The organism is Mycoplasma sp. SG1 (assembly GCF_023612375.1).
GTDB lineage: Bacteria > Bacillota_I > Bacilli_A > Mycoplasmatales > SG1 > SG1.
On the sequence record NZ_CP076852.1, the window covers coordinates 57,672 to 173,014 of the forward strand.

Annotated in this window: 95 protein-coding genes (2 of these 95 cut by a window edge); 30 read left to right on the forward strand and 65 right to left on the reverse strand. The window is 25.4% G+C overall.

From position 1 onward, the window contains the following. From JRW51_RS00355 to JRW51_RS00445, 19 genes are all read right to left on the reverse strand, one after another. Nucleotides 1-1,067, reverse strand: partial view of a hypothetical protein gene (locus tag JRW51_RS00355; protein ID WP_250328705.1) — the 5' portion only. Its footprint begins 727 nt before the window's first position; the window shows 1,067 of its 1,794 coding nt (coding positions 1-1,067); its start codon is at nt 1,065-1,067; its stop codon lies beyond the left edge, outside the window. A gap of 102 nt (nt 1,068-1,169) precedes the next feature. Next, nucleotides 1,170-2,786, reverse strand: a complete 1,617-nt coding sequence (locus JRW51_RS00360; RefSeq protein ID WP_250328706.1) for an MFS transporter — start codon at nt 2,784-2,786, stop codon at nt 1,170-1,172. A 36-nt stretch (nt 2,787-2,822) separates the two neighbouring features. Next, nucleotides 2,823-3,956 carry an alkaline phosphatase family protein gene (locus JRW51_RS00365; protein WP_250328707.1) on the reverse strand — a complete coding sequence of 378 codons (1,134 nt, stop codon included), beginning with the start codon at nt 3,954-3,956 and terminating at the stop codon, nt 2,823-2,825. Nucleotides 3,957-3,967: 11 nt separating this feature from the next. Continuing rightward, nucleotides 3,968-4,510, reverse strand: a complete 543-nt coding sequence (locus tag JRW51_RS00370) for a hypothetical protein (RefSeq protein WP_250328708.1) — start codon at nt 4,508-4,510, stop codon at nt 3,968-3,970. A 28-nt stretch (nt 4,511-4,538) separates the two neighbouring features. Next, nucleotides 4,539-6,119, reverse strand: a complete 1,581-nt coding sequence (locus JRW51_RS00375) for an MFS transporter (protein ID WP_250328709.1) — start codon at nt 6,117-6,119, stop codon at nt 4,539-4,541. A 147-nt stretch (nt 6,120-6,266) separates the two neighbouring features. Continuing rightward, complete coding sequence (locus JRW51_RS00380) at nt 6,267-7,490, reverse strand: hypothetical protein (protein ID WP_250328710.1); 1,224 nt, start codon at nt 7,488-7,490, stop codon at nt 6,267-6,269. A gap of 151 nt (nt 7,491-7,641) precedes the next feature. Next, a complete protein-coding gene (gene dnaJ, locus JRW51_RS00385) occupies nt 7,642-8,784 on the reverse strand; it encodes a molecular chaperone DnaJ (RefSeq protein WP_250328711.1) in 1,143 nt (380 codons plus the stop codon). Between the two features lie 28 nt (nt 8,785-8,812). Continuing rightward, entirely contained in the window at nt 8,813-10,675 is a 1,863-nt protein-coding gene (gene dnaK / locus JRW51_RS00390; RefSeq protein ID WP_250328712.1) for a molecular chaperone DnaK, read from the reverse strand. 100 nt (nt 10,676-10,775) lie between these two features. Continuing rightward, entirely contained in the window at nt 10,776-11,510 is a 735-nt protein-coding gene (locus JRW51_RS00395; protein ID WP_250328713.1) for a nucleotide exchange factor GrpE, read from the reverse strand. 147 nt (nt 11,511-11,657) lie between these two features. Then, nucleotides 11,658-13,847, reverse strand: a complete 2,190-nt coding sequence (locus JRW51_RS00400; protein WP_250328714.1) for a class I tRNA ligase family protein — start codon at nt 13,845-13,847, stop codon at nt 11,658-11,660. A gap of 23 nt (nt 13,848-13,870) precedes the next feature. Then, nucleotides 13,871-15,349: an MATE family efflux transporter gene (locus JRW51_RS00405; RefSeq protein WP_250328715.1), complete on the reverse strand. Its 1,479-nt coding sequence runs from the start codon at nt 15,347-15,349 to the stop codon at nt 13,871-13,873. Nucleotides 15,350-15,449: 100 nt separating this feature from the next. Continuing rightward, nucleotides 15,450-16,769, reverse strand: a complete 1,320-nt coding sequence (locus JRW51_RS00410) for a hypothetical protein (RefSeq protein WP_250328716.1) — start codon at nt 16,767-16,769, stop codon at nt 15,450-15,452. Between the two features lie 112 nt (nt 16,770-16,881). After that, complete coding sequence (mutM, locus tag JRW51_RS00415; protein WP_250328717.1) at nt 16,882-17,742, reverse strand: bifunctional DNA-formamidopyrimidine glycosylase/DNA-(apurinic or apyrimidinic site) lyase; 861 nt, start codon at nt 17,740-17,742, stop codon at nt 16,882-16,884. Between the two features lie 23 nt (nt 17,743-17,765). Next, nucleotides 17,766-18,863, reverse strand: a complete 1,098-nt coding sequence (locus JRW51_RS00420; protein WP_250328718.1) for a hypothetical protein — start codon at nt 18,861-18,863, stop codon at nt 17,766-17,768. 43 nt (nt 18,864-18,906) lie between these two features. Further along, the gene (locus tag JRW51_RS00425) at nt 18,907-19,809 is read right to left on the reverse strand and encodes a 5'-3' exonuclease (RefSeq protein ID WP_250328719.1); all 903 of its coding nucleotides are present in this window, start codon (nt 19,807-19,809) and stop codon (nt 18,907-18,909) included. Between the two features lie 20 nt (nt 19,810-19,829). Beyond that, entirely contained in the window at nt 19,830-20,159 is a 330-nt protein-coding gene (locus JRW51_RS00430; RefSeq protein ID WP_250328720.1) for a hypothetical protein, read from the reverse strand. Between the two features lie 8 nt (nt 20,160-20,167). After that, complete coding sequence (dnaE, locus tag JRW51_RS00435) at nt 20,168-22,543, reverse strand: DNA polymerase III subunit alpha (protein WP_250328721.1); 2,376 nt, start codon at nt 22,541-22,543, stop codon at nt 20,168-20,170. Beyond that, nucleotides 22,537-23,535 carry a DHH family phosphoesterase gene (locus JRW51_RS00440; RefSeq protein WP_250328722.1) on the reverse strand — a complete coding sequence of 333 codons (999 nt, stop codon included), beginning with the start codon at nt 23,533-23,535 and terminating at the stop codon, nt 22,537-22,539. Before JRW51_RS00440 ends, dnaE begins: the two co-directional genes overlap by 7 nt. 11 nt (nt 23,536-23,546) lie before the next feature. Next, entirely contained in the window at nt 23,547-25,208 is a 1,662-nt protein-coding gene (locus JRW51_RS00445) for a septation ring formation regulator EzrA (protein WP_322948422.1), read from the reverse strand. 316 nt (nt 25,209-25,524) lie between these two features. On the opposite strand from JRW51_RS00445, the gene rpsD reads away from it, so the two are divergent. Further along, the gene (rpsD, locus tag JRW51_RS00450; protein WP_250328723.1) at nt 25,525-26,130 is read left to right on the forward strand and encodes a 30S ribosomal protein S4; all 606 of its coding nucleotides are present in this window, start codon (nt 25,525-25,527) and stop codon (nt 26,128-26,130) included. Between the two features lie 8 nt (nt 26,131-26,138). Here rpsD and tyrS read toward each other — a convergent pair whose 3' ends face one another. From tyrS to JRW51_RS00475, 5 genes are all read right to left on the reverse strand, one after another. Next, entirely contained in the window at nt 26,139-27,404 is a 1,266-nt protein-coding gene (gene tyrS / locus JRW51_RS00455) for a tyrosine--tRNA ligase (RefSeq protein ID WP_250328724.1), read from the reverse strand. A 143-nt stretch (nt 27,405-27,547) separates the two neighbouring features. Next, entirely contained in the window at nt 27,548-28,183 is a 636-nt protein-coding gene (locus tag JRW51_RS00460; protein ID WP_250328725.1) for a hypothetical protein, read from the reverse strand. A 96-nt stretch (nt 28,184-28,279) separates the two neighbouring features. Then, nucleotides 28,280-30,499, reverse strand: coding sequence for a ferrous iron transport protein B (gene feoB, locus JRW51_RS00465; RefSeq protein ID WP_250328726.1), 2,220 nt, complete (start codon nt 30,497-30,499; stop codon nt 28,280-28,282). A 101-nt stretch (nt 30,500-30,600) separates the two neighbouring features. Next, the gene (locus JRW51_RS00470) at nt 30,601-30,822 is read right to left on the reverse strand and encodes a FeoA family protein (protein ID WP_250328727.1); all 222 of its coding nucleotides are present in this window, start codon (nt 30,820-30,822) and stop codon (nt 30,601-30,603) included. Nucleotides 30,823-30,958: 136 nt separating this feature from the next. Next, the gene (locus tag JRW51_RS00475) at nt 30,959-32,017 is read right to left on the reverse strand and encodes a nicotinate phosphoribosyltransferase (protein WP_250328728.1); all 1,059 of its coding nucleotides are present in this window, start codon (nt 32,015-32,017) and stop codon (nt 30,959-30,961) included. A 293-nt stretch (nt 32,018-32,310) separates the two neighbouring features. On the opposite strand from JRW51_RS00475, the gene JRW51_RS00480 reads away from it, so the two are divergent. Beyond that, nucleotides 32,311-33,234, forward strand: a complete 924-nt coding sequence (locus JRW51_RS00480) for a DegV family protein (RefSeq protein WP_250328729.1) — start codon at nt 32,311-32,313, stop codon at nt 33,232-33,234. Here the strand turns inward: JRW51_RS00480 and lysS are convergent. From lysS to rpmH, 38 genes are all read right to left on the reverse strand, one after another. Further along, nucleotides 33,231-34,781 (reverse strand): lysine--tRNA ligase, encoded by a 1,551-nt coding sequence (gene lysS, locus JRW51_RS00485; protein ID WP_250328730.1) that lies wholly within the window; start codon nt 34,779-34,781, stop codon nt 33,231-33,233. The two genes, JRW51_RS00480 and lysS, sit on opposite strands and share 4 nt — an antisense overlap. Before the next feature lie 75 nt (nt 34,782-34,856). Then, nucleotides 34,857-37,841, reverse strand: coding sequence for an FtsX-like permease family protein (locus JRW51_RS00490; RefSeq protein ID WP_250328731.1), 2,985 nt, complete (start codon nt 37,839-37,841; stop codon nt 34,857-34,859). An 80-nt stretch (nt 37,842-37,921) separates the two neighbouring features. Further along, nucleotides 37,922-40,258 (reverse strand): ABC transporter permease, encoded by a 2,337-nt coding sequence (locus JRW51_RS00495; protein WP_250328732.1) that lies wholly within the window; start codon nt 40,256-40,258, stop codon nt 37,922-37,924. Nucleotides 40,259-40,269: 11 nt separating this feature from the next. After that, a complete protein-coding gene (locus JRW51_RS00500) occupies nt 40,270-41,712 on the reverse strand; it encodes an FtsX-like permease family protein (protein ID WP_250328733.1) in 1,443 nt (480 codons plus the stop codon). 151 nt (nt 41,713-41,863) lie between these two features. After that, nucleotides 41,864-43,081 carry an ABC transporter ATP-binding protein gene (locus JRW51_RS00505; protein WP_250328734.1) on the reverse strand — a complete coding sequence of 406 codons (1,218 nt, stop codon included), beginning with the start codon at nt 43,079-43,081 and terminating at the stop codon, nt 41,864-41,866. Nucleotides 43,082-43,176: 95 nt separating this feature from the next. Continuing rightward, entirely contained in the window at nt 43,177-45,345 is a 2,169-nt protein-coding gene (ftsH, locus tag JRW51_RS00510; RefSeq protein ID WP_250328735.1) for an ATP-dependent zinc metalloprotease FtsH, read from the reverse strand. Between the two features lie 72 nt (nt 45,346-45,417). After that, a complete protein-coding gene (locus JRW51_RS00515; protein ID WP_250328736.1) occupies nt 45,418-46,044 on the reverse strand; it encodes a phosphoribosyltransferase in 627 nt (208 codons plus the stop codon). Between the two features lie 135 nt (nt 46,045-46,179). Further along, nucleotides 46,180-47,229, reverse strand: coding sequence for a tRNA lysidine(34) synthetase TilS (gene tilS, locus JRW51_RS00520; RefSeq protein ID WP_250328737.1), 1,050 nt, complete (start codon nt 47,227-47,229; stop codon nt 46,180-46,182). After that, nucleotides 47,199-47,768 (reverse strand): aminoacyl-tRNA hydrolase, encoded by a 570-nt coding sequence (gene pth, locus JRW51_RS00525; RefSeq protein ID WP_250328738.1) that lies wholly within the window; start codon nt 47,766-47,768, stop codon nt 47,199-47,201. The genes tilS and pth overlap by 31 nt, the downstream gene beginning before the upstream one ends. Before the next feature lie 18 nt (nt 47,769-47,786). Beyond that, the gene (locus tag JRW51_RS00530; RefSeq protein ID WP_250328739.1) at nt 47,787-48,779 is read right to left on the reverse strand and encodes a ribose-phosphate diphosphokinase; all 993 of its coding nucleotides are present in this window, start codon (nt 48,777-48,779) and stop codon (nt 47,787-47,789) included. A gap of 4 nt (nt 48,780-48,783) precedes the next feature. After that, a complete protein-coding gene (locus tag JRW51_RS00535) occupies nt 48,784-49,758 on the reverse strand; it encodes a hypothetical protein (protein ID WP_250328740.1) in 975 nt (324 codons plus the stop codon). Nucleotides 49,759-49,927: 169 nt separating this feature from the next. Further along, the gene (locus tag JRW51_RS00540) at nt 49,928-50,737 is read right to left on the reverse strand and encodes a TatD family hydrolase (RefSeq protein WP_250328741.1); all 810 of its coding nucleotides are present in this window, start codon (nt 50,735-50,737) and stop codon (nt 49,928-49,930) included. Between the two features lie 120 nt (nt 50,738-50,857). Further along, nucleotides 50,858-52,249, reverse strand: coding sequence for a glutamate--tRNA ligase (locus tag JRW51_RS00545; RefSeq protein ID WP_250328742.1), 1,392 nt, complete (start codon nt 52,247-52,249; stop codon nt 50,858-50,860). Nucleotides 52,250-52,270: 21 nt separating this feature from the next. Beyond that, nucleotides 52,271-55,468: a carbamoyl-phosphate synthase large subunit gene (gene carB, locus JRW51_RS00550; protein ID WP_250328743.1), complete on the reverse strand. Its 3,198-nt coding sequence runs from the start codon at nt 55,466-55,468 to the stop codon at nt 52,271-52,273. An 11-nt stretch (nt 55,469-55,479) separates the two neighbouring features. After that, on the reverse strand, nt 55,480-56,586 hold the full coding sequence (carA, locus tag JRW51_RS00555) for a glutamine-hydrolyzing carbamoyl-phosphate synthase small subunit (protein WP_250328744.1): 1,107 nt from the start codon (nt 56,584-56,586) through the stop codon (nt 55,480-55,482). Nucleotides 56,587-56,598: 12 nt separating this feature from the next. Further along, a complete protein-coding gene (pyrC, locus tag JRW51_RS00560) occupies nt 56,599-57,888 on the reverse strand; it encodes a dihydroorotase (RefSeq protein WP_250328745.1) in 1,290 nt (429 codons plus the stop codon). Nucleotides 57,889-57,891: 3 nt separating this feature from the next. Then, nucleotides 57,892-58,788 carry an aspartate carbamoyltransferase catalytic subunit gene (locus tag JRW51_RS00565; RefSeq protein WP_250328746.1) on the reverse strand — a complete coding sequence of 299 codons (897 nt, stop codon included), beginning with the start codon at nt 58,786-58,788 and terminating at the stop codon, nt 57,892-57,894. Nucleotides 58,789-58,821: 33 nt separating this feature from the next. Beyond that, nucleotides 58,822-59,421: an orotate phosphoribosyltransferase gene (locus tag JRW51_RS00570; RefSeq protein WP_250328747.1), complete on the reverse strand. Its 600-nt coding sequence runs from the start codon at nt 59,419-59,421 to the stop codon at nt 58,822-58,824. Between the two features lie 3 nt (nt 59,422-59,424). Then, the gene (locus JRW51_RS00575; RefSeq protein ID WP_250328748.1) at nt 59,425-60,348 is read right to left on the reverse strand and encodes a hypothetical protein; all 924 of its coding nucleotides are present in this window, start codon (nt 60,346-60,348) and stop codon (nt 59,425-59,427) included. A gap of 15 nt (nt 60,349-60,363) precedes the next feature. Next, nucleotides 60,364-61,113, reverse strand: a complete 750-nt coding sequence (locus tag JRW51_RS00580; protein ID WP_250328749.1) for a hypothetical protein — start codon at nt 61,111-61,113, stop codon at nt 60,364-60,366. Beyond that, the gene (locus tag JRW51_RS00585; protein ID WP_250328750.1) at nt 61,091-61,753 is read right to left on the reverse strand and encodes an orotidine 5'-phosphate decarboxylase / HUMPS family protein; all 663 of its coding nucleotides are present in this window, start codon (nt 61,751-61,753) and stop codon (nt 61,091-61,093) included. Before JRW51_RS00585 ends, JRW51_RS00580 begins: the two co-directional genes overlap by 23 nt. A 135-nt stretch (nt 61,754-61,888) precedes the next feature. Then, nucleotides 61,889-62,047: a glutamine amidotransferase-related protein gene (locus tag JRW51_RS02770; RefSeq protein ID WP_322948506.1), complete on the reverse strand. Its 159-nt coding sequence runs from the start codon at nt 62,045-62,047 to the stop codon at nt 61,889-61,891. Further along, nucleotides 62,014-63,507: a CTP synthase gene (locus JRW51_RS00590; protein WP_265739910.1), complete on the reverse strand. Its 1,494-nt coding sequence runs from the start codon at nt 63,505-63,507 to the stop codon at nt 62,014-62,016. The genes JRW51_RS02770 and JRW51_RS00590 overlap by 34 nt, the downstream gene beginning before the upstream one ends. A gap of 37 nt (nt 63,508-63,544) precedes the next feature. Beyond that, on the reverse strand, nt 63,545-63,934 hold the full coding sequence (rpoE, locus tag JRW51_RS00595) for a DNA-directed RNA polymerase subunit delta (RefSeq protein ID WP_250328751.1): 390 nt from the start codon (nt 63,932-63,934) through the stop codon (nt 63,545-63,547). A gap of 18 nt (nt 63,935-63,952) precedes the next feature. After that, the gene (gene argS / locus JRW51_RS00600) at nt 63,953-65,632 is read right to left on the reverse strand and encodes an arginine--tRNA ligase (RefSeq protein ID WP_250328752.1); all 1,680 of its coding nucleotides are present in this window, start codon (nt 65,630-65,632) and stop codon (nt 63,953-63,955) included. 60 nt (nt 65,633-65,692) lie between these two features. Beyond that, complete coding sequence (locus tag JRW51_RS00605) at nt 65,693-66,964, reverse strand: HD domain-containing protein (protein WP_250328753.1); 1,272 nt, start codon at nt 66,962-66,964, stop codon at nt 65,693-65,695. 115 nt (nt 66,965-67,079) lie between these two features. Continuing rightward, a complete protein-coding gene (mnmE, locus tag JRW51_RS00610; RefSeq protein ID WP_250328754.1) occupies nt 67,080-68,483 on the reverse strand; it encodes a tRNA uridine-5-carboxymethylaminomethyl(34) synthesis GTPase MnmE in 1,404 nt (467 codons plus the stop codon). A gap of 66 nt (nt 68,484-68,549) precedes the next feature. Beyond that, complete coding sequence (gene sufB / locus JRW51_RS00615; protein ID WP_250328755.1) at nt 68,550-69,962, reverse strand: Fe-S cluster assembly protein SufB; 1,413 nt, start codon at nt 69,960-69,962, stop codon at nt 68,550-68,552. Beyond that, complete coding sequence (locus JRW51_RS00620; protein WP_250328756.1) at nt 69,943-70,839, reverse strand: SufD family Fe-S cluster assembly protein; 897 nt, start codon at nt 70,837-70,839, stop codon at nt 69,943-69,945. Before JRW51_RS00620 ends, sufB begins: the two co-directional genes overlap by 20 nt. Further along, nucleotides 70,817-71,629: a Fe-S cluster assembly ATPase SufC gene (gene sufC, locus JRW51_RS00625; RefSeq protein ID WP_250328757.1), complete on the reverse strand. Its 813-nt coding sequence runs from the start codon at nt 71,627-71,629 to the stop codon at nt 70,817-70,819. Before sufC ends, JRW51_RS00620 begins: the two co-directional genes overlap by 23 nt. A 14-nt stretch (nt 71,630-71,643) precedes the next feature. Then, nucleotides 71,644-75,261, reverse strand: coding sequence for a pyruvate:ferredoxin (flavodoxin) oxidoreductase (gene nifJ / locus JRW51_RS00630; RefSeq protein WP_250328758.1), 3,618 nt, complete (start codon nt 75,259-75,261; stop codon nt 71,644-71,646). 214 nt (nt 75,262-75,475) lie between these two features. Next, nucleotides 75,476-76,453 (reverse strand): phosphotransacetylase, encoded by a 978-nt coding sequence (locus JRW51_RS00635; protein ID WP_250328759.1) that lies wholly within the window; start codon nt 76,451-76,453, stop codon nt 75,476-75,478. A 17-nt stretch (nt 76,454-76,470) separates the two neighbouring features. Beyond that, entirely contained in the window at nt 76,471-77,673 is a 1,203-nt protein-coding gene (locus tag JRW51_RS00640; RefSeq protein WP_250328760.1) for an acetate/propionate family kinase, read from the reverse strand. 21 nt (nt 77,674-77,694) lie between these two features. Beyond that, complete coding sequence (locus JRW51_RS00645) at nt 77,695-77,931, reverse strand: NifU family protein (protein WP_250328761.1); 237 nt, start codon at nt 77,929-77,931, stop codon at nt 77,695-77,697. 13 nt (nt 77,932-77,944) lie between these two features. Next, nucleotides 77,945-80,596: an FAD-dependent oxidoreductase gene (locus JRW51_RS00650; RefSeq protein WP_250328762.1), complete on the reverse strand. Its 2,652-nt coding sequence runs from the start codon at nt 80,594-80,596 to the stop codon at nt 77,945-77,947. Between the two features lie 141 nt (nt 80,597-80,737). Next, complete coding sequence (gene yidC / locus JRW51_RS00655) at nt 80,738-81,769, reverse strand: membrane protein insertase YidC (protein WP_250328763.1); 1,032 nt, start codon at nt 81,767-81,769, stop codon at nt 80,738-80,740. A 40-nt stretch (nt 81,770-81,809) separates the two neighbouring features. After that, on the reverse strand, nt 81,810-82,205 hold the full coding sequence (locus JRW51_RS02785; RefSeq protein WP_416234512.1) for a ribonuclease P protein component: 396 nt from the start codon (nt 82,203-82,205) through the stop codon (nt 81,810-81,812). Between the two features lie 45 nt (nt 82,206-82,250). Next, nucleotides 82,251-82,379, reverse strand: a complete 129-nt coding sequence (gene rpmH / locus JRW51_RS00660) for a 50S ribosomal protein L34 (RefSeq protein ID WP_250328764.1) — start codon at nt 82,377-82,379, stop codon at nt 82,251-82,253. A gap of 121 nt (nt 82,380-82,500) precedes the next feature. Here rpmH and JRW51_RS00665 point away from each other — a divergent pair, with 121 nt between their 5' ends. The 9 genes from JRW51_RS00665 (at nt 82,501) to guaA (ending at nt 96,122) form a co-directional block, all read left to right on the forward strand. Further along, complete coding sequence (locus JRW51_RS00665) at nt 82,501-83,913, forward strand: DnaA ATPase domain-containing protein (RefSeq protein WP_250328765.1); 1,413 nt, start codon at nt 82,501-82,503, stop codon at nt 83,911-83,913. 166 nt (nt 83,914-84,079) lie between these two features. Next, on the forward strand, nt 84,080-85,987 hold the full coding sequence (locus JRW51_RS00670) for a DNA gyrase/topoisomerase IV subunit B (RefSeq protein WP_250328766.1): 1,908 nt from the start codon (nt 84,080-84,082) through the stop codon (nt 85,985-85,987). 14 nt (nt 85,988-86,001) lie between these two features. Then, nucleotides 86,002-88,458: a DNA gyrase subunit A gene (locus JRW51_RS00675; RefSeq protein ID WP_250328767.1), complete on the forward strand. Its 2,457-nt coding sequence runs from the start codon at nt 86,002-86,004 to the stop codon at nt 88,456-88,458. A gap of 1 nt (nt 88,459) precedes the next feature. Further along, a complete protein-coding gene (gene serS, locus JRW51_RS00680; protein WP_250328768.1) occupies nt 88,460-89,686 on the forward strand; it encodes a serine--tRNA ligase in 1,227 nt (408 codons plus the stop codon). A 125-nt stretch (nt 89,687-89,811) separates the two neighbouring features. After that, nucleotides 89,812-90,318, forward strand: a complete 507-nt coding sequence (locus tag JRW51_RS00685; protein WP_250328769.1) for a hypothetical protein — start codon at nt 89,812-89,814, stop codon at nt 90,316-90,318. A gap of 42 nt (nt 90,319-90,360) precedes the next feature. Continuing rightward, nucleotides 90,361-91,047, forward strand: coding sequence for a dTMP kinase (locus JRW51_RS00690; RefSeq protein ID WP_250328770.1), 687 nt, complete (start codon nt 90,361-90,363; stop codon nt 91,045-91,047). Further along, nucleotides 91,034-92,623: a methionine--tRNA ligase gene (gene metG / locus JRW51_RS00695; protein WP_250328771.1), complete on the forward strand. Its 1,590-nt coding sequence runs from the start codon at nt 91,034-91,036 to the stop codon at nt 92,621-92,623. The genes JRW51_RS00690 and metG overlap by 14 nt, the downstream gene beginning before the upstream one ends. Next, on the forward strand, nt 92,613-94,514 hold the full coding sequence (gene mnmG / locus JRW51_RS00700; RefSeq protein WP_250328772.1) for a tRNA uridine-5-carboxymethylaminomethyl(34) synthesis enzyme MnmG: 1,902 nt from the start codon (nt 92,613-92,615) through the stop codon (nt 94,512-94,514). Before metG ends, mnmG begins: the two co-directional genes overlap by 11 nt. A gap of 51 nt (nt 94,515-94,565) precedes the next feature. Then, nucleotides 94,566-96,122 carry a glutamine-hydrolyzing GMP synthase gene (gene guaA / locus JRW51_RS00705; RefSeq protein ID WP_250328773.1) on the forward strand — a complete coding sequence of 519 codons (1,557 nt, stop codon included), beginning with the start codon at nt 94,566-94,568 and terminating at the stop codon, nt 96,120-96,122. 11 nt (nt 96,123-96,133) lie between these two features. Here guaA and guaB read toward each other — a convergent pair whose 3' ends face one another. Further along, the gene (guaB, locus tag JRW51_RS00710; RefSeq protein WP_250328774.1) at nt 96,134-97,597 is read right to left on the reverse strand and encodes an IMP dehydrogenase; all 1,464 of its coding nucleotides are present in this window, start codon (nt 97,595-97,597) and stop codon (nt 96,134-96,136) included. A gap of 384 nt (nt 97,598-97,981) precedes the next feature. Here guaB and JRW51_RS00715 point away from each other — a divergent pair, with 384 nt between their 5' ends. The 4 genes from JRW51_RS00715 to JRW51_RS00730 all read left to right on the forward strand — a co-directional run bounded on the left by JRW51_RS00715 (nt 97,982) and on the right by JRW51_RS00730 (nt 101,562). Then, the gene (locus JRW51_RS00715) at nt 97,982-98,593 is read left to right on the forward strand and encodes a ferritin family protein (protein WP_250328775.1); all 612 of its coding nucleotides are present in this window, start codon (nt 97,982-97,984) and stop codon (nt 98,591-98,593) included. A gap of 142 nt (nt 98,594-98,735) precedes the next feature. Next, complete coding sequence (locus JRW51_RS00720; protein ID WP_250328776.1) at nt 98,736-99,527, forward strand: ParA family protein; 792 nt, start codon at nt 98,736-98,738, stop codon at nt 99,525-99,527. After that, a complete protein-coding gene (locus tag JRW51_RS00725; RefSeq protein WP_250328777.1) occupies nt 99,508-100,416 on the forward strand; it encodes a ParB/RepB/Spo0J family partition protein in 909 nt (302 codons plus the stop codon). The genes JRW51_RS00720 and JRW51_RS00725 overlap by 20 nt, the downstream gene beginning before the upstream one ends. A gap of 39 nt (nt 100,417-100,455) precedes the next feature. Beyond that, complete coding sequence (locus tag JRW51_RS00730; protein WP_250328778.1) at nt 100,456-101,562, forward strand: DUF933 domain-containing protein; 1,107 nt, start codon at nt 100,456-100,458, stop codon at nt 101,560-101,562. Between the two features lie 11 nt (nt 101,563-101,573). On the opposite strand, the gene JRW51_RS00735 is transcribed toward JRW51_RS00730, so the two are convergent. After that, complete coding sequence (locus tag JRW51_RS00735; RefSeq protein ID WP_250328779.1) at nt 101,574-101,951, reverse strand: hypothetical protein; 378 nt, start codon at nt 101,949-101,951, stop codon at nt 101,574-101,576. Between the two features lie 124 nt (nt 101,952-102,075). Continuing rightward, nucleotides 102,076-103,692 carry an alanine:cation symporter family protein gene (locus JRW51_RS00740; RefSeq protein ID WP_250328780.1) on the reverse strand — a complete coding sequence of 539 codons (1,617 nt, stop codon included), beginning with the start codon at nt 103,690-103,692 and terminating at the stop codon, nt 102,076-102,078. Between the two features lie 378 nt (nt 103,693-104,070). Between JRW51_RS00740 and JRW51_RS00745 the strand changes: the two genes are divergently transcribed. The 15 genes from JRW51_RS00745 to JRW51_RS00810 all read left to right on the forward strand — a co-directional run. Beyond that, nucleotides 104,071-104,958, forward strand: coding sequence for a class II fructose-bisphosphate aldolase (locus tag JRW51_RS00745; RefSeq protein ID WP_250328781.1), 888 nt, complete (start codon nt 104,071-104,073; stop codon nt 104,956-104,958). Nucleotides 104,959-105,033: 75 nt separating this feature from the next. Continuing rightward, nucleotides 105,034-105,324, forward strand: coding sequence for a 50S ribosomal protein L31 (gene rpmE, locus JRW51_RS00750; protein ID WP_250328782.1), 291 nt, complete (start codon nt 105,034-105,036; stop codon nt 105,322-105,324). A gap of 44 nt (nt 105,325-105,368) precedes the next feature. Further along, nucleotides 105,369-106,331: a fructose-bisphosphatase class II gene (locus tag JRW51_RS00755; protein ID WP_250328783.1), complete on the forward strand. Its 963-nt coding sequence runs from the start codon at nt 105,369-105,371 to the stop codon at nt 106,329-106,331. A gap of 51 nt (nt 106,332-106,382) precedes the next feature. Then, a complete protein-coding gene (rpsF, locus tag JRW51_RS00760; RefSeq protein ID WP_265739911.1) occupies nt 106,383-106,799 on the forward strand; it encodes a 30S ribosomal protein S6 in 417 nt (138 codons plus the stop codon). A 55-nt stretch (nt 106,800-106,854) separates the two neighbouring features. Further along, nucleotides 106,855-107,337, forward strand: a complete 483-nt coding sequence (locus JRW51_RS00765; RefSeq protein ID WP_250328785.1) for a single-stranded DNA-binding protein — start codon at nt 106,855-106,857, stop codon at nt 107,335-107,337. 13 nt (nt 107,338-107,350) lie between these two features. Beyond that, nucleotides 107,351-107,605: a 30S ribosomal protein S18 gene (gene rpsR, locus JRW51_RS00770; RefSeq protein ID WP_250328786.1), complete on the forward strand. Its 255-nt coding sequence runs from the start codon at nt 107,351-107,353 to the stop codon at nt 107,603-107,605. A gap of 134 nt (nt 107,606-107,739) precedes the next feature. Further along, the gene (locus JRW51_RS00775; RefSeq protein ID WP_250328787.1) at nt 107,740-109,728 is read left to right on the forward strand and encodes a DHH family phosphoesterase; all 1,989 of its coding nucleotides are present in this window, start codon (nt 107,740-107,742) and stop codon (nt 109,726-109,728) included. A 12-nt stretch (nt 109,729-109,740) separates the two neighbouring features. Continuing rightward, on the forward strand, nt 109,741-110,208 hold the full coding sequence (gene rplI / locus JRW51_RS00780; protein ID WP_250328788.1) for a 50S ribosomal protein L9: 468 nt from the start codon (nt 109,741-109,743) through the stop codon (nt 110,206-110,208). Between the two features lie 3 nt (nt 110,209-110,211). Beyond that, nucleotides 110,212-110,910: a hypothetical protein gene (locus JRW51_RS02780; protein WP_322948439.1), complete on the forward strand. Its 699-nt coding sequence runs from the start codon at nt 110,212-110,214 to the stop codon at nt 110,908-110,910. 5 nt (nt 110,911-110,915) lie between these two features. Next, nucleotides 110,916-111,722: a DnaB-like helicase C-terminal domain-containing protein gene (locus JRW51_RS00785; protein WP_322948441.1), complete on the forward strand. Its 807-nt coding sequence runs from the start codon at nt 110,916-110,918 to the stop codon at nt 111,720-111,722. 76 nt (nt 111,723-111,798) lie between these two features. Further along, entirely contained in the window at nt 111,799-112,335 is a 537-nt protein-coding gene (locus tag JRW51_RS00790; RefSeq protein WP_250328789.1) for a hypothetical protein, read from the forward strand. A gap of 123 nt (nt 112,336-112,458) precedes the next feature. Beyond that, a complete protein-coding gene (locus JRW51_RS00795; RefSeq protein WP_250328790.1) occupies nt 112,459-112,623 on the forward strand; it encodes a zinc ribbon-containing protein in 165 nt (54 codons plus the stop codon). Nucleotides 112,624-112,699: 76 nt separating this feature from the next. Next, nucleotides 112,700-113,389, forward strand: coding sequence for a uracil-DNA glycosylase (locus JRW51_RS00800; protein ID WP_250328791.1), 690 nt, complete (start codon nt 112,700-112,702; stop codon nt 113,387-113,389). Further along, nucleotides 113,377-114,189: an ECF transporter S component gene (locus JRW51_RS00805; RefSeq protein ID WP_250328792.1), complete on the forward strand. Its 813-nt coding sequence runs from the start codon at nt 113,377-113,379 to the stop codon at nt 114,187-114,189. The genes JRW51_RS00800 and JRW51_RS00805 overlap by 13 nt, the downstream gene beginning before the upstream one ends. Further along, nucleotides 114,182-115,343: the 5' portion of a bifunctional folylpolyglutamate synthase/dihydrofolate synthase gene (locus JRW51_RS00810; RefSeq protein WP_250328793.1), read on the forward strand. The gene runs 101 nt beyond the window's last position; 1,162 of the gene's 1,263 nt are visible here — the first part of the coding sequence; its start codon is at nt 114,182-114,184; its stop codon lies off the right edge, out of view. The genes JRW51_RS00805 and JRW51_RS00810 overlap by 8 nt, the downstream gene beginning before the upstream one ends.

The following is a 115,343-nucleotide window of genomic DNA, read 5'->3' on the forward strand; positions in this document are numbered from 1 at the left end:
GAAAAGTTTAAATTTAAAAAGTTTTTTGATTTTAAGAACGAAAAAGAAAAAGTCTTTAAAAATACATTTAAATATTGATTTTGAGTATCAAAAATAGTATAAAAATCACATTGATTATGTTGTCCTAGCAATAAAGCAATTTGAGCGTATTTAAATGATAGATCTAATGAAACTGTTTGATTTAAATTATTTTTATTTTTAAAAATATAATATCCTGATCTTACTTTAACTTGGAAAAAATTATTAAAATAATTTAATTTTGTAAATATTCTTTTATTAAAAGCGCTATCTATTTTTTTTAAATGAAGTCTATTTTTGATATGCGGTTTGTAAATGATTATTTCGTTAATTGTTGAAAAAAAAATAATAATATCCTTACCTAAAGTTGAATATAAAATTTTAATTAAATTAATGATATAGCGATTTAAATACTCAGTAGCATAATCATGGTTAAAAAGGTATCTAAAAAAATTTTCGATTTTAATTGTTCCGATAACGCCATATCTTCGATAATCAAATTTTTTAAAAATTTGACTATTCGTTGTTTGCTTGGTATAAATCTTATAAATAAAATTACTAAAATTAAAATAGTTATAAACCCGTTCTGGAAGTTCTTTAATTACTGCATCAGAACTTTTAAATTGTTGGACATTAAAAATATTATTAAAAATAAGTAATGCTTCTACTTTTTCATTAGTTAATTTTGTAATTTTAAAAAAACAAGGTAAAAGAGTTCCATCTTTTAATTTAACATCTGTTTTAATTGTTAAATATAAATTGGGAACTTCTTCGATATTGTTGTACTTTTTAACACATTCTTTGATTGTATATGCATTTAAGGAAAAAATATCTGAAAAATTATTAAGAACATATTCTCTGTTCGGTTTAATTCATAACTCATTACTAGTAGTTGTGAATTCATTTTTTAATTTATCAATTTTAATCAATGCTGGTAAAAAATGAAAATTAAAATGTTTTTTTTGTTTTTTTAGCAATAGATAAAATAATATCAAAGCTCAACCTACAAAAAAGGATAAAAAAATAAGAATAAAAATCAAAAAATTCATTAACGGATTTTTGTTGTTTGTATATATTATTATAGAATTATAATTTTATTTAAATAATCATAAAAAAAATAACCAGACTAAACATCTGGTTATTTCTAATAATTATTGAACCCTCAATAAACTAACTTTTAGAAGGAGAATAGATCTTAAATAAATTAAAATTCTTAAATCAATAATATTTTTTCATCTTAAAATATATCTTCTATAGATGTATGTGAATATAAATTGATTTATTTTTATTTTGTACTCTTTAGGATCTTGAGGTGAGTTTGTGTTAATGTTTAGCATTTGGTTTTGTACTTTTGTGATGTGTTTATTGATTTTACCATCAGTAGGTAGTTTATAAATTCAATATCATAAAAGAAATGATGCTAAAAGTCCAACTAAACCGACAGCAATTGAAAATAACATAATTAATTGATTTCCTAACTGATCAGTAGCATACCCAATTGATGGATATAAAACTTGATGATGAGATTGAATCGCTGATTTAACTGCTTGGAAGAAAGCATCTGGAAGAAAAGCGATGAATGAAATAAAAGCAACCGCTCCTGAATATTGTTGTTCATTAATTTTTAACTCTGTTGCTATAGCACTTCAACGAATAGTTACTAAACATCAAGCTGCAAATCCTAAACAAATCATATTTAAACCGGCAAGAATTTGAATTGGAATAAAGTATCAAGCTTGGGAATGATCTCTAAAATTGTTATAAAATCCTGGGAGAATAATTACCAAAAGAGTTAAAGTGGTTGAGATAACTAACCCTCACGTAATATAAAGAATATAATGGTTTTTTTTATCAGCAAATCTTCCCATAACAAATGAAGAGACAAATCGCATTAAATAAGTTTTTGAAAGTCCTAAGATAAAGACAACAATTGAAGAAAATAAAAAGACATTTTTCATGTAATCAGTGTAACCACTTAACGCCATCTGATACATGTAAATGCCCATTACTGAAATTGAATATAGTCAAAGTTTTGGACTTGCCGCGTTTTTAAAACAAGCTTTAAAGTTGTTTCAAAGATTTAATTTAGATTTTGTTTTCACTTCATCTTCTCTTACATATTTAATAACAAAAATGAAAGAGATAAGAAGTGACACAGAATAGCAAGATGTTAAAACTAAAAATCCGATATGAATGTGCCCGACTTGGGGATTGATAAAAAGGAAGATTGTCCCTATAACAGCAATTAATGCCCCTAAAAATCCATTGATTGATCCTTCAAGACCATTCATTGTTCCAACTTGTTCTTTTTTTCCTTGCATTGCTACTAGTTTTCATAGCGGAGATCAAAAAAACAAAACCGAGAAAACTCCCATCGCGATAAATATTAACAGATAATTTCAAAAAGCAGTGCTGTAGACATAATCATGGGGATTGGGGTTGGGTCAAATAATTGGTACCAATGAATATCATACCCCGATGACAAACATTCCAAAAACACCAATTAAAATTAAAGTTTTACATTTAAACTTATCTGCAAAAGACATCGCAAAGACATATAAAACGATGTTAACTATTCCATAAATACTTCTAACAAGTGACAACTGATAATCTGTAATCTGCATATCATGTTGAAGATTAGGTAAAAAATTTGAAAGATAGGATGGAAATGCAAATATGGCTAAATCACTTAAAGCTAAAACAGCAATCGGAATAACTTGTCAACGAAAACTTAAGTCTTTAAATAAAAAATTTTTTATCCGTTTCATAAATTACAACTATTATTTATTTTTTAAATGTATGGTTTATATACTAATTTTTATCCTTTTTAATAAATTCTTATCTTCATCGTACAAATAAAGATATTGTATTTTGTTTTTCTTAGCAAAGATGATTGCATTATCGATTGCTCTTTTTTCACCGATTGATAAAAATATATTTTTAGCTTTTCAATAAAGAGCATAAGTAGCTCCTCCATATCTTTGATATAGACATAGTCGTCCATTATCTCAATCTTTAAACATAAAAGAAAGATTTTTACCATTTCAGTAATCAGGAAAAGGAATGTCTAGTCTTCAAAGAAGCGTTTTAGCAAAATCATAATGCATTAAAGGGTATGGGATATGTCATCTTTTTACCATTTTCCCATAGAAAATCATCGGTACTGTTAACTCTAACGGATTAAGTCCTCCATGACATTCATCATCACAAGCGACTCCACCGTGATCAGCAAGAAAAGTTAATAAAGTCGTTTTTCTAACTTCATCATCTTCTTCTATCATCTTTAAAACTTCTCCTAATCAATAATCAATAACTTTGGCTCGTTCAAATATGTAATCTGTTTGATGACCATAAACATGTCCAGTTGTATCAGGTTCATTAACATAAATGATTAAAAGGAATGGTTTCTCTTTTTTAAAATATTCGATCGCTTTATCTACAATATCATAATTGACTAACATGTTGTCTTGATAATTGATAGTTAATGATTTAGGGGTTGTCCCTCAGTGTTCTTGATCTTCTTTTGAAACTGGATTGTAATAATAATCAGCTAAATCTAATTCAACGATATCATTCCATTGCGGTCATCTAAAAAAAACAGCAACTTTTTTATTTGGAAATCTTTCCTTTGTTAATTTAACAATACTTGGTGGATTTAAATATTTGTCATCGTACTTATCTAGTTCAGGAGTTGATGAATTTCATTCTGTCTTACCGTGAATATTGGTTGAAACGCCACGCATTAATGTGTTCCAATTATTAGCAGAAACAGAAGGAAAAACGGCATGACTTTTTAATGAATAAGCTCCATCTTTAATTATTTTTTTTAGGTTTGGAAGATTATCTAAATTATTTCTGATTAAATAACTTCCGAAAGCATCAGCGCCAAATATTATTGTGTGTTTAATTTGGTTAGTACTATCAAGTGTTTTTTTCATAATAATCTCTTTTAATTTTTGATGAAATTGATTTTTTTACCACGTTTATTTTCAATAAATTCGTTATAAAAACTATTAATCGTAATAGCGACATCATTGATAGTGTAAAACTTATCTTCAATTTTTTTAGACTCAAAATAAGGACCAGCGAAAATAACAGGTAAATTGATATCTTTATCTTGAACTCCTCCGCCTGTTATTGTTCCAGGATCTTTTTCTCCTTCAGTGCTAACAATGACAAAATTAGTATTTTTACATTTGTTAGTAAAACAATTAACTATCTCATTAATTTGTTGATAAATATCAGAAATGTTAAGGTCAGAAGTTTTATTGAGAATTAAAATATCTTTGTTTTGAATAATCTTTGAGCTTTCAAAACCTGCAGCTATTAGTTCAGTTGGTAATCCATCATTTAAAATAATTTTTTTATTAAATCTTGCAAGATTGGGTAATCCAGATCTTATTTTTTGAAAAAGAAACGAAAAGTTTAATTTTTCTTTATTTTCGATAAAGCTTTTATAGCTTAAATTTTTAATTAAAATTAATACTAACATTTTAATAATTTTGTAAAATTTTTATTACTTATAATAATGATCTTATAGGTGAAAGGAACAACGTTTTTTTAAATTTGGCTAATATCAACAGTCATTTAGTTTTAAAACTTTCAAGTCTACTAATTACATTACTGTCTGTTTTTTGTTCTATGTTTGGAGTGGCTTGTTTTTTGCAATAAAAAAGAAGTTTATTACGAACTTTTTGAACAAATTTATTCATTCTTTCGCTATTTGGATATTTATATATTCAAAACCAAAGCAAAAAGGCAGATACTAAACCAAACAAACCAACTGCTAATGAAAATAATAATATATACTGATTTCCTAATTGACTTGTCGCATTTTTATGTAAAGCAGGATATCAAACTTGATGGTCTGATTGAATTGCTGACTTAACAGCTTGAAAGTATGCATCTGGTAGAAAAGCTATAAATGAAACAAACGCAACTGCTCCTGAATATTGCTTTTCATGAATTTTTAACTCTGTTGCTATTGCACTTCAACGAATGGTTACTAAACATCAAGCAGAAAAACCCAAACAAACCATATTTAAACCAGCAAGGATTTGAATTGGAATGAAATATCATTGTGAAGTTTCATCTCTAAAATTATTCCCAAACCCTGGCAAAAGAATAACCATCAAGGTTAAGGCGGATGAAATTACAAGTCCTCAAAGAATATAAAGTGTGTAATGATTTTTCTTGTCAGCGAAACGCCCCATAAAATAAGATGAAACAAACCGCATTAGATAAGTTTTTGAAAGTCCTAAAATAAAGACAACTACTCCTGAAAATAAAAAGACATTTTTCATGTAATCGGTGTAACCGCTTAAAGCCATTTGATACATGTAAATTCCCATAACTGAAATACCATATAATCATAATTTTGGACTTTTGGCATTCCCAAAACATGCTTTAATATTACCTTTAAAATCAAAAGTAGAAACTTCTTTTCGATCTTCTACAACGAATTTCCCAACCGCAAAAAATGAACAAATTAAGACAAGCGAATAACAAGATGTTAAAACAAAAAAGCCGATGCTGTGACCATCGACTTTAGGATCTATAAAGAAAAAAATTGTTCCTATGATAGCAATAATTGAACCAAAGAAACCATTAAATGAACCTTCAAGTCCATTCATTGTTGAAACTTGTTCTCTTTTTCCTTGAAGAGCAATTAACTTTCATAGTGGAGCTCAGAAAAATAAACCTGTAAAAATAGCGATTAAAATAAAGATAACTAAATAATTATAAAAATTTGCTGTATAGACGTCTGGGGAAGGATTCCCAGGAGTTCAAATTATTGGAACTAAACTATATCAAATGCCGGTTAAAAACATTCCAAAAATACCAATCAAAATTAAAGTTTTACATTTAAATTTATCTGCAAAAGACATCGCAAAAATATATAAAAATATTTTAATACCACCGTAAATACTTCTGATCAAAGATAGTTGAGAATCTGCGATCCCCATATCACTTTGAAGGTTTGGTAAAAAATTAGAAAGATACGATGGAAAGGCAAAAATTGCTAGATCACTAAATGCTAGCGCAATGATTGGAATAATTTGTCAACGGATACTTAATCCAGCAAAAAGTTTTTTAAACATAATAAAGTTTATTATCTTTTTTTTATGAAGTTTTTGTCAAAAACGCTTTTATCTAATATATATTAAACCTTTTTTAACTCCATCGCGCAACTAAAATAACTTTTAAATTATAAAAATAAATAAATTAAAAAAATTAGAATAAAAACTTTAATTGATTAAAGTTTTTTTTAAGGTGAAATAAGCATTTATTTTGCTGTTACTAAAATCGGTTGAAAATAATAAATAGTCATCAATGATGGTTATTACTGATAAATAACTCAATTCTTTGTTATTTTCTTTATGGTATGTTTTTATGTAATTTAAAAAATTTTTAAAATCGTTTTTATCATAAACTGATAAAGTGTAATCTTCTACATATTTTGAAACAAAATCTAGCCAATCTGTTTTATCTTTTAAATCAAAAACAGGTCCAATATAACGAATTAAAGAAAGAGAGTTATCAGTTTTAATTTTTTTTAACTGGGCTTTGTTATAGGTAATGACAAACTTAAATTTAGAATTTGGTTGAGCAAAAAAATAATCAATTAATGAACATATATCAAATAAATTATTTTCTGGTAAATCATCTAAATGATCTATTAAAAAACAAATATTATTCAGTGATAATTTATTGTAAGATTGAATAATTTCATGAATATTTTTGACATTGATATCGCTGTTATCAATTGGAAAAATTCTTTCATTTGTTTTAAAATCTGCTGATTTACTTTTAACAAGGGTTGTTAAAATAACATCGATTGCAATTCTAGCAGCGCTTAAACTTGATTTAACAATTGAATTTTTATTTTGTCCGAATTTTTTTGGAATGTTGTCAAAATAACTTAAAAATTTTTGACTGTTATTTAAACTACTTGTTCCGTACTTTCAAGTTCGTGCATCAACAACAATGAAATAAAATTTTTGCCTATTTTCTTCTAAAATTTTTTTTAAAAAAGTTGTTCTCCCGCTTCCTTTGTTAGCAAGAATAAAAATTGGTTTAGAGTTATCGTTTTCAAAAATGGGTTTGAATGTTTGATAATCACCATCTACAACGTTGAAAATAGGATTGATTTTTTGATCTCCATCTTTTTGTAAAAGTTTATTTCAATTAACTTGTAGCTTTTCAACAACTAATTGATTTGATAAATTATTTATTTTTTGATCTTTTTTATAAATTATAAAATCTATCATTTTGATTATGATATATAAAAATAAAATGATGACAGCTGATGCAACATAAATGAGTAATAAGACTCACAAATTATTTAACTTAGAAACAACATATGTATTGATTAAAGAATAGATTGAAAGAACTAAAACAATAAAAATCAAAGCATAAAATAAAAAGTAAAGAAATTTAATAAATTTTTGGAGCTTTAATAAATGTTTCATATTGTTGGAAGTTTGGATAATTTTTTTTGAAAAATAATAATCTCTTTTCTTTTATTATGAAGAAAAAAAGACTCTATAAAAAAAATACCATACATCTAAAATGTATGGCATTAACTTAAAATATTGTTAACAAAAGTAATTTATGCTTTTTTTAATTTTCAATAATCGTATCTTTAACTTTATTGATGTATTCTTTTGTCGTTCTTGAACGATGAACGCTTTGAATTTCATCGATTTTTTCTTGTTCAGCAAATGAAATATCAGCTTTATTTGGAACAATAATTTCAACAATTACATATAAATCACCGTAGCGATTTTTTTTGTTAATAACCGGAGCACCTTTGTTTTTAATTTTGAAAATTTGTTTTTCATGTGTCCCTGGGGGTATTTTCATTTTAACATCACCCCATAAAGTTGGAACAACGATTGAAGTACCGTTAATAACATCTGCATAATAAACAGGAACCTCAAGGATTAAATCATCATCTTCACGTTTAAAAAATGGATGTCCATAGACAAAAACATTGATATATAAATCGCCATATCTTCTTAATCTTGAATCATAACCACCTTTGCCTTGAAGTCTAATTCTTTGATTTGAATGAATTCCAGCAGGAATATCTATTTTGATATTTGTAACAATCGATTCTTTACCAGAACCACCACAAACATGACATTTTTTAGAAATTATTTTACCAACACCATGACAAGTAGGACAAATAGATTCGTGTTGAATAACTCCAAACGGACTTCTTGTTTGTTTAACAATTTTTCCTGAACCATGACAGGTAGGACATACTTGAACATCGCTAGGAGTTTCTGCTCCTGAACCATGACAATGACTACATTCGGTTGATTTTTTGATTCTTAAAGTTTTTGATGTTCCATACATTGATTCAAGAAAAGTGATTTCGATTTTAGTTTGCATATCAGCAGAAACACTTTGCTGTCTTCTTCCATCAAAACCAGCTCCGCCAAAACCACCAAAACTTGAAAAAATATCTTTTAAATCGCCAAAATCAAAACTAAATCCTCCGCCTGCTCCAAAGGGATTTCCTTGTCCTTGTTGATTGTATTTAAATGCTTCTGAACCAAACTGATCATAAGTTTTTCTTGATTTTTCATCACTTAAAACTTGATAAGCTTCATTAATTTCTTTGAACTTTTTTTCAGCATCAGCGGCTTTATTAATATCAGGATGATATTCTTTAGCAAGTTTACGATATGCTCTTTTAACTTCATCAGGTGTAGCATCCTTGTTAATTGCTAATGTTTTGTAATAATCTTTGCTCACGATATGATTATGGTTTTAAATAAGCTACTTAATTATTAACAGGTTCAACTTCAGCATCGATAACACCATCATCTGCTTTAGAATCTGTATTATCTGCTTTTTTAGCTGCTTCTTCTTTAGCAAATTTTTCTTGCATTTCTTTGATTTGTTCAGCACTTAAATTTTCTTGAAGTTTAGCAAACATTGTTTCAATTTGTTTTACTTCTTCTTCCATTGCTTTATAATCGTTAGCTTTAATAGCAGTGTCAAGTTTTTCTTTAACTTTATTGACTTCTTCTAATTGTTTAGCATCCATTTTATCTTTTGTTTTTTCAATTGTATCTTCGATTTGATGCAATCATGATGATGCTTTGTTTTTAATTTCAGTGTTTTTTCTTAACTCTTCATCTGCTTTTTTATGCTCTTCAGCATCTTTTATCATTCGGTTAATTTCTTCTTCTGATAAACCTGAACTATCTTTAATAGTAATTGATTGTTCTTTATTAGTTTTTAAATCTTTAGCAGCAACTGAAACAATTCCATTAACATCAATTGAAAATGTAACTTCAATTTGCGGAACTCCTCTTGGTGCTGGATCAATACCAGTTAAAGTGAATCTTCCTAATGATTTATTGTCAAGTGCCATTGGTCTTTCACCTTGAAGAACATGAATATCAACTGCTGGTTGGTTATTTTCTGCTGTTGAAAAGACTTGTGATTTATTAACAGGAATTGTTGTATTTTTATTAATTAAAGTTGTCATTATTCCACCTAATGTTTCAATTCCTAAACTTAAAGGGGTAACATCTAATAATAAAACATCTTTAACATCACCTGTTAATACTCCACCTTGAATTCCAGCTCCAATCGCAACTACTTCATCAGGGTTAATAGATTTGTTTGTTGTTTTACCCATTTCTTTTTCAAGAAGTTCATAAACTGCAGGAATTCTAGTACTTCCTCCAACTAATAAAACTTGATCAATATCTTTTGGAGTTAATTTTGCATCTTTTAAGGCAGTTTTTAATGGTTTAAGAGTTTTTTCAACTAAATGTTTTGTCATTTTGTTGAATTCAGCTCTTGTTAATTTTGCATTTAAATGCAATGGTCCAGATTGATTCATTGAAATGAAAGGTAAATTAATTGTTACTTCAACTGAAGAACTTAATTCTTTTTTAGCTTTTTCAGCAGCTTCTTTTAATCTTTGAGAAGCCATTGAATCTTTTGATAAATCGATTCCTTGTTCTGCTTTAAAATTTTTAACTAATCAATTTGAAATTTCAGCATCAAAGTCATCTCCACCAAGATGATTGTCTCCGCTTGTTGATAAAACTTCAAAAGTTCCGTGTGCTAACTCAAGAATACTTACATCAAAAGTTCCACCACCTAAATCATATACTAAAACTTTTTGTTCTTTATTAGTTTTATCAATTCCGTATGCTAATGCAGCAGCTGTTGGTTCATTAATAATTCTTTCAACTGTTAATCCAGCGATTTTACCAGCATTTTTTGTCGCATGACGTTGCGCATCGTTAAAATAAGCTGGAACTGTAATAACTGCTCTTGTTATTTTTTGACCTACATAATCTTCTGCAAATTTTTTAAGTTTTTGTAAAATAATTGCACTAATTTCTTCTGGTTTATATTCTTTTGTTTTTCCTTGAACAGAAATTTTTACCGTTTCATTGCTTCCCATTTTACGTTTAATTGAAGCGATTGTGTTTTGTGGATTAGTAATTGCTTGGTTTTTTGCAGCTTGTCCAACAATAACTTCACCATTCGTTTTAAAGGCTACAACTGAAGGTGTTATTCTGTTTCCATCGCTGTTAATAATAATTTTTGCGTCTTTACCTTCCATGATTGAAACACATGAATTAGTTGTACCTAGATCTATTCCAATAATTTTGCTCATTTTAGTTTTTTTTGTTTTGTAATCTTTAATTTTTCTAACTTTTTTGGTTGTTTGTTTAATATTTAATATTGTTGTTTTTAAAAAAATAAATAGTTAAATCTTAATTATTTTTTACAACTCTCACTAGAGAATGACTTAAAACTATGTCATGAAAAATATAGCCTTTACGAATAACTTTAGTGATAGTTCCATTTTCTAATTTCGAAGATGCTTCGTGTTCAATTGCATGATGATATTTTTCATTAAATTTGTCTCCAACTTTAACAATAATTTCTTGCAATCCTTCTGATAGAATTGCTGATCTTAATTTATCAAGAATCATTTCAAATCCTGATAGTCATTGTTTCATTTCATTGTTCAATTCAACATCATAACTATGTTCGATTGCTTTTTCAAAAAAGGTTAAAGGTTCAAGAATTTTTTCAATAAAATTTTTTGCTGAATATTTTTGTTCAGCTTTTAATTGTTCAATTTTATTGAGATACAAATCATAAGTGTTTTTGGCTTTCATGACTTGTAAATGAGAAGGTTCATAAAGTAAAACTTTTTGTTTTAACTCTGAATTTAATCCTTGAAGTTTAATAATTGATGCTTCTTGTTCAATTAATTTTTCATTTGATTCTTTGATAAAATTCAATGATTTTTGTAATAGGAAAAGAATTTGATCGACATCATCTTTTGTTTTATCAGCAAGAAAGAGTTTGTGATCTTTTCTTAATTTTGAAAAATCTGTTTTATCATCAAGCGTAATGCATCGATTATCTTTATTTTGAACATGATTGTCTTGATAATCGTTGTCGTGATTTTTTAAGTTGTCTTTTTTAATATGTTTCACAATTTATTATCAATTTTTGGTTATATCGCATTAGAAATATTTTTATTTAGCAAATCAATATTTAATATGCTAATAAGATTATAAACAAAAAAATAAAAAAAAGAAATTTTGATTTGAGTTAAAAATGTAATATAAATTTAATTTCTTTTACTTTAAATGTTCGCTTAACTTGCTTTTGTAAATAGATTCTGGTGTTAGATTAAATTTATCTCACAGATATTCAGATAAAAAAGGACAAAAGGTTGAAAAGATTTGTAAAAAAGCTTTAGTGTATTCAAGATTGATTTCTGGGTTTTTATATAAATAGTTTATAAATACCATAAATTTACTAATAGATGTGTTGAATTTAAAAGCTTCTATATCTTTTGGAACCAATTTAATTGTTTTGTTTCAGGTTTGTTCAAATTCAGGTGATGGAGTTTTTGTAACTTTGATTAATTCAGTAAAAAAACGATAAACACGTTTTAATCATTTGTTGCTTGCAAAAACACCATGTGGTAGTCATTTTGAATTTAAGTTAATCGGTCCTATAAACATTTCATAAACTCTTAACGCATCTGCTCCATAGTTATCGATAATTTCATCTGGTGAAACATAGTTATTAGCAGACTTTGACATTTTTTCGCCTTTATCATTTAAGATTAAACCCTGATTGTATAACATTTTAAAAGGTTCTTGACATGAAACAATTTTTTCATCAAAAAGAAAATGATGTCAAAACCTAGCATATAATAAATGTAAAACAGCATGTTCTTTCCCGCCTATATAAAGATCTACAGGTAGCCAATAATTTAAAATGTTTTTCGCTTCCTTTGATTCTAAACTTAAATAATTATCTTTTGCTTTTAATAAATATCCAATATAGTATCAACAACTACCAGCTCATTGTGGCATAACATGTATTTCTCTAAAAGATAGTTGATTTGTTTTTGATTTTACTTCTTGCCAATTTTTAAAAAATTTTAATGGGGGGAAAAAATTATAAACTTTATCAAAATCATTTGTTTCAGGAAGGACTAATGGTAAATCTGTTTCCTTCATCGGATGCGGATCATTATTATCCAATATGATCGGAAAAGGTTCCCCTCAATAACGTTGCCTTGAAAAAACTCAATCTTTAAGATGGGTTTTATGACTTTTTATCAATTTGTATTTTAATAAATTTTGATCACTTGAAATATCATTTTCTTCTTTTTGATTATTTAATTCATTTCATATAGAAGTAAAAAGTTTTTTGTTGTTATTAATATATTCAAAAATAACTTTATTTTCTTTGATATCTTTTCCAAAAATAATTTCTTCGTCAATATTTAAATTGGAATTAAGTTTAGTGACAAGCAAAATTGGTAAAGATTTAGAATATGAATTAAAATTAATTTTATGATCTAAAATTTTTATAACATCAAAATAGTCTCAATTTTCAATATTATTTTGATTTTCTTGTTCATACTTTAATACTTCATCAACTAATAATTTTTCAGGATCATAATTTTTAATTAAATATTTGTATATTTCTGAATTTTTTGTAATAGCTAAAAAAAGAGGATTAAACGTTTTTAGGTATTTACTTTCAAAAAAAATATCAAAACTTTGTTTAGAAATAGTCCCTTTAATTAAAAAGCCATTCGTTAATTTTATTCAGTTTTTTTGTAATTTAATAATATCTTTCGGTCATTCAAGATTATCTAAATTATCTTGCAAACGTCTTGCATCACTTGTAATTTTTAAAACCCATTGCATAATATCTTTCTTTATGACGGGATAACTACCACGTTCTGAAAGAAGTTTTCCGTTACAATTAATAACTTCTTCATTCGCTAAAACTGTTTTTAATTTTTCACATCAATTAACAGGAATACTTTTTTTAAAAGCTAGTTTTTTCTTAAAAAGTCTTAAAAAAATTAACTGTGTAGTTTTATAATAAGCAGGATCTGCTGTATTTATTTCGTATTTATAGTTAAAATAAAAACCAACTCTTTTAATTTGATTTCTAAAATTAGAAATATTTTTTAAAACAAAATCCTTTGGAGGTTTATGATGTTTAATTGCATATTGCTCGGCTGGCAGACCAAAAGCATCTCATCCTATTGGTTTAAAAACATTGTAACCTTTTAACAAATAATAACGAGCAAAAATATCTGTTGCTAAATAACCACGAATATGTCCGACATGTAAACCATTACTAGATGGATACGGGAACATATCAAGAAAGTATTTTTTTTGTTTTGATTTATCATTTAAATCTATCTCAAAAAAATCATTATCTTCTCATTTTTTTTTACTATAATCTTCTATTTTTTTGAAGTTATAAATGCTTCTGTCTTCTTTAATTTCCATAAAAATTATTTATAACAAAGGTATTATTCATTATTATTTTCTAATATTTTTAATTTATCATCGCTGATTTCTATTTCTTCTTGAACTTCATTTAATTGTTTTAATCATTTTTTACGTCTGTAAAATAAGTATGAAGTAAAGGCCTTTAAACCATCGCAAATTACCCCTATTAAAAAGATAATAACAATCCCTAAAGCACTAAAAAAATGGGTTAATAATAAAATTACAATTGTCGTAATGAACAAAGTATACATAGAGTCTAGAAAAAAAACTGAAATAACATCACCGCCAGCTCTAATTGTGTAGTAACAAACAAAAGCAAAAGCATAAAATGGAAAAAACAATCCGATAATAATTAACATTAAGCGGACGTTATGAATTTGTCCAACTGGAAGTTTACTAAATATTATTTCTGGTAAAAAACTGCTAATAATCAATAATCCTATTCCTAAAACAATCGAAAAACCGATTGAAATAATATTAATTTTAACAGAGTTGTTGTAAGCTTCTTTGAGCTTATTTCTCCCTAACTCATATCCTACTAAGGCTCCGACTCCAGATCCTAATCCAAAGAGACCAGAAAAAAATAAATCATTAATTGTATAAGCGGCTTGAATTTCCTTTACAGCGGTTGTACCTAAATAACCATAAAAACTAAATTGTAAAAAAACCGCAAATGCTCAAATAATTTCATTAAAGGTTACAGATCACATTTTAAAACTTACTTTTCTTAAAAGACTGAAATGAGGGAAGAAAAAAGATTTAATTGAAAATCAAAATTCATATTTTTTAACACAAATAACCGTAAAAACACAACCAAACTCAATAATTCTGACAATTAATCCCCCAGCTGCTAATCCTAAAATGCCCAATCTTGGAATTATTGTAACACCATTAATTTTAATTCCATAAGTTAATATTACACAGAAAAATATTTTAAAAATTAATACGATAATGCTTATTCAAAAAGAAATTTTCATTCTTCTTGTATCTCTTAAAGTCCAATGAATAGAATAACTTAAAGCGATAAAAAAATATGAAATTGTTGAAAATAAAAGATAGTTTTGTGTGTCCTTGACTATTTGTGGTGGAATAAAATCTTTACTTCCAATTGATATATTAATTAAAAATTTAGAAAATAAATTGCAAAATATAAAAAAAAGAAGCGAAATAATAAGTCCTATTCAAATTCTTAACTTATAAATTTCACTTAAATCTTTGTATTTTTTAGCTCCAAAAAATTGAGCACTAAAAATACTAAAACCACTTAAAACACCAATTAAAATGGTAAAAAAAACAAAAAAGACGGTAATACCAAGCGAAACTGCTAATATATCGTTTGCATTATAATTACCGATTATAAAAGTATCGATTAGATTAATAGAACCTTCAATAATTGACTGAAAAGTAGCTGGTAAAATAAATCCAAGCGCTAAAAATAAAAATTGTTTGCTTATTTTATTTCTATAAAAAAATGATTTTATTGGATTTTTAAATTGCATAACTTAAAACATTTTTTACAAAATATCTTTCAATATAATGTACAACTATGGCAAAATATTACAAATAATTATAAATTATAAAATGAATAATTTCTATCTTTTATAAACGGGGACTATTTGTATTATTTTTTTGAACAAACTGCTTTTTTAATGAAATTGGATTTGATTTTTTAATTAAATCATTAAAAAATTTTGTTAACGCAATTTCTGTAAAAAGATTTTTATGAACAATTGTTGAAGCGATTTTTTCAATGTAAGCAAGGTTTAAAAAACCATTTTTAATGAATGAATAAAATATTAAATAATTAATAATAAAATCTCCAAATCCAAATAATCCTTTTAATTGAATTAAAAACTGTTCTTCATTGCGATCGATTTCTTTAGAATAAACGAATAAATAAAAACTACGAATATTTAAATGATTTATTTTGTTCGTAACAATTTTATTCATTGTATTATTTTGGTTTAAAAAATCATTAAAATTGTAATTTATTTGCCAACGAATATCTTGTGTATTATTTTTAGAAATTGGATTTTGGAAGGGGTTTGAAGTAGCATATTTTTCAAAGTGTTCAATTAACTTTAAGTAATTGTTGTGATCTAACTTACCTTCTTTATCATAGAAATTTTTATATTCTTTTAATAAAATTTCGTAATCTAAGTTATATTCAACTTTAAAAGATTGTAAAAAATTTAATATTTCATCATTAACGACATTTTCTAATTTATATAATTTCAAAAAATGAGAAAATTTCTCGTAATTAATTGTATTGGGTGTATTATAATGACGATCGGTTAAATGAATTTCCCCATCATTAGTATTGTCGTTTAAGTCGTTTAAATCTTCTTCTTTTCTGTTTGTTAGTTGTTCAAAATCTCTTAAAATATTTTGATCAAAAGTTTCAGAAATTTCAGATGAAATATCCGTATAGTTTTTATATGAAATTTTTCTTGTGATAAATAATTTTTTAGTAAACTGAAAATATTCATCTTTTACATAATATAAAAAGGCGTTTTTCAAAAATTCATTACTAAAAAATTTATTTGGTGTTAGAGGCGGGATTAAAGAAAAAATAATGTCTTTATTCGTGTTATCAACAAAAGTTTTTAATAAACCAACAGCTTCTAATGTTTTTTTAGCTATTAATAAGTCATTAAAATCTACTTTTAATAATTTGCAGATGTAATTAAATGTAACGCTGGTTCCTGTAGATTGAGTAATTTTTAAACTTCTATTTTCAACAGACAAATAATTTAAACATACTAAATATAAAGAAATAGCGTTAGCTCCGATTATTGGTTGATATAAATAAAGTAAAGTCTTATTATCAATATCAAAAAACAAACTGTTACTAGTGACAGTAAAATTGTCATCTTTAGCAAAGTCTATAAAAAAAGATGAATCTTTACCTAATTCCATAGTTTATTTTTTTTAAGTTAAAAATACAAAAAAAGCACAATCTACACCTTAAATATATTTTAAATAATTATAGGGTAAAAAAATGTCAAATTTGAAAAGATTAAAAGATTTTTTAGTCGTTGTTTTTGTGATTTTGTAAAGCTTGACACTTGGGACAAAAAAACGTACTTCTTTGATTTTGAACTATTTTTTGAATCGTAGTATTACAGATCTTACAATTTTTACCATTTCGACGATAAACAAAAAGTTCATGTTGAAATCTACCATGAATATCTTGTGCTGGTTCAAAAGTTGAAACCGTGCTTCCGCCTAACGCAATTGAATGATTTAATACTTCTCTGCTGAAGTGAATAATGTCTTTTAATTCTTTTTGATTTAATTGATAGGCTGGGATCGTTGGATGAATCCGTGCTAAAAATAAAATTTCTGAAGCATATATGTTTCCTATCCCGCTTATTATTGATTGATCTAACAGTGCTGTTTTGATCGGAAGGCGTTTTTTTGAAAATTTTTTACTTAAATATTCTGATTTTAAATTTAAAGAATTTGCATCTATCCCAACATTTATTAAAGGTTTATTAGCAAGAAATGATTTTTCTTTATCAAGTGGGTAAAGAAAAAAAGTACCAAATTTTCTTGTATCCCTATAAATTAGAATTTTATTATTATTTAAATAAAACAAAATTAAAAGATTACTAATTTTTTCAAAATCAAAATTATTGTCAACAACTAAATATCTGCCTTCCATTCTTAAATGAGAACAAAGAACAAAACCATTTAAATAAAATATTAGATGTTTTCCTTTTCTTTCAATATTTTTGAATGTTTGATTTTTTAAATCATTAATAAATTTTTCAGATGAAACATTTTTAATAATTTTGGGTCAAAAAACTTTAACATTTAATATTTTTTGATTTAAAATCTTGCTTAAAAGGATATTTTTTACTACTTCTACTTCTGGTAATTCTGGCATTAAAAATATTTTTTTAATTATATCTATTTAATATTTGGCGTCTTTCCAACATTTGTAAATACTTGATCTTTAGTATGTTTTAGTGGTTGGATATTTTTAATTTTTCATTTAATAAATTTATTTTTAACAAGAATATCTTTAACTTCAGGAAGATGAGATAAAATCATTGCTAAATAACCATCACGGATACTAAAAGTAATTGATTTTATTTCTTTAATTTTAAACTTATTATAAAAACTAATAAAGGTTAACAATGCACAACGAATCGAGTTATAACCAATTTTTAAAATATGATAGCTTTGTAATTCCTTGTCATTCATTGGCATGATTAAGTTAAACAAACAAATCATGCTCATAATATTATCTTTAATAATTGGGATGTTTGGATTTTTTTGAACTAACATTTTATAAAAAACTTTTGTCATTAAAAAATTAATAGATTTTAAAGATGCAGATGATGAAAAAAAGTTCATTCCATAAAAAATATTTTCTTTAGTTGAAATTCTTGTTAAATTTCTATCTATTTCGCTTTTAATACTGTTCCAGTCAATTTTATAGTTATGTTTGTGTTTTAAAAGTAAAACCAAAGATCCGATTTTTAATGATTTTATTTCTGAAATTTTATGTTGTTGACAAATAGTTACTTCACAACTTCCTCCACCATAATCCAAAAGACAATAATTTTGTCTAGTTTTAGGGTTGTTTGGTAAATAAAAATTAATAAATGCTAAATAAGATATATAACCTTCTCTTCCGCCAACTAAAATATCTATATAAATCCCTGTTTGTCTATAAATCAACATTTGAATATAGGTATAATTTATAGCCCTTCTTAAAACCTCTGTTCCAAAACAATAAATTTTTGTGTTAGCAAATATCTCGTTTTTAGAAATACGTAATAAAATATCGCGAAAATCATCAACAATTTTATCAATTACATATTGACTTAAAAGACCATTTTTAAAATGATTTAAAAGTTTAAATAAACGACGATAAAAAGGATGCTTAATCAATGTATGATTTTGAAAGTTAATTTGATAAAAAGTACTTTTTATACTATTACTTCCAATATCAATGACAATAAATCCAGAAAAATAATTTATAAAATTGAGCTTTTGCATTTTTAAAATTTATTTGTTATTTTATTAATAAAATTATAAAATACTAAGCATAAAATGTTCTAAGTTTATATTTTTTGTAAAAATCAATAACTTTATCACTACGAATATTTTTATAATATCTATTTATGCTATAGGCATTTATGTTAGGGTTTATGTCTAAACGTTTATAAATTGGAATAATTTTCTTGTACAATTCAATTTGATCCAGATGATCTTTTAAGCTGTTTCTGTGCTTAGGAGATGGAATCTTATCGATATTATTTAAAAGATTTTCAAGTCCATTAAATTTAATTAAATAATTAAGAATTGTTTTTATTCCTCAAGACGGAATTCCCCTTAAATTATCGCTTTGATCGCCATTTAAAATTTTATAATCAAGAAAATATTTCATCGGTATCTTAACTTCTTGATTAAAATTTTCTTTCGTAATGTTTAATGGTTTAACCATCCCTTTTTGAATATTACAAAAAATAATATTATTTTGATTGTTAACTAATTGAAGTAAATCATGATCTGATGAATAAATGTAAATATTAGCATCTGATTTAAACTTTTCGACAATTGTTCCGATAATATCATCGGCTTCATAATTCTCAATCGATAAAAACGGAACTCCTGCTAATTTTAAAAAATCTTGAATTATTTTAATTTGATAAATAATGTGTTCAGGAGTTTTTGGTCTTTGAACTTTATAATTTGGAAAATAATCTGTTCTAAAGGTTTTTCTTGAGTAATCAAACGCACAACATATATAATCAAATCTTTCTTTTTTAATGATGTGGATTAAAAAACGAATAAAACCATAAATAACATTTGTTCATAAATTATCATTTAGGCGCATAACTTTTTCAGTGTTTTTACTGGTTATGAAATAGATTCTATAAATAACAGAACTACAATCTACGACAAGAAATTTTTTTAATTTCTTTGGTTGGTTGTTTAACATATTTTTGTTTTAAATTAACTTTACTTAAATTCTCAATTAAATCCTAATATTTGTGCTAAATTCTGACTAATAGCATTAGAAACGGTTAAGTCATTATCAAACATGACTATTATTGGTTCTTGAACTAAATCTCAACTAATAGATTTATCTTTGTTGATAACAATTTCTGCATAATTATAAATTTGTTCAAGACTTTTTATCATTGTAATTTTATTTAAATTAAAATGAGAAAATCCGTTAATTATTATTAAACTTAATAAATTTTTTTTACTTACTTTATATTTTATAAGAATTGTTACCACTTTTACAAAATTATCTTTAAATTGGTTTATTTCGTCTTTAGCAGCCAAAAGTTGTTTTAATAACGATCCTCCAGCCCTTTAACCATAAATAAACCAAATTGGAGTTTATTATCAATTACTTGATATTCACCTGATGGATTAAAAATATCGAAAGGAATAATTTTATATTTTTTACTATACTTCCTTTCAAAATCTTTTAAATAAATATAAGTTTTGGCAGTGTCTTCAGTGTAATGATTTAACAGTTCACAAAAAAAATATAAAGGGTAATAAACTTTTAAATAAAACATTTGATACCCTAAAATGCTATACCCCACAGCATGACTTTTATTAAAACCATAATCTGCAAATTTTTCAATCATATTAAAAACATTAACAGCTACTTCTAGGCTATGTCCTTTTTGAACTGCTTGTTGAATAAACTTATCTTTATATTCCTCAAAAATTTTATGATCTTTTTTCGCAATTCCTCTTCTAAAATTATCAGCTTCTTCTAAAGAAAAATTGGCAAAAATTTGTGAAATTAACATTATTTGTTCTTGAAAAAGGATAATTCCATAAGTATTTTCTAAAACGGGTTTTAATTCAGGGACTATGTAATCAATCGGAGTTATTCCTTTTTTACGATTAATCAATAGTTTACGTTGATCCATCGGACCAGGACGATATAAACTAATGGTAATAATAACATCATTCAAACTGCTTACTTTTAATTGACTTAATATTCTTCTTACCCCGCTTGATTCAAGTTGAAAAATACCGTTTGTATTACCGCGAGCATATTCTCAAAAAATGACAGGGTCTTCAAAGTTAATATTATCTAAATCTATTCTTTCCCCTAAATGTTTTTCAATAGATAAAAGGGTTTGTTTAATAATCGAAATGTTTTTAATTCCTAAAATATCAATTTTATTAACATTGAACTGAGCTAATTGCAAATTATCATATTGTGTAATATTAAAGCCATTTATATCGACATTTAAAGGTATTAATTTTTTAATGTTTTCTTGACTTAAAATAACACCGGCAGGATGCATTCCAAATTGACGTGGTATCCCAATTATTTTATTAGCGATATATAAAAAATCTAGTGATCCGTGATATGGATAAATGCTATTAAAAAAGACAAGATTCTTTTTATAATGCTCAACAACGTCAACACATTCAGGGTCTAAATCTTTGCAAATTAAATTAATATATTTTATATCAACGCCAAGAACTCTTCCAACATCACGAATAGCGGTTTTTGCTTTTACAAAGCTATATGTTCCAATATAAGCAACATGATTTAAACCAAAACGTTTAAATATATAATTTATTATTTTATTTCGTTCATTAGAATCAAAATCAATATCAATATCTGGAGGCGATACCCTTGAAAGATTCATAAATCTTTCAAAAATTAAATCATATTTTAATGGATCAATTTTTGTTATTTTTAATAAATAACATAATAAAGCTCCAACAGCAGAACCTCTGCCTGGACCATATAAAATATTATTTTTATTTGCATAATCAATGAAATCTGAAACTATTAAAAAATAATCGGCAAAGTTAAGTTTTTTAATGATCTCTAATTCTTTTTCAAGTCTTCTTTTATATTGATCTTTAAGCTTTAAAGCTCATGGATGAATTTTTAAAAATTTATCAAAAGCATGATATGCTTTTTCTTCTAACAATTTGTTTGAATCTTGACTTGAATATTTAATTATTGGAATTGTTTTAATTCCATAATCAAATTTTATTTTGTTGTAAAATTTTTTTAAATTATGATGATAAACTTCTTTTCATTCTTTATGTTTTTGAAGCTCATCAATTGTTAAAAACTTATTTTCTTCAGATGATGAGAAAGAGGAAAAATCATCAAATTTCTTTTTTTCTCTAACGTTTTTTAAAAGATCTAAAATTTTTTTATCATCTGAAAAAAAATAGTTTACTTCTTGTAAAAAAAGAATGTTTTCTTTGTTTGTAAGGTTTAATTTATGGCTATAAAATATATTTTCTGAATTTATATTAGTCTGTCCTAATTTACTTTTAAAAAAATCAACAAAAAATAATGATTTTATAACAATAACTAAATCATCTAAATGCGGTATACAGTCATCTCAACTAATTTCTTTATTTTCTTGATTTAGTAAAGAACAAAGAAAAGCTAAATTTTGATACCCTTTTTGATTTAAAGGAAATAATAATAAAGCGTAATCATCGATAATCGCTTCCATTCCTAAAATTAATTGAATGTTGTAATTTTTACATAAATTAACTAAATACGGGGCAGCAGAAAAATTATTGATGTCGGTAAAAACTAATTGTTTAAAATTATTGTTAACACAATGTTTGACTAATTCATCAGGTTTAATTATTGAACGATAAAAAGAATAACATGTTCTTGCGTTTATGTTGCAGTTTAATTTCGTTGAGTTGTCTAACATAGTTTTTTAATTTCTCTGATTAAACTCATCACTTCTGGTTTTGATTTTAACTTAACTCCTGCGGCAAGTTCATGCCCTCCTCCGCCAAATTTTAAAGCGATTTTATGAATCGGAGTTTTTTTGCTTCTTAGGCTAACAGAATAAAGTTTTGTAACAGGATCGATTGATCAAAATACTCAAAAATCAATTTCAGTAATGTTATTGAAAACAAAACTAAAATTTTTAGCTTTTGAATAAGGAACGTTAAATTTTGTATAAATTTTTTCATCAAGGAAAAAACTGACAAAATTGGTATCTTCTCAAAGAAAATTTTGTTGAATATAAGCCATCAAACTAATCTCATTGTAATGACGGTTATAAATTAATTGATAAACCTCATTTAAATTAAAATTAAACGATGATAGAAAGTATGAAATAAAAAAGGTTAAACTATTAGTATTTTTATATAAAAATCTATTAGAGTCGGTGATAATTCCATAAAATAAACTTTTAGCAGTTTTATTGTTAATTTGGTGTTTTTCTGAATTTTCTGAATGTAAATTGTATATCATAAAACTTAAAAGTTCAGAAGTAGCGATTGATTTTTCAAACAAAATCAAGTAGTCGGAATTTATTTCATTCTCTTTTTCTGACTTTAAATGATGATCTACAACCAGAATTTTGTCTGCTAAAGCCAAATAATTATAATTTTTAACCCTTTGCTTAACATTAACATCTAAAACGATCGCAAGAAATTTTGAATCATTATTTTTGTCAGGGTTAAAAATATATTCATCAGTAAACTCAAAAAAAGAAATTATTTCTTTGCTAAGTTTATCAATCGCATATCTTATTTTTTTAGAAGGATAGTTTAGTTTTAAATATTGAAATAATCCAAACAATGAGCCAATTGCATCGCCATCGGGATTAACATGAGTAAATAGAACTATTGAATCATGATTTTCAATAACATTTTTAAAAATTTGCGTTTCTTTAGTTAAAAATTTTACCATTTGATAATTTATTAAAAGATTTTATTTAAAATATATACAACTTCTTTGAATTGGTTGGTTGCATAAAGGATTTCTAATTGTGGTAATTTTATGCTGATAGTTTTATTTCTATCTCTTAGACCAACTGCTTTCATCATCAACCTTGTTGCTGTTTTGTATTGTTCGTTATACTGAATAAAACTATTATAGATTTCGTTTATATTATCTTTTAATTTATAAATTCCTTTAACAATTTTATCAGTAATGATCGGTTTTTTGCCAAGATAAACTAAAAATGATCTAATATCTTTGGCAATCTTTTGAATATCATGCGGGCATGTTTTAAAGAAAAGTTCAAAATTTTTATCAGATCTCTTGGTGTTGATTAAAAATATAAGTTGTTTTAACTGAATAAACTCATTTTGATAATCTATAATCGTTTTTCTTTTTTTGTAATAAACTATTCCTTCTTTTAATTTTGTATTTAAATTTTTAATATCATTCGTAATTTCTAAAATTTTTGAATAAAAATCTGTTCAGTTGATATCAATGTTACTTTGAGCTTGATATAAATTTTTTAATTTATCATATTTATTTTTAATTGAAACCCAATTTTGTTCAATTTTATCTAAAATTGCTAATTCAGTTCCTTCAATTTTATAATTTTCGTTTTTTTCGCTAAATATACTATTAAAACGAATTTTCAAATTTTGGGTTTTTTTAAATAAAATTTCAAGTGTAGTTATTACTGAATTAAGATTTTGAAAATATTTTTCTTCCCTTGTTAAAATTTTATAAATTTGATTTATAACTGATACTAATTTGTTAAGATCTTTGTCAACTTTTTTATATTGAATGTTTTCTAAATTTCTTTTTATTGTACTGAATGTTTTTTTATAAAAATTACAGAATTTTACAAAATCTAAACGACTTAAGCGACATCCACTTTTTATTAATTCATAATATTTTTTTTCTACTTCTGAATATTTTTTAGGGATAATAAATTTTACTAAATTATGTTGTTTTGGGTAATTAATAAAAAGATTGGATATAAATAAAATTGCAGGTTTTAACTTTGAAAATTCATCTGTCATTTCAGCAAATTTATTATTTTTGTTCATTTCATCGAGTTTAATAAAACTGTCATCAATAATTTTAAAAAATTCTTTAATTTTTAAATCTATTTTCTCAAAGAGTAAAAAATTATTAGAATAATAGGTTTTTATTGTTTCATAATATTCTTGATATTTTTTTAATAACTCTAAATACTGGTTATTAGAACTAGTTAAATCATCAATTTTTTCTATCATTTTCATAATTTTTAATTTTAATATTTTTAGTTTCGATTTCAATGGTTTTGCTAATTTAAAAAATTCATTTATTTTCTTTTTTGTTAAAAGAGTTTCTGCTTTTCTAACATCTTTGATTATGTTTATTGCGATATTATTTTTAATATCATTGTATTCATTTAAAAGATTGCTGTATATATTCTCTGTTTCTTTTGTTGTAGTTGATAGTTTTAAGTTAGCTAAAGATCTTCTATATTGTAAACTATTTATAATATGAATTTGAGATTTCAAATGTTTAAGGACTGATATTGCCCTTTTATATCTTATTAATAAAACTATAATTACTATTAACGCAATAAATATAACTATCAATAGTCCTAAAAATATATAAGTTAAAATTTTCAAATTTTTTGGTTATAAATATGTCTGCGTAATGTTTCAAACAAACACAACTTAATGTCAGATTTTAATAAAAACTAAAAAAATAAAACAAGAATATTAAAAAACTTTCTAATTAAAAACCTATCCGTTTTTTATTATCTTTCATATTTTTCCTTATTTTCATATTATAACTTTTTCTTTTATAATGTTAATATTTGTTAAACTATGTTGTAAAAAATATGGTTAATATTATTTTTTATTCCATATTTTACCTATGGTTTAAAATCGTTAACAAAACACTAAAACAAATAAAAATTAAATAATATAAAGTTAAAAAATAATGAGATATACAGGCCCAGTTAATCGTATTGCTAGAAGATTAAAATTTAGTATTCTAGATAATAATAAAGAGTTTTCTAAAAATAAAAAAAGAACAACTTATCCAGGGATGCACCCCAACAAAAAAAGAAAACAAAATAGTTACGCTTTACAACTGATTGAACGTCAAAAAATAAAATACTTATACGGTTTGACAGAAAAAAATTTAAAAAATCTTTTTGAAAAAGCAGCACAAACTAAAGGTTCAACAACTGAAAATATGATGAATCGTTTAGAATCTAGATTAGATAATGTTGTTTACCGTTTAGGTTGAGCTCCTACAAGAAAAGCTGCAAGACAATTAGTTCTTCATAATCACATCCTAGTGAATAATGAAAAAGTTAATATCCCTTCATTTACCCTAAAAATAAATGACGTAGTTTCTATTAAAGAAAATTCAAAAAAACTAGAAGTTATTCAACAATCTATTAAAGAAACAAGTTCTCATTTACCTTTTGTAACTTTAAACGAAGATAAAATGAGCGGTTTCTTAAATCGCATGCCAGAACGTAAAGAACTTAATATGAATATCAACGAATCTTTAGTTGTTGAGTATTACAGTTATTAAAATATTTTTTATTTCTTATTTTCTTTTGAATAAACAGCAAGATAATGCTGTTTATTTTTTTTTATCAATAAATACTTTTTAAAATGGAAAAAATCAGAAGATAAAATTTGATTGTAGTTGTCAACGGTCTTATTATTAATTTTTATTCCTTTTTGAATTATTAAAGATTTTATTTTAGATTTTGATAATTCATCTTTAAAAACAAAAGATAAAAGGTTTGAAACAGAAATATCATATGATGAAAAATAAACAGTAGGTATATAACCGATTAAATTTTTAAAATCTTCTTCTTTAAAATTTCCTTTTAAATAATTGGTAAATAAAAATTCTGAATTTATTACTATTTTTTGATATTCTTTTTCTGAAAACGTCTGACTAATTATATTTTTTGCAACATATTTATGTAATGAATAATTATAAGGAGAACCCGTATGTTTTTTGATTTCTTCTTCAATGATAGAATAATCATCACTAGAAGCTGTTTTGGCTAATTTAATAATTGATTGATCTGATAAAGAAAGAAAATATTGATAAAAATCGTATGCTGAAAATTTTTCTTTATCAAATAATAAAACATTATTTTCTGATTTACCAAGTTTTTGATTATTTTCATCTACTAATAAGGGAAAAGTTAACCCTAAAGCCTGATCTCCGTTTTGAACTAATTTTGATATAACATGAATCCCTAAAGATATATTACCCCATTGATCACTTCCTCCGATTTGGACTGCACAATTATATTTTTGAAAAAGATTATAAAAATCTCATGCTTGCATAATTATGTATGAAAACTCTGTATAAGAAATGCCAAACATTAATCTGGACTTTATAAAATCTTTATCAAGCAATGAATTAATATTTATTTGTTTTCCGAAATTTCTTAAAAAGTCTATGAATTTTAAATCTTTATAAAATTCTAAATTATTTACTATTTTAGCCTTGGGAAAAACTTTTAAAATAAATTTTTTAATATTAGCTAGGTTTTTTTCAATGTCTTCTTTTGGTTTAAGCTCTCTTTCCTTGTTTTTACCGCTTGGATCGCCGATTAAACCAGTGGCGCCTCCCAATATAATTATTGGTTTTAGACCTAATTGGGCTAATCTTTTTAAAATTATTATTTGAATGTAATTTCCGATATGCAATGAAGATGCTGTTGGATCAAAACCACAATAAACTGATTTTTTGTTAATTAAAGCATCTAAAAATTTTTCTTTTGAAGATATATGGCTTATATTGTTAAAATTTAAAAATTTTTCTACATCCTTGTTTAACATATTTTAAAATAATGATTTGATTAGCGCTTTTATAATGACTTTAATTAAAATATTTTATCAAATTTTTTTCTTACAAATATACAAATATAAATTTATTATTTAACTTATTTATTCCTTTTTTTTGAGTTTTAAGTTAAAATAAATTATTTTTTATCTCATAAATCTTTACAAAAAATATCAATTTTTTCATTAAGATCTGTTTGCATAAATAGTTTATGATTAATGTATTTTATAACCTTATCATTTACTTTTGTATTTAAATAATAAAATTGATTATTTAACGATTTTTTAGGAAAAATAAATAATTTATTTAATATTAAAAATGAATTATTTTTAAAACCTAATTGTTTATCTAAAAAATAATAACCATGTCCGCAATTAATAATTGGATGTTTTTCATCTAAAAAGGAACCAAAATTAGAATCAGAAAAATCAAATTTATTGTCTAAGTTTGGAAGGTTTTGTTTAGAGTAATAATTAACATGTCAGGAATCATTTTTAGAATTTAATCTTAACTGTATAGATTCATTATATAAAGATGAATATTCGTCTCTTAGTCCACTCATTATTGAAGTGTTGTTGCTATCATCGTAATTATTGCGAAGAGTAGCAAAATCTGTAGAAAAATAATGTGGTTTATAAGATGTTAATTGAACACAAATAAAATTCTCTTCTTCCTCTTTTACAATAAGGAAAGGATGTTCAAGATATCGATCTTGATTAATTTTATGTTTTCCAAAAATCAATTCTCCAACTTTTTTCTTGGATTTACGAGACATTAAAAAATTTATTTAACAGTTTTTACTATAAGGTAAATTATAAATTTTATAGTATGAATAAAGAAATAGAAAAAATTATTTTTTTGGATGGTATTTTTAAAATATTAATACGCAAATTCAATAAGTAATAGCACTTGCTATAAACGGAACGACAATTCCTAACAGTAAACTAAACCCTGCTGTTTTGAAATTAAATTCAGTACGAATAGCTGCAATTGTGGTTATACATGGTATCGTTAATAACATAAAGACCATATAACTTATCGCCATCGGGGTCGTTAAATGAAGATTTGGATCTTTTAATTTATCACTTAAACTGCTATTATCTGATAATTGACTGTTTGTGGTATCAACTAAACCAAACAATCAGTTAACTGGTGAAAATCCTTGAATTGATAATCAAATTGATGAAAAAAAACCTTTAATTACATCAACAATACTAACTGAACTATTGCCTCCGCTATTGCTTTGTAATAATTGACCTAATGCTCCGATTGTAGATTCTTTTGCAATTAAAGCTGGAAAAATTGCAGCTACTAATTGTCAAATATGACCAAAGCCTAATGGATAGAAAACATATGAAATCCCTTTGGAAACATAAGATAAAATTGATGTATTTACATCTCCCCCGTTTGGGAAATAATTAAATACCCATAAAATAATGCATGCTAAAAGAATTATCGTACTTGCTCTTTTTAAATATCCTCTAGCATAAATAAATGATGACCTTATTAAAACTTTAGGGGATGGCAGTTGATAATTGGGAAGTTCAGAATAGTTTGATACTGAAGGAACATATCCTTTTTGTCTTTTCTGAAATAAATTAAAAATAAAGGCGAGAAAAAGCGCAGTTACTACACCTAAAACATAAAGAAACATTATTAAAACTCAACCACTTTTTCCAAAGAAAGCGGATGCAAAAAGAACAAAAACCGCTAATCTAGCACTGCATGGAACAAAAGAAACAGTTAAAGCTGTATTTCTTCTTGCTCGTTTGTTTTCAATGATTCTTGTTGAAAAAATACTTCCAACGTTACAACCAAAACCAAGAAATAAACCAATAACAGATTTGCCCCCAAGTCCAATATTTGAAAAGAATTTTTGGACAATAAATGATATTCTTCCAAGATATCCTGCTTGTTGAAAAACACTAATGAAAAAAAATAAGCAAATCATGATTGGCAGAAAAGTAACAACTGTTCCTGCTCCTGCTAAAACACCATCAACAATAAATGATTTTAGTCAATCAGGTTGCAAATTAGAATTTGATACTCAGCCACCGATTCAATCGTTAACTACCATATCTAATCAATCTTTAAAAGGTGTAGCTATATTAAAGACAAGAATGAACATTAAGGAAAAAATCAATAACAGCAACGGAAAGCAAAGTCATTTATTTAAGATTATTCGATCAATAAATAATGTTGTTTTGGAGTGCTTTCAAATATTTTTATTAACTAAAACGATCGAAACTATATTTTTGATTAAATTAATTCTTTTTTGAAAAACATAATCAGAAATACTTATCCCTTTAGCTTGCTCAAAATGAGAAATTAATTTTTTAGTCTCATCATCTTTAAATCCTTCTAATTTTAAGTGACTTTGATAATGTTTGTTGTTTTCCAAATATCTAATAGCATAAAAGTTAGCGATAAAATTAATTTTATCGATATCAGAATAATGAGTGTGAACAAATAATACTTTTGAATTAACCAAAAAAGTTGATAATTCATTTTTTAAATTATTTAAAATTGAATCATATAAAGAAAATTTGATTATTTTTTGTTCTTTTATATTCTCAATATTCTCATTATAATAATCGCTTACAAATGGTAAAATTTTATCAATATTTATCGATTTAAGACCAGAAACAAATAAAGCTTTTGTTCGATAAATCTGTTCAAATTTTTTAATATTAATAGAATTAGTGGTATTTTTAAATAAATCAAAATGATTTATCAAAACTACAAACGGAACATTTAATTCACGAATTAATTGAGTTAAATATAAACACTTATGAAGACTTGTTCCGTCTATAACGTTAATTATTAAATCATAATTCTTTTCTTCGATTAAATTAGCTGTTATTTTTTGATCAAGCGATTTATTATTAAAATCATAAATACCAGGGGTATCAATAATTTCGATTTCGTAATCTTTGTAATTTAAATTGATTACTTTTTTAGCAACTGTTACACCAGGATAATTTGCTACTTTTACAACGTATCTGTCTGCGACTTCATTAATGATTGAACTTTTACCAACATTAGGATTTCCAACGAATAGTATTCTTATTTTTTTCTTATTGCTCTTCAATTTTTAAAAAAATTGTTTAGGATTATTTCTATGAATAAATTTTTTTTAAGTTAAAAATTTTAAATTAATTCTACTATTAATTTATTGTTAATATAAGAAGACTACATTAACTCAATGAAAGGACAAAAATCTCTTGAAAAAACAACTAGGTTAGAATCATTAATTAAAAAAGCGCGACTAAATTTTGCTGGTGAATGATATACGTATTTAATCTTAGAATTTTCTCACACTCCAAGTTTAAACAGTTCTAATTTATCTTTATCTTTGGTATTAATTTTTTTTATAACACCACTCTCTCCTAATTTCATTTGTAATAAATGCATATTATGGTCTTTCTACTTTGCTTTTTCTAAAGCAAATAAATAATAAATAAAAAGAGTAACAAAATAAGGTCTTGTAAATAACGAACCTTATTTTTTTATATAGTAATAATATACCATAAAAATAAAATATTCGTTATTATTTTAATGTTTTAGGTGGTATATAAATTTTTAATTGTTTTGAAAAATACTCTTTTCTTCCAAATTTAGCTAAAGGTTTATCGTTTAACTTAACTGCATCACAAGTAAAAATAACATTAACTTTTAAAAGACTTAAACCAACCCCATAACCATCTATTTTAGTTTTGTGATCTTCAAAGTATTTTATTTTTTCGTATGTAAGTCCTGAACTGATAATTATTTTTTGGTTTTGATACCCGTTATTATCCAGCGCTTTTCTTAGTGCAGATATTAAAATTGGATTTGATCCACTATATTTTGGATCAAATTTAGCTTCTTTTAAATATCCATTTTCATAAAAATATTTATCTATAATTCTTGGACTTGTATCAACCCTTACTCCGATTAAATTTTGATGATGATTTTCCATTACCTTTAAGGTTGTGTTAATTATATCGTTGTCAAAATCAACTAAAATGATTAGTTTTTCGTTAATTATTTCTGCATAATTTTTTACTACATCATTAACATCATCATTAAACAATTGAATTAGTGCATGCGGAACTGAACCAAAAACTTTACAAGTTTCTCTTTGTTTGTCAGAAATTAATTTTAACTGTTCATAATTTGAAAACATGGTAGCACCAGCAACTGCAGCGGCATATCCATCGCGTGCTAAATTATCATAATGATCTCCACGATCAGACATAATAATTAAACGATTAGGTCCAACTAAATTTATAATTTTTTGAACATTTGTTGCAACACTTGAACCTCTTGTTAAAACGCTATCAATCATGTTTTCTAAATAACCGAATAAATGATATGGTCCGGTGATTTTTAAAACTGGTTCGTTTCTTTGAATAATGGTTCCTTCTTCAATATATTGAATTTTTAATTTTGAAGTATCAGTGTATTTTTCTAAAATTTTTAATGCTTCTTTGATGCCAACCAGCATAACATTATCTAAAGATGGTTGAAAATATTGAACTGTAACAATAGTATTTTTTTTAACTTTTTCTGCTATTATTGCAGCGTGATGAAAATATAAAGATGATTGACTTGGATATTTTATCATTTTTTTTCTGAATTAATCTAAATTAAAATTTGTGATTTTATTCTTCTATATCATCAGTGTCTATATCATCTAAAGTGTCTTCTAAAATGATTTCACGAGTAATGTCTAGATCTGGATTATCTTCTTTTTTATAAACTTTTCACATTTGCATATATTATATAATTTATTTAATAATTTAATCAAAGAAACTCGCCTTCATGAATAATCTTTGTTAAATAATATAATAAAGCAGAAAGACTACATTAAAATAAAAGATATTATTTAATAAAAATTTGCTTTAAAATCAACAAAACATGGATATAAAAAAAACAAAAATTATTATCGACTCATCGATTGGACTAACGAAAGAAGAAGCTGAAAAGTATTCGTTTGGATTTATAAGTTTGTACATTTTTAATATTAAAAATCATAAAAATTACCGCGATGATGGAGTTGATATTACAAGGGAAGAATTTTATAATCTGATTGAAACAACTGGTCTTTTAACAAGTCAAGGAAATTTATTTGAATTAAAAAAATTAATCCAACAGTATCTAGAAGAAGGATATGAAAATATTCTAATTTTTCCGATTTCTAAAGGCATTAGTAGTTTTTATAATAACATTAAAATATTAATAAAAGAAAACTTTAATCTTAATCAAGTTCATGTCGTTGACACTAATTTTGTTGGTATTATTTTATTTTATTTAGTCGTTAAAGTTTATCAAAATATTAATTATTTTCAAACATTCGTTGATATAGATAATTATATTTCCTTGTTTTCAAAGAATAACTTTGCTCTCTTTATAGTTCAAAATATGAAATGATTAAAAAGAGGTGGTCGAGTTTCTAAAACCGTTGCTGCACTTACAAATATTCTTTCTATATACCCTGTTTTATCATTGAAAAATGGTAAATTAGATTATTGGTATAAAACAAGAAATAAAATCAAAGGAATTAAAAAAATTTTGAATTATTTAAAATTGAATGGTAAAAAAAATAATGTTCCTGTTAAAAAACTTCTAGTAGCGGTTGCTAAGCATGACGATAATTTAATTAATTTAGTTAAAAAATTAATTAATGACGTTTTTGAAGATGATATTAAAGTTTATTTCTCCTATATGCCGTGTGTTATATTAACCCATGTTGGACCAGAAATTATTGGATTTTGTTCTCTAGTTGACGATTTATTTATCGATCAAGATATTATGTATTTTAAAGAAAACGATTTTTATTAATTATTTTCTTTATCGTCGTGTTTGTTTAAGGGTTTCAATTGCGGAAATAAAATAACATCTCTAATTGATTGACTTTTAGTAAAAAACATTATCATTCTATCTATTCCTATCCCTAAACCGCCAGTCGGAGGAAGTCCGAAAGTTAAAGTTTGCAAATAATTAAAATCAATCGTTGAGATTTCTTCATTTCCTAATTGTTTTTCAACTAATTGATTTTTAAATTTTTGATATTGAATAATTGGATCATTTAATTCATTAAAAGCATTTGCATATTCATTCCCGTCAATAAACAATTCAAAACGTTGTGCGAAATGTTTATTTTTTTCACTTAATTTAGCTAATGGGCTTATTTCAGCGGGAAAATCATAAATAAAGGTTGGTTGAATTAACGTTTTTTCAACATAATGCTCAAAAAATAAATTAATAATATGTCCGATTGAATTTTCATGTTTTTGAACATTAATATTATGTTCTTTTGCCAATTTTAATGCCTCTTCAAAAGTTTTAATTTCTAAAAAATTAATTTTTGTTATCTTGAAAATAGATTCAACCATACTAATTCTTTTTCATGGTTTATCTTTTGCAATAAAAATTTCTTCATTTGGTTTTAAATTAGATAGATATTTCGTTTCTTTAAAAAATTTATCTTTAATTTCGATGAATAATTGTTCTGTTCTATCCATCATATCTTCTAAATCAGCATTTGCTTCATAATACTCAATAGCTGTAAATTCTGGGTTATGATTTGGAGAAAGACCTTCGTTTCTAAAATTTTTACCAATTTCAAAAACACTGTGAATATTTCCAACTATTAATGTTTTTAAATAAATTTCAGTTGCTATTCTTAAAAAGTATTTTGTTTTTAAAACATTGTAAAAAGTGGTAAATGGTTTAGCAAACGCCCCACCATAAAGTTCTTGTAACGTTGGGGTTTCAACTTCTAAACTGCCATAATTAATAAAAAATGAGCGAATATATTGAATGATCTTGTTTCTTAAATAAAATTTTTGTTTTGAATCTTTATTGAAAATAAGATCTAAATATCTTCTTCTATAAATAAGTTCGATGTTTTTTAAACCATGAAATTTATCAGGTAAAGTATTATAAATTTTGCTTAATAATTTAAACTTAGTAACTCTTATAGTTAATTCATTTAATTTTGTTTTAAATAAATTACCCTCAACTCAAATAATATCGCCTAAATCTAATTTAGTAAATAAATCAATGTCTTCAGAAGAACAGTTTTTTTTATTTAAGTAAATTTGAATTTTGGAATGTAAATCTTCATCAACTTTACTAAACCCTAAAAGGGTTGCGAATATAGCATTTTTACCCATAATTCGCTTTTGAATTAAGCGCCCAAACACCATAAATGTTTTTAATTCTTCAAGTTGATTATTTTCATAATCCTTATACTTTGATAATTTAAAAATTGTCGTATTTGTTGCTTCTTTTAAATTAAAAAGTTTTAGATCTTTTGGTAGGTTTTTTATTTTTTCAGATTCTTTTGCAATTACGTTTAAAAATTTTGTCTCTTCTGAAGTCATAGTTTTTGGTTAATAAAATTTTAATTAACTTAGATTATAAATAATTCTGCTTTATTAATTATTATAAAAATTGTCTTAAAAAATTTGGCGATAAGAAATTTTTTCAATCTGTTTTTTTGATAAAAAGTAAGAAAAAAGTATTAAGAAAGCAATTAAAACCGCTGCAGTTAAAAATATATACCACGGATATGGTAAAACAAAATATAGTTTTAATTTTGATGACACTAAGTTCATTATAAAACTAAGGACAAAGTAATTAACAACTAAACCAACGATAACTCCGATAATAATAAATAAAATATATATAAATAAAAATGAAATTGATAATTCACTGCTTTTATAGCCTAATAGTTTCATTCCAGCGATAACTTTCCGGTTTTCAAAAACAATAATATTAAACGAAACAAACATAACACAAAAGCTTATTAAAAGACTAACCACAGAAAAAATTAAGAAAAATGTTGTAATTAATTGAAGGTTGTTTTTTACAATATCTATAATAAATTTTTTATTTAAAACAAAAATGTATGGACTTTTCATGTTAGCAAGGCTAAACTTTGCTCCTGACATTAAAATAGTAGTAAATCTATTTGAATCGATTGTTTTATTTAAACTAAGTAAATAAGTTGAAAATTGATTAAAAGGTGCATTTTGGTTATAAATTAAATTTTCTAAATCTGAATCAGAAGTTTTAAGATAAACTTTTGGATTAAAGTTAAAGTCATTGATAACATGTGTTATATGTAAATGAATTTTATATTGATTTTTATTTTCTCCAGAAAAAGTAACAGAACCGCCACCTTTTATATTATTAAAAAGTTTACTTGTAACTGTATTAACAACGGCTGATATATCAATTTCTTTATTATTATCGACATTAATGCTTGTTCCGTCAAGAATTTTTTTCGTTAAAAACCCAAAATAATTATCAATATTTCCTGATTGATCTGGTATCAAATTTAAATCCATACCAATGTACTGTTTGTCAAATAGTTTTAAAGGTATAGAAAAATAATATAAATTTTGGAGAGAATTATAAGGATAAAGATTAAAATAAATTGAATAACTGCTGTCTTTTGCAAAATTAAATAAAATATTCCAATTACTTTCTGATATTGAAAACTCTTCAAGGTCCTTTTTAGTAACCGTAACCTGTGTTGGAGTTTTAGAAGACGTGTTTTGTTTTAAAGTTATAGAATCGCCTGAAGCAGAAAAATCTATATATGAAAATGACGCTTGATTAATTTTTAAATGATTATTGTTCTTATTCAAAAATTCGTTTTTCATATTTTCGCCAACAGCAATCAATCATTTTTCCAAGTCTTTGAGTTTTTTCACCGGTCCCTTATTAACGAATAGACGTTGATTTGTATCATCATAAAGATAAGTATTTTTATCAGTGGGTGTATATATAAAAGGGTTTTGAGGTTGATCTTTTGGATAAAACAAAGAAAACGGATTATTTAAACTGTTTTTATTAAAAGGTGATGCCTTCTGATTATCGCTTCCTTTATATTTTCAATTACCATCTAATTGATACATATATTCAAAACGCATTGCATTTTTAGCTTCATTTAAAATAAGCGGTGAAAAAGTCATTCCTAAAATACCAATCGCAACTAAAAATGTTGTCGAAACAGTTGAAATAAAAATAAATAAAATTTTACGTAATGAATTTAAAAAGAGTGATATTCTAAATCGAACAATAAAAGGTGTTTTTTTGAAAACATTAATTGTTCGTGCGAATGCAATGTGTTTGATCGGCTGATCTTCAATAGTGATTAAATTTAATGGTTTTTCTTGTAAATTAATATACAAAACAATACCTGAAATTAGCAAAACAATAAAAAATACCCCAAAAAAACTATAAATAATAATCAATCAATTACTAACAAAAGGAACCAAAGAAACACTAAAGGCAAAAATGCTGTAGCTAGCACCCCTTATGGTTGCATATATAGCATAACTGACTGGAATAGCGATTAGTCCACCAGTAACTAAAATCCCAATCGGCATAGCAAGATTTATAATTACCAATTGAATCGTGCTAAATCCGTTTGCTTTAAAAATCCCCAATTGATAACGTGAAGTTTTAATTTTTCTTTTTAAAATTAAAATGATAAGAAATTCTGTTAAACAAAAAATAATCGAAATAATTGCATAAGAAAATAAATTAATTCCTTTAATCCGATTAATAATTAGATTCACAAAACTATCATGGGCAGAAAATGTCTGATAAAAATTAATTTCCCCTTTGTATTTTTGTTGTTGAAAGTTATTTTTTAAATCTTTGTTAATTTGAGAAATCGCTTTTTCTTTGCTATCTGAAGATAAATTAGAATCATTAAATTGGATTTGAAAAGAATCAGTATTAGTATTATGAATCTTAAAATTGGATGTTGTTTTATCATCTAATTGATTAAAAATTAAAAATATTTGGTTTTTATAATCAGGAAAAGTTCTTGATATAAAATCAAAAAATAAATATTGTGGTAACAAAACTGTTCCTGATATTTTAAATTTACCAACACTTGATAAATCGATAGTATCGCCTATTTTTAAATTATTTAGTTGTAAATATTTATAAGGTACTAAAACTTCATTCTTATTTGATGGTAGTTTGCCTTTTAACTGAAGTAAATTGTTAGAATAATAAAGTAGTTTATCATATTGAATGAATTTATAGTAATCAATTTTTATCTGTGTGGTTACTATGTAATTGTAAACTTGATGCGTATCTCATGAAAAAGATCAATTTGGATTTGATATTTTAAATTGATCGTTAGTCCTATTTAACTGCTCTGAAAGATCTTTTACTATTTCATCCTCTGGTTTGTTTGGATTTGCAGTTAAAAGTGATTTAAACTCTGCATCATCGATATATCCATCACGAAGTTTACCGCTCTTAAAGGCTGAGTGAACTTCTGTTTTAAACTGGTTATTGTATTCAAAAATACCATTAAAAATACCAAACCCAATAAGAACAAGGAAAACAATCGCAATAAAAACAAGAAGATTATTTTTTAGATCTTTTAAATTATTTTTGAAAAATAAATACACAAATAATGATGATAATTTTTAGTTTATTTATAAAAATTATATAAGGAAAGAAGAGGTTGGAAAAAAGATAAAGAAATAATTTAACTATTTAATACTTCTTGGCTTGTTAGTCTTGTAATTGATCTAAATGATAATCATTTTGTAATACCATAAACCATTGCCATAACTATAAATGCAGCTGGAATTATTCATAAAGTGAAGGTAATTGGAATAAAGAAGTTTGTCATAGTAAATAATTTATTTAAAACAAATAAAAGTGAAACCAAATAAATGACCGTAGCTGTAATAAAACTAAAAATAAATATTCAAAATAAAAATCCGATTGATAATCTTGAAACTTCTCTATTTGTATATCCCAACATCTTCATAACAGTTATTGATTTTCTTCAAGTTAAAATCGCCATGTTTGAAGTACTAGACATAATAATCGAAGAAATGGTAAAAATTAAAAGGGCAAGGAAAAGGAAAAGAAAAAATAAACTAAGAACTAATCTAAGGACCGTTGTTTTAAAAATATTTGGCGTAAATATCGACTGTATGACACTTTTAATATTGTTGTTGTATGACACGTTTTGTAAAGTGGTTCCCACCTTGTTTTGTGTAATTCAAGAATAAAAAGTTCCTCCTGTAAGCGATGGTTGTGAATAATCTCCATATGAATTAGCGATTGTAAAGTTAGTTAAGTCAAGCGGATCATCTAATTTTGATAATTTACCGTTGAAATATTGTTCTGTGTAAAGCATTCACCAAAGATCGTTATTATCTAGCTTTTTTTGAATGCTAGGATTTGCATTATATAACATTGAATAGTTAACATCTTCTTGAGGGGCATAAATTAACGGATTACCAGGTTGATTAATAACCCCTTTGATTCTAATCGTAATCGGGTGGGGATTTGATACGTTTTGAATGTTAAAGGATAGTTTAGGAGCATCACTAGGCCAACTTAATGAATTTACTATATTAGAAACACTATTATTTGTTGTAGGTGAAGCGGGGATCTTATCATATCCTCATCCAAATTGAAAAAAGCCATTCTTTGTGAATGCATCTACGTTATCAGTTGTACAATCTGACCTGTATCCACTTTTTACACACATTTTAAATGCAGTATTTAGTGTTCCTTGTTGTTTATTCTCATTTTCAGCATCAACCACATTCCGATGAAAATATGAAAATTTAGCAAGAGATGAAGTATTAGATTTATTGCTTGTTTCGAAAATAGCAGGAATTTGTGGTGTAAATGTAAATGTTGGATATTGTGTTGTATATTCTAAACCTAATAAATGAGCTGTTGCTTTATTAATGACTACATCTCAGGTAAAACGATTATCCTTATGAGTATTTTGAAAATCAATTGGTTTTATCTTATATTTATTTAAAAAATTTAAGCGGCTATTTTTATTTAAACCTCAAACTTGAATGTTAGCACCATCGCCTTTTTCTTGGGATGAATCTTTTATTTTACCATTAAGATAAGTATAAAGTTCTGAAATTTTAGGTTCATAAGGAATTCTTCCGAATAATAAAGAAAATTTATTATTTAAATTTGTTCCTTTTTTATCAAGAATTTGTTGTCTTAGATAATATGGCAGTTCCTTGCTTATAGCGTTTAAAATGCATTTTCCAGGATCTGAGCCTGGTTCTCCGATAACTTGACATACCAATTTACTCATCGCTGGTTTACCTTTATAATATTCTTCAACTTTTTTAATTCAAGTTGTATCAATTGCCATCCCCCCTAAATAAGTAGCATATTTTGTTAAAGTTGATTTATCAGGACTGCCTCCAAACGACATATAAGCATGATATTTATCACCACTATATGGATTAAAGGTTCCGTAGACAGGGGTTGTTTGGTTTGAATATTTATCTCCAACTTGAATAAATGTCTCATTATTTAATCCGTTTTTTTCTAATTGTTGACATCAAGGATTTTGAGAATTATTATAGCAAGGGTTTTCAGCTAGATAAGGGTATGGGTTTTTAATCCACTTCTCTGCGCTTGTTGCCTGGTTTATTTGATTAACATGGGCGCTGTTAAGCGGGGGTGTTGTGTATTGAATCTGTGAAACATATGGCGAAAGATTATGAAAAACTGAATAACTATAACTTCCTAAAACTGAAGGAATCGTAAAAATTAAAAGAAATAAAATTGATGAAATGAAAAGAAGAAAAAAATTAACAAGAACTTTAAATTTATTATTTCTAAAAAAAGTTAATTTGATCTTTGATTCAAAAACAAATGATGCATAGTGATTTCTAATCGTAGAAAAAAAAGAATTTTCTGGTTTATGATCTTCTTTTTTATTTACTTCTTTTTCTTTTGAAAATTCTGTCTTTATTTTTTCAACCGTTTCTTTTTTGAGATTTTTATATTCTTTTTTAAAAGATAGGTAATTAAATAATCGTTTCATAATTTTAATTTTTATTCTGGTTCTAATATTTTAGCTATTTCAAACCCTACAAATCCATTACTAAAGGCAACGATAAAAGAAAAGACGATCAAAAAAACTATTACAAAAGTAATTAATAAAGGTAAGAAATTGACAATAATCGGAATTGTAAAAAAGTTATTGAATAATCTTAACAAGACCCATTGACAAAAAACAGAGATAAATATAATTAAAAAGGCTGATAAAATAAAAATTATATATGTTCAAGATAAATATCCGTTTTTTATCTCTTGTCTGCTATAACCTAGAAAACAAAAAACTTTAATATTGTATTTTTCTAATTTAAATCTTCTTTTATAAAGGTTGTAGAAAATAAACAAAGTAATAAATAAAATAAAGACAGAAAAAATAATTGTGAAAAGTTGAATGTATGTTATTGCTTTAGTGGTTAAATGGGTACGATAATAGTAATAACCAGCAGAGTCGTTATTTGCATCATATTTTTTATATCCATCAAATCAACTTTGTAACAATGGAGAGTCATTAAATACTTTTGAGGCAGTAAAATTTTTTAAAATAGTTGTAATATCTTTCTCTATTTCTGGAAAATTATTAGCTGATCGATATTTTTGATCAACTCCTCCGATTAAATATATTTCACGATCTGTACTAGAAAGGGTTATAAATTGAGGTTGACGAAACTTTGAATTATCAAGTTGATAAAATGCTGTTTTATAAGCATAAATTATGCCGTTATTTGTGTTGTCGGTGACTACATTAAAATTATTTATTAAAGGATAAGTGAAATCTCAAGAATTAGCGATACCAACGACTTTATAAGATTGACCAAAAATAACATAATATTCACCAACATTAACGTTATTCCTTTGCGCAAAAATTGAAGAAACCATAATTTCATGATTATCTTGCGGTCCTCTTCCTTGTTCAATTAAAATTTTATCAGTATTATTGTGATCAGAATCATAGTTAACAACTTTGAAAGTCTTAGAAATAGATTGATCTTCTAAAATTCTCGTATCGCGAAACATAATATGAAAATATTGATTGTTGGATGTTTTTAAATCTTGATTTAACTGTTTATTAAAATAAGTTGAAATATGATCAACAATTGAATCAATTCCAGTAGCCTTTTTTGGATCCACTTTAGAAGGTGGTAACACAAGGTAATCTTTAAAACCTTCAGCTCCATCAAAAATTGGATGTTTTGCATCTTGTTTAGAATACTTTGTGTTTTTTAAATCAAAATAAACTAAAGATGGATTACTTCTATCTCTAAAATTATCATAATTTTTATCTAAAAGAAATGAACCGCTAGCTAATCCTGCGACTACACCAACAGAAAAAGATAACAAAACTACTAAGAACAATAATTGAAAAAAGTAATAAAAGATTGAAAAAACAGATGCTCTGAACAGTAATTTTGGTGCTTTAAAAATTTCTTTAATTTTTTTCATCATTTTATTTAAACCTTATAAACGACTAAATAAGCAATGTAATACTAAATATCTTTTTATGACCTTTCTAAAAATAAAAGGAAACTATTTTGTAATCTAAAATAGTTTAATCTTGGCTGTTTAATCAAAAACAACCTCTTAAAATAAAAAATTAAGCTCAAACAATATCTTGAGGACTTTTAATATTTTTATTTTCGTATTTTGAATCGATTGCTCCATCATGAATCTTAATGATTCAATCTGATATTTCAGCGATTGCTGGGTTGTGCGTAACAATGATGATCGTTGTTTTAAATTCTTTGTTAATTTTAACTAAAATTTCAAGAACTTTTTTTCCAGTTTTTTCATCCAAAGCTCCTGTCGGTTCATCACAAAATAGAATTGAAGGGTTCTTAGCTAATGCCCTTGCAATACTAATTCTTTGTTGTTGTCCGCCTGAAAGCTGATAAGGATATTTGTTCATATGTTCGGTCATTTCAATCGTTTCAAAGATTTTATTCAATGATAAAGAACTTTTTTTCTTATCAGCAAGATTTTCGCCAACTTCAGCGTTTTCTTTAGCAGTTAAATGCGGTAAAAGGTTGTACTGTTGAAAGATAAAAGCAATTTTTTTCCTTCTAAAAAGGGTTAAATGTGAATCTTTTAAAAGAGATAGATTATAACCATCAACAAAAACATCACCTTGATTAACTGAATCAAGCCCACTCATTAAATTTAAAAGGGTCGTTTTCCCTGAACCTGATGGACCAAGAATAGTTATTATTTTTTCACGTTGAATATCTAAAGAAATATTATTAATAACGACATTTTTTAATGTTCCAAGAATGTAATATTTATAAGCGTTTTTTAGTTCGATAATATTTTCTTCTAAATTAGGTTTATCTTTTGTAAAATGGGGAATTATTTCGTGATTATAAATAATTCTTTTTGAATATTTTTGTTTTAAAAGATTTATTTTCTTAACTTCTTTTTTCTGCTCGCCTCAAAGTTTTTTAACGTCTGTTTTTTGTTCTTTTAGAGTGGATTTAATCTGTCGCTTTGTATCTTTAAATTGTTTAATTTTTTCCTGGAGTTTTTTTTCACTAGCAGAAACTTGAACATCTAGTTTGTTAATTTCAGCATTAACTGAGCTTTTTTCATTAGAAGAAGCTTTATTTTTTGAGTCTATCTTTTTATCAGTTTTTTTACTTTTAAAAATACTTCTTAAAAAAGAATTTTGAGATTTAACTTTTTTTGGTTTAAGCCCATTTTCACTTTTTTTAATGTCATTTTCTTTGTTGCTATTAAGTTGTGAAAGTTTTTGGGGAATCCCGCTTTCAAAATTCTTACCATTTGTAGTTTCAGCTTTTAGTTTATGTTTATCACTCATGTTAAGCATTTATTTTGTATAAACTATTGTTTTTTTTATTAATATTATATTTAATATATTTTAAAATAATTATCATAGTCTTAAAACTTTTTAATTTATTCGTCATCTTGGATATCATCAAGCCCTTTTGGTCCAGTAGATTTATCATCTTTTGAAACCTTAGTATCATCATCTTTTGTTGGATAAATAACTTTCCCGCTCTCTTGATCGTTTTCGTTTATGTTATCAAAATGATCATCTGCTTTTTGACCAACTACCATTGGTTCAGAAGTTGGGTTTTCTTGTTTGATTATGATTTTTTTGCTTTTTAATTTGGGAGCATTTTTTTCATGACTTATTTGTTTTGGTAATGGTTTTAAATGTTTATAAATATAAAGAATTTGTTCTCTTGTTAGAATCTCTCTTTCTTTTAAACTGGTTGCTAATAAATCTAATAGTTTCCGATTTTTATTTAAAATGTCTTTACATTTTGCATAACATTGATCAATGATTTTTTTAACTTCATCATCAATTTTAGTTGCAGTTACTGAAGAATGTGATTTTCAAGTTGTATAATCACGACCTAAGAATGGATCATTTGAAGCTTTTTCATATTCAATTAATCCTAAATCGCTCATTCCTAATTCTGCTACCATTTTATGAGCAATCATTGTTGATTTAGAAATATCATCTTTTGCTCCAGTTGTTATTTCATCTGGTCCAAAAACAATTTCTTCAGATGCACGCCCACCTAAAAGTCCAATAATTCGATCATATAAATCTTTTTTCGTTTCAAGCATTAATTCTTGTTTTGGAGTCATTAACGTATATCCTCCAGCGAAACCACGTGGAATAATTGTTACTTTTTGAACCTCATGCGCTCCTTCTAAAATTAATCCGATTACAACGTGCCCACATTCATGATATGAAATAAGCATTTTTTCTCGATCAACATATTTTTTCGTAGTTTTTGCTAAACCACCAATTGTTCTATCAATCGCTTCATCAATATCTTCAAGCTCAATAATTGTTTTGTTTTTTCTAGTAGCAAGTAAAGCTGATTCATTTATAACATTTTCAAGTTGTGCTCCTGTAAAACCTTGCGTTCTTTTAGCAATATTTAAAAAATCAACATCAAAAGCAATATTTTTATTCCGAGAATGAACTTTTAAAATAGCTTCTCTTTCAGAAACAGTAGGAACATGGAAAATAACCGTTCTATCAAATCTTCCTGGTCTTAATAAACCTGGATCTAAAACGTCAGGTCTATTAGTTGCAGCAAGAACAATAATTCCTTTATTTTTTTGGAATCCATCCATTTCAACTAATAACTGGTTAAGGGTTTGTTCACGCTCATCATTACCGCCACCCATTCCAGCGCCTCTTTGTCTTCCAACAGCATCAATCTCATCAATGAAAATAATACATGGAGATGATTTTTGAGCAACAGCAAACATTTCTCTTACTCTAGCAGCACCTAAACCAACAAATAATTCAACAAAATTACTTCCAGAAATAACCATAATCGGCACTCCAGCTTCACCAGCGACTGCTTTCGCAAATAATGTTTTACCAGTTCCAGGTGCACCAACCATTAATACTCCTTTTGGTACTCTTGCACCCATCGCAATATATTTAGTTGGATGTGATAAGAAATGGACTATTTCCTCAAGTTCAATTTTCTCTTCAGAATACCCTGCGACATCATGGAATTTTGTTGTTGATACTCCAAATACAGATTTATTTTTCTTTAAATTGAAATCAAGTCCTTTTCCTTTCATTGAATATCTCATTATGAAAAAGAAGATAGCGCCTAATACTAAAGCAGGAATAAGAAATTGTAAAATTGAAGAAAATAGACTAGCTCCGCCTTGTTGAATAAAAATTGCTCCTGGAAGTGCTTTTTCTAGAATATTAAATCATCCATCTAATACGTTCATATCGCTGGTAAACCCAGTTTGATAATACAAAACTGTCCCATCTTTTAAATAAATAGTGAAATTACCAAGGTAATAATTATTTAAGAAAGAAAAAACGCCTTGACTTTTTGATAAATCTATTTTACCCTGTAGACTATTTAATTGTTCAGCTAGTGCTCTTGGGTCATAAAACTTATAACGGTTATAGAAAAATAAAAAATAAATCAGAAAAACTAAAATAATTCCACCAATAACCCAATAAATAATATATTTATTCCTTGATAAAGGGGGGCGCTGGGGTTGATTGGGATTATTTGGATTGTTAGGGTTGGGTGTGTTTGGTTTTTGATTCGGTGTTAAAGACATTTTGAAATTGCTATTTTATTCTTTTATATTCAACTAAATAAATTTTCTTATAAAACGTAAAAAATTAAAAATCTATATTTTTAAACTTTTTATCATTTCATGCGATTTTTTATTATTAGAATGTTGCGTTTTTATATCTTCAATTTTATCTGAATGATAGAAGGAAATATATGGGAAATAACGGAAACGATTTCTATAATCAAGACCATAACCAATAACATAACCTTTTTCAATATTAAAACCAACATAATCGATTTTGACAGCTTTATCAACAGTTTGATAACGATTTAATAAAACAACAGTTTTTAATACTTTTGGTTTATGTTTTTTTAAGATGTGATCAGTACATAATTTATAAGTTAGTCCTGAATCAATGATTTCATCAACTAAGAAAACCGTTTTATCTTTTAGATCAACTGTAACATCTGAAATAATTTTAAAATTACTTGAACTTGAAGAGTTGATTTTTAGACGCATCGGATCATCGTCATCGGTTGTTAGAATTTGTATAAAATCTATTTCGATTGGATAGTCGATATATCTAATTAAATCAGCTAAAAAAATGAATGCGCCTTTTAAAACTCCAACGAAAATAACTGGATTTGTTGTTGTTTTTAAAAATTCATTAATTTCAGCGGCTAATTTTTTGATTCTTTTTTGAATATCGTGAGCTGTTAAAAATAATTCGATTTTTTCCATATTTAATTGTTCTTTAAAGAAGATGGGAAATGTATTTAATTTGTTGTTTTAGAAATAAGTATTATATTATTATTTAAAAATTTTTATAACTAAAAATAATAATTTTAATCTTTATAATTCTTTAATTTTACCAAATTATAAAAGATTTGGTATATTTTTTTTAATTTTTTTTGGATTTAGCTTTTTTAATTCGATCATATTTAAATTTAAAATGATCTGCCATCTTTCAAAATAATCAAATAAAACAAGATTTGATTTTTTTGATTTTCTAACTTTATTAATTAATTCTTTAAAAGATGGATATGAAAACGGATAATAGGTAAGAATGATTTTTTGTAATTCTTTTTTTAATCAAATCTGAAATGCAAGAAAAGCTATTTCTTGTTTTGAATAGTTTAAAATGTTTAAATTTAATTTATCTTGATTGAAAGTGTTTTTTTTTAATAAAAGAAAGGCTTCTTTCAAGTTTTTAAAATAATAATCAATGAATGGAATTATTAAATTATTAAAAATAAAATATTTATCTTTTTCATCTAACTTTTGTCTAATATGATAGCGAACAATGTTTCTTTTATAAGTTAAATTTTTATTAGAACTATCGATACAATAATCTATTTTATGTTTGATAAGATATTCTAAAATCTTTTTTTTAGGCGTTTCAAGTAATGGTCGATAAATAACGATCTTTTGATATTTCGTTTTAAAAATGGGAATAAATAAACCATAATAGTTTTTTTTTAAACCCCTTAAAATAAAATTTTCAATGACATCATCAAATGTTGTTGCAACAAAAACGACTTTTATTTGATATTTTTGGACCAATTTTAAGAAAAAACTAAACCTTAATAGTCTAGCGTTTGTTTGAAAATTTTGATGATGAGTTGTTTTAAAAGAGTTAACATCATTTAAAATTTCAACTTTTAAATGGTGTTTTTGTCCGAATAGTTTAACTTTTTCTTCTTCGCTGTCAGATTCTGGTCTTGCTTTGTAATTAACGTGGGCTAAAATTAGATTTTTAAAACCTTTATTTATTAAATATAAAACTAAGTAAGTGCTGTCAGGACCGTGACTAAAAGCAATTAAATATTGTCCTCTTTTATCTAGTTTGTCTAATTCTTGCCTATTAAAATATAGGCTATCTTTTATTTTTAAATCTAAAGATTCGACGCCTTCTTTTCGATTCATGTCAATACTTCCTTGACTCCATTTTCTACCTGATCTCTTAAAGAAGATAAAAGGGGGGAATTTTTTAAATTAAAAAGAACCATATCAATAGTTGGCATATTATCAATAAATGATTTGCATCCAATTCTTACCCTTCAAAAGCCGTTTCCAATTTTTAAAATAATGTCTTCAACCCCTTTATGCCCTGCTGATGATTGATTAATCGAACATTTAACCTTTTTTTTATCAATATCAACATCATCATGAACTATTAAAAGATTTTTTTTTTCTTTAAACCGCAATTTATAAAAAATTTCAATCATCGCATTTCCTGATAAATTCATGAAAGTTGCTGGTTTAACTAAAATTAATTTAATATCTTTATCTTTAAAATTGTTAAAAGTTCAAGCTTCAAAGTTTGATGATTTACTTTTTTGAAACGATAAATGTTCTTGTTCAAACTTATCTAAAAGGTTGTCAATAACTAAATAACCAAGATTATGGATCGTATCTTTGTATTTATTTCCAGGATTGCCTAATCCAACAATAATTAAATCCATTGATTATTTTTTGCTAAATTAAAGGGTTGTGTGTTTTTGATAAACTTTACTGATTGAATCGCCATAAACATTAGCAGCGATGATATCAGATAAAAAGTTAACAAGACTAATAATGTGAAGTTTAGGGAAATGTTTTTCTTTTGATAATGGGATTGAATCTGAAACAATAACTTCTTCAATTGAATCGCATTGATTTAAATTTTTACAAGCATCACCGCTGAAAACAGCATGAGTTGCGATAACATAAATTTTTTTAGCTCCAAATTGATTTAATTTATCACATCCACGAATAATCGTTCCCCCACTGTCAATGATGTCATCAATCATAATACAAATTTTGTCCTTGACATTTCCTAAAATATTCATAACTTCAGCAACATTTGGTTTCGGTCTTCTTTTATCAATAATAGCGATTTCTAAATCTGCAGCTGTTGCAAGTTGTCTAGCTCGCGCAATTCCTCCTTGGTCAGGAGATACAATGATACAATCTTTTTTGGGATATTTATTGAAAATATTTGTTGCTAAATATTTATAAATTTCAGTAACAGCATGCAAATCATCAACTGGGATGTTGAAAAAACCTTGAATTTGTGATGAATGTAAATCAAAGGTTGTTATCCGATGACAACCAATCGATGTTAGTAAGTCAGCCACTAATTTAGCAGTAATTGGTTCTCTTCCATGCACTTTTCGATCTTGACGAGCGTAACCAAAATATGGCATAACAACGTAAATTCGTTTAGCACTGGCTCTTTTTAGTGAATCTATAGCGATTAAAAGTTCCATTAACGAATCATTAACAGGAGTTGATGTTGATTGAATTAAAAAAACTCTTTTATCACGAACTGATGAAAGAATCCGAACTATCATTTCTTGATCAAGAAAGTGACGAACTTCAACTTCTCCTAATTTTAAATTTGTTTTTAAGGCAACTTTTTTAGCAATTTCATAACCTTTACTTAAACCAAAAATAATAACATCATCTTTTTTTTGATTGTTAGTAGAGTTCATAAATTTAATTTAAAAGTTTTTTTGTTGATTTTGAATCTGCTTTTTTATCAGACACATTGTTAGATCTGCTAACAGGTTCACTGTTAACAATTTGTTCACCGCATTTAACAATTGTATTAGGTGGTATTTTAGCATTAAATAAATAAGCGTTGCTATTTATAACAACATCATCTCCGATTTCAGAATTTCCATCAACTACTACAAAAGGATGAATCGAAACTCTTTTTCCGAATTTTGCAAATGGTGATATATAAGTAAGTTGCGGAGAATAAATAATTGCTCCTTCATTTAAAAGTTGGAAAATTTTTTGTGTGTTAAAAAATTGGACAACTTTAGGTAATTGAGCTGGATGAACAATTCTAATTAAAAAAACCCATGGAATCATAAATTCAAATGGTCTTAAATTACGTTTTTTAATTAAATTATTCGCTCATTTAAAAATTGCTAAATCAAACGAAGAAAGAATACTTTTTGTTTTACCATAAATCATGTTTGCATATACTTCTTTAACAGGCAATGCTTGCGGATTTTGGTTTGTTGGTTTTTGTTGATCTGGAACAAGTTCAAGAATTTGATGTTGTGGATTTCTAATAACCCTTCAATATCCTTCATTTTGTTGGGTTTGCGATATAAACAATAAATAATCTATTGAATCTTGTTTTTCACGAATAACTTTTTCTAAACGATCAAAAAATTCATTATTTAAGCAAATATTGCTTGCTTCGATGACAAAAATATTTTCTGATTGTGGTTTTAATTCTTCTTTTGAAGATATGAATTTAATTTGTTCGTATTTTGTTCTTAGTGCTGATTTATAAATCTCGACATCTTCCTTGCATACTACTCATATGGTTTTGAAATTTTGTTCAATTAATCGATCAATACAAATTTCAAAATTTTTCTTACCAAAAAGTTCTATTAACAAAGGATTAATTTTAACATTATTTTCAAATTTATTTAACAATACGATTACTTCCATAATTACTTTATTTAATTTGTTTTTAATTTACTTTATTATCTATATACATCAAAGGAACTTAAAATTTTCTAAAAATTTTCATCTAAATTTTTATCATTTTAACCTTATTATTTGTTCATGTTTATTATATTATTATTTATTTCTTATTATCTTTAATTAAATGGAAAATCTAAAAAAGATGAGAAAGAAAGAGTTTTTTGGCATTAAAAGAGGTGGTTTTAGTTATTTGTTGTGGTGATAGATTTTTTATTTCTGCCATTTTGCTAACCAATAAATTAAGATATTTAGATTTATTTAGCTGTCCCCTGTATGGTGATGGAGCAAGATATGGACCATCTGTTTCAGTTAAAATGTGAGTGAGAGGAATTTCTAAAAAGACTTTTCTTAATTCATCTATTTTTTTATTATTAAATGTTAATTGTCCTGCAAAAGATACATAAAAACCAAGTTTGATGAAATTTTCTGCATCTTTTAATGTTCCTGTAAAACAATGAAGAACGCCAACAACTGATCCTTTAAACTGAGAAACAATTTTATAAGCATCATCTCAAGCTTCACGACAATGGATAATAACAGGTTTTTTGCAAACACTAGCTAATTTTAATTGTTGAATAAAAACTTCTTGTTGTAATTTTTTAGCACTTCCATCTTTAACATGAAAGTAATCAAGTCCTGTTTCTCCAATTGCAACTATTTTCTCGTTTTTATTAATTAATTCTTTTAATCAATTAATCTCATCATCTGTTAAAAGTTTTTTAACATTAAGAGGATGAACACCAACTGAACAATAAAGATGTTTATATTTAGTTGTCGATTTAATTAGTTCATCAACTTCATTTAACTCAGTACAAACATTAATATAATACTTAACGCCTCCTTCGACGTTTTCTTGAATATAATCTTCGACTGTAATATTTTCTTTTTTATAAATTGAGCTGTTTATATGAACATGACTGTCAAATAAATTTCCGTGTTTCATAATAAATCTTTTCTTTTAAAGTTTATAGGCGCTTTTCTTTTATTATATTTAATTTAATAAATTTAAAAGTTACTTAATTTTACTAAGATAATTCTAACTGAAAATAAAAGTATAAAAAATTTACAGTAATTTATTATTCAAAAGATGCTTAAATTCTTCGATTCTAGATAATAAAATTCTTTTACCCAAGATTTGTCATAAATCAATGATCGGAGAGCCGATTAATTTTTTCGTTGTCGCGATTCTTAATGTTTTGAAAAATAATATCTTATTTGTTTTTTTAGATCCAACGAATAATTGTAAAAGTTTTTCGGTTATTTTTTTTAATGAATTTAAAGAAAAATCAGACTTTTCTAACTCTATTTTGGCTTGATTAGTTATTTCTAATATTTGATCAACATAATTTTTCTGTTCATTTAAAAAATTAATTACTTCTTTATCATATTCAACTACATCAAAAAAAACATCTCCTTTTGTTAAAAATAAATCAATTTTTTTTAATTGTGGTTTTAAATAAATTAATCCTTTTTTAATTGTTTCAGTAAAATAAATATTATTTTTTAAAAATCATTCTTTAGTCTCTTTGATAAAAATTTTGTCATCTTTAGCTTTTAAATGTTCTTGATTGAATCATAAAAGTTTATCCATGTCAAAACTAGCTGAGGCTTTGTTAAGGTTTTTAATTGTGAATTTTTTAATCATCTCTTCTAAAGAAAATAATTCTTTTTCAGTTGAATATCAACCTAAAAAAAGAAGAAAATTATTAACGGCTTCTGGTAAATAGTTTTGATCTTTAAATTGTGAAATAGTTTGAACAACGTTTTCATTTCGTTTTGATAATTTCTTCTTTGTTGTTTTATCTACAATTAAAGGTAAATGAATATAACGGGGTGGTTCTCAATTCAAATATTTATAAATTAAAAGTTGTTTTGGAGTGTTAGAAACGTGTTCTTGTCCTCTAATAACGTCGGTTATTTCAAAAAGTTTATCATCAATAACATTCGCAAAATTATAAGATGGAGTTTGATCTGATTTGATTAAAACAAAGTCGTTTAACTCATTGCTGTTAATTTTCGTTTCTCCTAAAACACCATCATCTCAACTTAAAATAATATCTTTTTTTACTTTCAAACGAATCGCTATTCCTTCTTTATTTAGATGGTTGTTGTTTGAAGCAGATGAATAATAAGCAAGGCCTTGATCGATTAATTGTTTTGCTAATTTGAGATAAATATCTTTTCTTTCTGATTGAAAATATGAACCGTATTTAGGGTTTGGATTGATATGTGATTCGTCAGGGATAATTTTTAATCAAATTAAATCTTCATATAAACTTATAAAACTTTTTTGTTGATTACGATCAAGATCGGTATCTTCAATTCTTAAAATAAAAAGACCATTATTATGTTTGGCGTATAAATAATTAAATAAAGCTGTTCTTGCCCCTCCAACGTGTAGTTCCCCGGTTGGACTAGGTGCAAATCTGGTTCTGATTATTTTTTGATTTTTCATAATGTTTATTCTATTTTCATTTTATAAATTTGAAATTAAATATTTCATTTTTAAACAAAGATTTGAAATAACCAAGGCTAAGTTAATTGAAGTAAATACCATTATTTCCCTTGATATCGCTTCTTCTTGAATTATTTTGATATCTTTATTTCTTTCTCAACTTTCAGAACTTGCAATATTAACAATAAAACTGACTTTTTGTTGATAAATGAGGTCTAAAATTTCACTTTTCTTTTTTAATTTATTAATTTGAATTGTGTCAAGATCATGTAATTTTAAAAATTTATTCGTTCCTGGGGTACTGAAAATAGTATAACCAACACTTAATAAATTTTTGGCTATTTGAATTAATTTTTCTCGATCTTGAGTATTTCTATGACATGATAAAATAACGGTTCTATGTTTTAAAATATCAATATTAGATGCTAGTAACGCTTTGTATAAAGCTTTATCGAAAGTATGATCAATCGCCATTGCTTCTCCAGTTGATTTCATTTCAGGTCCAAGCAGTAAACTTGTTACTTTGGTTAATTTATTAAATGAAAAAGTAGGAACTTTAACAAAAATTCTTCTTTTTTCATCATTTTGGTGAAAATCAAAATAATTCGTATACCCAAGCTCTTTTAATGTTTTTTTCTCAATAATAATCTTAATCGCTAAATCGATAATATTTGTTTTTGTTATTTTTGAAATATAAGGGATTGAGCGACTGCTTCTAACGTTAATTTCTAAAACATAAACTTGATCTTTAAAAATAATAAATTGAATATTGACAAGTCCGATAATTTTTAATTTTCGACAAATTGTTTTTCCTGCTTTAAGAATTTTATCTTTAAATTCTTTTTTTAAAGTCGATGGAAAAAATACGGTTGAATCCCCGCTATGAACTCCTGCTGTCTCGATATGTTCCATTAGTCCTGGAATAAATATGTCCACTCCGTCAGAAACTAAATCAACTTCAACTTCTGTCCCTTGAAGATAAGAATCAAGGTATAAAGGTTTATCATGACTTATTTTATACGTTTTTAAAGAATCAATTAACATCGTTGCAGAATAAATTATTTGCATCGCTTCTCCGCCAATAACATAGCTGGGTCTAATAACGACAGGATAGCCTATTTTTCCAGCATTAAGATAAGCTTCTTTATGTGAATAGGCGGTTAAATTTTTTGGATGAGGGATGTTGTTGTCGCTTAAAAATTTAGCAAACTCAACCCTATCTTCAGAAATATTAACTATATCATTTGATGAACCCAAAATATTAATATTTGTTTTTGCTAAATTATTAATTAAAGAAATGGCTGTTTGTCCACCAAATTGTAATAAAACGCCATGCGGTGCTGAAAGGTTAAAAATATTCATAACATCTTCATACGTAATCGGTTCAAAAAAGATTTGATTTAACATTCTAAAATCAGTTGAAAGGGTTTCAGGATTATTGTTAATAATGATAACTGGTTTTTGATAAACTTTTTCAAGCGATAAAACAGAATGAACGGTAGCATAATCAAATTCTACTCCCTGCCCAATTTTAATCGGTCCTGAACCAATAATAAAGATTGAATCTTTTTTAGGTTTGTAATCATTTTCAAGACCATTATAGGTTGAATATAAATAACTTGATTTAAATTTAAACTCAGCAGCACAACTATCAATTGATTTATAAACTGGATGGATTTTTTCTTGATGACGATATTGAAAAATATCTTCAATCGAAACATTTCATAACTTACTAATTCAATCATCGCTTAGACCATGTTTTTTAGCTAAAATAAAATATTTTTGATTAAAATGGTTCTGTTCTAATTTATGTTCAATCTCTGCTATTTTTTTGAATTGATGTAATCAAAAAAGATCAATTTTAGTCTTTTTTCAAATAGTTTGACAACTTATTTTTCGTTTTAATAATTGATAAATTTGAAAATATCATTCCCCGTTTGGAGTTTTAATTAATTTTAACAATTCACTGGTTGAAGTATTTTTTAAATGTTCAAGATTAAAATCTAAATATTTTAAATTAATTGATCGGATTGCTTTTAAAAAAGCTTCACAAAAATTCAAGCCAATCGCCATCGCTTCTCCGGTTGCTTGCATTTGCGTATTAATATGTTGATCTTTGGTTTTAAATTTATCAAAAGGAAATTGTGGAAATTTAACAACTATGTAATCAAAGGAAGGTTCAAACGAAGCCTTTATTTTGCCGTTTTTAGGATTAATATAAATTTCGCTTAAATTGTAACCAACCGCTAATTTAGCACAAACTCACGCAATCGGATACCCTGATGCTTTTGAAGCTAAAGCGCTGCTTCTTGAAACCCTTGGATTAATTTCAATCACATATATTTGGTTATCATCAGGATTAACAGCAAATTGAACATTACATCCTCCAATTAATTTTAAATTAGAAATAATTTTATGCGCTGTAGTTCTTAAACGCTGATACATATCATTTGTTAAAGTTAAAGAAGGACAAACAACGCATGAATCACCAGTATGTATGCCAACAGGATCAATATTTTCCATGTTACAAATTGTCACTATTTGACCTGATTTATCACGAATAACCTCGTATTCAATTTCTTTGAAACCATAAATAACAGGTTCAATTAAAACTTCATTAATCGGTGAAAGTTTTAAAGCTTGTTCAATTGTTTTTATGAATTCTTCTTTCGTTTTACAAATTCCACTTCCAAGCCCGCCAAGCGTAAAAGAAGGACGAATAATAACTGGAAGTTTAATCACTTTTAATCAACTTAAACCATCTTTTAAATTGCTAACAATTTTTGACCTTAAAAAAGGAACGTTAATTGATTCTAAAAATTGACAAAATTGATGACGATTTTCTGAAAGTTTAACAACGTCAGTACTAACACCAATAACTTCAATATTATGTTTATCTAAAATTTTTTTATCTTTTAATTTAATAAGTAAATTTAAGGCAATTTGACCACCAAACCCCCCAAGAATAGCATCTGGTTTTTCTTTGTTAAGAACTTCTTCAACGAATGTTACAGTTAACGGTTCAAAATATACCCTTGTTGTTATTTTTTCGTCGGTCATAATAGTTGAAGGATTAGGATTGATTAAAATAACTTCATATCCTTCTTCTAAAAGACTTAAACAGGCTTGAGTTCCGCTGTAGTCAAACTCAGCCCCTTGTCCAATCATAATTGGTCCAGAGCCAATAACTAAAATTTTTTTTATATCTTTTCTTTTCATTTAATCTACTTTTAAATTCTTTTATAAAATTCTTTGAAAATATCAACACATTCCTCGGGTCCGGGGGCTGCTTCTGGGTGAAATTGAACTGAATAGATTCTACCGTCTTCACTTTCAATTCCCTCGTTTGATAGATCAAGCAAAGAAATGTAATTAAAAACTATTTTTTTATCCATCAAAATTTTATTCTTATTCGCTAAATCCAAATAATAATCGTGATTTTGTGATGTTATGAAAACTTTTTTAGATATTAAATTTTGAACAGGATGATTAATAGAATGATGGCCAAAAGGTAATCTTTTAACTTCAAATCCTAGCGCTAAACCAATTAACTGATGTCCAAGACAAATACCTAAAACTGTTTCATTATTTTTGATCATTTCTTTAATTTCGCCAATAACATTTTTTAAATCATGTGGATCTCCTGGCCCATTACTAAAAAAATAAGCATTCGGATGATATTTTTTTAGATCTTGATATTTTGTATCTCAGGGAACAATTATTAAATTAAGATTAAAGTTTTTAAAATAATTAATAATTGAGTTTTTAACTCCAATATCATAAATTACTAATGTTTTTGGTGCTTTTTGATCAATAAAAATAAATTTTGAATCTTTATCTTGGCTAATTTTTTGAACATGATTGTTTAATTTTGTCTTTTCTAATAATAAAAGCAGTTTAGAAGTTGGAGTGGGTGCAGGCGCAATTGCTACTTTTGAAGCGCCATTATCACGGATATATTTTGTTAATGCTCTTGTATCGACATTAAAAAGAACTGGAATATTGTTTTCTTCAGTTCATGTTGAAAAATCAATAAATTGATCATTATTTTTAAGATTGTTAACCGGAAAAGATTCGATTTGATTGACAATAACTGCTAAAGGCTGGATTTTTTTTGATTCATTAAAATTTTTTGGATAAATAGGATATGTTCCGATTAAAGGAAAAGTAAAAACTAAAATCTGTAAACTATAACTTGGATCGGTTAAAACTTCTTGATAACCAACAACTGAAGTATTAAAAATAATATCTCCGATTAGAATGTTATCTAACTGATAATTAGTCAAAGCTAGAAAAGTTTTTTTATTTTCAAATACTATTTTTACTTTTTTAGGCATATTAAATTTATTTTAAAAGATTGTGATTAAAATATTGTTTTTAATTAAATACTTCGGCCACCCTTGAAGCGTTTTATTTAATAAAGGTGTATTTTTACTTTTTGAAACGATATTGTCTTCTGTAACCTTTTTGGTATGTAATAAATCAATAATAACAAGTTTCGCTTTCATCCCTACTTCTATGTAATGAGGGGTTGTAAAAATTAAAGCAGCTGGAGCTGTTGTTAATTTTTCAAGAATAAGTGGTAATGGTACTTTTTTCGTTTTAATTAAATAAGTGTAAAGGCAAGGGAAACAAAATTCAGTTCCAATAATTCCATACATTCCAGTCCTTAAATCTTTTTTTTCATGTTTACAATGAGGAGCGTGGTCGGTGACTATCATGTCAATAGCCCCTTTGTTAAATTTATTAATTAAATAAGTCTGCCAACTTTTTGTTGATAGTGGGGGGTTCATTTTAAAATTAGCATCATCGGTTTTGATCATATCATTATTTAAACAAAGATGATGCGGAGTTATTTCACAAGTTACATACACACCTGCCTGTTTTGCTTTTGAAATATGTTGAATTGTCTGCGGAGTTGAAATATGCTGGATGTGTAAATGGGCGTTGATATTGCGATTTAATTCAATATCCCTTGCAACTAAATGACTTTCGTATTCTTGATTTAAAATTGAAATATTATTGTCGACAGCAAATTGACATGGATAAACTACTCCGTTGTTAGTTCTATGTTCTTCATGAACAAGAATTGAAGACTTATATTTTTTAGCATTAATCAAAGCTTGTTGCATCATTTCTTTTGATAAAACGGGCGCTCCATCATCTGAAAATAAATTCGTTAGTTTAACAAGTTCTTGAAAATTAACCAGATTCTGAACACCATTTTTTCATTCAGTAACTGATCCAACACTTTTAACATTAACAACTTGTGTTTTATCTAAAGTTCTTTGAACTTGCTGATAATTTAAAAGATTAGATGGTCTAGGATTAACGTTTCCCATTGCTAAAACATCTAAAAACCCTCCAACAAGACATCCAACCTCAAAAGTAGAAATTTCTTCCTTTTCTTCAAAACCTGGATTTCTAGTATGAGCGTGTCCATCAAAAAAACTTGGCGTAATTAAATAATTCTTACAATCTAAGACATCAGAATTAGCTGCAAAATGTGAAATTTTAGGGGCAATTTTAATAATTTTAGAATTCTTTATTTCGATGTCTAAAAATTCAATTTTTTTCTGGTAATATACTTTTGCATTAATTAAATAAAGGTGTGTAATTTTTTTAAACTTAAAAATCATATTTTAAGATTTATTTTTAGAAATATATTCTAAAATAGCAATTCTTGTAAAAAGTCCGTTTTCTACTTGATCAAGGATTTTTGATTTAGGTTGATATACTAAATCGGTTTCAATTTCTCAATTACGATTAACAGGACCGGGATGAAGAAAAATGGCGTTAGACTTTAATCTTTTGTAATTTAGAGAATTTAAACCATACAATCTGTTGTATGTTTTAGGATCGTGTAAAAGTTTATTTTCTCTTTCAGCTTCTAAAAATCGTTCATTTTGAATTCTTAAAAAAATAACGACATCCATTTCTTCAATAATATCATTAAAGTTGTAGGTATCTATTTCATATCCATCATAGTTAACTTTTTCATAACAACAAAGATAAACCTCAAAATTTAATCTTTTAAATAGTTTATAGTTGCTATAACAAACTCTAGAATGATTTAAATCGCCAACTATTGCAATCTTTAAATTTTTAAATCTATGAAAATGTTCATAAATGGTCACTAAATCTAACAAAGACTGCGATGGATGACTATTAACTCCATCGCCAGCATTAACAATATTTATATTTTTAATTGATTCTAGCGATTTATAATAGTGATTTTCTCCGCTTCTAATAATAAAATTCGCTATCTTTAACTGCTTTAAAGTTAAAATAGTGTCATATAACGTTTCTTTTTTTAAGAAACTAGAAGTATTCGTTTCTAAAATACAATAAGTTGAAGCAGTAGAAGATAATGCTTTTTGAAAAGAAATGTTTGTTCTAGTTGAAGGCTCAAAAAATATAAGACAGGCAGATAAATTTAATTTAGGGATATCTTTTTGATTGTTTTTAAAATAAAGAGCTCTTAAAACAAGCTTTTTTATGTCATCAATTGAAAAATTATCAAGTGAAGTAAAATTCATATAATTTTAAATTTTTATCTATTATAAAAAATTTTACAATGTATTTAGAAAGATTTGAAGTTGAACAGCATCGTTTTGCGTAATTTTGTTTTCTTCAAGGGCGGATTCTACAACTTCATTAATATTAGTTAAAGAATGAATTTTATAATCGTGAAGATTTTTTTCTGATTTGTGAGTTAAATAATTAAAAATTGAAATAACCCCAAGCACTTTATATCCATGGTTTTCAAAAATGTTAATTGTTTGAATCGTACTTAAGCCGGTTGCTATCACATCTTCGATAATAACAATTTGATCATCTAATGATACTTCACCCTCAATATTTTTTCTAGTACCGTGGATTTTTTGAGTTGGGCGAACATATCCACTTTTTAAATTTAAAAGATAAGAAACAGCGACAGCATGACCAATTGAAGCTGTTGATATGCCTGAAATAAAAGTAGCGGTTGGAAAATGACGTTTAACTAAATCTGCTATATTATTTCATATAATATCTCTCTCTTTTAACTTACTAAAAAGAATTCTGTTGTCAATATAAATTGGTGATATAACACCGCTTGATCATTTATATTTATTAACAAAGTTCAAATTTATAACTTTACATTGTACTAATAATTTCGCTATATTTTTCATGTTTTAATATTTTTTTTCTAAAAATGTTTCTAAACTAAAGTTGTTTTTGGTTAAAAAAATGTTTAAGTCGCTCATAATTTTTATGTAAACATTCTCATCATAAAAATTTGCAGATCCTACTTGTATCATTTCCGCTCCTGCTTTAAAATAATCTAAAACATCTTTGAATGTTGTTATCCCCCCGCATCCAATAACAGGAATTGTAGTTAAAGCCTTTAACTTATAAATTTCAGCAAGAACTAAATGCTTAATCGCTGGACCGCTCATTCCTGAGTATATTTTTTCAAAATAATGTTCATTCTTTTTAAGACCTGGAACAAAACCAGGAATAGAGTTCGACACTGTAATGGCGTCTATCCCGACTGAATTTATAAAGTTAATGTTTTTTTGAATTATCCCGATAATTATACTACTTACTTTTATAAAAATCTTTTTTTCTGTTTGACTTCTGATTTTTTTTAATAAATTTAAAATATTTGTTTCAGAAAAATAATTATTGTTTGTTTCTTTTTTAATATTTGGGCAACTAAAATTTATTTCATACCCGATTATTTGTGAGTATTGATTAAGATCTGGGATAACCTTTAAAACTTCCTCTTCATCTCCAATAACTGAAACAATAATTTTGATTTCAGGATATTTTTTTAAAACTGGTACTAAATAAAACTTCTTAAAATCTTCAAGACCAGGGTTTCTTAAACCAATTGAATTAAAAATATAATTTTGGCCGACATATATTTTATTTCCGACATTGCCAACTAATGGTCTAAAAGTAATTGTTTTAGTAACAACACAATCTAAAACAGATTTATTCTTTAAGTAAAAATTCTCAAAATCAAAAGGAATGGTTCCAGATGCTGGAAGAATAAAAGACTTAAGATTTAATTTTTCAAAAAAAAACTTTTTTTTAATTTTATCTCTATTCATTTTTATCCCGTTTGGTTACCTATTTAATTTTATCAATGGATTGATGCATGTTTGATAGCAGTGGTCGCTAAAAGATTGAACACACCCGCCGCAACCACGATTTTTACATATAAAAAATGGCGGTCTAAGGATGTAGATATTATCTTTAATTTCTTTTTTTAAAAAATCAATAAATATATTATCAAAGGTACAGTCAACGACTAATGAACTTGTTTCTTGTTTGGTTTTTTGTAAAAAATTTTTTAAAGCGGATTTCTTGAAAAAAACTTTAAAATTAAGAATATCTTTTAAAGATCCAAAAAGATTTTTCACTTTAGGCGGAAGATCTGTCTTATTTAAATAAATAATTTCATAATCATTGTTTAAAGTCTTGACCAATCTTGATATGTATAAAAAAGAAAAATTATCAACTAAAAAAATAATTTTTTTTTCTTTTTTCAATCTATTAATGAAATAAAAGATATGGGGTGAAATTTGTATTTTTGATTTTATTAAAAAATGATAATTTTCTTCTGTTAACAAATCTCCGCCATTAATTCTAAAATAGGCAATAATTCTCTTTTTATCATAATCTATTTTGTAATTAACAATCAAACAAAAAAGTAAAAAAAATGGAAGTTTCAAAGAAAAAGAAACTTCATTCTTATCGAATAAATTTTTTATATTGTCTGTTAACTCTAACTCAATGTAAATGGTATTGAAGTTTATAACCTCAAACTCTTCTATCTCTGTGTATATAATCCTATTCTTGATTAAATTGGTCATATATTTTTTTATACATTTGTAATGGATTATCAGAATTAATAATTGTTCTTCCAACTACTAGATAATCAACTTTTTCTTTTTTATAAGCTGAAGTTAATGAAGCATTTCTTGCATGTAAAAACTTTTTATTTTGATCACTAATCATTCCGCCAGGACAAATAGTTATTATTTTGGGAAATTTCTTTTTAATGGTCTTGCTTTCTTGAATTGAGCAAATAACAGCATGACAACTTAATCGATTTAAATCTAAAAGATCGATGCTAAAATCAATCAAACTTAATTTTTCTTGATGTCAAATCTTTTTATATTCTTGATCGTTGATTGTAGTTAAAAATGGAACCAATACAGTAGCGCAATTTTTAAGTCTTGTGTGAATAATGTTAACGCTATCAAAGCCAGTTCATGGATGGATTGTAACCCATTTTATTTTTAAATTTTTTAATAAATCTGCAACGTTTGAGATTGTTGATGGTGTATCACAAAGTTTTAAATCAAGAAAAATTTCATAACCATCGTTGATTAATTTTTCAACAAATGCAAGACCGGCTTTATAAAAAAGTAAATAGCCGATTTTTAAACGTGGTTTAAAGGGAAATGTTTTATAAAAGAATAAAATTCTTCTTCTGAAAAAAAATCACAAGCAATAAAAATATTGTTTTTAAAATTATTGTTTTTCCAAAAATTTATTAATTGCTGTTCTTTCACAAAAAAATAACATTTTTGAATTAATTATAAACTACGTTTAATGTGAAAATAAGTTTTTTAATTATTAATTTTAACTAACAGCAGCTTTAATAAAGTTTAAAATCAATCGATTTGGTTTATTTGGATAACTTGTAAATTCTGGATGAAATTGACAACTGACAAAAAATTTATAATTTTTTAATTCAAAAATTTCAACTAAGTCGAGGTTTTTCTTTTGTCATGATAAAATCCTGAAAAAGACACCCCGTGCTCTTTAAAAACTTTTATATAATCTTGATTAAATTCATAACGATGACGATGACGTTCATAAACTATGTTTTTATTGTCATAATATTTCGCTGTTTTTGTATCTTTGACTAAATGAACAGGATAAGCACCTAATCTTAAAGTTCCTCCTAAGTTTTTATCTTTTTCTTTGTCAGGAAGAATTAATAATATTTTATGATCTGTTTTTTCGTTAACTTCGGTTGTATTTGCATCTTTCAAATTACAGATATTTCTTGCTATATCAACAGAAGCTGCGTGCATCCCAAAACAAATTCCCAAATATGGAATATTTTTTTCTCTTGCGTATTTTGAAGCAAGTACTTTTCCTTCAAAACCATTTTTATCAAAACCACCAGCTACAACTATACCATTCAAATTAAATTCTGATAAATACTGAGCATAACTTTTTTCTGTAATTTTGTTTGCATCGATAAAAATAATATTTATTTTTTTCTCTAGAAAATAGCTTGCATGTTTTAATGATTCATTAAGTGATAAATAAGCATCTTTCAATTGAATATATTTACCAACTAATCCAATCGTAAATAATTTTTGTTGTGTTTCAGTTCTTACTACACAATCATTAAATTTTTTCCAACTTGATAAAGATATTTTTTTATAAGGTAAGTTTAAATTTTTTAAAATAACCTTATCAAGTTCTTGGTTGTGGAAATCAACTGGAATATAGTAAATAGATTTATGATCAACACATAAGAATACTTCATCGTTTTTTACATTACAAAACATAATTATCTTATCTCTTGTTTTTTGATTAAAAGGTGCTTTTGAACGAGCAAAAATTAAGCTTGGTTGAATTCCTGATCTACCTAATTCTTTAATCGCATGTTGAATCGGTTTTGTTTTATGTTCTTGAGATGTATCAAGATAAGGAACGTAACCAACAATATTAATTAACGTATTATGATTATCTTCTTCAATTTGAAGTTGTCTAATCGCTTCTAGAAATGGCTCAAGCTCAATATCTCCAACGGTCCCGCCTATTTCAACTACAATAATATCAGCTTTTTCAGGGTTTGTTTTAATTCACTTTTTGATTAAATTTGTGATATGAGGAACAATTTGAACTGTTTTACCTAAAAACGCTCCATTTCTTTCATGGTTAATTATTGTTTTATAGATTGATCCAGCAGTTATGTTTGAAAGTTTAGAAGTATTTATTTCAGTGAAACGTTCATAATTACCCAAATCTAAATCTGTTTCCTGTCCATCATTTGTAACATAAACTTCGCCGTGTTCAAGCGGATTCATAGTTCCGGGATCAACATTTAAATAGGGGTCTATTTTTTTAATTAATATTTTATAGTTGTGATTTTTTAATAATAACGCAATTGATGAAGTAATTAACCCTTTCCCAAGCGATGAAAGAACGCCGCCAATAATAAATATATATTTTGTTTCCATGAAAACTTATCCCCTATTTTTAAGTTTCATAATGTGATTATTTATTTTCTTCAGTTTCTTCAATATCTTCATCAAAGATATTAGTTGGTTCGTCTGAGTCATCAGACTCTTCTAGATCTCCTTCAAGTTCTTTATCTTCGATTTCTTCAAAATAGTGAACTTTTGAAATTTCTTTTGACACATCAGAAATTTTTAAAAATTTTCTTAAAAATCATTGATTGTTTCCAAGCATAATGAATCTCTTATCTAAAATTAATTCAATATAAAAATCCGTAATTAATTTTTTATTTTCTCCATCTGTTAAGTTAAGTTTTTTAGCAATATAATCTCAAAGATCATAAAAATTAATTTTTTCTTTAATCTCTTCAATATATTCTTTGGCTAAATTTTTTAGTGTGTCTGTTGTAATAATTCTTGGGTTATCCATTTATTTATTTTGTAATTTTTATAATTGTTTTAATGATTTTATTTTTAACAAATCAAAGCATGTTTCAAGATGCTTTTTAAGATGTAAAATAATTTTAATCTTTTTATTATAAATAAAGTCTGATTGGTTTAATATTTTTTCTTGGTTATAAAATGAATGAAAGCGTTTTGATAATTTTATAAGATGGGTGTGTAAAAAGACTGGATTTAAATTTTGAATACAATTTTTTAAGACTTGAAAAAAACTAATTGCTTGGATTAATAACTTTCTTTCAGATTCATTCAGAATGAAATTATCTAAATTTAAATCCTTTATCTTGTCTAATCTTTCTTTTGGAACTTTTTTCAGTAATGATATTATTCTTAAATATCCATATTGACAATAATAATATAAATTATTATTATTTTTTATTTTTAATAAGTCTAAATTAATATGAAGATGGGAGTCAGTTGATACTGATATAAGAAAAAATCGTAAAATATCTGCTCCAAAATGATTATAAAGATCATCTGCGTTAATAACATTTTTATTCCTTTTAGACATCTTTGTAACTTCGTTATTATTTTTTAAAATAGAAACAAATTGAATTAATCCAAATTGTAAATGTTCAAGTGGCATTCCCATTTCTTTACAAATGGCTGTAATCCGATTAACATAACCGTGATGATCGGCCCCTCATATATTTATAAGATGATTAAAGCCTTTCATAATACGATAATAATGATAACATATATCGCCCAAAATATAAGTTGAAGAATTATCTTCTTTGTATAAAACCCTATCTATTGAATCATTGTATTTTGTTGTTTTAAGTCAAACTTTTTCATTTTTTTGATAAATAAAGTTATTTTCATTTAATTTATCTAAACTGGGTTTTGCGTATTTTTGAATCATTTCTTTTTCACTTATGAATTGATCAAAATCAATTTTAAAGTTTTTTAAAGTTTTTTTGATTTTTTCTAAAATATAATTCAACCCTTTTTGACTAAAATTTTGAATAAGTTCGCTTGTTATGTTTTGATTATTTAAAAAATATTCTTTATTGAATTTATTTAAGGGGTCATTAACAATCAACTTTGAAATATCATCAATATATGCAGATTGATAAAGTTTGATTTTTTCATCAACAATATAGGAGTTTAAATTTAATTTATTTTGAAAATTATTAATAATTGAGTAACCTAAATGTTGAATTTGATTTCCTGAATCATTAATGTAAAAATATCTTGTAATATTAACATTTAAATACTTTAAAATGTTAGCTAATACATCGCCAACTATTCCGTTTCTAAGGTGTCCTAAATGTAATGGTCCGGTTGGATTAGCAGAAACATATTCAATATTTACAGATTTATTTGTAAGCGATATTTGAAACGGATCTAAACTTTTATTAAAAAAATGAAACAAAGTGCTATCTGCAAAAAAAATATTAAAAAATTGATTTTGAATCGTTGTTTTCTCAATTACTATTTTATTAAAAATAGATAAAGATAAAATGTTTTTTAATTCTGCTTCAATCTCTTCAATCTTAATATTTGGATTTGCTTTTTTATATCAAAAAATAAAATTGGTAGATATATGTGAAAGATTAATATTCTGATTAAAAAAGAAATGAATTTTTTTCAATTCATTTTCTGATATTTTAAATTTAATTTTAATGTTTTCTTTAAATAGCTCTATAAAATTAAAAATACTCATTAGGTGCTTGTTTTATATTTTATTATTTATATATTTTACTTTAATATAAAAAAATATTAATTAATTTCAAAATTTTTTATCAACTGTTAAATAATAGTAGTGAAAATCATTTTCATCATAAGTAAGACTTATGTTACAAAACTTCAAGAAAGATGTAGAAATAGCTTTTAATTCTGAATTATTTTCATACTTTTCTTGAATTTTTATTTTTTTTAGCTCATCAGAATTAATTAAATTTTTAAAATAATTGCCTGGGTTATATTCTTTTAAAAAATAAATTTCTTTATCTGGTCCGATTTTATTCAATATTTGTTTTTTTACAATCTCGTAATTTTTACTTTTTGAATTATTGCTTGTTGAAAGATATTTTAAAATTTTCACTTCTCTTCAGTTAAAAAAGATGTTGACTAAAAATTTAAGTTCTTGATCTGGATAAAATTCTAGATTCTTTAAATCAACAAAAAAGTCATGATCTGATAATTGTAAATAATAATCTAACTTATTAAATTTTTCATCACAAAAAAATAAATTTGTTTTAAAGTTAGCTGGAATTAACTGAAGGTTAGTTTTTATTTTTTTTATTTTTTTAACAATTTCATCAAATAAAAAATTAAATTTTAAAACTTTAGGGTGATAATAAATTGATTGATACATGTTAACTCTAGCTAAAATAAATGAATTAATATGGGTAATAACTAATTTATCAAAAAATAATTCATTTTTTTTAATAATAATTCCTTTTAATAAAAATTTTAAATTAAAATTACCTAATGTATTCCCTGTAAAATATGCATCTCTAAGTAAAAAATCCATTCTATCAATATCAATTTCTGAAGAAATTAAATTAACAATAGCAGAATTTGAATGTTTGTGTTTGTAAACATTTATTAAATTTTCTAATAAATCATAATCATTTCTTTTTTTATATTGATCTAAAATAAATTTAATTTCTGAACTTTTTAAAATTTCAATCGTTTTTATTTCATGCTTTTCTTTCTTAAAAATTTTTTCAAAAGCATGTGAAAAAGGTCCATGACCTATATCGTGTAATAATGCAGAAATTAAAAATAATATCTGTTCATTTTTTGATAAATCGTGTTGCTTAAGTTCTAAAATTTGATATGCTATTCAATAAGTTCCTAAAGAATGGGCAAATCTTGTGTGCGTTCCTGATGGATATAAAAAATAATTAAATCCCAATTGTTTAATGCTTTTTAAACGTTGAAATGTTTTTGTATTAATTAATTGGTCGATTATATTGTCTTTTATGTAAATTAATCCGTGGACTGGATCTGCTATGAAATATTGAGTAAATTTATTATCACTATCCATTTATTTAAATTTTTAGAGCTTTACAATGATTAATTTTTAAAATAAAATTCATTTTTTTCATTCTATAAAATGATTATATAGTTATAAATTGATAGTTTGGTATGACTATCATTTTTTATTTTCCAAGACAATAGTTTCTAAAAAGAAAATCAACGATATCTGTTTTAACATTTCTTCCATAAAGTTGATTAATTTTATCAAATATTTCATGAAATGGTTCAGCTAAAAGATCGTAATATTCAAATATTTCTTCTTTCATTTTGGTTTCTTTTAAAATGTTGTTGATTTGTTTTAAAATACCTAATTGATGATTTGTTTGTAAAAATTCAAGATTGGTGTTTTTTAACTGGATATTTTCAAGGATAAAAGCATTTTCAATCCAGTTTAAAAGTTCATCTAAATCTTTTTTTAAGCTTGAAATAAAAACTAATCGATTTTTAGTTTGGTATTTTAAAAGAAAGTCTGGAATTTGAAAATCATTAATATTGAATAAATCTTTTTTATTTAAAACAACTAAAAAAGGTATTTTTTGATCTTCAAGAAATTGAAGAATTTCAGAGTTGATTTCTTTTTCTTTTTTCATTTTTAAACCATCAATTACTAATAAGACAAGATCAGCATTTTGTGATAAATGTTTCGCTTTTTTAATTCCAATTAATTCTATTTTATTTTTAGTTTGCCTAATCCCTGCGCTATCTAATAATCGTAATGTTAAAGATCTAAGATTTATTTCACCTTCAATAATATCCCTTGTTGTTCCTTTATATTTTGAAACAATCGCTTTTTCTTCGTTAACTAAAGCGTTTAATAATGAAGATTTACCAACATTAGGTGCTCCGATAATTGCAATTTTAATTCCTTTATTAAGTTTAATAATTTTTTCACTTTCATCAATGATTTTTGATGTTATCTTTAACATTTCATCAATTACGCTTAATATTTTCGGTTTTCTGATTGGAATTGCTTCTTCATATTCAGGATAATCAATATTTATTTCTATTTGAGCAATTAAATTATTTACCCTTTCAGATAAAAGATCTAAATCATACAAAGATTTATGTTCTAAAATTTTTAAGGAAGTTTGATGCTGAAATTCATTTTTTGCTTCAATTAAGGCATTTATTGATTCAGCTTGAATTAAATTAATTTTGTTATTAAATCAAGCCCTTTGCAAGAATTCTCCTTTTAAAGCTAAACATGCTCCAGCAGCAATTAAATTTTGTAAAATTTGATAAGTTAAATAAACCCCCCCGTGACAATTAATTTCAATCATATTTTCGCCTGTGAAAGAATTTGGTTTTTTATAAACTAAAACAACAACTTCATCTAAAAGTTGGGTTTTTTTAATATCATAAATTTTTAATAATTTAAAACTATTTGCTGGGCGTTGATTAATATCGAACTTAATCAATTTATTAATAATTGAAAAAGCATCTTGACCTGAAAGACGAATTATTGAAATGGCTGCTTTAACAGGTGCCGTTGAAATCGCAACTATTGTTTTTTTTAAATCTTGCATATTTTATTAAATTAAGAAATAATCTTGATTAATTGTTTAAAAAAAATAATAAAGAATTGTAAAATATTATCCAATGTTAATTTTAATCAGTTGGTTTAATTCGACAGCATACTCCATTGGTAACTGAGAAGCGAATTCTGATAAATAACCGATTGTAATCATTTGAATAGCATCCTTTAAGCAAATCCCTTTGCTTTGTAAATAACTAAGTTCTGTATCGCTGATTTTTGAAATTGTTGCTTCGTGTTCAATGAATGAACTATTATTATTATTAATGTTGGTTGGTAATGTAACTGACTTACTTAAATCATCAATTAATAAAGTATCACATGTCACATTAGCATAACAATTATCTGCTTTTTTATCAATAAAAACTTTGCCCCGATAAATTGATTCTCCATGATTAAATGCAATTGTTTTTGAAATAATTTGACTTTTAGTATTTGAAGCTAAATGGATCATTTTCGATCCTGTATCTTGAATAATATTTTTATCATCAGCAATTGCAACCGACAAAGTGTATCCCCTTGCTTCTTTCCCGATTAACATACATGATGGATATTTCATGTTAATTTTTGATCCAAGGTTACCATCGATTCATTCCATAAAACCATTTTCATGGACAACTGCTCTTTTAGTAACTAGATTGATAACATTTTTTGATCAGTTTTGGATTGTAGTATAACGGACATGGGCGTTTTTTTTAACAATAACTTCAACGACAGCAGCATGAAGTGAATCTTCTGAATAAACAGGGGCGGTACATCCCTCTATATAATGAACGCTGGCTCCTTCTTCGACGATAATTAAAGTTCTTTCAAACTGACCAAGGTTTCTTGCGTTTATTCTAAAATATGATTGAAGCGGTTTATCAACTTTAACCCCTTTCGGAACATAAATAAAAGATCCACCGCTTCAAATAGCGGTATTTAAGGCAGCATATTTGTTGTCTTTATAATTAACTACTGATCCAAAGTATTTTTGAAAAAGTTCAGGATGCTTTTTTAAGGCGGTGTCGGTATCAAGAAAAATAACTCCTTGATCTTCTAATTCTTTTAATAAACTATGATAAACCGCTTCAGATTCATATTGAGTTGAAACACCAGCTAATCATTTTTGTTCAGCCTCAACTATTCCTAACTTAGAAAAGGTATCTTTAATTTCTTTTGGTACTTTTTCTCATTTATTAGCAACCGATTCAGTTGCTTTTAAGAAATATTTATATTCATTTAGATCAACATATTTATCAAGGTTTGGTCCTCATCACGGCTGCCCTCTTTCAATAAAGTGTTGGTAAGATTTTAAACGAAGATCTCGCATTCATTCGTTTTCACCTTTTTTAATCGAAACTTCTTCGATTAAATCTTTTGAAAGATGTTTTGTGTTTTGATAATAACTTATTTCACGCTTTGAAAAACCATATTTAGAAAGGTAATTAGTTTTTATATCGGTAATATTTTTATTTATCTTTTTTTTCATTGAAAAATTTGTTGATTGTTTTTTTTAAAGATTGCAAAATCTTTGTTTCAATTTTAATGTCATATAAGTTTTTTAAAATTTCAACACTATAGCCAAGGGTTAACATTTTTTTAATTTCCTGCTTACTAAAGCCACGACTAAATAAGTAAATGAATTCATTTAAATTAATATCCCCGACAGCACATCCATGTGAGCACTTTACATCATTATTATAAACCCCCAAGATTGGTTCATTGTTTATGATTGACTTTTTGTCAAAATTTAAACATTTTATAACCTGATGTGATGAACAGAAACGAATATTAGCTGGAACTATGTTAATAATGCGGTTTTTAATAGTATTTTCACCTAAACATAAATCGGAATTAATTATGTTTGCATTAGAATTATTTCCTTTATGAATGACATTAATATATTGATTTTTTGTTGAATTTTGTAAAACTGATAATGAATAAATATTTAAATTACTTTTTTCACCTAAAAGCTCGCCATTTATCGTTAAATCAATATTATAGTCGTGAATATTGATTAAAAATAACTCAACTGAACTATTTTCTTCTAGCCTTAAATTAAGAAAATGATGGTTTGATTTTTTAAATAAAATGTAAAAAACCGTTTTTGAGTTATTTTTGAAATTAAAATTTAGTTTAAAAATATCATCATCTTTTTCTTGAACCTTAATATTTGGTCAAAGAAGTTGAAAATGATAAAAATTATTTTCTTGTAATATAAAATTTAAATAATTAATATTTTTAAGATCTTTTTTATTAACTTTAACATTAATAAATTTATCAATATTTGCTTGTAATTCAATATTTAACTCGGATTTAGTCTTTATTTTGGTTTCAATAACTTTATTTTCTTGTTTTAGCTCCACAAATTCCTAAAAATTTATTTTCGTCTTTGCTTAAATTATAACGGGGGGTAAGATTGTGTTTTTTAAAAAGTCATTGATATCCATCGTTTTCAATTCTATCTAAAATCGTCGGATCTGATTTTTCAACAACTTGACCATTCAAAACAACATAAACAATGTTCGGTTTTAAAATTTTAAATATTTTTTGATAGTGACTGACTAAAATTAATGAAACATTTTTTTCTTGTTCAAAATATTTTTTTAAAAAGTCTGTAATTAAAATTAAACTATCATTATCAATTCCAGAGTCGATTTCATCTAAAAAGATATAATTTGGTTTTAAGAAATAAATTTGTAAAATTTCCCCTTTTTTTCTTTCTCCACCGCTGAAATCTTCATTAATATTTCGTTTTAATAAATCAAAATTAAAGCCTAATTCTTTTGTAATTTGATTAACTTTATTATAAAATTCTAAAATTTTAGGTTTTTTGCCTGTTTTTGCAATTAGAATTTGTTCAAGAAATTCTAAGTAATTAACACCGTGAATTGTAACTGGATTTTGTCAACTAACATATATACCAGCTAATGATCGTTTGTCAATTGTTAGTTTAGTGATATTTTTTTCATCAAGAAAAGTATCACCTTCAACTTTAAGACGTGGATTGTTAATAATTCCGTTAATTAAAGATGATTTACCAGCGCCATTTGGACCAACGATAGCGTAGATTTTATTCGGTTCAAATTCTAAATTTACATTTTCAACTAATTTATTTTCATCAATCGATACTGATAAATTTTTTACTTTTAACATTTATAATAACGGTTTTATTTTTTGATTAACAAATCTAAAACTTGTTTTTCGTACTCTTCTATATTGTTAATATTTTTTATTTCTGTTTTGCTTAAATTTAACAATTCCTGATATAAATTTTCATGGTATTGACGCATTTGCGCAAATAATTTAGCAAATACTTTTGGTTTTTTATCAGCTAAACGTTTATAACGTTGTTGTGATAGAAGGAAATTGATTAAAGTATCAAATTTTGGTGGTTTATAATCAATTTGAAGCGGATTAAGGTTTTGTTCAATTCTTCTTGGGTCATAACGATAAATTGGTCAATAACCAGAACTTACAGCATCTCTTTCAAGTTTTTGATGATTTTTCATCCCGCCTTGGATACCATGAGCTATACATGGAGAGTATGCAATAACAATTGATGGTCCATCATAGTTTTCAGCTTCAAGCATTGCTTTAATAGACTGGTTAATATTAGCACCCATACAAATTTGAGCAACGTAAATATTTTTATATGACATAAAAATCTTACCAAGATCTTTTCTATTTTTACCTTTACCTCCAGCAGCTAAAGATGCAACAGCTGACATATCAGTAGATTTAGATGCTTGTCCTCCGGTGTTTGAATAAACCTGAGTATCAAGAATAAAGATGTTTAAATTTGAACCACTTGCAAGAATATGATCTAATCCACCGTAACCAATGTCATAAGCTCAACCATCCCCACCAATAATTCAGTGCGCTTTTTTAACTAAATATGTTTTTAAATTCAAAATGTTTTTAGCGTATTCTGATTTAGAATTTTGACAATGGAAAAAGATTTGTCCTTTTAACTGACGTTGTTTTTCACGATCAGAATCAGGGGTATCTTTTCATTCTTGTAAATATTTCACCAGTTCTGGTTCAGCATTTTTATCGTTGATACAACTATCGATATTTTTTAATAAATCGTTGAATTTATGTCTTAGCGCTAAATGCATTCCATATCCAAATTCTGCGTTATCTTCAAAAAGAGAGTTAGCTCATGCAGGGCCTTCGCCATCACGATCGGTTGCAAACGGAATGTAAGGTAATGAACCACCATAAATTGATGAACAACCAGTTGCGTTAGCAATAATCATATCTTTCCCGAATAATTGCGTTAACATTTTGTAATAAGGGGTTTCACCGCATCCAGGACATGCACCTGAATTTTCAAAATATGGATATAAGAAGCCTTCTCCTTTGAATGATGTAATTGGGAAAACTTTTTTAACAGTTGTTTCTTTGTATAAATATTCTGTTAATTCAACATTTTTATTTACTTCTTCATTAATTGGAACCATTTCTAAAGCTTTAACTGGACATTCTGTCGCACATAATGAACAACCAACGCAGTCTTCAGCGTTAACTTGAATTCTGAAACGATATTGTTCAGCTCCAATTGCTTTTAAAGATTCAAATGTTTTTGGCGCTCTTAAAATTTCTTGATCATCTAATAGAAATGCTCTAATTGTAGCGTGTGGACAAACGATTGCACAGCGGTTACATTGAATACATTTTTCTGGAATTCAACGCGGAACCATTTCAGCAGATTTTCTTTTTAGTTTAAAGACGGAATCGCTTCTTAGTGAACCATCAACCATATTCAAAGAACCAGATTTTTGGAATTTTGAAACTGGCATTTCATTTCCTTCAAGATAAAAAATTGGTTTTACATATTCATCAATATATTTATCTTTTGTTTTTGTAAATAATGATTTTGTAAAGTTAACTTCTAAATTAGCTCATTCAGGATCAACTTTTACTTCAAAAACATTTCGACTTGCTAAATCAATCGCTTGGAAATTGATTTCAACAACTTTTCTTCCTTTTGAACCATATGCTTTTTCAGCAAAATATTTCATTGCTTTGATAGAATCATCATATTTCATCAGATTCTCATTTAGTTTAAAAAAGGCAGATTGCATAATGGTACTTGTTTTACCAGGAATTCCAATTTCACGAGCAATTTTTCCAGCATCAATGATATAAAATTTAATTTTTTTAACCGCTAATAAATATTTAACTCTATTTGGCAAAATATTTAATACTTCTTCAGGACTAAAACTTGTATTTAAAAGAAATGTTCCATTATCTTTTAGTTGTTCAACCATTTTACATCTCATTAAATATTGATCTTTATTACATGAAACAAAACTAGCTTTTGTTGGGAAATAAGTTGAACGAATCGGTTTTTTAGAAAAACGTAAAAATGAACGCGTTAATCCTCCAGATTTTAATGAATCAAAAAGGAAATAACCTTGAATATGATAATTAGTTTTTTCAGCTATGATTTTAATTGTTGAACGATTAGCAGAAATTGTTCCATCCCCGCCTAAACCTCAAAAAATTAAGGTGTTATTGTCTAAATTTTCTGAATCAGTTAGAAAACTTTCATCAGTTTCAAGTGATAAGTTAGTAACATCATCAATAATTCCAATTGTAAATTGTGTTTTTGGATCTCGTTTTTTAAGTTCATTGAAAACAGCAACTATTTGCGCAGGACTTGTGTTTTTTGATGATAAACCAAAACGACCACCTATAACCTTGATTTTTTTGTTATTTTTTAAGGCGAAAACAACATCAAGATATAGCGGTTCAGATGGAGCTCCTTGTTCTTTTGTTCGATCAAGAACAGCAATACTTTTAACTGATTGAGGAATTTCATTTAATAAATCTTCAACACTGAAAGGACGATAAAGATAAACACAAATAACTCCAACTTTTTCTCCTCTTTTATTTAAATGGTCAACTGTTTCTTTAATCGTTTCAGTTACAGATCCCATCGCTATAATAATTCTTGTTGCATTGCTATCACCATAATAAACAAATGGTGCATATCTTTTTTTTGCAAGTTTAGAAGTTAATTTTAAATATTTTTTTGCAATATCAATTACTTTATTGTAATGAGCGTTTTGCGATTCAAGGGCTTGGAAGAATGTATCATCATTTTCAGCACCACCACGAACAGTAGGAGTTTCGCTATCTAATTTTTTAGTTCTAAACCCTTCTAAAGCTTTAAGATCTAAAAACTGTCTTAACTCATCTTCAGTATATAAATCAACCTTTTGAATCTCACTAGATGTTCTTAAACCATCATAAAAATGAATAACTGGACATGAACCAGTAATAGCAAGTCCATGTGCTATAGGAGCAATTCTTGCACAATCTTCAACTGAATGTGAACATAGTAATACAGCCCCTGTTTGTCTTACTGCATAAATATCTTGATGATCTCCCATAATTGAAAGAGTTCTTGAAGCGATTGATCTTGCAGGAACATGAATAACGGCTGGTAACATTTCACCTTTTCATTTGTAAATGTTCGGAATCATTAATAATAATCCTTGTGAAGCTGTAAAAGTAGTAGCTAAACTTCCTAATTGTAAAGCTCCATGTACTCCTCCAGATGATCCTCCTTCAGACTGAAATTCAAAAACTGATACCTTACTGCCAAATAAATTCTTTTTATTAGCTGAAGATAACGCTTCTACCAATTCTGAAATTTCAGTTGATGGACTAATCGGATAAACAGCAGCAACTTCAGTAAATGCATATGCTATATGAGCAACAATCGTATTGCCATCCATAGCTACGATTTGTCGGTTAATTTTTTTATTTTCCATAAAATTTTATCTAAAAAATTAAAATTTTAATCTTATTAGGTTTATTGAGTTAGTTTGTTTTAGCGATAAAACCATTTAAAAAGAAAAAGCAAAAGAAAACTTTTGTTTTTTTATAAGTTGATTTTAGGAAAACAATTTAACTAATAAATTAGTTCTTTGTATATATTAATTTTACTAACTTTTATTTAAAAATTAAAAAATGATAATTTTTAAATTATTTTTTTTCTTTAGCTAACAACGCTTGATAAGCGGTTAAAATTGTTGTATTAAAAATTTCTTTATCATCGCACCCACGACTTAAATCATTGATTGGTTTTTTTAATCCTTGTAATACAGGTCCGATTACATTTCAATCACCTAAACGTTGTGCTATTTTATAACCAATATTAGCAGATTCAAGATTTGGAAAAACAAATCCGTTAGCTGGTTTTGGTTCTAGTTTTGAATTTGAAAATTTTTGATTTCTAACCGTAACTGAAAGAGCTGCATCAAATTGCATTTCTCCATCTCAAGCAAAACCTACATGTTCCTTTTTTAAATCGATAACAGCTTTTTGAACAACTTCAACCGATGGTGATGATGCACTTTTATTTGTTGAAAAAGATAAAAGGGCAATATTTGGGGTCATTTTGAAGAAATTTTTAATTTTATTCCCTAATCTTTTTGTTAAAATAACTAGTTGTTCTGAAGTTGGAGACGGAATGATAGCGCAATCTGTAAAAAAAAGAAATTGATTATTTTTTTCTAAAATCATAAAACTTGAAACCAATTTATCGTGACAACCAATGATTTGTAAAGCAGGACGAACTGTATCAGCAGTTGAATAGGTTGCCCCTCCAACTAAGCCATCAACTAATCCTTCATTTAAACACATTGTTGCAAAATAGTTATGTTTATTAAATCAGTTAGTTATTTCTTCTTTTGTTTGTTTTCCTTTTCGAATATTAAAAACATTTTCAATCATTTTTTCTTTATTTTGAAATGTTTTAGGATCGAGAATTTCAAAATTTTCTAAAATTTTTTCTTTTCAACAAATTTGATTTATTTCATCAGTATCGCCTACTAAAACTGGTTCAATGATTTGACTTTTCTTTAAAAGTGTGCATGCCTTCAAAACTCTTTTATCATTTCCTTCAGGGAAAATAATTCGAATATTTTTACCTTTTAATTCTTTTATAAATTCTAATAACATAATAAATTCCTTCTTTTTTATTTTAAAATTTTGTCAGTATCTTTTGCTATAACTATCTCTTCGTTTGTCGGAATGATTAAAAATTTTGTTTTTTCATTTTCAGCTAAGATTAAACAATCATCGATTTTTTTATTAACAATATTTAAATTAATAATTTTATTTATTCTTTCTAAAATTAAATTCTGAAATTCTTTTGAATTTTCTCCAATTCCTGCAGTTAAAACAATTCCATCTACTTGACCACATAATTGAAAATAATATTGTCCAATAAAATCAACTATTCTATCAACAAACATATTCCAAGCCAAATTAGCTTGTTTATTTGTCGCTTTTTTAGCTAAAATTTCACGTAGATCACCACTTATAAAATCACTTACTCCTTTAAGACCAGATTGATTATTTAAAATTTTTATAACTTTTTCAATATCTAAATTTTCTCTTTGAGCCATAAATTGTAAAACGGAAGGATCTAAATCTCCAGATCTTGTTCCCATCATTAGTCCTCCTAATGGTGAAATGCCCATCGTTGTATTAACTGCTTTATTTTTTTCAACTGCAACAATACTTGAACCCGCTCCAATATGGCAAATAATTAAATTTAATTCCTTTTTATTAAAAATATTGAAACTTTTTTCTAAAATATAACGATAACTTGATCCATGAAAACCATATTTTCTAATTTTATATTTTTTATAAAAATGAATAGGAATTGGATAAATGAATCTTTCTGGACTAATAGTTTGATGAAAAGAAGTATCAAAGACTGCTACATGTCGACTTCAAGGAAGTTCTTTTTTAAAAATTTTATAAGATAAAAAATTAGCCGGATTATGTAATGGAGCTAATGGATTTAATTCTTCAAATATATGATAATCTTTTTCTAATATTTCAGATGAAGATTTAAATATTTCTCCTCCTTGAACGAAACGATGACCTATTTTATCAATTTCTTCTTTATTGCTAATAATATTATTTTCTAAAAGAAAGTTGATAAAAAATTTAATAGCATCGCTTAATGAATAATTTTTTAATTTAAACGTTTTTTTTGAACTGTTTTCTGTTCGAAAATCTGATAATGTTGCTTCGCAATTTTCATAATTTAAAGCTTGACAATTAGAAAAAATTATTTTTTGAAAAAGATTATTTTCTTTTTTAAACAAAGCGATTTTTATCGAAGATGATCCACTATTTACAACTAAAATATATTTTGAATTTTTCATTAATTTAAATTTTATCTTTAATTATTTTTTATTTACAATTTCAATTTTTATGACTTCAGGAACCTCATCTAAAAGGATTTGTTCGATCCCGTTTTCAATTGTATCGTCTTGTCAATTACAATCTTGACATGCTCCTAAAAATTTTAAATAAACCACTCCATCTTCAAAACCAACTAAAAGAATGTCTCCGCCATCACGATGAAGAAATGGACGAATTTTTTCTAAAGCGTTATTGATTTTTTCTTCAATTGAAATCAATTTATTTATTTGTTTATTTGTTAAATTTTTTTAAGTATAAACTTCAAGCCTGATTTGGGTTTAAAATAATTTCTTCTATGTCTTTGTTGTTTAAAGATTCACCAAATAAAAAATTATTTTTATCATCAAAAATAATTTTTGCATATGAATTTAAATCTTTTCAAACAACTTCATTACATTTTTTACAACTATTTAAAGAATTATAATCACCGAAAGCTACTATTCTAGAATCAAAAACATCTAAAATAAAAGGATAATTAGCGAAATTTGTATAACTATATTTATCGTTAAAGAAGATATTTTTGCTAACAATTTCTGCTTGATCTAAAGCATATGGTCAAATTTTCGGAACTCTTTTATTCTTAAATTCAACTACATCACCGCATGCGTAAACACAATTTTGTGACGTTTTCATTTTATCATTAACGATAATTCCAAAATTAGTTTCAATATTTTTACCTTTTAAAAAATTAATATTTGAAACTACACCAATACTTAAAATATAATAATCTGCTATTATTTCTGTTCCATCAGTAAAGATAATTTTTTTAATTTTATTATTTTCAATTTTGACTTCTTTTATTTGTTTATTTATAAGAATATCAACATTGTTTTGCAATTTAAGATTTTCATAAAGAGTTTGACTGGCTTCATTATCTAATTGCATTGGTAAAAGTCTTGGTAATGCTTCAATAATTGTTATTTTATTTCCTAGCGAATGAATACCATAACTTGTTTCAAGACCAAGAAGTCCTCCACCAAAAATAGCAACTGTTTTAGATTTATCTTCTCTTAAAATATTTTGAATATGTAATGAGTCATGAATCGCATTTCCAGTAAATAAATTTTCAACATCTTTAGATAAACCTATTTGTGGCAGATAACGAGCAGATGCACCAGTTGAAATTATTAAATAATCGTATTTAATTGGTTCAGATTCAAAAGTTTCAATTATTTTATCTTCAAACGAAATGTTTTTAACTTTTTGATTAATTAATAGTTTGATATTGTTATTTTTAAATCATGTTTTATTTTTTAATAAAAATTCTTTATGTTTTAAAATATCATTAAAATAACTATCAGAAACTAAAGGTCTGTAATAAGGATAATAGTTTTCATCAGAAATAATTGTAATTCTACTATTTTCACTAATTAGTTTAATTTTTTCAGCAGCTTTTATTCCAGACGCTCCTCCTCCTAAAATAACAATATCAAAAGCTTTTTCAGATTTTAAAACTTCATCTTTGATTACAACAAATTGTGTATAAGCAGCAGAACATACAGGACATTCAAGTGGAGGTTGTTTACCTTCAATCACCTCACCACATGCTAAACATTTTCATTTAACAACATTATTTAATGGATTTTTATTAAATAATCATTCTTTGAAACCTGTTTTTTTTAAAGAACGATTTATTTGTTCAGGAACTTTTCTTTTAATAACAACATCATAAAAAGATTTACCATATTCTTCTAGTTGTTTAATTTCATTTTTATTTGCTCTAAAATTTATTCTAATTCCTTCAACAACTTTGAATTTTAGTTGTAAAAGTCGTTCTGTTATATTTTTTACTGCTTCCCCGCTTCATCCAAAAGAACCAAAACAACTACCTATTTTGTTTCTCATTGGAATAGGATTTAGTTGAGATAAAATTTGATAAATAACTGGTAAAGCGTCTGAATTTATTGTTGGAGAACCTAATAATAAAGCGTCACATGTAGCAATATCAGCTAAAATCTTATCATTTAATTCATTAATATTAGAAACATCAACTATATATTCTGAAATACTACATCTATTCTCGTTATCTTTAAAATTAATTCCTCTTTTTATAGCTTCAGCTAATTCAGTTGTATAACCGTAAGCTGAACAGTAAACCATAACTATTTTACGATGAAAATCATCTTTTAAAGTTGTTGCTCATTCACGATAAATATCTATTACCCACTTCACTGATTCATGAGTATCAAAAATTGGTCCATGACCTGTTGCAATAAAATTGATTTCTTTGTTTTTAATTTTATTTAGAGCAGAAATAATATATTGTTTAAACGGTCCAAAAATTACATCAAAATAATATTTTAATGATGGAATATAAGTTTTTTTCTCTTCAGGAGTCATTTTTGAGATAAATATCTTATCAAATGAATAATGGGCTCCAAATGAATCACAAGTTACAAGAATTTTTTCTTTATGAATATAAGTATAAATCGAGTCTGGTCAATGAAGAAAAGGAGCGGGAATAAATTCAAAGATATTATCGTCTACTTTTAATTCTTTTAATTTTTCTGTTGTTTGAAATTTAAAATCAATATTTAAAATTTTTCTTAAATATTTAATTGCTACTTCACTTCCAATTATTTCTATTTTAGGATTTAATTCAAGTAGTTTTATTAAACTGCCTGAATGATCAGGTTCAGTATGATTAACAATAACATAATCGATATCATTTATTCCATTTTTGAAAATAGCATTAATATTTTTTAAATATTCATAAAAAAATTTTACTTTTACAGTTTCAAATAAAATGTTTTTTTCACCTGAATAAATGAATGAGTTATATGATGAACCGTGTTCTGTATACATGATAATATCAAAAACTTTTAAGTTTTTATCTTGAACACCTACATAGTAAAAATTATCTGAAATCTTTATAGTTTTCATAAAGGTTTTTTATTTCTTAAAATTTTGTCAGTTATTTATTAAAAAAAATAGTTTTAAATTAATTATAAAACTAAAAAATAAAAAACTATAGATTGTATTAATAAGTAATTTGGAAATTATTATTTTTTAAAAATGAAAAAATTATTCCATTTTTTTAATTTTTCTATGTTGCATAAAATAATAAAACAAACATGTTTGAACAATTGTAAATATACCAGTTAATGATCAATAAATTGTCAATGAAAATGGAACAAATACAGAAATACCTGAAAAAACAACAATTAAAACATATGTTATTGTTTGAGATGACTTATATTTATTTTTGGCTTCAGTTGATAATCTTCTTAAACTTGACTTTTTATTTGTTAATCAACTATTAATTTTGAATGAACAAAATTGAATTGGTACAACAATAACGATAATAATTAAATACATTCAGTGTCCAGAAAGAAGGGATGATAATGGCGCATTTCTCATTAAAAATGGTCCTCATGATGCATTTTTAATTATATAAACTGATGAAAAAACCCGATACATAGCATAGAAAAAAGGAAGTGTTATAAACATAGTTGAAAAAATACTTCATGGTTTTAAATTATATCTTTTATAAAGAGCAATCATTTCCATTTGTTTTTTTTGCTTACTAGCTTTGTCAGTTTTATCTTTATATTTAGCTTTTATATTTGATATTTTAATTTGAAGTTTAGACATTATCAACTGTTGTTTAAATTGAGGAACAGTGAAAATCAAGGTAAAACCTCTAACGATAACAACAATTAAAAAAATAACAAAAAAAACAGCTCATCCACTTCCTCCAATTTTTTCAAACATAACCATCGAAAATAAAGCAAATGGATAAACGAATAAAGCATAAAAAGGGCCATAATTCCATGAATCAGCTCAGTTATTAATAAAATTGTAAAAATTTTCTTTTAAATTTCCGCTTGAATCAAAAATTAAATAATGGGAATTATGATTTGTAAAACTAAACTCAAAACCAGAACCTGGATATTGACTATTAACAACTCTACTATCAACAAACTGCTGAATAAAACCATAAACAGCCATTAAAATTAAAAAAGCAAATAAAATTAATTTTAAAATTTTAATTGTTAATTTTAATGGTGGTGTTTTTTTATGTTTTGAATCTTTAGAAAGGATATTTTGAATCATTTAATATTTTATATTTATAAACTTAATTTATAAAAATTAACTACAAAAAATTTTTTGATAATAATTTTTTATTGAAAAGAATAATTTCGCTAATAACTCTTTTTTTAGTTTCTTTTAAATTTTCATTTAAAGATAACTTTCTATTTTTTAAAATGATAATATCATAATAATAAGAATTATTATAAAGGTTTAATTTTATTATATTGTTTAATAGTATATTAAACTCTTTTTTAATGATTCTTATAAATTTATTTTTTAAATAATTTTTTTTAAACTTTTTTTTTGATAAAAAAAATCCAAAGCGAAAATGATCTATTTCGTTTTTTTGAATTAAAAAAATTAATTCTTTAAAATATATTTTTTTTACCTTCTTGTTCCCTTTTATAAAAAAACTATCGATAGTTTTTTTATTTTTTAAAATATATTTTTTTTTCAATTTAAAATTATTTTAATTCTATAAAAAAAATAACCATATTTAGTTTTAAATGTGGTTATTTTTTTTATTTCTTTGTCTTTTTAAAATTAAACGACCAGATTTAGTTTTTAATCTAGAAAAAAAACCGTGTTTCTTTTTATATTTATAATTATTTTTTTGAAATGTTCTTTTCATGAAATTTAAATTTCAATATATTTTAAAGTTATTTTTTTATTTTAAAGTAAAAAAAAGAGAAAATGTTTATTTATTATAATTTAAATTAGAAATATATTGAATTTATTAAAATGTATTAAAAATGGAAAAAATAACTAATAAAAATGATAATCAAATTATTCAGCTTTGAAAAATTACATTAACTAAATTCAAGAAAAATGTAAAAAATACAACTATTAATCAATATTATTTAAATGAAATAGAATTTAAAAAAATTCAAGATAATTTAATTATTTTAATAGTAAAGGATAATTATATTAAATGAATTTTAAATAAATTTAAAAAAGAATTTGAAAATATAGTTCTTGAAGTTTTTCAAACTAATTTAGAAATTAGTTTTTTAACTCCTTTAGAATATAAATCTAAATATTTAGATAAAAATAATTTAGAAAAAGAATCTGAAAAAGATAAAAAATCTCTAAAACTTTTAGACATTGAAAATTTAAAAAAATTTATAAAAATAATTCCAGAATATAATTTCGATAATTTTTTAATGTATGAAAATAATAAAATAGCATTTAATTCAGCTTTTATAATAAGCGAAAAAAATAATCAGGATTGAAATCCTTTATATATTTTTGGAAATACAGGAGTTGGAAAAACACATCTTTTACATGCGATTGCTAATGAATTAATAAAAAAAAGAAAAAATCCTATTTTATTAAATAGTGATGTATTTCTTCTGTTATTTATTAGTAATATTACAAAAAATAATAAAAATAACTATTTTTTTGAATATTTTTTAAATTTTTTAGATGATTATGATTATTTTTTGATAGATGATATACAATTTCTTGATAATAAAGAAAAAACAATAGAATTTTTTTTCTTTATATTTAATTGATTTATTAATAAAAATAAACAAGTTGTAATCGTTTCAGATAGATTACCTAAACAATTAAAAAATATTAATAAAAGATTAATTTCTAGATTTGAAAATGGATTAATTGTTAATATTAAAAAAATAGATGAAAATTCTGCAATTAAATTATTAAAACTAAAACTAAAAGAATATAAAATTTTTAAATTAGAAGAAGAAGTTTATAAATATATTGTTGAAAATTTCAACGAAAATATAAGACAATTACTTGGATGTATTAAAAGATTAATGTTTTATTGTTTAAATGATAATAAAAATAAAGAAAATAACATTATTACTTTAAAAACAGCGAAAGAAGCATTATCTATTTTTGATAGTCAAATCTCAGAAAATAAAAAAATTGATAAAATAGTTGAATTATTTTCAACTTATTTTAAAATAGATAAAAAAATAATTTTTTCAAATTCAAAAGTTAAACAAAATGTATTAATTAGAGAAATGTTTATTTATTTTCTGAAAAATATTGAAAATATAAAAAATAAAAATATTGCGGATTTTCTAAATAAAAAAGAATCTCAAATAATATATTCTCTAAAAAATTTTAATTGTAAACTTAAGAAAAATTTACAATTTAAAAATACAATTAATGAATTAAAAGAATTGTTAAAAAAATAAAAAAATAAAACTTTATAAATATATATTTATATATATTTATACTATTTTTTCTATTATAATAATAAATATAATAAAAATAATAATAAAAATAAATATTTATAAACTAATATTTATTTTATTAATAAATAATAGATTTCTTGATTAAATCAGACTTAAATAAAAAATAGTGAAAAATACGAATTTAGAATTAAAAGAAAAATATACAGACAAAGATATAAAGATATTAGAAGGTTTAGAAGCTGTTAGAAAAAGACCTGGAATGTATATTAAAAATTTACAAACCGACGGTCTATTGCAGTTGATATGAGAAATCATAGATAATTCTATCGATGAAACCTTAGCTGGATATTGTAATGAAATAAAATTAATCATTAATGATGATTTTATAATCATTCAAGATAACGGAAGAGGTATTCCTTTAGGAATAAATGAAAAAACTCAAAAATCATCTATAGAAACTGTTTTTAATAATTTACACGCTGGTGGAAAATTTGAAAATAAAGCTTATAAAATCAGCGGTGGTCTTCATGGTGTTGGAGCATCTGTTGTTAACGGTTTATCTACATCATTCGAAGTTTGAGTACAAAGAGATGATTTGATTTATTATCAGAAATATGAAGATGGAGGGAAAAAGATTTTTCCTTTAAAAAAAATAGGTTACACAAATAAAACAGGTACTACAGTAAAATTTTTTCCAGATTATGGCTTTTTTGAACCAGGAACGAAAATTAACTATGAAATTTTAAGAGAAAGAATAAAACAAATTGCTTTTTTAAATTCTAATTTAAGAATCCTTTTTAAAGAATCGGATTCTCAAAATTGATTAGTCTACCATTATCAAGGAGGTATAAAACAATATTTAGATGAAATTTCTTCTCAAAATATCACTTTATCTTCTTGTTTAAAAACATATCACGAAAATATTAAGGATATAGATATTAGTTTTGTATTTAAATATGTTGATAACGAGGAAACAAAATATTTTATTTCATTTTGTAATAATATTTATACAAAAGATGGCGGGACTCATCAAGATGCATTTATTAATGGTTTTGTAAGAGCAATAAATTTTTATATTCGTGAAAAAAAATTAAAACCTAAAGATATTTCTTTAATAAAAGAAGATTATATTAAAGGTTTATACGTTATTTTTTCTATTAAAATTTTTAATCCTCAATACGAAGGTCAATCAAAATTAAAATTAATTAATAATGATATAAAAGAAGTTATTTCTGGATATATTTATAAAGTTATCAAACAATATTTTTGAGAAAATCCAAAAGATGCTGCTCTAATTTGTGATAAAATTATTCAAACCGCAGTTTTTCGTTATGAAATAAAAAAAACTTTAGAAATAAAAAAATCTAAATCTAAAATAATAAATTTAGATTTACCATCTAATTTAGCTGATTCAGCAACTAAAAATAAAGAATTATCAGAATTATTCTTAGTTGAGGGAGAATCAGCTGGTGGTTCTGCTAAATTAGGTAGAAATCGTGAATTTCAAGCTATTTTACCTTTGAAAGGAAAAGTTTTAAATGTTCAAAAATCTAATTTTTCTAAATCTATAAATAATATTGAAATTAAAAATTTAATTAACGTTTTAGGATGTGGTATAAAAGAAAATTTTAATATTGATGATTTAAGATATGGAAAAATAATTATTATGACTGATGCTGATGTTGATGGATCTCATATTAAAACATTAATTTTAACTTTCTTTTTTAATTTTTTATATAAATTAATCGAATCAAGAAAAATATATATTGCTTTCCCACCATTATTTAAAGTATCTTTAAATAAGAAAAATTTTTATTTTTATAGTGATGAAGAATTACAAGATTTTAAAGATCAAAATAAAAATAAAAATTTAATTATTCAACGTTATAAAGGTTTAGGAGAAATGAATCCAGAACAATTATGAGAAACAACTATGAATCCCGAAAAAAGAAAATTAATTAATATTTATATTCATGATTTTAGTCAAGCAAGCATTATTTTTAATGATTTAATGGGAATAAATGTCGAAGAAAGAAAAAAAATTATTTTTTCTAATTTTAAAATAAATAATTAAATAAAAATCTAAATATGGATAAAGATAATAATTTCCTTGATTTAAACGATGAATTAAATGAATTAATCATAAATAAACCTGTTTCTTCTGAAATTGTAGATTCATTTTTAAGATATGCTTATGATGTTATATCAAATCGAGCTATTCCTGATATTTTTGATGGTTTAAAACCAGTTCATAGACGTATTCTTTTCGGGATGAAAAATTTAGGTTTATGAGAAAATAAAGGATTTAAAAAATCAGCAAGAGTTGTTGGTGAAGTTATTGGTAAATATCATCCACACGGTGATATAGCTATTTATGATTCGATAGTTAAAATGGCTCAAATCTTTCATAGTAATGAAAGATTAATAATTGGACATGGTAATTTTGGTTCTATAGATGGTGATTCAGCTGCTGCTATGCGTTATACTGAGGTTAAATTGTCAAGTTTAAGTTCAGAAATACTAAAATATTTAGATTTTTCATCAGTTCCATTTGTTGAAAATTATGATGGTTCAGAAACTGAACCTGTATACTTACCTGCTCTTTTTCCGAATTTATTATTAAATGGATCAACAGGAATAGCTGTTGGGATGACAACGCATATTTCACCGCATAATTTAGGCGAATTAATTGATGGTTTAACTTTTTATGTTAAAAATAAAAGTTGTGAAATTAATGACCTTTTAAATTTTGTAAAAGGTCCCGATTACCCTACTGCTGGTTCTATTCATGGAACAGATAAGTTAGCTGAATTGTATAAAACTGGTCATGGTGAAGTCGTTGTTAGAGGAAAAATAGTTCAGGAAAATATAAAAGATAATCAAAAACTTTTAGTTATTACTGAAATTCCTTATCAAGTTAATAAATTAAAACTGATAGAAAAAATAATTTTTTTAATTAAGGAAAAAATTATTTTTAATGTTGTTAATTTAAAAGATGAAAGTAACTATAAAGGGATAAGAATAGTTTTATTTTTAGAAAAAAATATTACTGAAGAAAATATTAGAATTATTATTAATAAACTTTATAGATTATCACCTCTTGAAACCAAAATCCATAATATTTTTAATTGTTTATATAATGGAAAGTTTTTAAATTTTAATTTAAAAACTTATTTTGAAATATTTTGAAATTTTCGTAAGGATCTTGAAATTAAAAAATCCAATTTTCTTTTAAAAAAAGATCAAGAAAAACTAGAAATAGTTCAGGGATTAAAAATTTGTTTAGATAATATAGATATAGTTATAAATATTTTAAAAAGTTCACCAGATATAAAAACAGCTGAAGAATTATTAATTAAAACTTTATCTTTAACAAAAATTCAAGCAAATGCAGTATTAGAAATGAAATTACAAAAAATTATAAAACTTGAAAAAGAAAAAATTGAAATTACTTTTCAAGAATTAACTAATAATATTAATTTTTTGACTTCTCTACTTCAAAATGATGATAAGATGGAAAATTACATTTTAGATGATATCAATAGAATTAAAGATAAATATTCTAAACCAAGAAAAACAATCATTCATGATAAATATATTCGTTTTAAAGATGAAGATTTAATCAGGGATGAAAATATTTTAATTACTATTTCTAAAAATAATTACATAAAAAAAATGATTATTGATGACTTTAAAAGTCATCATCGTGGTAATTTAGGAGTTAAATCAGGAAATATTGTTAGTTCAGATATCATAAAACGTTTATATACATTCAATTCTAGAGATAAATTATTTATTTTTTCAAACTATGGAAGAGTATATTTAATAAATGTTTATGATATTAGAACATTTTCAAAACAAGCAAGAGGATTGCCCTTTCAAAATTTGATAGATTCATTCAGTAAAGATGAAATAATTAGTTCAATTCAAAAATATGATCAATCATATGAATATTTAGTAATTATTACTAAGCAAGGTAAATTTAAAAAAACTAAATGGAATCATTATCAACAAATTAGAAAAAATGGTAAATATGCTATTAAATTAAGAAAATCTGATGCAATTATTGATGTATTTAGTGTTAATAACGATTCAAATATTTTAATTGCATCAGATTCAGGACGAATTTGTCGTTTTAATATAAATAGTATAAGAGCTCTTGGAAGAAGTTCTATCGGTGTACAAGGAATCAAATTAGAAAAAAATGGATATGTAGTTTCAGCTTTAAAAGATGATTCTAATAATAAAATCATTTTAATTTATGAAAATGGTTATGGTAAAGTTACATATTTTAATAACTTTAGATTAACTAATAGAAACAGTAAAGGAGTAAAAACTATATCTTCAAAAGCTGAAAAAGTGGGTAAATTAATAGGAATAAATGTAGTAGATGATAAAAATGATTTGTTTTTAGTAACGAATGATGGAAAAATAATTCGTATGCCTCTTGATGAAATTAGAGAGTTAAAAAATAAAATGTCAATAGGATTAATGTTAACTAAATTAAAACCAAATCAAGTTATAACAGACTTTTTTATAATTTAAAATGATAAATATAAAAGAACTTAAAAATAATTTTAATAACTATTCTAAATTATTAAAATACAAGAATGTTGATTTAAAAATTTTAGAAGAATTGATTATTTTATATGATAAATTAACAAATTATTCTATTAAAATAGAAAATAATCAACAAATAATTAATAAATTTTCAAAAATTAAGTTAGATAAAACAAAAATAGAAGAATTAAAAAAAATAAAACAAATCATAAAAAATTTAAAAAATGATTTAGAAAATTTAAAAATTATATATCAACAAAAAATAAGTTTTATACCAAATGTTCCACGTGGAACAATACCCGTTGGAAATGATGAAAAAGATAACAAAGTTATAAAAGTTGTAAATTTAAAAAACGCTATTATTAATAAAAAAGTTATAAGTCATGAAATAATTGGAGAAAAAAAAGATTTATTTTCTAGAGAATTAGGAAATAAAATCACAGGTTCAAAATTTGTTTTATATAAAGGTAAAGGTCTTTTATTAAAAAGAGCTATTGAAAACTTTTTATTTGATTTACATACAAAAAATAATTACATTCCTTTTCATTTACCGGTTATTATTAATAAAAAAACTTTATTTAATTCTGGTCAACTACCAAAATTTAAAGAAGATTTATATAAATTAGACGAAAACAATTTTTATCTTTCTCCAACCGCTGAAGTTCAATTATTAAATATTTTTAGTAATCAAGTAATAGATGTTACCAATCCAGTAAAATATTGTGCTTTAAGTGAGTGTTTTCGTTTAGAAGCAGGAGCTGCTGGTAAAATTAATCATGGATTATTGAGACTTCATCAGTTTAGTAAACTTGAATTATTTTGATTTACAAACCAAGATAAAGAAAATGAATACTTTAATTTTTTAATAAATGATGTAACAAATATTTTAGAACTCTTAAAAATACCTTATAGAATTATAGAATTGTGTGGAGGAGATTTAGGATTTTCTTCAGCTAAAACTTATGATATAGAAGGTTGATTACCTTCACAAAAAAGATATTTAGAGTTATCATCTATATCGCTTTGTACAGATTTTCAATCTAGAAGAGCAAAAATAAGAGATATAAATAAAAACCTTGTTTATACATATAATGCATCAGGAATAGCTATTGATCGTTTGATGGCTATTATCATAGAAAATTATCAAGATGAAAATAACAACATTATGATTCCAGAAATTTTAAAAAAATATTTAGATTTTACTATAATATAGCAGGCATCACAATAAATTGGTTCAAACCAGATCAGGATTTAACTATAGCAGTCTTAAGAACAAATCTTTTATGTGTGGTGTTTTTTTATTATTAATATTTAAAAACATTTTTAAATCAATATTTTATGATATTTTCTTTTAATAAATTTAATTTAAAAAAACATATAAATTTAATTATTAATGATTTTTCGTTTAAAAATAATATTACTGATCCCCAAAATATTGATAAAATCAAAAACATTAACCATTTAATTAATAATTATTTTTACGATAATATTTTAATTAATTTAAATATTAATAATAATAACCATTTTAAATGTTTAACAATATTTAATTTTATTTCTTCTGATATTTTATATTTTAAATTTTTTTCTGAATATTTATTTTTGTTTGTTTTTAATGAAAATATTAAAAATATAATTATGACTTTTAAAAATAATGAAGAAATTCAGAAATTTTTTTCTATTGTTTTAAATAATTTTTATAAAAATAACAAAATAATACTTTATACGGAATCTGATAAAAAGAATATAAAAAATTTTTTAACCTTAAAAAAAATTTTTAATGTTAAAGATTTAAGTAATCAAAATAAAAAGTTTAACGATTTAAAAAAAATATTTAATAATAAGTAAATATTTAATAAATAAATATTTTTAAAATTATAAAATTTAGTTATGTTAATTATATTTGAAGGTGTAGATGGTTCTGGTAAAACTTTTACAATAAGACAAATTCAAAAAAAAGTATCTCAAAAAGCAAATAATAATTTTATCTTTTTGAAAGAACCGATGTTGTTAGAAGAAGATGGGATAAATATTACTGATTTTTTATTAAATTATAATTTAGATTCCTTATCTGAATTTTACTTTTTTATGGGTATAAGAGTATTAGGTTATTATAAAAATTTGTTACCAGCGTTAGCTAAAAATAAGATAGTTATATTTGACCGTTATTTTTATTCCACTTTAGTTTATCAATCCATTAATACAGATAAAAAAGAAAATTTATCAATAAATTTTTTAAATAATATAATAATTAATACGATTGAAAAATTACATGTAAGTAAAGAAACAAAAAATAAAATTTTAAACCCCGACATTATTTTTATTTTTATAGCTAGTTATGAATCAGGTATTTTTAGAAAAAGAATTCAAAACGAAGTAAATAAATTTGAAAAAAGAGGGTTTGAGTATTACGAACAAATTAATCAAAATTATATAAATCTTTTTAATAAGTTAAAAGAAAAAAATCAGTCAAAAGTTTACTTAATAAACAGCAATCAAAATATTGAAAATATAATAGATTATTGTTATGATGTAATCATTAAACATACTTCTTCAAAGTGCGGTGCTAAAAAATAAAAAAAATATATTTATATCAACTCCAATTTATTATATAAACTCTAATCTTCACTTAGGGCACTGCTATACAACAGTTTTAGCAGATATTTATAATAGATTTCAAAAAAAAATATTACAAAATAATACTTTTTTTGTTACAGGTTGTGATGTTCACGGCGAAAAAGTATTTAATTCCGCGAAAGAAGCATTAAAAAAAGAAAATATCAGCACAGACGATTTATTAAGTTTAATAAACGAAAAACAACAACATATAAATGAACTTTGATCATTGTTGGATATTAAAACAGATTATTTTATTTCAACTCATGATGAAAATCATATTAAAAATGTACAAAAAATTTTTTCATTTTTTTACGATAACCAAAATATTTATTTAGGAAAATATAAAGGTTATTATTCTGAAGTTAATGAGTGTTATTATTCATATAAAGAAATTAAAGAAAAAAAAATAGACATTCATAGTTTAAAAAAAATTGAAGAGCAAAATTATTTTTTAAATTTAAATAAAATTAAAAACAAATTAGAAGATGTTTTAAAAAAAGATATTCTTATTCCAGAATATAGAAGAACAGATGTTTTAAATTATTTTTTTAAAAAAAATAATTTATTAGATTTATCTATAACAAGGTCTAAATCCAATGTTCACTGAGGAATAACAAATCCTATTGATAACAAATCTATAATTTATGTTTGATTTGATGCATTAATAAATTATTTAACAGCATTAAATTACGGAGAAAAAAATAACGAATTATTTAAAAAGTTTTGATCTGTTAATTCTTTTAAAGTTCAATTTATTGGCAAGGAAATTATAAGATTTCATTCAATATACTGACCTGCAATTTTATTTTCATTAAATTTACCGATACCCGATAAATTAGTATCACACGGTTGATTAATTTATAAAGATGAAAAAATGTCTAAATCTAAAAAAAATATTGTCGATCCATTTCTTTTTTTAAAAACTTATGATTTTGAATATCTCCGTTATTTTTTTATGTATAACGGAGACTTAAGAAAAGATTTTAATTTTTCTGAAGAAGAATTCAAAGTGATTATAAATTCTACATTAATAGATAATTTTGGTAATTTTATTAACAGAGTTTTACATTTAATTAATAAAAATTTTAATGGATATATTTCGTTTGAAGAAATTACAAATAAACAACACTATCAACAAATTATTAATGATTATCTAAAATATTTAAATGGATTTGAGTTTAGCAAAGGATTAAATTATTTATTAAATATCATAAGAGAACAAAATAAACATTTAAACGAAACCGGACCTTGAAAACAGATTAATATAAAAAATAATAGAGAATATCTTAATTATTTTAAAAATTATTTTATAATTATAAACATAATTTTTTTCCTTCTTTCTCCGGTGTTTACGAAAAGTTATAAGCTTTTTTTAAATCATTTTACAGTTAACTCAAAAAAAGCAAAAACAATACTAGAAGGAAATTTAAAAGAGCCAACTCTTGATATGTTTTCTAACCTATCATACTTTCAAAACAAAATTTTTAAAATTAAATTACCAATAAAAATTATTTTTAAGAAAATTGACAAATAATAATCAAAAAATCAACAACGCAAACATAGATGTAATAGTTATAGGCGCTGGACATGCAGGAGTAGAAGCAGCGAACATAGCCACTAAATTTAATAAATCAGTGTACTTATTTACTTTTTCATTATCAACTGTTGCTACAACTCCTTGTAATCCATCCATTGGGGGTTCTGCGAAAGGAATAGTTGTAAAGGAGATAGATGCACTTGGTGGGTTAATGGGCGAAGCTGCCGACAATAATATTCTCCAAACCAAAATTTTAAATAAAGAAAAAGGTGTATCAATACAATCTTTAAGATTTCAAATAGACAAAGATACTTATTCTAAGTATGTTTTAAATAGAATTTTAAATAATCCAAAAATAAAAATTATTCAAGATGAAGTTACAGAATTTTTAATCAAAAATAACAAGATTTATGGTATAAAGACAAAAACACAAGGAGATTTTTTTTCTAAAACCGTAATTTTAACTACAGGAACATATTTAAAATCAATAATATTTCAGGGTGATTTACAAATTAAAGAAGGCCCAAATAAACAAAAAAGAAGTGTTACTTTAAGTGACCAGTTAAAAAAATATAATTTTAATTTAAAAAGATTCAAAACAGGAACTCCCGCTAGAATTTTAAAAAATAGTATTAATTTTTCTGAGTTAGAAGAGTCCCCGCCAGATTATGATTCTACATATTTTTCGATACAAAACTGAGGAAATTTTTTGCCTAAAGTTCAAGAAATGTGTTGAATAACATATACAAATGAAAAAACACATAAGATAATTAAAGACAACATACATTTAAGTCCTATGTATATAGATAGAACTAAAGGTATTGGTCCACGTTATTGTCCAAGTATTGAGGACAAAGTTATGCAGTTTCAAAATAAATTAAGACATCAGATATTTTTAGAACCAGAAAGAAAAATAAATACAGATATTTATCTTCAAGGAATGTCAACATGCCTACCACCAGATGTTCAAGAACAATTTTTAAAAACTATAAAAGGTTTAGAACATTGTAAAATTGCAAAATATGGATATGCTATTGAATATGATGTTATAGACCCAATTCAGTTAAATCCTTCACTTGAAACCAAAGCGATAGAAAACCTTTTTACAGCAGGTCAAATAAACGGAACATCAGGTTACGAAGAAGCCGCATGTCAAGGACTAATAGCAGGAATTAATGCGGCTTTAAAAGCAGATCAACAACCTCCATTTATTTTAAATCGTTCTGATGCATATATTGGTGTACTTATTGATGATATTGTAACCAAAGGAGTAGATGAACCTTATAGATTGTTAACATCAAGAGCAGAACATCGTTTGTTGTTAAGAACCAATAATGCAGACATTCGTTTATTAAAATATGCATCTAAATACAATCTTCTTACAGATTATCAATTTCAAAATGTTAATGAAAAAATTAAGGAAATTGATGAAATTATTAATTTTTTAAAATCAACAAAAATCAAAGATAAAATAGAAGATATTAAAGAAATTTTTCAAGTAAATACTAAAAATATATTTCAATATACATGCTATGATTTATTAAAAAACCCTTCAGTAAACTTAAAAGATTTATTAAAAATATTTCAATTTAATAAGACATTTCATTCTGAAAGTTTAAAAGAAACTGAAATAAATGTTAAATTAGAAGGTTATATAAAAAGACAAAATCAAGAAATTAAAAATATTGAAAAATTTAAAAATATATTATTTCCGAAAGATTTTGATTTTTTTTCAGTTCCAAATATTTCAAACGAAGCTAAGGAAAAATTAAATAGAATTAGACCTATTTCTCTTGATCAAGCATCAAGAATAAGTGGAATTAATTTAAATGATATCTTAATTTTAAAAATTTATATTCAAAAAATTAACGATAAAATTAACAATTAAATATATAAAAAATATTTATAAAATTACAAGAAACAATACATAAATAATTATATGATTCTAATATTTGATTTTGGAAGTCAATACACATTATTAATAAAAAAAATATTAGATAATTTTAATATTCATTCAGCAGTTTATCATCATAATGAATTAAAAAATTTATTCAATAATTTTAAACATGCTTCCGTTTCAGGAGTTATTTTTTCTGGAGGTCCAAAAAACATTAAACCAGAAGAACATCTAGCAGAATTTAATTTATTAGAACAAGCACCTTTTCCTATTTTAGGAATTTGTTTTGGATTTCAATTAATAGTCAGTTATTTAGGTGGAGAAATAACAAAACATAAAACATCAGAGTTTGGCAAAACCATCGTTAAACAAACAGAAAATAAATCTAAACTTTTTGAAAAAATTGACAAAAAAACTTATCAAACATGAATGTCTCATTCAAACGGGATAATAATACCAAGAGAAATACTCAAAAAAATAAATGTAACAAGTTATTCTGAAAATAATTTTATTGCTTCATTTGAATTAAAGAAAAAACCTATTTTCGCTTTACAGTATCACCCAGAGGTAGATCATACTGAATATGGAAAACAAATATTAGAAAATTTTATTTTTAATATTTGTAATGAAAAGAGAATATTCAAAAATTCTATAGAAGCAATATTAGAAAAGAAAACAATAGAAGTAAAAAACAAACTAGGAGAAAACAAAGTATCATTAGCATTATCAGGAGGAACTGATTCTACGATTTTAGCTGTATTTTTAAATTCTATTTTAAAAAATGGACAATTAATTTGTCTTTTTATTGATAACGGATTACTTAGAAAAGATGAAGTAAAAGAAGTAAAAACTTTATTTAAAGAATACAAATTGCCAGTAGAATATTTTAATTACAGAAGTTTATTTTTTAAAAACCTTAAAAATATTAAAAAACCAGAAGTAAAAAGAAAAATAATAGGAAAAACCTTTATTAAAATTTTTGAAAAAATTTTAAAAAATAAAAATATTAAATATTTAGCACAGGGAACTATACACTCAGATGTTGTAGAATCTTCTTTAACAGAAACAAAAGCTCAAAAAGTTATTAAATCCCATCATAATGTTGGTGGTTTACCAAAAAACATGAAATTGAAATTAGTTGAACCATTTTCTGATTTATTAAAAGATTCTGTAAGAGAATTAGGAAAAACAATTGGTTTAAGAAGTTCTTTTTTAAAAAAACATCCATTTCCAGGACCAGGCTTAGGAGTAAGAATTATTGGAGAAGTTACACCATCAAAAGTAGCGATTCTACAAAAAGCAGATCATATTTTAATAAATATCTTACGTGAGAAAAATATTTATTATTATGTTTCACAAGCATTTACAGTATTGTTATCAGATAAAACAACTGGTGTTAAAGGGGATAATCGATCATATGGCTTTGTTATTGCAATCCGTTTAGTAACAACCAAAAATTTTATGACAGCAAGTATTTATCACTTAGATTATTCAATATTAGAAACTATATCATCAGATATTACAAATAAGATTCCACAAGTTGTTAGAGTGGTTTATGATATAACATCAAAACCACCTGGCACTATAGAGTGGGAGTAAAATTTTTAAATTTAGTTTATTGTATCGTTTTGTTGAGAACTTTCAACAATATCTAAGTCATGGACATTTCCCTCAGCAATACCTTGATTTGTTATTTCTAAAAATTCTGCCGTTGTTTGTAGGGATGGAATATTTTCACATCCACAATACCCCATACCGCTTTTTAAACCACCAACAAGTTGATAAATAACTTTTGATACAGGTCCTTTATATGGAATAAATCCCTTAACGCCTTCTGCAATAAATTTTTTACTTTTGCTTTGAAAATATCTATCAGCACCGCCTTCTTTCATTCCCTGAATACTACCCATACCATAATAACTTTTATATTTTTGTCCTTGATAAAAAGTAATTTCTCCTGGAGCTTCATCTGTTCCAGCTAATAAATTGCCAAGCATAACAGAACTTGCACCACAACCAATCGCTTTAGTTATATCTCCGCTTGTTCTTATTCCGCCATCAGCAATAACAGGGATATTATGTTTTTTACAAACTTCAGCAACATCCATAATAGCAGTAGCCTGAGGGACACCAATTCCAGCTATGACTCTAGTTGTACAAATACTACCAGGACCCATACCAACTTTAATGGCATCAACATTTAGTTTTATTAAATCTATAGCTGCTTCTTTTGTTGCAACATTCCCAACAATTAAATTAATTTTAGGAAATTTTATTTTAATTTTTTTTGTCAATTCTAAAACATTGCTGGAATGGGCATGAGCTGAATCTAGCACAATTACATCTGCACCAAATTTTATTAATTCTTTAATTCTATCTATTGTATCTTCTGATACACTTACAGCAGCCCCAACTCTTAATCTTCCTTCGTTATCCAAAGTAGCATTTGGATATTCTATTTTTTTTTCAATATCTTTAATAGTTATTAATCCAGCTAAATTAAAATTACTATCAACTAATATTAATTTTTCTATTCGATTTTTATGAAGAATTTTTTTTGCTTCTTCTAATGATGTTTTAGGATTAGCAGTGATTAAATTATTTTTAGTACAAACATCTTTAACTAGTAAATTTGTATTTTTATCTAAAAATCTAATATCTCGATTGGTAATAATTCCAATTAACTTTTTATCATTTTCACTTTTAACAACAGGCAAACCACTAATTTTATATTTTTGCATTGTTTGAATAACTTCTAAAACAGGAACAGATTCAAAAGTGTACAATGGATTTTTAATCATCCCGCTTTCATATTTTTTTACAAGATCTACTTCGTAGGCTTGTTCTTTAATTGATAAATTTTTATGAATAATACCAATTCCACCATATTTAGCCATTTCTATAGCCATTTCATGTGTTGTAATTGTACTCATCGCTGCAGAAATTATAGGAATATTTAAAATAATATTTTTCGTTAACTTTGTCTCTGTTAAAATATTATTTATATAGTAATTAGATTTTTTTGGAACTAACAATAAATCATTAAATGTTAGACCTTTTTTAATATTTTTCATGTAATTAAAATTAATTTTTATTTTTTATTAATTATTTTATAAAAAAAATTATAAATTTATAAAAAAGCAATATAAAAATTTTAATAAATTTAATATCCTATTTAGCAAAAATATAAAATATAAATCATATTAATAAATATATTTTTATATTTTATTTATAAATTCGTTAATTTAATTAAAATTATCATACATAAATACTAAAATTATGTTTTTATTCTTATTAGAATTTAAGTTTATTTTTTTAAGCATTATGTATTTGTTTTTTAAGAAAAGTTTTATAATTAATATAGGCAAATTTTAAACAAACAAAATCATTAATATAATGAAGATCAGATTGATATATTATTAATTTATATATCATCTAATATCTCGTGAGGTTATAACATGAAAAAATGAAAATGTACTATTTGTGGTGCGGTTTTTGATTCAACTGAAAAAGATTTAGATAGATGCCCAGTTTGTGGTGCACCTAAAGATAAAATCATTGAATTTGCAGCAGAAGCTCCCACTTCTTCAGGACCATATGGTAAAGTAGCTCCTACCAAAGGACCTTTAAAATGGCTTGCTGAGCATTACATTGGTATCGCAAAAGATGCTCCAGAAGAAATTAAGGAAAAACTAAGAGGATGTTTTAAAGCTGAAACTTCAGAAGTTGGAATGTATTTAGCTATGTCAAGACAAGCTTTCCGCGAAGGATATCCAGAAATCGGAAGAGTTTGAGAACAAATCGCTTTTGAAGAAGCTGAACATGCATCTAAATTCTGTGAAGCTATTGGAGAAGACGTTGCGCCATCAACTCAAGAAAATCTAATAAAAATGATTTATGGAGAAAATGGAGCTAACCATATTCGTTATGAAATAGCCCATTGAGCTAAAGTTGATAACCGTAATGACGCTCTTCATGATTTAGTACATGAAATAGCACGTGACGAAGCTCGCCATGGAAAAGCACAAATAGGTCTTTTAAAAAGATACTTCAATAAAACTATAAAATAAGACATTTATTATTTTTTAGTTTTTATAAAAGATATGCAAAAAGAACCAGTATGGTTCTTTTTTTTTATTAAAAATTTATTTTATACAAACTAAAAAATTCTAATTTTTTAGATTATATAGATTCTAACCTTATAATATTTTTGTGAAAAAAGCTAAAATCATTGCAATTACGAACCAAAAAGGTGGAGTTGGTAAAACAACAACCAGTATTAATTTAGCCGCTGGTCTTGCAACTTTCAAAAAAAAAGTCTTACTTATTGATTTCGATCCGCAAGGAAATTCAACAATTGGACTTGGAATCATGCGTTCAAATTTAAAATCATGTATCTTTGATTTTATGATTAGTCAAGATAATTTCCAAAATATCGTTACTTCCATAACTTTTAAAGATTGTAAGTTTGATCTTCTACCAGCAACAATTAATCTTGCTGGGATTGAAATTTATTTAAGTGAAGAAAAAATAAATACTAATTTAGTTTTAAAACAAAAAATAAATAAAATTATTCCACTTTATGACTATATCATCATTGATTGTCCACCAAGTTTAGGAATTTTGAATCAAAATGCATTAAGCGCAGCCGATTCTGTATTAATTCCAATTCAAACAGAATTCTATTCACTCGATGGATTAACACAGTTATTGTACACAATTACGATAATTAAAAAATTATACAATCCTAAACTTCATATCGAAGGGATTTTGTTAACTATGTATGATAATAGAAATAAACTTTGTTTAGAAATTGAAGAAGATGTCAGAAAACACTTCAAAGAAAAAGTATACTTAACGTTAATTAATCGTAATATTAAAATTCCAGAATCACAATCTTTAGGATTACCAATTTTTCATTATGATAAAAACTGTAAAGCTTCAGAACTTTACAAAAATTTTACATTAGAGGTATTGAAATTTAATGAAAAAAGAGATAAATAAATCATCAACCCGTATTATCAGAAAAGTAAAACCAAAAAAATTGGTAAGAGGACTTGACACTTTATTTGGAACAGATTTATCCAAAGCAATAGAAAAAATTCAAACTTCTCATAGTAAAAATGAGATTCAACAAATAAAAATTGATGATATTTTGCCTAATCCGCATCAGCCTAGAAAACATTTTAGTCAAGAAAAATTAGAAGAGTTATCTGACAGTATCACTAAAAATGGACTTTTTACTCCTATTATTTTAAGAAAAAGTAAACTAGATTATTATTATTTGGTTGCAGGAGAAAGAAGATTAAGATCTGCAAAGATGGCAGGGTTAACCCACATTTCTTCAATTATTCTAAATATTAGTGATGATAAAATGCAAGAGATTTCTTTATTAGAAAATATTCAAAGAGAAAATTTATCAATTGTTGAAGAAGCTATGGCATTAAAAAGATATCAATTAAAACATAAATTATCTCAAGAAGAATTAGCTAAAAGATTTGCCAAATCAAGAAGTTATGTAGCAAACGTTTTAAGATTAACCAATTTACAACCAGAAATTCAACAAGTTCTTATTGATCAAAAACTTACATTTGGACACATTAAACCATTAATGGGCTTAAAAGATAAAGATCAAATGTTAAAAATAATTAATAAAGCCGTTGAAAAAAACTTAAATGTTAGACAGGTTGAAGATATTGTTAAAGGTTATAGTTTAAAAAAATATCATAGTGGCCCAAACAAAATTTTAAATGATAGTCAGGTAAAATATCATTTAAATAAATTGAGAAAAAAACTACTTACAAAAATTAAAATCAATAAAAAAAATCATCTTTTAATCAAATTTAAAGATAAAGAAGATTTTGAAAGAATCATTTTTTTACTATTAAAATAAAATAGTAAAAAAATAATAAGAAATATTAAAATTTAAAGTATGAAAATCGGAATAGTTGGTTATCCTAACGTTGGTAAAAGTTCATTATTTAAAACTTTAACAAAACAAGAAGTTTTAATTGCTGATAGACCATTTGCTACTATTAATCCTAATATAGGGCAAATTGTTGCAAAAGATCAACGATTAGAAAAACTTCAAAAAATTTATAAATCAAAAAAAATAGTTTATCCAGTTATCCAACTTATAGATATTGCTGGAATTGTAAAAGATGCTCATAAAGGAAAGGGGCTAGGGAACAAGTTTCTTTCAAGTACAAGGGAAACAAATTTAATTTTGGTTGTTATTAGGCACTTTAATGATCCAAAAACAAAAAACAATGAGTTAACAGATATCGCTTTAATTGATCAATTAAAAACTATTTATCTTGAACTTTTATATGCAGATTATGAAATAGTTAATAAAGTTTTACCTAAACTAAACAGTCAACACAAAAAATACCCAGATGATATTTTTATCAAAAGAAAAATAAAAATTTTAAATAAATTTTTAAAAATTGTTCAAAAGGAAGAATTTTTTATTGATAAAAATTTTACAGATGATGAAATAGAAAGTATAAAAGAATACAATTTTTTTTGATATAAACCTCTTTATGTTTTAGTTAACACAGATTCATTAAACAACGACAGCAACAACAAGGAATTTGATGAACTTAGAAATTTTTTAAATAACAACTCAATTAATTGAGTTGTTATTAACATTAAGTTTGAAGATGAATTGATTATGTATAACGCAAACGAACTTAAAGAAATCGAAGAGTGGACAAAAGATTATGGTAAACAATTAGATTATCTAATTTTTAATATTTTAAAAATATCTAGTTCTGATATTTTTTTTACTTGCGGCGAACAAGAGGTTAGAGGGTGAATTTTTAAAAAAAACAGTAACGCTAAAGAGGCCGCTGGATCAGTTCACACAGATATAGAAAAAAATTTTAATATTTTAGAAAAAATTAATTATCAAGAATTAATTTCTGAATCTGAAAAAACAGATAAAATTGATTTTAGAAAACTAACAAAATTTGAAAGCAAAAACTACATCGTAAAAGACGGAGATATTTGCCATTTTCGTTTTAATAAACCTAGTTAAAATTAAAAAAATTAAAGAGTAATTTTTTTATTCTCATCAGTAGTTTTTACATCTTTTTGAGCAACAGAATTTGTATTTAAATTAGGGTTATTATTTAAGCTTTGGTTTTGATTTCAATTAGGGTTATTATTTAAGTTTTGGTTTGGATTTAGATTATTATTTCTTAGTTGATCTAATTGCATTTGAAAAACCATAGCCTTCTTTTTTGCATGATGATTATAAAGAAGACAACCACCAATAAGAAGACCTAACAGAAATGATCCAAGAAAACATAAAACTAATCCTAAAGCATTACCTTTATAGCACAATCAACCACCAGTTCATGTTAGACCAACTGCTAAAACAACTCCTAAAATAATAAGAAGTACAATAATTAACAACGGAGACATATATATTTATTCAATCTTTTTAGTTTATATTTATTTTATTTAATATATTATATTTTAAAAACGTTTTTAAAAACAAAAATTTTCTTTGGAAAAAAATGTTTAATTTTATATTAATTTTTGCTTTTTATAATCATTCAGTGGCAGCTTGATAATTTTTAATTTTTAATGTTTTAGGATTGTAATAATATTTACTACGTAAATTTTTCTTATTTAGTTTTATTTGATTACCAAAATCTTTATATGTTTTGACGATAACAGGCATTAAAAGACAAAGAACAAAGACATTCGTGATAAAACATAACATAACCATAAAATCTGAAATATCAAAAATACTTCAAGTTCCACCACTAGACGCTCCGATTTGAACTACTAAAGGAGCGCAAATACAAAGCAAAGGAACAATTACTCGATAACATAAAACTATTCACCAGCGGTGTTTTTCATTTTTAAGACCGCGACACATAAATAACAAATTAAATTCTGCAATTAATACCCCACCCAATGTTGAGTTAAAAATAAAATAGAAAAGAATAATTGAAAAAAAGATTGTTCCAATTATAAAACCAACCGAACCCGGTGCACCGAATAAACTTCCTCCCGTCAATCACGTTATTAATTCACCCAAATGATTACTTGCCTCTGGATCGCTACTATATCGCCCTAAATCAATTGTATAAGAATCGCCACCAGGAGCAGAATGTCAAAAATTACTAAAATCATATCCATTATTTACATACAGAATAATTAAAAATAATAAACCACCCGCTGTACAGAAAAATATTGTATCAAAGAAAATTCCAAATGCTTGAGCAAAGCCTTGTTTTGCAGGATGGTCAACATCAGCAGTAGCTGCAGCAGATGTCCCTGAGCCCTGTCCGGCCTCATTTGAATATATTCCTCGTATAGCCCCCGTTCTAAAAGCTAAAAATAAACCAGCCCCAGTAAATGCTTTGACTGAAAAAGCTGAACCAAAAATTGCTCCAAAAATAGCAGGGAGTGAGGTTATATAAACTAAAATGACAACAACAGCAATGCTTAGATATAAAAGAATAAATAATGGAGCAACTTTTGACGATAACTTGATTACCCCTTTTAGACCTCAAATTCAAACACAGATAGCAGTAAAAATAGCAAAGACACCAGAAATAATTCATTTAGCTGATCCTATATCAACTTTACTACCATTTGAAACAGCCAGCGAAATATCATAAAACAATGCAGAAATATTAGTTGAAAAAATAATAAAACCTTTTGAAAAAAATGATAAAAAAGCAAAGAAAATGGCTAATCATGCTCATGATCTGCCAAGACCATATCTTATATAATATGCAGTTCCTCCAACATACATATTTTGTTCTTCGGGATCTTTTCTTTTATAAACTTGTGAAAGAACAGATTCTCCAAATCCAATCCCTACACAAACAGCTCCAAAAATTCACATTCAAACCAAAATTCCAGGACCACCAACAGCAAGACCTAGAGCTATTCCAACAATATTTCCGCCACCCATTCTTGTTGCAAGCGATGTCATAACAGCAGCAAATGATGAAACAGATTTAGTTTTTTTAGATGATTTTGTGGTTGATTTTAAATCAAGAAAAAAACATCGAGCCATTTGAGCAAATCGAGAAAATTGGAACCCCCGCAAAGCGAAAGTGAAAATGATTGAAACTAAAAAAAGAAAAATTGGATAATAATAATTATTAGTTAAGATATGAACGATATTAACAGAAAAAGGCATATTGAATTCTATTTATTTTTTTTATTATTGTTTTATTTTAAAACAAAAAAAGGAATAAATTAATACGGTAAATACAGTAAATTTAAAAAAGACATCACGTGTATTTTAATTATACAAAAAGAATAAAACAAAAACCGCTAATTTAAAAAAATAACCAAAAAAATTTAAAAATAGTAAAATTTATTAAAAAATCTGAATAATATCTTAAAATTTTAACAAACTTGCCAAAAATAAAAAACGATTTTCATCTATTTTATAAATCAATATATAATTAATTTATTGTAAATTTTTAAAATAAAACAGATTTTATCTGTGGTTGAAAATAACACAAGTAATATAAATCAGATTCTATAAAGATCTGAAAATAATAGGATATATATGTATAAAAAATTTAATTTATCAAATTTAGTTACAACTAAAAACATGCTTGAGAAAGCATATAAAGAAAAATATGCAGTTGCTGCCTTTAATGTTCATAATTTAGAATGATCAAGGGCAGCTTTAGAAGTTGCTCAAGAACTGAATGCCCCAATCATTTTAGCAGTAAGCAAAAGAGGGGGAGAATGATTTGGAAGTTTTGCTTCTGGTGTTAATTTAATTGTAAATTTAATGAAAGATTTAAAAATTACAATTCCAGTAGCAATCCATTTAGACCACGGGGGATCTTATGAAATTTGCAAAGACGCTTTAGAAGCAGGATTTACATCAATTATGTTTGATGGTTCAGCCAATTCTATTGATCGAAATATCAATGAAACTAAAAAAGTAGTTGAACTTTGTCATAAATATGGTGTTCCTGTTGAAGCTGAAGTTGGAACAATAGGCGGAGAAGAAGATGGCGTTGTTGGCGATGTTTTATACGCTAAATTAGATCATTGTGTTCGTATGAAAAACGAAGCTCACGTTGATTACATCGCTGCTGCTGTTGGAAGTGTTCATGGTCACTACAAAGGGAAACCTAAATTTGGTTTTGACAGAATGCAAAAAATAAGCGAAGCTATCAAAATTCCAATGGTTTTACACGGTGGAAGTGGAATTTTAGACGACCAAATTAAAAAAGCAATTTCGCTTGGTGAAGCTAAAATAAACGTTAATACTGAATGTCAAGATCATTACTGCGCTGCTGTTAAACAATATTTCGTTGACAAAAAAGATCTTTTAGTACACGGATATGATTCAAGAAAAATTCAAACCGCAGGGATGAATGCTGTAAAAGTAGCAATGAGAGAAAAAATTCTATTATTTGGTTCAAACAATAAAGCATAATATAATCTTTATTGTACAAAATTTTATTAAATAAAGTTTTTTGCTATTTTACTCAAATCTTATAACAAAAAAATTATGAAAAAACACATTAAAATTTATGATGTTGAAACGAAATGCTTAACATGCGGAACCGTTTATCATCTTAAAAGTTCAACTCCTAAAATATCACTGGATGCATGTTCACATTGTCATCCGTTTTATACTGATGAAAAATCTCAAAAAGTTGCTACCGGGCAAGTTGAGAAATTTATCAAAAGATATAAAATTAGTGGATCTGATTACTTTTTACGTAGTCAAAAAGAAGCCGAGGACTTAAAAGACAAAGAAACTAAGCCCAAAGCACCAAAAGTTTCATCAAAAAAATAACCTAAAAAATTAAATAATTTTTTTATTTCTCCCTACTAATTATTTTGAAACCTATAAAGTTAGTCTCCATATTTCAAGATCTTGTAGCTAATACTGCTGCTGTTGCTTATTCTCTTAACAAAAAGTCCAAATCTGTTAAAGAGATAGATAACCATGTTACTGATATGATCGATAAAACTTTAAAAGGAATCAAAGATTATAATTTTGAAGTTTTAAATTTCGAAGGAATACTTGATAAATGTAAAATTTTAGATGGGTTATATATTAATAAACCAAATGATTCAAAAGTCGATTTTGAATTAACGATTGATCCGATTGAAGGAACAAAAAATCTAGTTAATAAATGTGGAGCTTGTTGTTCAGTTATTTTATGCACAGAACCTGGCGCAACATGAAATGTTCCTGAAATGTATTTAGAAAAAATCTTTATCAATAAAAAATATAAAGATTTTTTAACCCTAGATAAACCGTTAGAAGAACAATTAAAAATATTAACGCAAACCTTCAAGGACAAACAATTTACAGGGATTATATTAAACAAACCAAGGCATAAAAAGATAATTGCTATTTTTAAAAAATACGGGATAAATATAATTTTAGTTAACGATGGAGATTTTATTGTAACCTTAGATGTTGTCTTTGGTAAAGCAGATTTTGTTTATGGAACAGGATGTAGTCCTGAAGCAATTCTTATGGCTGCTTTAGCAATAATCAATGGTTTTTCTTTTCAAGGAATATTTGTTCCATCTGACAGCGTTCATCCACAATTATTATCAAATGAACAAAAATTAATTGAAAATAGATTTTTAGAATCGCTTCCAAGTAAAAAAACTTTCTTTGAAAACGACTTTATTAAATCAAAAAATCCATCTTTATTTATTTCAATAATCAATCCAACCTTATCTAAAAACGGAATTGAAGAAATAAATGGACAGTTATCAGTTCCTTTAATCACCTTTTTTGATCTTAAAATAAAACAATCAAAAAAATTAATCTTAATAAATTAAAAAATTAAAGTATAATCAAATGAATTAAATATATTAATCAACTTTTTAAGTATGTATAACTATGAACTAATGATTCTTTATTCTGAAAACACAACACCAGAAAAACAAAAAGAATTTAATCAAAAAATAAAAACAATCTTTAAGGAATTCACTTTAGAAAAAAACTTAGAATTTCGCCAACTTGCTTATAAAATTAATCAAAATAAAGCAGGTTATTATTATTTATTTCAATTTAAAGCAGATAACAGTATGTTAAAAAGCTTTTATGATTTTGTTAAAATCAATAAAAATGACATCCTTCGTCATTTATTGATTAATCTTGATCGCGAACCGCTATATAAATCGAAAGATCAATCAAACAAAAATTTTGAAAAAATTGCTGAAATTCAACGTCAGTATTATTTAAAAAAACAGCAAGAAAAAGAAAATCTGGCTAACTCAGAAAATCCTGAGTCTAATACACAATAATTTAATTTATTAATTTTAAATAAAATTAGAAGAAAAATTAGAAGAAAACAATTCTATGATAAACAAAGTAATTTTAATTGGCAGAGTAGCCAATGACTTAAATTTAAGAGTTTCTACAAATGGGGTTAATGCTATGAACTTTAATCTTGGCATTAATAGTAATAAACCAAGTGAACAAACTACATTCGTCCCTTGTTTTGCCTTTGGCCAAACAGCTGAAACTATGCATAAAGTTTTAAAAAAAGGATATTTAATCTATGTTGAAGGAAAAATTTCAGTTTTTCTTTTTAAAAACAACGATAATAAAAGCCAAAAATCAGTCGACGTTTTAATTAATAAATTTTTAATAATTCAAAAACCAAAATCTCAGAATCCAAGTCAAAATCCTAACTATTATGATAAAAATGGTCAAGTTGAAGATTCAAACACCGATATTTCAAGAGATTTAAATCAAAAAGATAATAACTCCTTTGATTTAGACAATCTTCAAAATTTAGATAATAGTTATGATGATAAAAATAATGAAGACTTATTTTAGTATTTAACAACCTATGAATAAAAGATTTAGAAAACCCAAAAAAAAATTACCAAGAAGAATTTTAGAGAGAAGAAAATATAAAAAATGTTTTTTAACTCTTAATAAAATCGAATATATCGATTACCAAAACATTAAATTATTAAAAAGATTTCTGTCATCACGGGGCAAAATTTTAGCAAGATCGATGACCGGAACTAAAGGAAAACCACAAAGAAAATTAACAATTGCCATCAAACGTGCTCGTCATATGGCATTGTTACCATATTAAATTAAGCAAACGTTTAAATTTTTTTCTTTATACAAGATTTTCTTTTCGATTATTTTTTTAATCTTTCAGATGTATTTTGTATTTATAAAGTTATAATTTAAATAATATTTATTAATTTTATTTATCTTGTATCCATGCGTTATTCATTACTATATTATTTAGCAACTATTCTTTTAGCATTTTTTATAGTAGAGTTCGTCATTGGAATCGAGGTTTTCGTCAATTATCAGAATAATACAAGCGAAAGTTATATTTTTGTTATTTTATCATTTGTTTTTAATTTATTATTTCTATTGTGTTCATTATTTGTTTTGCTTAAGTATCTTAAAAAGTTACAAACAGATAAATTCAATAGAGTTAATAATTTATTTTTTGATATTTTACAAATTTCTGGTGTTTCTGTTTTTCTTTTGAACGATGAAAATCAAATAATCTGAACCAATTCTTCTTTGTTTCTAGAAGAAGACAAAATAATTAATAAAAACGCCATAACTTTATTCCCTAAACTATCAACGTTATTTTTTTCTAAAAATAATAATATGATTGAAATAACCCACAACCTTTCTGATTATTCAGTTTATTTTTTCAAAGAATTTGGTGTTTTAGTTTTTCGTGATATCACAGAAATTAAAAAGTTAAAAGATACTTATCACAGTGATAGTATCGTAGTTGGACTTTTAAGAATTGATAACTATGAATACATTAATATTAATTTATTAGAAAAAATTAAAAATCTTATTCCAAGCAAAATTTTTTTAACTATTAATAAGTGAGCAACTGATAATGATATTCTAGTTAAAGAATATGAACCATATCACTATTTTTTAGTTATGAAACACGCTTCTTTCCAAAAAATTAAGAAAGAAAAGTTTGAGATTCTAAGTTTAATTAAAAACAACACAAAAGATACGGGCATGATGCTAACTTTAAGTATCGGATTCGCTTACAATCACAATGAACCGGTTAAGTTATTTGATATTGCTAATAAGGCATTGGCGTTAGCAACAAGTCGTGGTGGTGATCAAATTGTTATTTCAAAATTTGGTGAAAGTAATAATGAAGTTTTTGGCGGTAAAACAGATATTATTCTTTACTCAAAAGCAGATAAAATAAAATCATTTGGTAACAGAATCATTCATGAGCTAAAAGAAGCTAATAATGTCGTTATTTGTGGCCATAAATGAGGAGATTATGATTGTATTGGTTCTGCATGAGGTTTATATCATTTCATTAAATCAAAAAGTCCAAATCCAAATTTAGATATTAATATCGTTATTAATCTCGATTTGTTAGATGAAAATGCTCGGAGTAAATTAATGAAAATTATTCCGCCAAAATATAAAAAACTTTATATAACACCGCAACAAGTTTTAAAACCAACCTTATTGAAAAAAAATACATTGGTAATTATTAATGATACCCATGTAAAAACAAGAATCGAAGAACCAGAAATTTTAAATAAAAAACATAAAGTTATTGTCTTGGATCATCACCGTTTAAGTGATTCTGAATTTATTAATGTTAGTCAAAACCTTTCTTTTATTGACCCAAAAATCTCATCTACATCAGAAATTGTTACAGAGCTAATTAATCAATTTATTCCTTTTGACAAAGAAATGCCTGAATTTATTGCTAATCTTTTGTTAACAGGAATTGTTTTAGATTCAAATCACTATAAAAAACGAACAACATCTCGAACATTAGAAATGTCAGCTTTTTTAAGAACAAAAGGCGCTAAGGTCGATGTTGTAGAAGAATTCTTAAAAGAAGATGTTGATGTCTTTAAAATTAAACAAGCAATTGTTTCAAATCTTTTGGTTTTAAAATCAAGATTTGCAATCTCAACAGCCGAAGAAAATGAAAGAATTCCAAGAAGTATTTTAGCTCAAATTGCGCAAGAAATGTGTGATCTTGAAGGAATAGATGCTGCCTTTGTTTTTGGTTACGATTTAAAGGGTCAAAGCGCTATGTCAGCAAGAAGCAATGACACAATAAACGTTCAACTTATCGCTGAAGAAATGGGCGGAGGAGGTCACTTTTCAGCGGCTGCTGCCCAATCACTAACTGAAGGGATCAATGAATTTAAAAATAGATTAATTTTAATTCTTAAAAATAAATATTAAAACATTAAAAATATGAAAGTTATTTTACTAGAAACCATCAAAAAAGTAGGTAAAGAAAACCAAATAGTAGACGTAAAGGAAGGTTATGCTTGAAATTTTTTAATTCCGAAAAAAAAAGCGATTCTTGCTACAACTCAAAATAAAGAATCAGTTAAGTCTGAAGTTGAGAAAAAAAAGGTCCTAAAAGAAGCAAAACAAACCAAATTAGAAGACACTTTAAAGCAATTAAGCATTCATCAATTTAATTTTTTCTTAAAACCAAAAAAAGATTCAAAAGAATGCTATGGATCAATTAGTCACCAAAAAATCGTTAAAGAAATTAATCGATTATTTAAAACAAATTTTTCAATTCATATATTTCCAAATAAAGATAAAGAAATTTTAAAACTACTTGGAGATCATATAGTTGCTGTAAAAATAGCAAACAAAGATATAAATCTAAAAATTAATATTAAACCAATCACTGAAATTATAAAATAAATTGTGCCTTTAACAAATACACCTAAAAAATATCAATTTAAACAAAAAAGACTTCTTCAGCTTGACTTTGCCCATAAAGAGTATTCAGCTTCATTATTACAACAGATGTTAAATAATGAAGAATGTTTAGCTTACGTTGCAAGAAGAATAACATCTCTTACAGGGGATGATTTTCACGATTATTTCAAACCACTTGCAAAATATCTTTTAACACAATTTTCAACTCACAAACATCAAATCGGAATCAAAGAAGCTTTAACAAATTTTCCAGAAACAGATTATCCAGAAATTTATACTTTTATAGTTGATGCTTATGGCAAGGGAGTCAATCGAGATAAATTAGAAGTTATGGTTGATGAGTTTTTGAATATTTCAACTAGAATTAAAATGATTTTTCTTCTAAATACTTTTTTAGAAAAAAAAATTTACAGCGATACAAAAATAACAGAAAATACTTTTGAGTACATAACCGATCTTGAGTCACAGTTAAATAAATTGGTCCAAGTCGAATTTACTGAACAATCATATTTTACGATTGACCGATTAGGAGCTAGATTTTTAGAGAAAATCAGAACGAGTGCTTTTAAAAGCGATATTATCCCCCTTGGTTATAAACAGCTTGATAGCATGTTAAATATTAAAAAAGGTGATTTGGTTATAGTAGCAGGTAGACCAAGTATGGGAAAACAGCGTTTGCGTTAAATATCATGCTTCATGTCTCAAGAGTTTTTAAAGAACAGTTTAAAAAAAATGAAGAACAGCATCTTCAAAATGGAACGAACAATTTTAGTCAAAAGAATATCAAACCAAAAAAGATTCTTTTTGTTTCTTTAGAGATGACCAAAAATCAAATCTTTGAAAGAATCGTTTTAGCTACTACCCATTTGACAAATAAAGAAATTCATAACTTATCTGAAACAGATGGACCTGTAAAAGAAAAGTTTATTAACGATATTGAATCTATTTCAGAAGAATATGATAATATTCTTATCAATGACAACGATTTAACTGATTTTTTTCAAGCTTTAGCAAGAATCCAATATTTAGTCCAAAAAGACAATATTGGTTTGATATTAATTGACTATCTACAACTGTTAACAATTAACCAAAAACAAAAAGAAACTAATCGTCAACAAGAAATAACCCAGATTTCTAAAAATATAAAATTATTTGCTAAAAAATTAAATATTCCCGTTATCCTTTTATCACAACTTTCGCGAAATGTTGAAAGAAGGGAAAATAAAAGACCAATTATGAGCGACTTAAGAGAATCAGGTGCCATTGAACAAGATGCTGATGTCATTCTTTTTCTTTACCGCGATTCTTATTACGCAAATACTGAAAGAAATGAAGCGGTAGAAAAACAATTTATCGCCCAAAAAGCCGAAGATCCAGAAAAAGGTTCAGATAAAGTAGAAGTTCTTATTTCAAAAAATAGAAACGGCGAGATCGGTCATTGTAATTTAAAATTTTGGGGCAAATATAGTTATTTCTGAGAAGAAAGGGGAAACTAATTTTAATAAACAGCAAAAGATAAGCGGAATTGCTCTAAAAAAGTTTATAATTATGCTTAAATTATTTTCTTAAAACATGAAAAAAATTCATATTTCAAAATTTATCCATCACAAACCTTTAAAGTCTATTTTTATCTCAACGCTTGTTCTTTCTTTGTTAGCTGCATGTGGTAAAACTTATCCTGTTCAAACTAATTTATCAGATGATCCAAGCAGCGATATTCCAAATTATACTGTTAGGCAGTTGGTTGCTTCAATGAAAAACGAATATGATCAACTTAAATCATGAAATGTTCCACAACAATTCATAGATAATACTTATGATAGCGATAATAATTTTTCTTTTTTATTTGTTAAGCGCTTAATGTATTATTCTACTTCTGATCGAAGCGATAATCCTCCCAATTGCGATGCTTCAATAACTTTAAAATTAGGAGCACCATTTCAGTGTTTAGTAAGCGGCGGAGAAATGACGATTCAAATAAATTCAAGCAAAGATCAATACTGAACCCTTTTCTTTAACAGTTGAGTTGACACAAGCGGAAAAACAGCACAATTTAGAATGAGCGATATGGCTGTTTATGAAGTTAATCAGTGAACAAAAGGTTTTTAAGAAAAAATAATAAAAAAATGTATATTTAAATTTGTTAATTTCTGTTAGACTCTATAATATATAAAAAAATAAAAGTAAAATAGAAGTTTAAAAGGTTATAAATTAAAAAAAACTTACCATACTATGGATCAAAAAATTTATTCATCTGGAGAAGCACCTGGGAAAGGTCGATATAAGTGTTTGGGCTGTCCGTATTACGTTAATTTAGAAGACGGAGAAGAGTTAGAAACTTGCCCAATGTGTGGAGTTGAGGAGTATATTAAAGTTCCAGACGACGAAGGACTTTAAAATTTGCTCTACACTTTACAGTTATTAACTATTTATAACAGTCAGGATCGTTAATAAATAGTTATTTTTTTATTTTATGGAAATAAATGATTTTCAGTCTTTCAAAGAAAATATTGATAAAAGTTGAATTGATATTTTTAATGCTGAATATCAAAAAAAATATTTCTACAGTTTATTAAACTTTTTAGAACAGGAATATAAAGATAAAATTATATATCCACCAAAAGAGTTAATATTTCATGCTTTTTATGAATCTAGATTAGATAATTTAAAAGTTATTATTATTGGTCAAGATCCTTATCATCAACCATTTCAAGCTGATGGTCTTGCATTCAGTGTATCACCAGCGACGAAAATAACTTCATCATTAAGGAATATTTTTAAAGAATTAAATTCAGATTTAGGAATTAATAATTTAAATTTATCATTATCTAATTGAGCAAAACAAGGGGTATTATTATTAAATACGACTTTAACTGTTAAGGAAGGGGAACCTTTATCACATAAAAATATAGGTTGAAATACATTTATTATCAATATATTAAATGCTATCTTTCAAATTAAGAAAGAAATCATTTTAATTCTTTGAGGTAAAAAGGCTCAAAAATTAATTTTATCATTAGATTTCAAAAATAAACCTATAATTTTAAAAGCAGGACATCCGAGTGGTTTGAGCGCAAAATATTTTTTAGGATGTTGCCATTTTTCAAAAGTTAATCAAATATTAATTGAAAATAATTCAGAACCAATAAATTGAAAAACCTAAAATTTAATATTATTCATCACTTCAAGGAAGTTAAGTTAAAAAATAATAAATTAACTACTAAGAAAATTATTAATATTTCTATATTTTCTGCAGCTAGTGTAGCGATGATTGTTGTTCTTTTTTCTTATACGCCAATTTTAATTTTTCCAACCGCTAAAATTGCTTTTGAAGGTGTTTTTATCAAAATCGTTGGTTATTTATTTGGACCATTTTGTGGAGCAATTATTGGATTAATAACAGAATTATTAGTTAATTTAATTCGACCTAGCTTTGTTCATTGAGTATTTTTTGTCACTATGATAGTTTATGGTTTAATTGGGGGAATTGGTAATTTTATTAACCGTAGTTTTAGTTACAGGTTAAAAATGATTAGTTTTTTTCTTTTTTTAGGTTTAGTTTTAGGGCTTTATGTCGGACTTTGATATTATTATGACAGTCATGGTTTAGTTACTACAGGTTCATTTATTGATAGTATTTTTAAATCCGCCCTCCTGATTAGTTTCTTGGTTATAACGATTATTTTAATCGCAATATTAGCTATATTTATCAGTTGTTGCCATTTTTTAAAAAAACAAAAATTAGTCGCAGATTTAATTCCGATTATTATTTTTTCAGGAATTTTAGATTTTGGGATCGGAAATTTCCTAATCCCAATCGCTGATCATTCAATTTTAGGAATATCATACGGAACTCTAGTCTTTTTAAAATTTTTCGTTTCCCCTATCATCTTTTTATTTAATATTGCTATTATTTATACAGTTGTTACAGTTTTAAATAAAATTTTAAAAAATCATGCCTAAAGACATTAATTGAGATAATTTGTTAGAAAAACTTTTTTTAAAAAAAAATAATTTATCATCAGCAGAAAGACTTATTCAAAATTTAAAAATCAAAGATTATATTTTTTCTTTTAAAAATGTTTTGAAATTTCCAGAACTAATCATATCAGTTACAGGAACAAACGGCAAAAGTAGTGTTTGTTATTTTTTAAATCAAATGTTAAAATCAAAATTTAAAAAAAGAGCACTCTTTATATCGCCACACATCATCAGCGTTCAAGAAAGGATAAAAATCAATGATAAAGAAATTTCAAAAGATGACTTTCTTGATATTTATTTCCAACATCTTGAATTTATAGAAAAGAACCGATTAAATTTTTTTCAGATATTATTTTTAATTGCTGTTTTCTATTTCTTTACAAACAATATTGATTTACTAATTCTTGAGTACGGGATCGGAGCAAAGTATGATTGTTGTAATATATTTGAAAAACAAATATCTGTCATATCTACAATTGGAGTTGATCATCAAAGATTTTTAGGTTCAACAAAAGAAGAAGTTGCTGAAAATAAAAAAGCAATTATGCGACAAAATTCACTTTTAGTTTGTAACATAAGTGATAAAAAAATATTTTCATTACTTGATCATTATGCTAAACAACTTAACAGTCAAGTTATTAATATCTCAGACACTTTTAAGATTTTAGAAACAGGCACGGATTTTATTAGATTCTCTTATTTAAATCAAGAATATCAAATCTTTTCAACAGCAGAATTTCAAGCTAAAAATTTAGTAATCGCCATCGCTATCGCAAATACTTTAAATATTAAATATTCATTAATTAAAGATGAAGTTAATAAAATTAAATTCCTTCCAGGTAGAGCAGAAATTTTAAAAATTAAAGATAAAACGATAATTTTAGATGGAGCGCACAATATAGAAGCAAGTTTTAATTTTTCGAAATATTTAAGGAAAAATTATAATCATAGGCAAAGTCTTATTTTTTTAGCTTTATTGAAAGATAAAAATGTTGAAGATATTTTAAAAATTTATGTAAATCAAAAAATCAATTGTTATTTAGTCAATTGTAGTTCGTTACATGATAGGTTTTTGTCATACAATGATTTATTTAAATTAAAAAATAAATATAATCTTAATATTTTAGATTTCAAAG